Raw genomic sequence first — 111,841 nt, 5'->3', positions numbered from 1 at the left:
CGACCAGCGGGTCGACGACCGTGAGCCCCGCGATGACGAGATCGGGCGAGCCCACGGAGTAGGCGGTCTGCACGAAGTATCCACCGAGCACCGCGGACGCGAGCAGCGCCACGATGGCGACGCCGGTGAGCCAGTCGAGGTTGCCGTTGAGGACCCGGTTGAGGACGACCTTCGCGAGGGTCGCCACGAAGCCGTAGAGCACCCCGGCTCCGACGATGTAGAACATCGCCGTCGCCGTCTTGCGCAGGAGCGAGAAGGCGACCCCGAACCCCGCCGTCACGAGACCGAGCACGCCGAGCACGATGAGCAGCTGGGTCTGCGTGATCTCCTGCTCCACCGCGAACACGGCCGCGATCGTCACGAAGACGCCGACACCGCCGACGCACAGCACGATCGCCCGGATCGCGTGGCGGTCGAGTTGGATTCTCGACACCCGGGCGTTGACCATCGCTGTGATGACGAGCGCGACGACGCCGAGCGGCTGCACCACGATGAGCGGTGCGAAGCCCAGTGCCGTGAGCTGGAAGACGACCGCGAGGGCGAGCATGAGCGAGCCGAGCACCCAGGAGGGTCGTGCGAGCAGGTGCAGGATCTGCCGCGGACTCAGCCCCGCCTTGGTGCCGTCGCCGTGCATCGCCTCGACCTTGCTGACACCTCGGTGCTGAAACTGCGCGCCGAGAGACAGGAAGACAGCGCCGACGAGCGCGATCGGGATGCCGATGGCTTGAAGAGGGGTGAGGCTGATCTGCTCGGTCAACTCACTCAGCTCGGGCGGCACCCGGTCAATCTACCGCTCTCGCACTCGATATTCTGGGCAGCATGGCCGTGCTTCCCATCCGCATCACCGGCGAGCCGGTACTGCACTCCCCCGCCGCCCCCGTGGGCACCATCACCGCCGAAGTGCGCGCCCTCGTCGCCGACATGATCGAGACGATGAAGGCCGCTCCCGGTGTGGGTCTCGCCGCGCCACAGGTGGGCGTGGATGCGCGCATCTTCGTCTACGACTGGGTCGACGAGAACGGCGAGCGTCATCACGGTACGGCGATCGATCCCGAGCTGCTCGTGAGCCCGCCCCCGCTCGGGGAGGCCGACGAGGACGAGGACTCCGAGGGCTGCCTCTCGGTGCCAGGCGAACGGTTCCCCCTCGTGCGCTCCGAGCACGCGCTCCTTCGCGCGACCGACCTCGACGGGCAGCGGTTCGAGCTCGAAGCCCACGGCTGGCTCGCCCGCATCCTGCAGCACGAGTACGACCACCTGCAGGGCATCCTCTACGTCGACCGCCTCGCGCACCCGCATGGGAAGGCCGCCATCAAGGCCATCAAGAAGCAGTCATGGGGCTCGCCGGGGCAGAGCTGGCTGCCTGGCCGCGATCACCTCGAGGACTGAGCGCGCCTCGCGCCCGCGCTGAGCGAGCGGGCACGTCACGCTGCCCAGCCGAGCATCCGCAGCAGCGCCGCCGAGACGGCGGCCGCGACGATGACCAGGATGAACGGCGCACGCACCGCGAGGAGCCCCGCCGCGACCACGAGGGCGGGCAGCCGCGCGTCGAGCACGAGATGCTGGCCCACGCTCACCGTCTGGACGACGATGAGCGCCGAGAGGAGTGCGACCGTCGTGAGGTTCGCCGTGCGCGCGGCCGTCGGCGTCTCGAGCACGCGGGGAGGCACCAGGTAGCCGACGAGCTTGAGCGCGAGCACTGCGATCGAGGCGAGAAGGATGATCTGCCAGAGCGTCATCGGTGGGCCTCCCCCGCATCGGGCGCGGGAGGGCCGTGCTCGTCGAGCGCCGCATCGTGCACAGGCAGCGGCTCAGCACCGGGGCGGCGCCCGAACAGGTCGGGCAGGCCCACCACGAGTGCGACGAGCGCGGCGACGAGCACCGGGAGGCCCGGCGGCAGCACAGGGATCGCCACAGCGGCGACGACCGCCGCGGCCACCGCCACGACGACAGGCTGCAGAGCGCTCAGGCGCGGCCACACGAGGCCCAGGAACGCCGCTGCCGCGGCGGCGTCGAGGCCGAACCGGCTCACGTCTCCGAGCAGGTCGCCGAGGAGCGCCCCGGCGAGCGTCATGAGGTTCCAGCCGACGTAGATGACGAGGCCGGTCATCCAGAAGCCCACCCGCTGACCCTCCGGCGTCGGCTGGGCGGTCGCGACCGCCGTGGACTCGTCGATCGTGAGGTGGCCGGCGGCGATCCGCTTCACCCAGCCCGGGCCCACGATCGGCGAGACCCGCACCGCGTACAGGGTGTTGCGCAGCCCCAGGAGCGTGGCTCCCGCGACCGCTGCCGGACCCGCTGCCGTGCCGCCCGAGGCGAGCACGCCGATGACCGCGAACTGCGAGCCGCCCGAGAACATGACGAGACTCAGCACGCAGGTCTGCCAGACATCGAGGCCCGCCGTCACCGCGAGCGCGCCGAACGACACCCCGTACGCCGAGACCGCGAGGCCGACCGCGAGCGACGCGCGCCGGGCATCCCGGCGCGAGGTGACATCGCTCACGCGCGCGCTCGGCGGGCGGTCGCGGCGGCGCGCACCGCCGTGAGCAGCGTGTCGGGCTCGACGTCCTTGTAGAGCAGGGTGTCGGCGCCCGCGTCGGCGGAAGGGCCGACGAAGTCCTCCAGGTCGAGCGCGGTCATGAGCACGATGCCGGGAGGGCCGCCCTGCTCGCGCACCTGCGCATCTGCGCGGATGCGCTCGGCCGCGGTGAGTCCGCCGACGCGAGGCATGCGCACGTCCATGACGACGACGTCGAGAGGCATGCGACGCGCAAGAGCGAGGGCACGCGCCCCGTCGGGAGCCTCCGCGACCACCTCGATGTCCGGGTGCGCCTCGAGGATCATGCGCCAGCCGAGCCGTTGCTGCGACGAGTCGTCGACGAGGAGCGCCGAGACGGGCTCGACCGTGCTCATGCTGACCCCGGGGACGGAGTGTGCGGGGCCGTCATCGTCGAGCGGAGCGAGGGGAACACGACCGCGAGCGAGAAGCCGACACCGGGGACAGGGGATGCGGTCAGGATGCCCCCGTACAGCTCCGCGCGCAATCGCATCTCACGGATGCCCTGCCCCGTGACCTCGTCGGTCAGCGCTCGCAGGTCGTCGTCCAGACTGTAGGCGCGCGCCTTGGCGTCGTTCGGGTCGACGCCCTCGCGCCGGGCCGCCGCTCGCGCACCGTCGTCCTCCACCTTGATCTGAAGACCGTCGGCCGACCACGTGACGGAGACACGCGCCTGCGTGCCCACGCCGCCGTACGTCAGAGCGTTCGCGAGGGCCTCCTGCAGGATGCGGTAGATGGTGAGCTCGACGCCCTGCATGAGGTCGACCGGCTTGCCATGCTCCTCGAAGACCACGTCGAGACCCGAATCGCGCATGAGAGAGAACAGCTCGCGCGTCGAGCGCAGCTGGGGGTGCGGCTCGACGCTCGCCTCCCCCTCGCGCACGACGCTCATGACCCGGCGCAGATCGGCCTGCGTCGCCCGCGCAGTCTCCGCCATCGCCTCGGCCACGCGAGCGACCGCCGCGGGGTCGCGCTCAGCCGTGTAGCGGATGCCGTCGGCCCGCGAGATGACCGTCGAGATGGCGTGCACCGACAGCTCGTGCAGCTCGCGGATCACGCGCAGCCGGCCCGTCTGCTCGGCGAGCGACAGCTCGAGGTCGATGCGCTCGCGCTCCGCCGCCGTGCGGTCGAACGCCGTGCGGCGAGCGCGGGATCGGGCGCGCACCCAGGCGACGAGCAGCACGACCGTGAAGAGCAGAAGCAGAACCGCCGAGGGTCCGAGGACGAGAACGAGGAACATCGCGTTCGCCGAGATCCACTCATCCATGATGCGCTCCTGACGCTCGGGCCCGCGCGAGGCACTGACGCTGAATCCGCCTCGACGACGCGGCTGGTGCCACGCTATCGCGGCGGACTCCGCTCCCGCACCCCGCCCGCGGTCCGGCACGCGGCCGTGAGAGATCACGAGAGGGAGAGGGTGGCTCCCCGAGTTGGACTCGAACCAACAACCTGCCGGTTAACAGCCGGCTGCTCTGCCAATTGAGCTATCGAGGATCGTGTGGAACAGCGAGGACTACGGTATCAGACCACACCGGTGCCGCTGCACGCTCAGTACCCCGCCTCCGGGTCGACGAGCCCCACGAATCGCCCATCGCCGAGGAAGCCGCGCACGTTCTCGGTGATGCGCTGAGCGAGGAGCGGCGCCGTCATCTCCGGGGTGTCTGCCGAGTGCGAGGTGATGAGGCAGCGCGGCTCGCGCCACAACGGGTGGTCGGCCGGCAGCGGCTCCGGCTCGGTGACGTCGAGACCCGCACCGACGAGCCGACCCTGCGCGAGGGCCTCGCCGAGCGCCACCGTGTCGACGAGCGCGCCGCGCGCGATGTTGACGAGCGCGGCCCCCTCCGGCAGCAGCGCGAGCTCGCGCGCGCCGATCAGGTGACGGCTCGCCGACGTGGCTGCCGCGGCGAGGATGAGCACCTCGGCGCGCGGGAGGACGTCGTGCAGGGCATCCACCGCGACCGTCTCGTTCGCTCCCTCGAGAGGCTGCGCCGTGCGCCGCACGACCGTGACCGTGACGCGGTAGGGCTCGAGCAGGCGCAGGATCTCGCGCGCGATGCCCCCGGCGCCGACGAGGACCACGTGCCGGCCGTAGAGCGAGGTTCCCGTGCGCGCCTCAGCCCACCGGGCGTGCCGCGCCTTGGGCGCGAGCTCGCGCAGCACCGCCTGGGCGAGCGCCACGGCGTGCTCGGCGACGGGCTCGGAGTATGCACCCTTCGCACTCGTGAAGACCGGCCCTCGACCGCCGGGGAGACTCGCGAAGAGATCCGCGAACGCGTCCACTCCCGCCCACGGCAGCTGCACCCATCCGATGGCGGGATGCGCCTCCAGCAGCTCCGCCAGCTCGTCAGCGCGCTTCTCGCTCAACCACACGAGCCCGCGAGTGCGGGCGTCGAGCTCAGCCACCTCGCCGCCCCCCGCCGCCACGGCCTCGACGAAGGCGGCCGGAACGGTGGGCAGCACGGCGATCGGCCCGGGCTCGGGACGCGTGCTCGGGATCGCGCCGCTGCCGGAGAGCGGGTCGCGGTGCTGATGTCTCATGACGACGTTCCTCGTGAGCGATCGCGGGCGAGCTCGGCGAGCCGTCGCACGTAGGGGTGGGTGCCCTCCTCGAGCACGGAGTCGATGGGCCCCATGCCGACGAGCTCGCCTCGGTGCAGGACGGCCAAGCGCGTCGACAGGCGCCGCACCTCGCCGATCTCGCTGCTCACGACGAACGCCGCGAAGCCGCGGTGCCGCTGCACCTCTGCCAGATGCCCGAGGATCGTCGCGCGCACGGTCGCATCGACACCCGCGGTGGCCTCGTCGGCCACCAGCAGCTCGGGGTCGAGCACGAGAGCGCGCGCGATCGCGACGCGCTGCCGCTGCCCGCGGCTGAGCTCGTGCGGGTACTTCGGAATCGTCGCGAGCGTCAGGTGCATGGCGTCGATGGCCTCGGCGACGATGCCGCCGGCGACCTTCCGATCGAGGTCGTCATCGCGCTCGAAGAGCGGCAGGGAGACGTTCTCGCCGACCGTGAGGTGCGGGTCGAGAACCGCGCCGGCATCCTGCGGCACATAGCCGACGCGCAGGGCCAGCTCGGCGTCGTCCTTGCGGCGCAGGCGCCGCACGTCGATGCCGAGCACCTCGAGCGATCCGCCCGCGATCACGGGCCCGCGCTCGATCGTGCGCGAGGTGAGCCCCGCGATCGCGCGCGCGAGCGAGCTCTTGCCGCTGCCCGACTCCCCGATCATCGCCAGCGTCTCCCCCGCCGCGATCTGCAGGCTCACCCCCGTGACGGCCTCGACCCCGTGACGGATGCCGCCCGGGTATCGCAGGCTCAGGTCATCGGCGATGACCGCCGGGCTCTCCACCGCCTCGGGGCGCGGAGCGCCCTCGACGATCGTCGCGGTGGACTCCTCGAGCACGGCGTCTCCCCTCGCACAGGCCGGTGAAGCTCCAGACTAGCGAGAGCGCGTGAGCATCAGTCGCCGCGCACCCGCCGGCGCTCCGTCTCGATGTCGACCATCTGCTGCTGCAGTGCACGATACCGATCGGGATCCTGCGCGGAGTCCATGCGCTGCAGGGCGCCGAGCAGCTCTGTCTTGCGCCGCAGCAGGTCGCGCTCGATGAGCGACACCGTGACGCCGCGGCAGTAGGTGGCGACGTGCCCGTCGCGGATCGGCAGAGGTGCGATCGCGAGCTGGGTCACGAGCGGGCCGAACGCGGTCGGAGCCTCGTCGGAGACCCTGCGCACCCAGTCGGGGGTGCCGTAGTGCTCAAGAGCCACGAGCAGGGCATCCCGCACGGTCGCGAGAGCAGGCTGGCTGAACGTCGTCTGCAGAGCCGTGCGCGCCGTGTCGATCGGCACCTCCCCCGGGTGCTGCAGGAGCGCCATGAGGAGCTCCTGCTCGAGCCGCGTCACCGGGTCGGTCGGCAGCTGGGCGATGCCGATCGTCGGCGCCTCCGACTCGCCGCGTGCCGCGGTCGCGTCGCCCGCCGCGATACCGCCGGGGCCCTCTCCGCCGCTCGAGCGCACGGGTGCCGACTCGCGCGGCGTGCGCGCCGCCTGCTGACGGGCGGCCTGCACGGCGCGACCCACCTCGCGCGGCTCGATGCCGATCCACCCCGCCACGGAGCGCTCATAGCCGATCGAGAGCGCCTGATCGCGGATGTCGGCCACGATCGGGGCGGCCGCACGCAACGCCGAGACTCGGCCCTCGACCGTCTCGAGGTCGAAACGGTCGAGCTGGCGGCGCACCATGAACTCGTACATGGGCTTGCGGGACGACACGAGGTGACGCACCGCGTCATCGCCGCGCTCGAGCCGCAGATCGCACGGGTCGAGACCCTCGGGCGCGACGGCGACGTAGGTCTGCGCCGCGAACCGCTGCTCCTCGATGAACGCCCGGCTCGCGGCCTTCTGCCCCGCCTCGTCGGGATCGAACGTGAAGACGACCTCGCCGAGCTGCGTCGTGTCGGCGTTCGCCGTGTCGCCCATGATGCGGCGGATGACCTTGATGTGGTCGCCACCGAACGCCGTGCCGCACGTCGCGACGGCCGTCGTGACACCCGCGAGGTGGCACGCCATGACGTCGGTGTACCCCTCGACGACGACGACGCGCTTCTCACGCGCGATCTCCCGCTTCGCAAGATCGAGCCCGTACAGAACCTGCGACTTGTGGTAGACGGGCGTCTCGGGAGTGTTGAGGTACTTGGGCCCCTGATCGGTCTCCAGCAGCTTGCGCGCCCCGAAGCCGAGCGTCTGCCCCGTCGTGTCCTTGATCGGCCACACCAGGCGCCCGCGGAACCGGTCGTAGGTGTTGCGCTCTCCCTGCCCCAGCAGTCCGCTCGCGAGCAGCTCCTCCTGCGTGAACCCCCGGCCGCGCAGGTGCGTGCCGAGAGCGTCGAAGCTCGCCGGTGCGAAGCCCACGGAGAAGCGCTCCGCCGCTGCCGGGTCGAACCCGCGGGAGCCCAGGAAGGAGCGCGCCGGCTCGGCCTCGGGGGTGCTGAGCTGCTCGCGGAAGAACTCCTCAGCGGCGGAGTTCGCGGCGAGGATGCGGCTGCGGTTGCCCTGGTCGGCGACCTGACCGCCCTCCTCGTAGTGCAGGGCGTAGCCGAGCCGACCCGCGAGCCGCTCGACCGCCTCGGCGAACGTCACGTGATCCATCTTCTGCAGGAACGTGAAGACGTCGCCGCCCTCGCCGCACCCGAAGCAGTGGTAGAAGCCCACCTGCGGGCGCACGTGGAAGCTCGGGCTGCGCTCGTCGTGGAAGGGGCACAGGCCCTTCATCGAGCCGACACCCGCGCTCTTGAGCGTCACGTAGTCGCCGACGATGTCGGCCAGATTCGTGCGTGACCGAACCTCGTCGATGTCGCTGCGTCGAATCAGGCCTGCCACAGGGGTGATCCTAGTTGTCGCAGCCCAGACGAGTCAGACGAGGCCGCGCCCCTCCACCCAGCGTTCGTGCCAGGTCGTCGCCGACTGGTCGGTGAGAGAGGCGATCTGATCGACGACGACGCGGCGCCGAGCCGTGTCGTCCGCCGCCTCCTCGAAGTCGGCGCGGAAGATGCGGCGCAGCGCCTGGGGTCCCGCGGCCCACACCGCGTCGGCGAGCTCGGTGAGCAGCCGTCGCTGGTGCGCGTACAGCGGCTGCCGCTCGTCGTGCGCCATGACGAGAGTGCCGACGACGCCCTTGAGCACGCCGATCTCGGCCCGCGTCTCCACGGGCACGACGACCGCCGCCGAGTAGCGGGCGAGCGAGGCCTGCGGATGCGCGGCACGGGTGGCGTGCACGGCCTCGTGGGCGAAACGCCCGATGAGGCGGCTCGTGAGGTTCTTGAGCCTCGCGAGGTTCGCGCGCGTGCCCGACCATTCGGTGACCCACGTCTCGATGCCCTGCAGCCTCTCGAAGGCTGCTCGCACCTCGTCCTCGGTGAGCTCATCGCCCATCCAGCGCAGCACGCCGCGCACGAGATCTTCGTGATGGTCGCGGCTCGCGAGAATGCCCGCGTCGACGACGCCGCCCACGATCGCGTCCTCGAAGTCGTGCACCGAGTAGGCGATGTCGTCACTGAGGTCCATGACCTGAGCCTCGATGCTGGGCACGCGGTCGGGCGCTCCCTCGCGCATCCACTCGAAAGCGGGCACGTCGTCGGCGTACACGCCGAACTTGCGGCGGCCGCCCGGGTCGTCGACGCCCAAGGCCAGCGGCCACGGATACTTGCACGCGGCGTCGAGGCTCGCGCGGGTCAGGTTGAGGCCGTAGCTCGCGCCGTCCGCGCCCATGACCTTCGGCTCGAGCTTGCTCAGCAACCGCAGAGTCTGGGCGTTGCCCTCGAAACCGCCGATGTCGGCAGCCCAGGCGTTGAGGGCGCCCTCGCCGTTGTGCCCGAACGGCGGGTGCCCGAGGTCGTGCGAGAGGCAGGCGGTGTCGACGACGTCCGGGTCGAGTCCGAGTGCGACCGCGAGCTCGCGACCAACCTGGGCCACCTCGAGTGAGTGCGTCAGGCGGTTGCGCGCGAAGTCGACCCCCGCCGTCGGGCTCAGCACCTGCGTCTTCGCCGACAGGCGGCGCAGGGCGCTCGAGTGCAGCACGCGAGCGCGATCCCGCGCGAAATGGCCGCGATTCGTCGTGTGCTGCTCGGGGTGACGCCGCGCGGCGTCGTGCTCGGAGTACCGAGAATCGGGGCTGGTCACACCGTCCACGCTACCGAGAGAGTGGGGCACGCGTCAGCCGCCGCTGTGGTGCAACTCGGCGGCGGAGATCGCGGCCCGGTGGGCGTCGGTCAGCTCGCGGTCGGCGAGCCAGTTCTCGGGCAGTGCAGGCCTCTTCGGCGAGCCCGCACGGCCGCGCGGCCCCTCAGCCTCTGCGCCCGGGTAGGGAACGTCACGGTCGAGCTCGCCCAGCAGGTCGTCCATGTGCTGCAGACTCTCGACGGCCGCCAGGCGTGCGCGCAGCTCACCGCCCACGGGGTACCCCTTGAAGTACCAGGCGACGTGCTTGCGGATGTCGCGGCACGCCTTCACCTCGTCGTCGAAGAACTCGACGAGCAGCTCGGCGTGGCGGCGGAACGCGTCGGCGACCTCGCCGAGATTCGGTTGGATGCGGACGTGGCGCTCTGACTCGTTCTCACTGTCCGCGCGAGCGCGGAACGCCGCAGCGAGGTCGCCGAACAACCACGGCCGGCCCAGACACCCGCGCCCGACCACGATGCCGTCGCAGCCCGACTGCTCGACCATGCGCAGGGCATCCTCGGCTGACCAAATGTCGCCGTTGCCCAAGACCGGCACGGAGCTGATCGTCTCCTTGAGCGTCCCGATCGCGTCCCAGTCGGCGTTGCCGCTGTAGAAGTCGGCCGCCGTGCGCGCGTGCAGCGCGACCGCCGCGACGCCAGCGCCCTCAGCGGCCTTGGCCGCCTCCAGGTAGGTGAGGTGGTCGGCATCGATGCCCTTGCGCATCTTCACCGTCACCGGGATCGGGCCAGCCGCCCGCACCGTCGCCTCGACGATCGAGCGGAACAGCTCGAGCTTCCACGGCAGGGCGGCACCCCCGCCCTTGCGGGTGACCTTCGGCACCGGGCATCCGAAATTCATGTCGATGTGGTCGGTGAGCCCCTCGCCCACGAGGAAACGCGTCGCCTCCGCCGCCGTCGCCGGGTCGACGCTGTAGAGCTGGATGCTGCGCGGGGTCTCTGACTCGTGATGCGTGATGAGGCGCATGCTCTCGGGCGTGCGCTCGACGAGCGCCCGACTCGTGATCATCTCGCTCACGTACAGGCCGGCCCCGTACTCGCGGCACAGGCGGCGGAACGCCGTGTTCGTGATGCCGGCCATCGGCGCGAGCACGACCGGCACGCTCAGCGGGATCGGGCCGATACTGAGTGCGGGCGCTGCGGGCGCAGGGAGCGTCACGGCAGGCGCAGAGGGAGTGGACGGAAGAGACATGACCGGTCCATTCTCCCAGGTCACCCCGGCCGCGCGATCCGCGCTCGCCGTGCCCGCGGTCAGGAGGCGCTCTGCGCGTGCGCCTGCTCGATGATGCGCACGGTCTCGAGGGCGCTGCGCGGGTCGACGGGCACCGAGGCGCCGTCGAGGATGCTTGCCGCGACCTGCTCGTAGAACCGCGGGTAGGCGCCCGCCTCCGTCGGAACCGGCACAAGCGGCTGCTCGCCGTTGTCGACGCCGAGCAGGCCCCACTGGGCCGAGGGCGTCTCGCCGTATCCCTCGCTGCCCGGCCAGCGGCCAACCTTGAGTGCCGGCTCCTGCCCGTCGAGGCCGTACACGCTGTACCCGCTCTCGTCGCCCAGCACGCGGAACCGCGGGCCGCTCTGCGCCGCCACCCGGCTCATCGTGAGGTGGCTGCGCACGCCGCTCTCGTGCCGCAGCGAGAGGAACGCGTCGTCCTCGCTGCCGAGCCCCTCGCGCACGGCACGCAGCTCGGCGACCTCGAGCGTCGCCGGACCGAACAGCGTGAGCGCCTGATCGACGAGATGGCTGCCGAGGTCGAAGAGGATGCCGCCGCCCTGCGCTGGCGTGATCTGCCCCTGCCACTGGTCGCGCTTCGGAGCCCCGAAGCGCTCGAACGTCGACACGAAGCGGTGCACCGTGCCGAGGGCGCCGCGCTCCAGCAGGCGTGCGACCGTGAGGTAGTCGCCGTCCCAGCGTCGGTTCTGGAAGACCGTGAGAGGGCGTTGCGCGGCGTCGGCCGCGGCGATGATCGCCTCGGCGTCGGCGACACTCGGCGCGAACGGCTTGTCGATGACGACCGCGGCCCCGCCCTCGAGCGCGGTGATCGCCTGCTCGCGATGCACGTGCGGAGGGGAGGCCAGCACCACGAGGTCGAGGTCGCCGGCCGATGCGAGCGCGAGCAGGGCATCCGTCGACATGATCTGCGCACCCGGGTGAGCCGCGGTAGCCTGCGCGGCCCTCTCCTCGCTGCTCGTCGCGATCGCCGCGATCGTGAACGCGGGATTCGTCGCGAGGAAAGGGGCGTGGAAGACTCGACCCGCGAGTCCGAAGCCGATGATGCCGGTTCTGATCGGTGCGCCGTTGCTCATGGACTCAGCCTAGAGCGCGGAAGGAGCGCCATGACCGATGCAGCAGCCGGCCGCGACAGGGTCGCCGCTGACGCCGCCGCGCGCGGACTCGACATCGAGTTCGTCGAGAGGATGCGCGCCCGCTCGCTCGAGGAGGCCGCCGAGCTGCTCGGCATCGCCCCGTCGTCGATCGTCAAGACGCTCGTCGTCGCGCGCAGCGACGGCAACTTCCTCTTCGCGCTCGTGCCCGGCGACCGGCAGCTCGCGTGGCCCAAGCTGCGGGCCCTCGTCGGGGTCAACAAACTGCGGCTGCCCGACGCCGCGGAGGCGCTCGCGGCCACGGGATTCGAGCGCGGCACCATCACGCCGCTCGGCTCGACGACCGCGTGGCCCGTCTATGCCGACGTGTCGCTGCAAGGTCGGCGGGTGTCGCTCGGCGCGGGGTCGCACGGCGCGTCGCTCTTCGTCGCGGCGGATGAGCTGCTCACCTCGATGTCGGCGACCGTCGCCGACATCACCGAGCCGCTGCCGGCGCGGTAGCGCCGCGACGGGGCGCAGTCGAGCGGGGCCGCTACTCCTGAGGTTCGGGACTGCGGGGCGCGGCGATGCTCGACGGCACGAGGCAGGAGTCGCCCTCGCAGGCGGCGAGCTCGGCGCCCGGAGCCGAGGTGGTCAGGAGGGTGAGGGGCTGCGGCCGGGCATCCGCGCTCATGCCGGCGCCTCGGTGCGCTCGGCCGCCGCCTGCCTCAGCGCGGCGACGAAGTGGGCGGTGTCCTGGGCTCCCGAGATGCCGTATCGGTCGTCGATGACGAAGAACGGCACACCCTGGATGCCGTACGCCACCGCCTGCGCCATGTCCGCCTTGACCTCGGCCAAGTGCGTGTGCGCGGCGAGAGCGGTCGCCGCGGCGTCGCGGTCGAGACCCACCTCGGCGGCGAGCTCAGCGAGGTCGTCGGCTCGGCCGATGTGGCGGCCCTCCGTGAAGTAGGCGCGCAGCAGGCGCTCCTTGAGCTCGAGCTGCTTGCCGTGCGCCTTCGCGAAGTGCAGCAGCTCGTGCGCGAGCACCGTGTTGGTCTGGTGGATGTCGTCGTAGCGGTAGTCGAGGCCGACCGACTCGGCGATGCCCGTGACGCGGTCGATCATCGCGCGCGCCTGCTCGGGGGCGATGCCCTTGCGCTGGCTGAGGTAGTCGACGGGGGTCCCCTCGAAGTCGACGGGCGTGTCGGGGGCGAGCTCGTAGGAGCGGTACACGACCTCGACCTGGGGGGCCTCGGGGTCGGCCGCGAGCTCGGCCAGCGCGGCCTCGAACTTGCGCTTGCCGATGTAGCACCAGGGGCACTGCACGTCCGACCAGATCTGCACACTCAGCGGCTCGCTCATGCTGGGGTCAACGCGACCGCCGCGGGGGTATTCCCTGCGGTCACCTCCACAATTCAGGAGTCGGGGCAGGTGCGGCGGCGTGGGGAGCCACCCACCGGCGTGTCGCGGGGTGCTGGAGGGCCTCGACTCCTGAATTGTGGAGATGCACATGGATGCCGCGCGCCTGCAGCGCGCGCTCCACCGCGGCCTGCACCACGGGCCACTGGCCGAACACCTGCCGGGCGCTCGAACGCAGCGCGTGGTACCCCGCATCGGTCAGTTCGAGGTCGCGCCACCGGTCTTTCTCGAACGTGTCCCGGTGAAACTCCTCGCCATCGACCTCGAGCGCGACGACTCCCTCGACCACGAGGTCGATGCGCTCAAGCCCTCCCCTCCAGTGCACCTGCGAGGTCACCTGCAGTCCCGCGGCGCGCAATCGAGTGCGGGCGAGACTCTCGGGCAATGACTCGCAGCGATCGTCAGCGAGCTCCACGAGCGCGCTGAGCGGCCCCAGCCGTTCGGCCAGCACGGCACGATCAATGCGGTCGATCCGGCCCGAGGTGAGCGCCCAGTCGATCGCCGCTACTGCCTGCTCGAGCGGCTCGACACTGCACACGAGTTCGAGCGCCTCGAGGAGTGGCACGACACCGGTCGACTCACCCCGATCGTGGGATGCCGCGACCCAGTGCACGACGACGCCGTCGGGCCGGGCATCCGCCCAGGGAACCTCACGCCGCCACTGACTGCGCAATCGCGCCGCGTTGGTCGGCACCGCGACGTGGAGCGGATGCGTGCCGAGCACCCAGCCGCCCAGTGCGGCGATCGCGCTCAGGCCGGTGAGCCGCCCACCCACGCGGATCGCCCGGAACCGCGGGTCGTCTTCGGCCCAGCTCGAGTACCAGCCGCGCCGAGGCCGGTTGAGCCCGCCTTGCTTCAGCGCAACGCGCAGATCGTGATCCGTCGCGCCCAGCTCGACCAACCGACGCCGGTCGAGTGCGCCGCCGTGCGCGACGACGAGAGCTCGGGCATCCATGGCGGCAGGATGCCCGCCCCCACAGCCGGTGACCGGCGCTCAGCACGATGTCGGAATGTCACGCCACCCGTGCTCGCTGGGGAGGACTCGTCGCGCACCACGCGCCTCCACAACTCAGGAGTTCGCGTCGCCGCCCGCGCGCGACACGCCGACAATGGCCCCAGGATGCCCTGTCTCACGCCGCGACTCCTGAATTGTGGAGACCGAACTCGCGGGGGCGTGCTCGGCGGCACGCGTCGCTCGGTACGGGAGGCCGCGCGGGCTCGCGCCGCGGGGGCGCGGCTACGCGCCGAGCAACTCTGCCGCGAGGTACCCCTCGAGCTTGGCCAGCGGGATGCGCTCCTGCTGCATGGTGTCGCGCTCGCGCACCGTCACGGCCTGGTCGTCGAGCGTGTCGAAGTCGACCGTGATGGCGAACGGCGTGCCGATCTCGTCCTGACGGCGGTAGCGACGACCGATCGCGCCCGCGTCGTCGAAGTCGACGTTCCAGTGCTGACGCAGGGTGTCGGCGAGCTCGCGCGCGACGGGCGACAGTCTCTCGTTGCGCGACAGCGGCAGCACCGCGGCCTTGACCGGGGCCAGCCTGCGGTCGAGGCGCAGCACGGTGCGCACGTCGACGCCGCCCTTCGTGTTGGGAGCCTCGTCTTCGGCGTAGGCATCGACGAGGAACGCCATGAGCGAGCGCGTCAGACCTGCCGCCGGCTCGATGACGTACGGCGTCCAGCGCTCGTTCTTGCCCTGGTCGAAGTACGACAGGTCGACTCCGGAGGCGGCGGCGTGGGTCGAGAGATCGAAGTCGGTGCGGTTGGCGACGCCTTCGAGCTCGCCGAACTCCGAGCCGGAGAATCCGAAGCGGTACTCGATGTCGACGGTGCGCTTCGAGTAGTGCGAGAGCTTGTCCGCCGGGTGCTCGTACAGCCTCAGGTTCTCGGGGTTGATGCCGAGATCGGTGTACCACGCCATGCGGGTGTCGATCCAGTACTGGTGCCACTCCTCGTCACTGCCGGGCTCGACGAAGAACTCCATCTCCATCTGCTCGAACTCGCGGGTGCGGAAGATGAAGTTGCCCGGGGTGATCTCGTTGCGGAACGACTTGCCGATCTGCCCGATGCCGAACGGCGGCTTGACGCGTGCGGCGTTCAGGACGTTCACGAAGTTCACGAAGATGCCCTGCGCGGTCTCGGGGCGCAGGTAGTGCAGCCCGGACTCCTCCTCGACGGGGCCCAGGTAGGTCTTGAGCAGGCCCGAGAACTCCTTCGGCTCGGTCCACTGCCCGCGCGTGCCGCAGTTGACGCACACGACCTCGGCGAGCCCGCCCTCGGGCGCGCGGCCCTTCTTCTCCTCGAACTCCTCCTCGAGGTGGTCGGCCCGGTAGCGCTTGTGGCAGTTCAGGCACTCGACGAGGGGGTCGCTGAAGACGTCGACGTGGCCGGACGCCTCCCACACCTTGCGCGGCAGGATGACGCTCGAGTCGAGCCCGACGACGTCGTCGCGGCGCGTGACCATCGACCGCCACCACTGGCGCTTGATGTTCTCCTTGAGCTCGACGCCGAGGGGCCCGTAGTCCCACGCGGACCGGGAACCCCCGTAGATCTCGCCCGCCTGGAACACGAAACCGCGCCGCTTGGCGAGCGCGATGACCGCATCGAGTCGACTGCTGGATGCCACGAACACTCCTTGATCCGCCGAGCTGGGTGCACGGCACGATGGCCCAGTCTAGTGACGCTGCGAGCGCGATTCCGCCTAGGGCTTCAGGAGGATGACGCCGCGGTAGCCGCTCCCCCAGGTCACGATCGACTCGAGCTCCTCGGCACGGACGACGAGCTCGTGCGTGACGACCCAGGACTCCCCGATGCTCGTCTCCACCCAGGGGTCGTCGATGAGCACCAGCTCGCCGTGCGCGGAGAGCGCGGTGACCCAGTGCGGCGTCGGGTCGTCGATGAGGCTCGTGAGGTCGATGAGCAGGAGAGCGATCGCGCCGTCGCCCACGGCGCGCGCGAGGTCGATCATGGGCAGGCGCGACCGGTGCCGCTCCACCCCGAGCGCGTCCAGGTCGAGCGCGGCGAGCTCTTGGAGGTCGGCGCGCAGGGCGATCTCGTCGGCATCGTCGAGGTGCTCGAGCAGCACGGGGCCCTCGGTGTCGAGGTAGACCTCGACGGTGCGCGCGCCGTGCCGTGCGGCGAGGCGGGTGACGGCCGTGGCGAGCGCGTAGGGGTCGCACGCCGGCATGTTCGTCGCGGTGCGCCACACGTCGAGCTCGGCGAGCCGGTTGGCGCGGCGGTCGGGCCCGAGCAGGCTCGCTCCCGCCGCATCGAGGGCGAGCAGCGCGGCCGCACCCCCGCACGTGAACTCGGTGGTCTGCCGATAGTAGGGATGCTCGGCGCGAGGCCACTCGACGAGATCACGCACCCAGCCGAGGATGTGCGGCTCGGTGCCGGCGCCCGAGTGGTGGGGCTGCGCGAGATGCCGGAAGCCATGACCAGCCGGGTCGAGCTCGTCGACGGCGAGCGTCTCCCACTTGATGAGCGGCTCACCGAGGGAACGGGCATCCTCGACGATGCGCTCGACGATGCCCTCGACCGCGCGCTCCTGGGCCGCCCCCTCGACCGCGAAGGCGCCCGTGATGACGGCGCTCGCGGTGTGCGGGCGCCGGCGCACGCGGGCCCCCGCGAGGACGCGATCGGTGCGCGACTCGTGCGCCAGATACTCGGTCACGAGTGCCGAGCCGTCGTCGCGAGCCCAGCGATCGCGCACCGCGCCGGGCACGCCGGTCGGTGCCTCGTGGACGCCGGGCTCGAGCGTCGTTGCGGTGATCGTCACATCAGTCGTGGTGCTCATGAGGGTCCTTGTCGTGCGTCGAGGGGCCGGGAGGCGGCGAGCAGCGCTCGCGTGTACTCGTGCTGGGGTGCGCCGAGGACGGCGCCGACGGCGCCGGACTCGACTGCTCGCCCGCGGCGGAGGACGACGACGCTGTCGCACACCTGGCGGACGACCGCGAGGTCGTGGCTGATGAAGAGCACGGCGATGCCGAACTCGTCTCGGATGCTGTGGATGAGACCGAGGATCTGCGCCTGCACAGACACGTCGAGAGCGGAGACCGACTCGTCGCAGATGAGGACGCGCGGTCGCGGGGCGAGAGCACGGGCGAGAGCGACGCGCTGACGCTCGCCGCCCGAGAGGTCGCGCGGCCGCTTGCGCTCGTAGTGCGGCGGCAGACCGACGCTCGCCAGCAGCTCGGGCAGGTGCGAGGCGGGCCTGCGGCCGACCGCGAGCGCCTCGCGCAGGGTGTCGCCGATCGTCATGCGGGGGTTGAGCGCCGAGTACGGGTCTTGGAACACGACCTGGACGGAGCGTGGGTCACGCTCAGCGAGCCGGCGAGCGAGCGGCGCGCCCGCGAGCAGGATCTCGCCGTCGAAGTCGGTGTGGAGGCCGGCGACGCAGCGCGCGACCGTCGTCTTGCCCGAGCCGGACTCGCCGACGATGCCGACGATCTCCGAGGCGTGGACGCGAACGTCGACGTCGTCGACGACGGTCACGGCGCCGTGGCGGGCGCGCAGGCCGCGGACGGCCAGCAGGGGCTCGTCGTCCGCGCCGACCGGCGCCGGGTCAGCACCGGGTCGCCGTGCGTCGATCGTGAGCGGGTGAGAGCTGTGGTGGCACGCGGCGCGGGCTCCCGTGGCGACGAGCTCGAGAGGCGGTGTCTCGGTCGAGCACAGCTCGCTGGCGAGTGCGCAGCGGGGCGCGAAGGCGCATCCGGCCGGCCGCTCCCCCGGCGAGGGGACGGAGCCGGGGATACCCGGCAGCGCTTCGAGGCGCTCATCGAGGGGCGGGTCGGCGGCGAGGAGCCGCGCCGTGTAGGGATGCACGGCGCGGTCGAGCACGGCGTCGGCCGGGCCGACCTCTGCGACCCCTCCCGCGTACAGGACGATGACGTCGTCGGCGACGCCGCGCACGACGGAGAGGTCGTGCGAGATGAGGATGACGCCCAGTCCGCGGCGGCGCTGGAGCTCGGCGATGACGGCGAGCACCTCGGCCTGTGTGGAGGCGTCGAGCGCCGTGGTCGGCTCGTCCGCGATCAGCACGTCGGGGTCGCCCGCGATGGCGGCCGCGATCGCGACGCGCTGCCGCATGCCGCCCGAGAGCTCGTGCGGGTACCGCCGGGCGACGGCCGGGTCGAGCCCGACCTCGCTCAACCGCTCAGCGACGATCGCGTCGACAGCGGCACGCGCGAGCCGTCGACCAGCTCGCTTCGCCGTGGCCCGCACGGTGTCGGCGATCTGACGCCCGCAGCGGTGCACGGGGCTCAGGCTCGTGAACGGGTCCTGCAGGAGGAGCGAGACCGCCGAGCCGCGCAGGGCGCGCCAGGGCACGTCGGCCTCCGCGAGAGAGAACTCCCGGCCCTGCAGGGCGAGCACGCCCTCCGCACGGAGACCCGCGTCGAGGAGGCCCGTGAGAGCGCGTGCCGTGAGCGACTTGCCCGACCCGGACTCCCCGACGATCGCGAGGGTGCGGCCCGCCCTGACCTCGAGGTCGAGCGGCAAGACGATGCGGCCGCGCGGACCGCTCACCGTCAGGCCCGTGACCTTCAGCAGCGCGTCGCCACCAGGGGCGCTGGGGGCACCCGCGGCGCTCGTGGTCTGGACGGCGCTCATGCCCGGCCTCCTCTCGACATCGATCGCGCGGCGACGGCGTCGCCGAGCAGGTTCACGGCGCACGCCACGACGACGATCGCCAGGGCGGGCGCGAGCGCCGCCGCGGGGTTGGCGAGCAGGAGCGAGCGCCCATCGGTGAGCTGTCGGCCCCAGTCGGCCGCGTCGGGCGCCACGCCCACGCCGAGGAAGGAGAGCGAGGAGAGCGCGACGATCGCGATGGCGAGGTTGACGAGCGCGTTGGTCACGATGATGGGCGAGACGTTGGGAAGGATGTGCCGGAACATGATGCGCGCGGTGGGGAGGCGCAGCATGCGCGCCGACTCGATGTAGGGGCGCGCCGACTGCTCGATGACGGCGGCGCGGACGAGTCGGATGTCGGAGGGGGCGAACAGCAGGATGAGCATCGCGACGGTCACCCAGTAGCCGCTGCCGAAGATGCCGGCGATCACGATCGCGACGACGACGACGGGGAGGGCGAGCAGCAGATCGGTCACGCGCCCGACCGCGAAGTCGAGCGGGCCGGAGAGGTAACCGGCGACCGTGCCGACCAGGATGCCGATGACCATCGACCCGAGGGCGATCACGACCGGGCCGGCGACCGCGGAGCCCGTGCCGGCGATGAGCAGCGCGAGCACATCGCGCCCGAGCGCGTCGGTGCCGAGCGGGTGCCCCGGTGTGCCGGGCGGCGTCGCGCCGAGCAGGATGTCCTGCACGAGGGCGTCCGGGGCGAGGAGGCCGCCGAACGCGGCGAGGAGCAGCGCGAGGCCCACGATCGAGCCGGTGACGATGAGGCCCCACCGCCCGACGGAGGTCGCGCCCGGCGCACTCGTCGCCGACAGGGTGGTCGTCGCGGTCATGCGTTCGCCTTCCGAGTGCGGATGCGCGGATCGAGCACCGCGTACAGCAGGTCGATCACGACCGTGATGAGCGCGATGACGACGGCGATGAGCAGCACGAGCGCCTGGACGAGGGCGATGTCCTTGAACAGCACGGCGTCCTGCAGCATGAGCCCGAGGCCGGGGAGCGCGAACGCGGTCTCGACGAGGATCGTGCCCCCGATGACGTACGTGAGCACGAGGCCGGCAGCGGTGGAGATGGGGATGGCGGAGTTGCGGAGCGCGATCGCGAGCACGCGCATCCCGCTCAGCCCGCGCGACCGCGCGAACGTGACGTAGTCGCTCGCGAGCGCCTCGATCATGGCGGCCCGCGTGAGGCGCATGAGGATCGCGCCGAGCCCGGTCGCGAGCGCGATCGCGGGCAGCACGAGGTGGTAGAGCTGGTCGAGCGGGGTCGACCCACCGCCGTAGACGGGGAAGATCGGCAGGTAGTACGCGAACACCGTCAGCAGCACGAGGCTGACGACGAAGGCGGGGGCGCTGAGCCCCACGACCGAGAAGCCGGTGACGAGCTGGTCGACCGGCCGGCGCGCGCGCACGGCGGCGAGCACGCCGAGGGGAATCGCCGTCACGACCGCGATGAGCATCGCGAGCCCGCACAGTGCTGCCGTCAGCCCGACGCGGCTTCCGATCGCGGTCGCCACGGGGGTCTGGTACCGGATGCTCGTGCCGAAGTCTCCGCTGAGCGCGTTGCCGAGCCACGCGCCGTACTGAACCCAGAGCGGATCATCGAGCCGGTACTGCTCGCGGATCGCCGCGATCGTCTCGGGGCTCGCCGGACGCAGCCCCAGGAGGTTGCGGACGAGGTCGCCCGGCACGAGGTGCATCATGCTGAAGATCAGCACAGACAGCACCGCAACGATCGCGATCACTCCGAGAAGCCGGAGGGTGAGCATCCCCCAGAAGGAGGATGCCCACCCGGCGAGGAGTGCGCTCGGTCGCGCACTCCTCATGTCACTCGGCCTTCTCGAGCAGGGCCGGCCACGGGTTGGTGAACACGAACGGCGTGGTCGTCTCGAGGCTCCAGCCGTCGAGGTACGCCGTCGCCGACTGGCCCCACCAGAGCGGCGCGCTCGCGAGGTCGGGCCGCGCGAGCTCGTCGGCCTCGAGGATGAGGTCGGCGCGCACGACCGGGTCGCTCTCCGCCGCCGCATCCGCGAGCAGCTGACGCACTTGCTCGTTCTCGTACTGAGAGGGGTTCTCCGGGCCGTACAGGTAGGTGATGACCTCGCCCGGGTCACCCGTCGTCGAGAAGTACCACATGTAGCCGACGCCGTGCTCGCCGTCGCCGATCGTCGCGAGCCACTCCTCGATGGTCACCTCGCGCACGTCGAGCGTGATGCCGATCTCGGCGAGGTTCGCGGAGAGCGCGAGGGCGGCGCGGCCGAGCTCGGGTCCCGTCGCCGGGTACGTCAGCTCAGCCGTGAAACCGTCGGGGACGGAGGACTCGGCGAGGGCTGCCGCCGCTGCCTCGAGGTCGAAGGCGAACTGGTCTCCCGCGGCAAGAGCCTCTGCGGCGCCCTCGGGGCCGTACGCCGCGAAGAGCGACTCGGGCGTGGAGATCGCGAGGGCGACCTCGCCTCGACCGTCCAGAACGCTCGACACGATCGCCTCGCGGTCGACGGCGTGCGCGAAGGCCTCGCGCACCTTGACGTCGTCGAACGGCGCGACGGTGAGGTCGAAGACGAGGCCGACGTAGGAGAGGTCGTTGAGGTACTGCACCTCGGAGCCGTCGATCGCCTCCCACTGCTCCGCCTGCTGGAAGGGGACGTTGAAGGCGACGTCGATCTGGCCGGACTGCGCCGCGAGGAGGCGCGTGTTCTCATCGGGGATGAAGTCGACGCGCACGGTCTCGATCTCGGGCACGCCGCCCCACCAGCTGTCGACGCGCTCGAAGGCGACGTGCGAGTCGGGCACGAACTCGGTGACCTGGTACGGCGTCGTGCCGAGCAGCAGTCCCTCGCTCGTGCCGATCGTGCCCTCGTTTGCTTCCCAGTAGGCGCGCGAGGTCACGTAGAGGGCCCCCGTCGTGCTCATGAGCGTCGCGAACGTCGCGTCGGGAGCGCTGAGCGTGATCGTGAGCTCCCGCTCCGCGGTCTCCTCCATGGACGCGATGCCCCCCAGGTAGAACGAGAAGCCCGGCGACACCTCGGGGTCCTGGGCCTTCTCGATCGAGAAGATGACGTCGTCGACCGTGACGGGAGTGCCGTCCTGGAACTGGGCGTCCTCCCGCAGCGTGTAGACGTACGTCACGTCGTCCACCTGCTCCCAGCTCTCGGCGAGAGCGGGCTGGATCTGGCCCTCGGCGTCGAGCGTGACGAGCCCCTCCTGCGCGATCGAGGCGATGTAGTAGTTGAGAATGCCGTTCTCTTGACCGACGTACAGATTGGCGAGAGATCCCGGCAGGGCGACGGTGATGCTCGAGTCGTCCGCTGCGGGATCGGCGGGCGAGCTGCAGCCCGCGATCGCGAGAGAGAGGGCGACGACGGACGCGCCCAGAGCCGCGAACCTGCGGCGTTGCGAAGTGGTCATTTCGGTGCTGTCCTCCAGGTGAGAAGAGTGAACGACGATGCAGAGAACTCTCAGCGTGCGATCACTCTAGGGCGTGCAGGGATGGTGGTGAGATCATCGACGATGTCGACGATCGTGTCGGACTCAGAGCGCTGATCGCCCGCAGTACGTCGGTGTCGTCATTCCACAGGTGGAACGCGAGTCGGAGTCGACCATCGCGCCCGCTCGCGGCGAGTCCGGCGGCGCGCACGGCGGCCAGCCGGCTGCCATCGGGGTCGGCAATCGTGACGATCGACTGGTGAACGGGCACCTCGCCCATGCCGTCCAGGAAGCGGGCGCCGAGAGCGGATGCCGCGCTCCAGACCTCGGCGATCTCCAGCTCGGCGAAGAGCGCGAGCGACGGCTCGGCGCCGACCCAGGCTTGCCACGCCGGCGACACATCGAACCGGCGCGCGGTCGGCGCGAGAGCCATGCGCGGCCCGTAGATCGACCGCCAGATATCGTCGCCCGCGTACCACCCCGCCTGCACCGGCCGCACTCGGTCGCGCACCTCGGGGCGCATGGTCATGAAGGCCACTCCGCGCGGACTGCACAGCCACTTGTAGGCGTGGCACAGGGTGATGTCCCAGTCCGACGCTGCCACGGGGTGCACCCCGGCAGCCTGCGTGACGTCGCACACCGTGAGGGCGCCCGCCTCGCGCGCAGCGTCGCGGATACCCTCGACGGGCGCCACCTCGCCGGTCGCCGACTGGATGAGGGAGAACGCGATGAGCGCCGTGGCGCTCGAGATCTCGTGGGGAAGGTCGCGCAATCGAACCGACCGAACGTGCAGGTCATCGCGCACGAGGAACGGGAAGACGATCGACGTGAAGTCTCCGTCGACGACGAGCACCTCCGACCCCGGCGCCAGCGCCGTGGCCACGACCGACGCCATGACGGAGGTCTGCGATCCGATCGCGACGTCGTCGACCTCGGTGCCGACGATGCGCGCGTAGTGCCCGCGCGCGGACTCGACGACTCCGCCGTAGAACGCGGGGTCACGATGAGCGGTGCCCCACGCGACGAGGTCTGCGCGCAGGGCGCGCACGGCCTCGTTCGGGGGCAACCCGAGCGTCGCGGCATCGAGGTAGCCGGAGGCATGAGGGAACTGAGCGCGGGCTGCGGCGAGGCTCAAGGTCATGCCCTCAGCATCCCGCCGCCCGTGGCATGACCACTAGGGCACGTTGTGCATGCGATACATAACCTGCAGTTATGATTGCGCCATGGACGCGGCGGACCTCGACCTCCACACCCTGCGCATCATGCGCGCCATCGCCGACACCGGATCCATCTCCGCCGCGGCCTCGGCGCTCGGGTACAGTCAACCCGCGATCAGCCAGCACCTCGGCCGAGCATCCGATCGCATCGGGCTCCCCCTCGTCGCGCGCGCCGGTCGCGGAGTGCGCCTCACCGACGCCGGCGCCGTCCTCGCCAAGCACGCCGTGACCGTGCACTCCGCCCTGCAGGCCGCCCACGGCGATCTCGCGGACCTCGCCGGAGTGCGCGCCGGCGCCGTGCGCGTCGCGGCCTTCCCGACCGCCTCCGCCACGATCGTGCCGAGACTGCTCGGAGCGATGGCCGAGGCCTACCCCGGGGTTCAGCTCAGCTACGTCGAAGCAGAGCCGCCCGAGGCGCTCGCGCAGCTGCGCGACGGACGCGTCGACCTCGCCATCACCTTCCGATACCCCGATGACTGGAGCGACCCGCACGCTCGCATCGCCGACGAGCTGACCATGTCGACGCTCTTCGACGACGACATCATGCTGGCGATCCCGGTCGAGCACCCCGGCCGCCACGAACGCACCCACCTGAACGAGTTCGCCGATGACGAGTGGATCGCGGGATGCCCGCTGTGCCGCGGGAACCTGCTGCAGGCCTGCCAGAACTCAGGATTCCAGCCGCGCATCGCCCACGAGACCGACAACGCGGCCGCGGTTCTCGGCCTCGTCGACAACCACCTGGGCGTCGCGCTCCTGCCACGACTCGCGCTGTCGAGCGTGACCGTGCCGGATGGCGTTCACATCCAGTCGGTCGACGGCCTCACGTATCGCAGCGTGCACGCCGTGACCCTCCGCTCAGCGGTGCACGTTCCCGCCGTCGCCGCGGCGATGCGGGTCGCCGCCGAGCTCGAGACCGCGCAGTGGCAGCGCGTCGAGCCCGAGCATCACCCCGCGTCGCCCTCCGTGGCGACGGCGGGAGCGTCCACGGCTCCGCCGAAACGACGGTCGCGCGAGGCGTAGTCGGCGATCGCATCCCACAGGTGGCGGCGGCGGAAGTCGGGCCACAGGGTGTCGAGGAAGACCATCTCGGCGTAGGCGCTCTGCCAGGGCAGGAAGTTGCTCGTGCGCTGCTCGCCGCTCGAGCGCACGAAGAGGTCGACGTCGGGCTGGTCGGGCTCGTAGAGGTGGCGGGCGATCGTGCGCTCGGTGATGCGCCCCGGCGTGAGCCGCCCGGCGGCGACCTCCTCGCCGATCGCGCGCACAGCATCCACGATCTCGACGCGGCCGCCGTAGTTGACGCACATCGTCAGCGTGAGGCCCGTGTTCCCGGCCGTGCGGGCCTGCGCCTCTTCGAGCTCGCTGATGACGCTGCGCCAGAGTCGAGGGCGACGCCCCGCCCAGCGGATGCGCACGTTCCAGGCGTCGAGCTGGTCGCGACGGCGGCGCAGCACCTCCCGGTTGAAGCCCATGAGGAAGCGCACCTCGTCGGGGCTGCGGTTCCAGTTCTCGGTGCTGAACGCGTAGACGCTCAGGTGGGTGACGCCGATCTGCGCGGCGCCCGCGACGACGTCGAGCAGGCTCGCCTCGCCGGCCCGGTGACCCTCGACGCGCGTGAGGCCCTGGCGGTTCGCCCAGCGGCCGTTGCCGTCCATGACGATCGCGACGTGCCGCGGCACGGATTCTCTCCGCAATGCAGGAGGGTGCTCGCCCGTCCAGTCGAGAGGGCGCAGCGGCTCGGGGGGTCGGGATGCTCTGCTCACGCATACTCCTGAGTGGTGGAGGTCGCCGGCGCGGGGTGGGGTCGTTCCTCGGCGGCGAGGTGCAGCGCGGGCTCGACGTGCAGGGTGCGGTCGACATGGGGCAGCGAGCGCAGCCCGCGCTCGAGGTGGAACTGCGTGTAGGCGGCGATGAGCCCGCTCGCCTGCGCACGGGTGCGCTCGTCGGCGGCGTCCGCGGTCGGCCAGTCGCCGGTCAGGAGGGCGCCGAGCAGCTCGAGGGTGGCCGGGCTCACGCGCGGGGCGCCGGGAGGCGCCACGCCATCCGCCACCATGCCGCCCAGTTGCACGACGAAGGCGCTGTGCGGGCCCGCAGCGCCGGTGACCGCGCAGTCGGCGAAGCTCGGCGCCCAGCCCGCGATCGACAGCGCGCGCAGCAGGTACGAGTCGAGCGTGAGGCTCGCGTGGTGCTCGCCGCGCGAGAGAGAGCGCAGGGCTCCCACGAGGAGGAGGTACTGCTGGGGGCCGCCGCCGTCGTCGCCCGTGACCTTGTCGGCCGTCTCGACCATCGCGCTCGCGGCCGTGTATCGGGCGTAGTCGGCGCTGATCTCGTCGCCGTACGAGCCGAGGCTCACCGCCTGCTGGATGATGTCGAGGCTGCGGCCGCGGTACAGCTGCAGGTCGGCGACCATGAACGGCTCGAGGCGGCTGCCGAAGCGGCTCGCCGTGCGGCGCACGCCCTTCGCGACCGCGCGGATCTTGCCGTGCTGCCGGCCGAGCATCGTGATGATGCGGTCGGCTTCGCCCAGCTTGTGGGTGCGCAGCACGACGGCTTCATCTCGGTAGGTCGGCACCGCCCCAGTATCGCGCGTGCGCCTGCGCCGTGGGCGCTCCCCCGCCCGCGCCTCAACAATTCAGGAGATCGCGCTGCTCGTCAGCGTTCGCCGCGCAGAGTCGCCGCTGATTCCGCGAGAGTGCGCACGGCGGCGTCGAGCGACTCCTGAGTTGTGGAGGCGCCCCAGGTGAAGCGGATCGCCGTGCGCGCCGTGTCGGGGTCGTAGCCCATCGCGAGCAGCACGGGCGAGGGGTCGTCGCGCCCGGCGGCGCACGCCGAGCCGCTCGAGGCGAGGATGCCGCGGTCGTCGAGAGCCTGCAGCAGCGGCTCGCCGCCGAGCCCCGGCACGACGAACGACGCGTGTGCGGGCAGCCGCTCGACCGCGTGGCCGGTGAGCTGGGCGCCGGGCACCGCCTCGACGACGGCGGCGATGAGCGCGTCGCGTCGCTGCGCTTCCGCACTCCACCGGTCGGGATGCGCCTCGCGCTCCTCCCCCGCGAGCTGCAGCGCGACGGCGAGCCCCACGGCCCCCGCCACGTTCTCGGTGCCGCTGCGACGGTCGCCCTCCTGACCACCGCCGTGGATGATCGGCTCGAGCCGCGCGCGGCTGTGCAGGATGAGCGCGCCGACGCCCTTGGGCCCGCCGAGCTTGTGGGCCGAGATGCTCACGGCGTCAGCGCTCGACAGGCCAGCCTGCGCGAGCGCTCCTGTCGACAGCTCAGGACTCTCTGCCGGGTCGAGCGACATCCACCCCGCGGTCTGCACGGCGTCGACGTGGAAGAGCGCGCCACGCGCATGAGCCTCCTCGCCCAGCGCCCGCACGGGTTGCACCGTGCCGACCTCGTTGTTGGCGTGCTGCACGCTCACGAGGGCGGTGTCGTCTCGGAGGGCGGTGCGCAGGAGCGCGGCATCCGTTCGTCCTGCATTGTCGACGGGCAGGCGCGTGACCTCGACGTCGTGCCAGCGCTCCAGGTAGTCGGCCGCGGCGAGCACCGCCTCGTGCTCGACGGCGCTCACAATCACATGTCGACCTCGGCCGCTCGCGATCGCGCCCAGGGTCAAGCCGATCACGGCGAGGTTGTCGGCCTCGGTGCCGCCACTCGTGAGCACGACCTGGGGTGGGCGCACGCCGGTCGCACGAGCGATCAGTGCGCGAGCTCGGTCGAGACCTTCCGCCGCGCTGCGCCCCAGAGAGTGCGTGCTCGACGGGTTGCCGTAGTCGCCGGTGAGGTACGGCCACATCGCCTCGAGCACCTCGCGGCGCACGGCGCCCGTCGCGGCCTGGTCGAGGTCGATGAGGCTCACGGCGTTCGGGCGGTGTCGGTGTCGATCGCGATGTCGAGGCCCAGGTCCAGGGCGGGGGCACTGTGCGTGAGCGCGCCGACCGAGATGACGTCGACGCCCGTCTCGGCGATCGCGCGCACGGTCTCGAGCGTCACCCCGCCGCTCGCCTCGACGATCGCGCGGCCGGCGATGAGCGCAACACCGTCGCGCAGGTCGGCGAGGCTGAAATTGTCGAGCATGATCGTGTCGGGCTCGGCGGCGAGCACGGCGGGCAGCTGGTCGAGCCGGTCGACCTCCACCTCGAGATGCGACGTGTGCGGGATGCGCGCGCGCACGGTGCGGATCGCCTCCGTCAGATCGAGCCCCTGCGCCGCCAGGACGGCGAGATGGTTGTCCTTCAGCATCACTGCGTCCGAGAGCGAGAACCGATGATTGTGGGCGCCGCCGGCGCGCACGGCGGCCTTTTCGAGTATCCGGAGCCCCGGCGTGGTCTTGCGGGTGTCGGCGACGCGGGCGCCCGTGCCGGTGACGGCATCGACATACCGCCGCGTGAGCGTGGCGATGCCGCTGAGACGCTGGGCGAGGTTGAGCGCGACTCGCTCCCCGAGAAGGATGCCCCGGGCCGAGCCGCGCACCGTCGCGACGAGCGCGCCGGGCTCGAGTGCGGCGCCGTCGTCGAGGTGCCGCACGACCTCGATGCTCGCGTCGGCATGCAGGAAGGCGAGCTCGAGTGCGAGACCGCCCGCGAACACGCCGTCGACGCGGCTCACCACCGTCGCCGTGGCCCGTGCCTCGGCCGGGATGGCCGCCTCGCTCGTCGCATCGCCCCAGGGAGCGTCCTCGGCGAGGGCCGCGTCGATGACCGCGAGCACGGCGGCCCGAGGCGGATCGACGGCCGTGCCGGCGGCCCGCTGGCGAGAGTCGTCGTGTCCGCTCATGCGTGAACCTCCGAGGGCGCGGGTGCCGCGACTCGCGCGGCAGATCTCCACAATTCAGGAGATTCTGTCGTGGGGCGCACGACGACACGCCGCACGCGCTGCGCAGGGTCGAGCTGCGGGTAGTCGGTGCGGGCGTGCGCGCCGCGCGATTCGGTGCGAGCGGCGGCGGCCGCGCAGGTCAGGCGCGCGAGCGGCAGAAGACTGTGCGCTTCGTCGTCGGCGGGCCGGGCATCCGCGAGTTCCTGGGCCAGCACGGCCAAAGATGCACCGTCGCGCTCGAGCCCGAGCGACTGCCAGGCGCGGTCGCGGATGTCCGAGGCCGTCCACGCGCGCCCCCCGTTTCGCAGGGCGTCGGGCGCGATCGCGAGCTCGAGTGGCACGGCGCCGGAGGTGATGCCGTTCGACGCCGACTCCTGAATTGTGGAGACGGTAGCGGCGCCCCGCGACTCCTGAATGGTGGAGGTTGCCAGCGCGAGCGCGGGCGGCTCGTGCGGTGCCGAGACGGCGTCGCCCGCGCGCCAGCCGACGACGACGGCCTCGAGCAGCGAGTTGGACGCGAGGCGGTTGGCCCCGTGCACGCCCGTCGACGAGGTTTCGCCCACAGCGAACAGGCCCGGGAGCGTCGTGCGACCATCCATGTCGGTGAGCACGCCGCCCATGGCGTAGTGCGCCGCAGGGGTCACCGGTACGGGCGTGCGCGTCCAGTCGACCCCCGTCGCGCGCACGAGCGCGTCGATCGTCGGGAATCGCTCGCGCAGCACCGAGGCGCCGAGCATCGTGGCGTCGAGCAGCACCGGCCGGCCATCCTGCAGGCGCATCTGCCGGGCGATCGCGCGCGCCACGATGTCGCGCGGCGCGAGCTCTCCGCGGGGGTCAATGTCGAGCATGAAGCGACGCCCGGAAGCGTCGAGCAGCGTCGCGCCCTCGCCGCGCACTGCCTCCGAGACGAGCCCTCCCCCCGCGAGCACCGTGGGGTGGAACTGCACGAACTCGAGATCCGCGAAGGCCGCACCGGCCTCGTAGGCGAGCACGACGCCGTCGCCCGTCGACACCGGCGGGTTCGTCGTGTGCCGGTAGAGGCGCCCGCTACCACCGGTGGCGAGCACGACAGCGTCGGCCGAGATCGTCTCGCTGACGGCGCCGTGCTCGGTTGGGCGCGCACCGCGCACCCCAGCGGCGTGCGACTCGACAACCGCGCCCGTCACGGCCCCGCCCTCGACGATGAGCCTGGTTGCGCGCGCGAACTCCCGCGCCCGGATGCGCCCGGTGCCCACCGCGTCGGCGAGAGCGGCCTCGATGAGGCGACCGGTCGCGTCTCCGCCGGCGTGCAGGATGCGCGCGACCGAGTGCACCGCCTCCAGGCCGCGCGCCCAATCACGCACGGGCTCGAGCGGCGGCACGGCTCCGTCCGCCGCGTCGAAGGCCACGCCGAGCGAGACGAGGTCGAGGATGCGCCCTGGCCCCTCCTGCGTGAGCACCCGCACGGCCTCGGGGTCGCACAGCCCCGCGCCGGCGTCGAGCGTGTCGCGCGCGTGCAGCGCAGGGCTATCGTCGCCGAACACGGCGGCGGCGATGCCGCCCTGCGCCCACGACGTCGAACCCGCGGTCAGCACGTCTTTCGTGACGATCGTCACATCGTGGTGCCGCGCGGCCCGGATCGCCGTGATGAGACCGGCCATGCCGCTGCCGATGACGAGGATGTGCGCCATGGCGGGGTCAGCTCCGCGGCTTGGCGGCGAGCATCCGCTCGAGCGCGACGCGCGCGTCGTCCTGAATTGTGGACGCGACCGCGATCTCGTTCACGACGCGTCCGGCCACGAGCTCCTCGAGCACCCACGCGAGGTACCCGGGGTGAATGCGGTACATGGTCGAGCACGGGCAGATGACGGGGTCGAGGCAGAAAATCGTGTGCTGCGGGTACTCGGCCGCGAGCCGGTTGACCATGTTGATCTCGGTGCCGATCGCGAACGTCGTGGGCTCGGTCGCGTCGGCGACGGCGCGCCGAATGTAGTCGGTCGAGCCGGCTTCGTCGGCCGCGTCCACGACGGGCATGGGGCATTCGGGATGCACGATCACGCGCACCCCCGGGTGCGACTCGCGCGCCGCCGCCACCTGGTCGACCGTGAAGCGCTTGTGCACGCTGCAGAAGCCGTGCCACAGGATCACGCGGGCGTCGAGCAGCTCATCGCGCGTCGAACCGCCGAACGGCTTGCGCGGGTTCCACATCGGCATCTGCTCCAGCGGCACGCCCATGGCCTTCGCCGTGTTGCGCCCGAGGTGCTGGTCGGGAAAGAACAGCACGCGCTGCCCGCGCTCGAACGCCCACTCGAGCACGGTGGCCGCGTTCGACGACGTGCAGACGATGCCGCCGTGCTTGCCGCAGAACGCCTTGAGCGCGGCCGACGAGTTCATGTAGGTCACGGGGATGACGGGCACGCGACCGTCGGCGTCGGGCTCGTCGCCGTACACCGAGAGCAGCTCCTCCCACGCCGCCTCGACCGAGTCCTCGTCGGCCATGTCGGCCATCGAGCAGCCGGCGGCGAGATTCGGCAGGATCACCGTCTGGTCGGGCCGGGCGAGGATGTCGGCCGTCTCGGCCATGAAGTGCACACCGCAGAACACGATGTACTCGGCGTCGGGCTTCGTGAGGGCGGCGTTGGCGAGCTGGAAGGAGTCGCCGAGGAAGTCGGCGTGCTGCACGACCTCATCGCGCTGGTAGAAGTGCCCGAGGATGACGAGGCGGTCGCCGAGAGCATCCTTCGCCTCGTGGATGCGCCGGTGCAGGTCCCCCGGCGACGCGTCCTGGTAGGCGGCCGGCAGCGCCCCCTGCCGCGGCGACCCCGTCGGGATCACATCGAGCATCGACGAGCCGGGGCCGTAGCCTGGGGTCGCGTCGAACTCCCACGGCCCCTTCGCGAGTTCGGGAGTGCACGTCTCGCCCGGCGCCTGGCCGTTCGTGATCGCGCGGATGGTCGTGTCGAGAGTGGTGGTCACTGCGGGCTCCTGAGGGTGAGCGGCCCGACATCGACGAGCTCGATGTCGGAGTTGTAGCGGTACAGCCTCGGGGGCCGGTGGCGGCCTCCCGTGACGACCTGGTCGGTGGGGACGATCGCGCCCGACGACTCCATCTGGCGTCGGAAGTTCGCGGGGTCGAGCGGCCTCTGCAGCACGGCCTCGTGCACGCTGCGCAGCTCGGCGAGCGTGAACATGGGGCCGAGGAAGGCGTGCGCGATGCGCGAGTACTCCATCTTCGTGCGCAGGCGCCACAGGGCGTAGTCGACGATGAGGTTGTGGTCGAAGGCGAGCTCGGGCAGGTCGTCGGCGGCGAACCACCGCACGTTCTCCCCCAGGCTGACCTTCTCGGCCTCGTCGGGCCGCACGAGCGCCCAGTACACGATCGAGACCATGCGCCGGTCGGGCGAACGGTCGACGTCACCGAAGGCGTACAGCTGCTCGAGGTAGGTGGGCTCGAGCTGCGTGGTCTCGGCGAGAGTGCGCCGCGCCGCGGCTTCGAGGCTCTCGTCGACGACGACGGATCCGCCGGGCAGCGCCCACCGACCCAGGTGCGGTTCGCGGATGCGCCGCACGAGCGGCAGCCACACTCCGGGCGCGGGGCTCTCGTCGCCGCCCTGATCGTCGGGGCGGAGCGCGAAGATGACGGTCGACACCGCGAGGGCGATGTCGGATGCGGTGGCGGACATCCTGATTCCCCTCTCGTTCGCGGCCCGTGATCCTACTTAGAGTCACTGTGACTAGAACAGAGTCTACCAGTTCAGGTCAGAGACACACGAACACGCGTGAGCCCTTCCCGGCACGTGGTCAGCATGCTCGCGGGCGGTGCGCAGTCAGCGCAGAGCGACAGAATGGTCACGTGGACGACCTCTTCGTGATCCCGCTGTGGGCCGACCTGCTCGCCGTCGGCATCGGGGCACTGCAGGGGGCGCTGTTCGCGGCGCAGTTCCGCGACCGCAGGCTCGACTGGCTCGGGGTCGCCATCATCGGCCTCGTCGTCGGCTTCGGTGGCGGTCTGCTGCGCGACCTGCTGCTCAACGTTCCGCTCGCGACCCTGCAGACCAACTGGTACGTCGTCGTCGCGACCGGCGCGGCGCTCCTCGGCATGCTGCTCGAGCGCGTGCTCGCACGGGTCAACCCGCTCATCACCGTGCTCGACGCGCTCACGATCGGCCTCTTCGGCGCCATCGGCACGACCAAGGCGCTCGCTCTCGGGCTGCCCGAGGTCGCCGCCATCTTCGTCGGAGTTCTCGCGGCGGTCGGCGGCTCGATTCTGCGCGACCTGCTACTGAACCTGCCCATCGCGCTCATGCACGTCGGCTCGCTCTACGCGGTCGCTGCCGCGGCCGGTTCGGGCACCATCGCCGTTCTCCTGGCGTTCGACGTCGACGTCTTCGTGGCGGGCGCGGCCGGCGTCGCGATCACCTTCGGGGTGCGCATGGCGTCGGTGCTGTTCGGCTGGAGCCTGCCCGAGCAGCGCGCGATCACGCGCCTGCCCAGGCTGCCCTCCATCCCCCGGCGCGGAAGGCGCGACGACGACCCTGCGCCGGACGACGGCAGCCGCACGGTCACGACATCCACCGGCGTGATCCACCTGCACCCGACGACCTCGTCGATCCCGGTCGTCGGCTCCGCGGCCCGCGTGCGGCGTCGCTCCCCCATCCCCGGGGCGAGCCGGCCGCACGGGTAGCCGCTCGACTGCGACAGAATTCGAGTGTGACCCTGCTCATCACCGGCGGCACCGGAACCCTCGGCCGCCCCACCGTCGAAGCTCTGCGCGCAGCCGGCGTCGAGCCGCGCATCCTGAGCCGCCGTCTCGGCGACGCGCACGTCGTCGCCGACCTGCAGTCGGGAGTCGGCCTGCGGGAGGCACTCGACGGCGTCGACACGGTGCTTCACCTCGCCACGAACCGACGGTCGGATGCTCGTGCGACCCAGCACCTCGTCGACGCTGCTCGTTCCGCGGGGGTGCAGCACCTCGTGTACCTGTCGATCGTAGGCGTCGACACCGTGCCGCTCGGCTACTACCGCGCGAAGCTCGCGTGCGAGGAACTCGTCGCCGGCTCCGGCGTGCCGTTCACGATTCTGCGGGCGACGCAGTTCCACGACTTCGTGGCGGGGTTCTTCCGCGCCCAGCGACTCCTGCCGCGCGTGAACGCGCTCGACACGCCGTTCCAGCCCATCAGCACCGCGGCGGTCGCCGACCGGCTCGTATCGCTCGCGGCCGCGGAGCCAGTGAACGAGCGTGTCGACGACCTCGGCGGCCCCGAAGCGCTGCCGATGGCCGAGCTCGCCCAGCAGTGGCTCGTCGCGCACGGCGCGTCGGCAGAGGCGGCCCCACGCCGGGTCGTCGAATGGCGCGCGCCCGGCACGCTCGTCGCCGCCTACCGCGCCGGGCTGCACACCACCGGGGTGCCCGGGCCGGGCATCCGCTTCGCCGACTGGGCCGCGACCACCCGCCGACGGACGTTCCCGCACCCCGTTCGTCTCCACAATTCAGGAGACGGCGCCGCACGCTCGCGCGTGGCCGCGCTCTCACGGCGTGTCGACGGCCGCGTTGTGTCAACGACTCCTGAATTGTGGAGATCGGGGCGGCGGGATGCGGCGGCAGCCCGTCACCGGGCCGCCGCCGAGCGGCGCCCGCACTAGGCGCCGACGAGCTCGCCCTCGCGGTCGGAGGCGTCGAGCCTGATGGCACGGTTGACCGCCGAGACGACGGCCTTGAGCGACGCCGTCGAGATGTCGGCGTCGATGCCCACACCCCACAGCGTGCGGCCGTCGACCTCGAGCTCGACGTAGCTCGCGGCCAGAGCATCCCCGCCGGCGCTCAGCGCGTGCTCGACGTAGTCGAACAGGCGGATGCTGATGCCCTGGTGCTCCATCATGCTGAGGAACGCCGCGACGGGACCGTTGCCGGTCGCCTCGGTCGCGGCGATCTCCTCTCCGTCGCGCAGGGTCGCGTTGAGGGTGACGGTACCCGTCATGTCGGACGCCGTGCGGGTCGACAGCAGCTCGAAGCGGCCCCACTTGGCATCGGCGTCGGGTGCCGGCAGGTACTCGTCCTGGAAGATCTCCCAGATCTGGTCGCTTGTGACCTCGCCGCCGTCAGCGTCCGTCTTGGCCTGCACGACGTGGCTGAACTCGATCTGCAGCTTGCGGGGCAGGTCGAGCTTGCGGTCGGTCTTGAGCAGGTAGGCGACCCCGCCCTTGCCGGACTGCGAGTTGACGCGGATCACCGCCTCGTACGATCGACCCAGATCCTTGGGGTCGACGGGCAGGTAGGGCACGCCCCAGGGAATGTCGTCGCTCGTCACTCCCGCGGCGGCGGCCCGGGCATCCATCGCCTCGAAGCCCTTCTTGATGGCGTCCTGGTGCGACCCGCTGAAGGCCGTGTAGACGAGGTCGCCCGCCCAGGGCGAGCGCTCGTGCACCTTGAGCTGGTTGCAGTACTCGGCCGTGCGCTTGATCTCGTCGAGGTCGCTGAAGTCGAGCTGCGGGTCGATGCCCTGCGTGAAGAGGTTGATGCCGAGCGCGACGAGGTCGACGTTGCCGGTGCGCTCGCCGTTGCCGAACAGGCAGCCCTCGATGCGGTCGGCCCCCGCGAGGTAGCCGAGCTCGGCGGCGGCCACGGCGGTGCCCCGGTCGTTGTGCGGGTGCAGGCTCAGGATCACGTTCTCGCGGTGGGCGAGGTGGCGGTTCATCCACTCGATCGAGTCGGCGTAGACGTTCGGCGTCGCCATCTCGACCGTCGCGGGCAGATTGATGATGACCTTGCGCTCAGGGGTCGGCTCGAGCACGTCGAGCACGGCGTTGCACACCTCGACGGCGTACTCGAGCTCGGTGCCCGTGTAGCTCTCGGGGCTGTACTCGTAGAACACCTCGGTGCCCGGCACCGTCGACTCGAACGAGCGGCACAGGCGCGCGCCCTCGAGCGCGATCTGCTTGATGCCCTCGCGGTCGCTGCGGAACACGACCTCGCGCTGCAGCACCGACGTCGAGTTGTAGAAGTGCACGATCGCGCGCTTCGCGCCCTTGATCGACTCGTAGGTGCGCTGGATGAGGTGCTCACGGCACTGCGTGAGCACCTGGATGGTCACGTCATCCGGGATGAGGTCGTCCTCGATGAGCGTGCGCACGAAGTCGAAGTCGGTCTGGCTCGCGCTCGGGAACCCGACCTCGATCTCCTTGAACCCCATGCGCACGAGCAGGTCGAACATGACCCGCTTGCGCTCGGGGCTCATCGGGTCGATGAGGGCCTGGTTGCCGTCGCGCAAGTCGACGGCGCACCAGCGCGGTGCGTGCGTGATGCGCTTGGTCGGCCACGTGCGGTCGGGCAGCTCGACCCGGATCTGCTCGTGGAACGGCGTGTACTTGCTCGTCGGCATGCCGGAGGGCTGCTGGCGGTTCTCCATGATGTGCTCCTGCTGGTCTCGTCTGTACCGCTCTGCGCGGGTCGGGGTTTCAGCCGACGACAAACTCCGCGACGAGGGAGGCTGGTGGACTAAGCCTCGTCGCGGCAGCGAAGAAGGAGCTGGCCGAACACGCTCTCAGGGTACACCCGCGCCCCGCGAGGCCGCCAACGCGGCGTCGCGCCGCCCCTTCGTGCCAGATCTGGCGCATATGGGCGCTCACCGACACGAGGTCACCCCGTTTGGGGCAAATCTGGACCTCTGACGCGGCACGTGGTGGCTACGGGATGCTCGACCTCAGCCTTTCGGATGAAACTGCTCCCCCGCAGGAGTGAGCGGCGCGCGTTTCGGGCGACCGCGGGCCGCGCGGGCCCTAGCGTGGCGGACATGATCGACTCAGTGCTCGACCGCCTCTCTCGCCACGCCATTCGACTGCGACTCATCTCAGAGATCTCGGTGGGAGTGCTGTTCTCGTTCACGGCCGCGTACTACGCGACGAGCGTCACCAGCAACTACCTCGTCGGCGTACTCCTCCTTCCACTCGGCGCCGGAATCGCCCTGCATCGCATCCGCCCGTTGTGGGGCCTCCTCATCTCAGCGGCCCCCATCGTGGTCGTCTCCCTCGCCGGGTGGTCAGGAGGCACTCCCAACGGAGCCCTATGGTTCCCGATCTACATCGCCGTCTTCGGTGCCGTCGCCTACGGTTCCGATCAGGTCCGCTGGCTGGGGCGCTCTTTCGCCCTCGCGCTGACCGTCGCGTTCATCGCAGGCGGTATCGGGTACGTCGGCTATGGTCTCGGCCCGCTGAGTCTCCTCGTCCTGCTCATGCCAGCGCTCGCCTGGTTCGGGGGCGAGCTGCTGCGCAGCGCACGAGCGCGCCGGACCCTGACGACCGAGGTGGAGCAGACCGCCACCCAGCGCGACGCCGCCCTCACCCGCGCCGACCTCGAAGCCGAGCGAACACGCGTGGCGCGCGATGTGCACGATGTCGTGGCGCACTCCCTCACAGTCGTGATCGCGCAGGCCGACGGCGCCCGATATGCGACGGCGCAGCGTGACGAGCAGGCCGCCGATGCCTTCGAGACGATCGCGCAGACGGCACGGGATGCCCTCGCCGACGTGCGCGTGCTGCTCACGGGCCTGCGCCACACGCAGGAAGACGGCCCGCAACCGGGAGTCGACGACCTCGGCGCCCTGCTCGACTCGATGCGCGAGGCAGGCTTGACCCTCGCCGAGCGAGAGTTCGGCGACCGCGGCCACCTGACCGAGGCGCGGGCGCTCGCGCTCTACCGCATCCTGCAGGAGGCGCTCACGAACGCGCTGCGGCACGGCGACCGCGACGAGCCGACCGCCGTCGAGCTCGAGTGGGGCGCCGACGCCGTCGACCTCGTCGTGACCAACACCGCACCGGCCAGCGCAGCGACCGAACGCAGCGAGCCTGCCGAGCCGCCGCACCGCGGCCACGGCATCGACGGGATGCGCGAGCGCGCGACCCTCGCCGGCGGCGTGCTGAGCGTGCACGAGGGCGAGACGTTTCGCGTGCGGCTGCGCCTGCCCCTTGAGCCGAGCCCTGAGCCTGCGGAGCCGGGAGAGGTCACTCGGTCGGCCGACGTCAGCGAGTCGGCGGAGGTGAGCGCGTGACGACCCCGCCTCCTCCCGCGCCCATCGTCGTGCAGCTCACCTTCGTCTCGATCCCCCGCACTACCGACCTTGCGACGGCCCTGCCGTGGAGCCTGCGCTCGTGAGCACCCCCATCCGCGTCTTGCTCGTCGACGACCAGCCGCTGTTCCGGCGCGGGGTGCGCATGCTCATCGACTCGCAGCCCGACTTGACCGTGGTGGGCGAGGCCGGTGACGGCGCGGAGGCAGTGGTCGTCGCCACCGAGCAGCGCCCCGACGTCGTGCTTATCGACATCCGGATGCCCCGGGCCGACGGCATCGCCGGCACGGCGGGCATTCTGCGCAGTGCCGAGGAGTCGGGCCGCACCCCGCCGCGCGTCATCGTGCTCACGACCTTCGACCTCGACGATGCGGCGCTGCGGGCGATCCGCGCGGGCGCGAGCGGGTTCCTGCTCAAGGATGCCGAGCCCGAGTTCCTGCTCGCCGCCATCCGCGCCGTGCACGGCGGTCACGCGGTCGTCGCCCCCGGGGCGATCGGCGATTTGCTCGCCCACGTGGATGCTCGACCGCGGCCCGACGCCACCGCAGTCGCCGCGGCCCACGAGCGCGAGCTCGGCGCCCTCAGCAAGCGGGAGCGCGAGATCTTCGCGGCCGTCGCACAGGGGCTGAGCAATGCCGAGATCGCCGCGCGCGAGTTCGTCTCCGAGGCGACCGTGAAGTCGCACGTGGGGCGCATCCTCGCCAAGCTCGGGCTGCGCGACCGCGTGCAGGTCGTGCTCTACGCGCACGACCACGGCCTGCTGCCACGCCGCTGAGCCCGAGCGCAGCATCCCGCATTCTGGGCCAGATCTGGCGCGAATGGGCGCTTGACCAACGAGGTTCGCCCCTTTCGAGGCGAATCTGCCGCGCTCGGGAGCGGGGCGGGGCCGCGCGACCCTAGAAGCCGAGCTTGCCGAGCTGCTTGGGGTCGCGCTGCCACTCCTTGGCGACCTTGACGTGCAGCTTGAGGTACACGCGGCGGCCGAGCAGCGCCTCGATCGAGTGGCGGGCGCGCGTGCCGACCTCAGTGAGGCGCGCACCGCGGTGCCCGATGATGATGCCCTTCTGGCTGTCGCGCTCGACCCAGACGTTGGCGAAGATGTCGAGCACGGCCGAGCCCGAGCGCTCGGTCATCTCGTCGACGGTCACGGCGAGCGAGTGGGGCAGCTCGTCGCTCACGCCCTCGAGCGCGGCCGCGCGGATGAGCTCGGCGACCCGATCGATCGCGGTCTCCTCGGTCACGGCATCCGCCTCGTACAGGGGCGGCGAGACGGGCATGAGGGCGATGAGCTCGTCGGCGAGCAGGTCGACCTGGTCGCCCGTAACGGCCGAGAGCGGGATCACCGCGTCCCACTCGCGCAGCTGCGACACGGCGAGCAGCTGCTCGGCGACCCGCGCGCGCGACGCGTCGTCGGTCTTCGTCACGATCGCGATCTTGCGCGTGCGCGCGAAGCTGTCGAGCTGCTCGTTGATGAACCGGTCGCCTGGCCCGATCGGTTCCCCCGCCGGCACGCAGAACCCGATGACGTCGACGTCGCCGAGAGTGTCCTGCACGACGGCGTTGAGCCGCTCGCCGAGGAGCGTGCGCGGGCGGTGCATGCCGGGCGTGTCGACGACGATCAACTGGCCGGATGCCCGGTGCACGATCCCCCGGATCGCCCGCCGCGTGGTCTGCGGCTTCGAGCTCGTGATGGCGACCTTCTCGCCGACGAGCGCGTTCGTGAGGGTCGACTTGCCGACGTTGGGGCGGCCGACGAAGGTCACGAAGCCGGCGCGGTGCTCGCCGGCGCCCTCCTGCCCTGGAGCGGTCACGAGGGGCTGCCGTGCTGCTCGAGCCGAGCATCCTGGTTCGGGGTCGACCCGGTGTCGGCCGAGTTCGCGAAGGCGAGCTTCGCGTCGATGAGGGCCTGGTCGGCCGAGACGAGCACCGTGACCACGCGCTTGCGTCGACCCTCGGTGCGCTCGGCCGTGAGGTGCAGGCCGTCGACCTCGGTCGTCGACCCCACGACGGGAAGGCGGCCGACATGCTTCGCGAGGAGGCCGCCGACCGTGTCGACCTCGTCGTCGTCGAGCTCGATGCCGAACAGGTCGCCGAGTTCGTCGACGGGCATGCGCGCGCTCACGCGGAACTCGTTGTCGCTCAACTGCTCAGACATGGCGACGTCGCGGTCGTACTCGTCGCTGATCTCGCCGACGAGCTCCTCGATGAGATCCTCCATCGTGACGAGGCCGGCGATGCCGCCGTACTCGTCGACGACGAGCGCCATGTGGTTGGAGGCGAGCTGCATCTCGCGCAGGGCGTCGTCGGCCTTCTTGGATTCGGGGATGAACAGGGCCGGCTTGGCGAGCTCCTCGACGCTCGTCGTCGCGCACGCTGCGGGCTGCTCGTAGGCGAGCCGCGCGGCGTCGCGCAGGTAGATGATGCCGAGCACGTCATCGCTGCTCTCCCCGATGACGGGGATGCGCGACACGCCTTTCGCGAGGAAGAGCGCCATGGCGTCGGTCACGGTCGACCCCTGCTCGATCGTCACCATGTCGGTGCGCGGCAGCATCGTCTCGCGCACGATCGTCTCGTTGAAGTCGAAGATGGAGCGGATGAGGTCGCGGTCGTCGGCGTCGAGCACGTCGAGGTCGGTGGCCTCGTCGACCATGCTCAGCAGCTGCTCCTCGCTCGAGAAGGTGGCACTCTTCGGGCGGCCAGGCGTCACACGGTTGCCGACCGCGACGAGGGCGTCCGCGATGGGCCCCGTGATGAGCCGGACGCCTCGGATGAGCCAATCGGTGTAGCGGAGCATCCCGCGAGGGTTCGCGCGGCCGACGCTGCGCGGGCTCGAGCCGACGAGGATGAACGAGACGATGATCATGATCGCGGCACTCAGCGCGAGGGCTGTCCACCACTCCTCGAAGAGGGAGGCGAGCGCGAGGGTCACGAGCACCGCGGCGAATGTCTCGGCGACGATGCGGAGGAAGTTGAGCGCGTTGACGTGCGCGCCGATATCGCCCGCCACGGCGTAGAGCCGCTTCGGGCGCGGACGCGCCGGCGCAAGGTCGAGCAGGTCGTTGCGGCTCACGACGCTCAGGGCTGCGTCGATCGCGGCGAGCAGACCGCCGAAGGCGACGAGCCCGAAGGCGACGATGAAGAAGACGACCGCGAGGGTCACGGCCGGCGCTTCCGCTCGTCGAGGGCGAAGCTCACGAGGATGTCGCGCTGCAGCCCGAACATCTCGCGCTCCTCCTCGGGTTCCGCGTGGTCGAATCCGAGCAGGTGCAGCAGCCCGTGCGTGGTCAGCAGCAGAAGCTCGTCGAGCGTCGAGTGGCCCGCGGCCTCGGCCTGCCCGACCGCGACCTGCGGGCACAGCACGATGTCGCCGAGCAGGCCGGGCGGCGTGGGCTCCTCATCGCTGCCGGGGCGCAGCTCGTCCATGGGGAAGCTCAGCACGTCGGTCGGGCCAGGCTCGTCCATCCACTCGATGTGCAGGCGCTCCATGGCGCCCTCGTCGACGAGCTGAATCGCGAGCTCGGCGTCGCGGTGCACTCTCAACGCGTCGAAGGCGTGCAGCACGAGGCGCTGCAGGGCAGACTCGTCGACGTCGAAGCCCGACTCGTTGTTGATCTCGATCGACACGTCAGCGCCCTCCGGTCTCGGGTCGCGGCCGGCGGGGGAACCGGTCGCGGGGCTGCGCGCCGCCGCCTCGGGCGCCGCCGAGCCCGGCGCGACGCTCTGCGCGGTTGCCGCCGGGAGCATCCGCGCCACCGTCGGCACCACGGCCGTGCTCGCGCTCGTACTGCTGCGCCTGCTTCTGCGCGTCGTACTTCGTGTAGGCGTCGACGATGCGGCCGACGAGCGAGTGGCGCACGACATCGTCGGAGGTCAGGCGGGCGAAGTGGATGTCGTCGATCTCACCGAGCACGCGCGTCACGAGCTGCAGCCCGCTGGCACCGACAGGCAGGTCGACCTGCGTGATGTCGCCGGTCACGACCATCTTCGAGCCGAAGCCGAGCCGCGTGAGGAACATCTTCATCTGCTCGGGGCTCGTGTTCTGCGCCTCATCGAGGACGATGAACGAGTTGTTGAGCGTGCGCCCGCGCATGTACGCGAGAGGTGCCACCTCGACGACGCCCGTCGTGAGCAGCTTGGGCACGAGCTCCGGGTCCATCATCTCGTTGAGCGCGTCGTAGAGCGGCCGCAGGTATGGGTCGATCTTGTCGGTGAGCGTGCCGGGCAGGAACCCGAGCCTCTCACCAGCCTCGACGGCCGGGCGGGTCAGGATGATGCGCTCGACCTCCTTGCGCTGCAGCGCCTGCACGGCCTTCGCCATGGCGAGGTACGTCTTGCCGGTACCGGCGGGGCCGATGCCGAAGACGATCGTGTTGAGATCGATCGCGTCGACGTAGACCTTCTGGCCGAGAGTCTTGGGGCGGATGCTCTTGCCGCGGCTCGTGAGGATCGCCTGGCTCAGCACCTCTGCGGGGCTGCCAGCGCCGGCATCGAGGATGCGCTTCGACGAGGTCACCTCGGCCGGCCCGAGCTCCTGGCCCTGCCGCACCATCGTGATGAGCTCGTCGACGAGACGATAGGCGGCGTCGACCTGGTCGGCGTCGCCGTCGAGCGTCACCTGGTTGCCGCGCACGTGCACGTCGACGAGCGGGTACTGGGCTTCTAGCGTCGTGAGCAGGCGGTCCTGCGGGCCGAGCAGCCGCACCATCGCGACACCGTCGACCTCGAGAGATCGCCGCGCGGTCGCGGGGGCAGGAGTCGCAGGGGCGCTGGGCGCGTCAGCGGCGGAGGAGTTGCTCGCCGCGAGATCGTCAGTCGGCAAGGGTTCCTTCGGCTAGGCCGCCCGCCAGGACGTGGGCGTGAACGTGGAAGACGGTCTGGCCCGCGTTCGGGCCGGTGTTGAACACGAGGCGAAACTCTCCGTCGGCGTGCTCCTGCGCGAGTTCCTGTGCGACGGCGACGACCTCGGCGAGCAGGCCGGGGTCTCCCGCGGCGAGCTCGGCGACGGTGCGGTACTGCGCGGTCTTGGGCACGACGAGGAGATGCACGGGCGCCTTCGGAGCGATGTCGCGGAAGGCGATGACCGTGTCGGTCTCGTGCACGATGTCGGCGGGAATCTCGCGCGCGATGATGCGCTCGAATATCGTCGGCTCGCTCGTCGTCATGGTGTCCAGTCTAGAGCGCGGAGCCGACAGGTGCCGGAGAGGCGGCCGAGGGGCAGAAGCCGCGCCGCCGCCGTCACCAGCGGCCGAGCGCGGCGTTGAGCAGCGCGATCGCCGCAGGCCCCGCGGTCGACGTGCGCAGCACGGTGTCCCCGAGCCGCACACGGTGGGCCCCCGCCGCCTCCAGCTCGGCGAGCTCGGCGTCGGCGATGCCTCCCTCCGGCCCGACGACGAGCACGAGGTCGCGCTCCCCCAGGTCGGCCGCGGTCAGGGCGGTGAGCGGGCGCTCGCCCGCGGTGTCGAGCACGAACATGACGGCACCGGATGCTCGCGCCGCAAGCTCCCGAGTCGAGGCGAGCTGCTCGACCTCGGGCAGCCACGGCCGCAACGACTGCTTGCTCGCCTCGCGCACGATCGACTGCCAGCGCGCGACGCCCTTCGCGACCTTGGGCCCCTCCCACCGCGACACGCTGCGCGCGGCCTGCCAGGGGATGACACCGCCGACGCCCAGCTCTGTCGCGGCCTGCACGGCGAGCTCGTCCCGGTCGCCTTTGGCGAGCGCCTGCGCGAGCAGGATGCGCGGCGCAGGCCGCTCGTGGCGCTCGACGCGCTCGACCCGCAGTGCGACGGCGGCCGGGTCCGCCTCGGTCACCGTGCCGTGCAGCACGAGTCCCGCGCCGTCGCCGAGCCGCAGGCTCTCGCCGGAGCGCACGCGTGCGACTGTGACGGCGTGCCGGGCATCCGCGCCCTGCAGCGCGACGACTGCCCCGGCCTCCTCGCCCGCCGCACTCAGCTGCGCTGCGAGGCTCTCGTCGAGGTAGAAGTGCGCCATGCGCTCGGCTACAGGTTGAGGAACCGGTCGCGCAGCTTGGAGAAGAGCCCCTGCTGGAACGTCGCGAACTGCGGCGGCACGGGCCGACGGCTCGCGGCGAACTGCTTGATGAGCTCGGTCTCCTTGCTGTTGAGACGGGCCGGGGTGACGACCTGCACGCCGATCTTGAGATCACCGCGGCCGGAGCCGCGCAGTCGCGTGATGCCCCGATCCTTGATCGTGATGATCTCGGCGCTCTGCGTGCCGGCCTTGAGCTCGACGCTCACATCGCCGTCGAGACCCGGGAGCGTCACCGTCGTGCCGAGGATCGCGTCGGCCATCTGCACCTCGACGGTCGCGAGCAGGTCGTCGCCGTTGCGGCTGAACGTCTCGTGCGTCTTGACCTTCATCTCGAGGTACAGGTCGCCGTTGGGGCCACCGGCCGGGCCGACCTCGCCCTGGCCGGGCAGCTGGATGCGCAGGCCCGTATCGACTCCCGCGGGAATGTCGACGGCGACCGTGCGGCGCGCGCGCACGCGGCCCTGGCCGGCGCACGTGGGGCACGGGCTCGGAATCACGGTGCCGTAGCCGCGGCAGGTGCCGCACGGCGACGAGGTGAGCACGTTGCCGAGGAGGCTGCGCACGGTGCGCTGAATCTGGCCGGAGCCGCGGCAGATGTCGCACGTGGCAGGCTCGGTGCCGGGCGAGCAGCAGGAGCCGTTGCAGGTCTCGCAGAGCACGGCCGTGTCGACCTCAATCTCGCGGTGGGTGCCGAAGATGATCTCGTCGAGCTCGACCTCGACGCGCAGGAGGGCGTCCTGGCCGCGCTCGCGGCGCGACCGGGGGCCGCGCTGCGACTGGCCGCCGCCGAAGAACGTCTCGAAGATGTCGCCGAAGCCTCCGAATCCGGATGCTCCGCCCATGCCGCCGCTGCCGCCCATGTCGTACTGCTGGCGCTGCTGCGGGTCGCTCAGCACGTCGTAGGCGTGCGTGACCTGCTTGAACCGCTCAGCCGCCTCCCCGCTCGGGTTGACGTCGGGGTGCAGCTCTCGCGCCAAGCGTCGGTACGCCTTCTTCACCTCATCGGCGCTCGCACCGCGATCGATTCCGAGCACTTCGTAGTGGTCTGCCACTTATTCCTCACCGAGCAGTCGCGACACGTAGCGCGCCACGGCGCGGACCGCTGCCATGTTGTTCGAGTAGTCCATACGGGTGGGGCCGAGCACCCCGAGTTTCGCGCTCGAGTCGCGGCCCATGCTGTACGCGCTCGTGACGACGGCGGCCTCGTGCAGCGCCGCATCGTTCTCGCGGCCGATGCGGGCCGACACCCCCTGGCTGTCGAGCTGCATCTCGCTGAACAGCTTCAGGAGCGTCACCTGCTCCTCGATCGCCTCGAGGACGGGGTAGACGCTGCCGGCGAAGTCCTGCTCGGTGCGCACGAGGTTCGCGGCGCCCGCCATGACGAGCCGGTCGGAGCGGTGCTCGTCGACGTGCCCGAGCAGGGCATCCGCGACGACGCGCACGGCTTCCCGCCGGTCGGGGGCGAACTGGCCGTCGAGCGTGCCGGCGACGGTGCCGACCTCGGCGAGTGCGCGGCCGGAGAGCGCGGCGTTGAGCTTCGCCCTCAGCTCCCCCACGAAGACCTCGTCGGCCTCGACCGGCAGCTCGATCATGCGCTGGTCGACACGACCGCCGTCGGTGATGAACACCGTCATGAGGCGCGTAGGGCTCATGGGCACGAGCTCGATGTGCCGCACCCGGGCGTTGCCCAGCGTCGGGTACTGCACGAGCGCGACCTGGTTGGTGAGTGAGGAGAGGAGGCGCACGGTGCGCGCGAAGACGTCGTCGAGGTCGACCGACTGATCGAGGAAGGCGGCGATCGCCTGGCGCTGACCCGCGCTCAGCGGCCGCAGGTCGGCGAGCTGGTCGACGAAGACCCGATAGCCCTTGTCGGTCGGCACCCGACCCGACGAGGTGTGGGGCGCCGAGATGAGCTCCTCCTCTTCGAGGATGGCCATGTCGTTGCGGATCGTCGCGGCGGAGACGCCGAACTGGTGACGGTCGACGATGGCCTTCGACCCGACGGGTTCGCGCGAGGCGACGTAGTCCTGCACGATGGCCCGCAAGACGTGCAGAGCGCGTTCGGAAACCATGTCCGCCCCTCTCGTCGTCGTGCTCGCTGTCGTGGCCGTCGTCGTGGCCGTGCCGCTGGCACTCGATTCCACTGACTGCCAATTCTACCCCGCCACACCCTGAGCGCATCGTTGCCTCAGGCGAAGGTGCGCACTACGGTGTTGATGTGCTCGCACCGCGCGGAGCAGTTATGTACACCGCAACGATGCGAGTCACACGTCAGGCTCCACCCCGGGTCCCTCTTGTTCGGACGATTGAAAGGCAGCACCCACATGACTGAGTCCACTCCGCCCCCCGCAGCTCCTCAGCCCGCCCAGCCCCTCAGCGAGACCGAGGACCGCCAGTGGGCCTCCTTCGCCCACCTCGGCGGAATCCTGGGCTTCCTGCCCGCTCTCATCATCTGGCTCGTCTTCAAGGACCGTGGTTCGTTCACGAACCAGGAGGCCAAGGAGGCTCTGAACTTCCAGATCACGGTGGCGATCGCGCAGGTCGTCATCTTCATCCTGAACGCCATCCTCGGCGCCGTGACGCTCGGCCTCTGGGCGCTCATCGGCTGGATCTTCCCGCTCGCCGTGTGGGTGTTCGCCGTGATCTTCTCGATCATGGGCTTCACGAAGGCCAAGGACGGCACCGCGTACCGCTACGCCGTGTCGATCCGCCTCATCAAGTAGGTCATCGCTTTCGGCCCACGGGGCCCGCGCGCTACCGCGCCGGGCCCCGTTCGGTGTTTAATGGCCCCATGAGCCAGCAGCCGCCCGTCAACCCGTACGCCACAGCACCCGCTCCCCTGCGGCCCGAGGAAGAGAAGCTGTGGGCGACCCTCATCCACGTCGGTGGCATCTTCTTCGGCTTCGTGCCCGCCCTCATCGGCTACCTCGTGCTCAAGGAACGCGGGCCGTTCATCCGCGGGCACTCCACGACGGCGCTCAACTTCCAGCTCACCATGCTCATCGGCTACGTCGTCGGCTACGTCACGGTGTTCGTCTTCATCGGGTTCCTCGTGCTGCTCGCCGTGGGCATCCTCGTGCTCGTGTTCGGCATCATCGCCGCGATCGCGGCCAACCGGGGCGAGGAGTACTACTACCCCGTCGCGATCAAGTTCCTCACCTAGCTCACCCGCTCGCTCAGTCCGGCAGCAGTCGTCGCACGACAGCGTCGGCCAGTAGCCGCCCGCGCAGGGTCAGCACGACGCGACCCGCGAATGCGGCGGCCGGCTCGATGAGTTCGTCGGCGAGCAGGCCCGCGACTGCGTGCCGCCCCGAAGGCGTCAGCAGCTCGCGGTCCAGCCCCTCGCGCAGTCGCGTCTCGAGCAGAACGCGCTCGACGCGCCGCGTCTCGGCGTCGAGCGTCTCGCGACCGGCGGCGGGGCTCACTCCTGCCCCGACCCGCTGCGCGTAGGCGTGAGGGTGCTTGACGTTCCACCAGCGCACCCCGCCGACGTGGCTGTGCGCCCCGGGGCCCACACCCCACCAGTCCTGCCCCGTCCAGTACGCGCGGTTGTGCCGCGAGCGCTGCTCGGGTGACGCCGCCCAGTTGCTGACCTCGTACCAGTGGTATCCGGCCGCCGTGAGCCGAGCATCCGCCGCCTCGTAGGCCGCCGCGTGCAGGTCGTCGTCCACGGGAGCCACCTCGCCTCGAGCGATCTGGCGGGCGAGCTTCGTGCCTTCCTCGACGATGAGGGCGTATGCGCTGACATGATCGGGCCGCTCGGCGAGCGCGGCCGCGAGGCTCGCCTCCCAGTCGGCGGGCGACTCGCCCGGCGTGCCGTAGATGAGGTCGAGGCTCACCGCGAGCCCGGCTGCGCGCGCCTCGGCGACGCGGCGCGCCACGTTCTCGGGGTCGTGGGTGCGCTCGAGCGTGCGCAGCACGTGCGGCACCGCCGACTGCATGCCGAACGAGACGCGCGTCACGCCGGCCTCCGCGAGCGCGGCGAGGCCCGCGGCGTCGATCGAGTCGGGGTTCGACTCGGTCGTCACCTCCGCGCCAGGCGCGAGACCGAAGCGGTCGCGCACAGCGCCGATCATGCGGGCAAGATCGGCGGGCGGCAGGATCGTGGGCGTCCCCCCGCCGAGGAAGACCGTGCTCGCGGGCCGCGGCGGCAGGCCGGCGGCATCGAGCACGCGCGCGGCGAGGTCCAGCTCGGCGATCGCCTGGTCGGCGAAGTCGCTGCGCTTCACCCCGCGCACCTCGTCGGCCGTATACGTGTTGAAGTCGCAGTAGCCGCACCGCACGCGGCAGTAGGGAACGTGCAGGTACACGCCGAGGTCGCGCTGCTCGGCGCCCTCCGCGACGGTCGGCGGCAGCATCCCGTCCTCGGGGGCCGGGTCGGCGATCGGCAGGGCACTGGGCACGGGTCCATCCTCCCAGCCCCGCGCTCGCTCGACCTGCGCGGCGCCGCCTGCCGTGCGGCATCTCCACAATTCAGGAGGCGACACTGCAGAACGAGGGCCGGGATGCTCTGCCGGGCGTGTCGCGCGGTGCGAGCATCCCGATCTCCTGAATTGTGGAGGCGCCGCGCCCGTCGGTCGGGGCGTCGACGCCGAACTACGCGAGTGGAGTGCATGCCATGACGACGACACCTGACGACGGCGCGCTGCCCGAGAGCACCGACGTGCTCATCGTCGGCGGCGGGCAAGCCGGCCTCGGTATGGGCTACCGGCTGCGCGAGGCGGGCGTGCCCTTCGTGATCGTCGACGATCGTGAGCGCGTCGGCGATGTCTGGCGGGCGCGCTGGCGCAGCCTCGTGCTCTTCACCCCGCGGCGGTTCTCGGCGCTGCCGGGGCTGCCCATGCCCGACTCGGCGGGCTACTACCCCACCAAGGACGAGATCGCCGACTACCTCGAGGCGTACGCAGAGAAGAACGCGCTGCCCGTCGTGGCGCAGACTCGCGTGACGGCGATCGCCCGCGACGGCGACGGCGACGGCGGCGGTTTCGTCGCCGACACGACGCGCGGCACCGTGCACGCGCGCGCTGTCGTCATCGCGACGGGTCCGTTCCAGTACCCGCGCGTGCCCCGAGTCGCCGCGGGCCTGCACCCCGAGGTCGTGCAGGTGCACTCGACCGCGTACGAGGGCCCGGAGGATCTACCACCTGGGCGCATCGCGGTCGTGGGCGGCGGCAACTCGGCCGCGCAGCTCGCCGACGAGCTGTCGGCGACGCACGAGGTCACGATGATCGCGCCGGAGAAGCCGTGGTTCATTCCCGAACGGATCCTCGGGGTGACCGTCTACTGGCCCCTGAAGCTCTTCGGCGTCCTCAGCTCGCCCGCCGACAGCCGCATCAGCGAGTACATCCACTCGCGCGGGGACGGCATCCTCGGCACGCAGGCGAAGCGCGCCATCCGCGCAGGGCGCCTGCGGCTGCTCACGAGCCGCGTGGTCGGCGCCGCCGGTCGAGAGCTCGAGCTGCAGGACGGCACGCGGGTCGAGGTGGATGGCGTGCTGTGGGGCACCGGATTCCGCGCCCACTACCCCTTCGTGCAGGTCGACGGAGCCCTGACCGACCACGGCGCACCCCGCCACGACCGCGGCGTCTCCCCCGTCGACGGCCTGTACTGGATCGGCCTGCCCTGGCAGCGCCGACTCGACTCCTCGATCATCCACGGCATCGCCGCCGACTCGCGCGAGCTCGCCGAGGCCGTGCAGAGCAACGTGCGCCGCTCTGGCAGGCTGGAGGGGTGACCACCACCATCCTCTGGGACGTCGACGGAACCCTCCTGCTGAACGCATACTCCGGCGGCGGTGAGCTCTACCACTCGGCGGTCGAGCGCGCCGTGGAGCGCGAGCTCGGCCCGGCCCTGCCGCGCACGCACGGCAAGCCCGACGGGCTCATCCTCAGCGAGATCCTCACCCACTTCGGCTACGGCGACGACTGGCACGAGCGCGCCCGCACCGTGCTCGACGAGCTCTCGGTGGAGCGCGCCGAGCGCGGCGACCGCCGCGAGACCGCACCAGGGGTCGAGGATGCTCTGCGCGCGTGCGCCGCCCGAGGGTGGCGCAACGCCCTCCTCACGGGCAACTCGCTCACGCGCTCGCGCGTCAAGCTCGAGGGCGCCGGGCTCACGGCCGAGGCGCTCGGCGATGCGGCGTTCGACTGGGAGCGCTCGTACTTCGGCGCGACGGCCCGCGACCGCAGCGAGATCACCGCGGCAGCCCGCGCGGCCCTGCCCGACGACACTCTCGTCATCATCGGCGACACCCCGCGCGATGACGAGGCGGCTCGGGCCGCGGGCATCCCGTTCATCGCCGTCGCGACGGGGGCGTTCACGGTCGACGAGCTACGGCAGACCGAGGCGATTCTCGTCGTGCCCGATCTCGTGGCCGGGCTCGACGAGGTGCTCGCCGCCATCGCCGCGCTGCCCACGCCCCGCAACGCCGCCTGACAGCCGCGCCTGACACGCCGCCCGACCGCCGCCGCGACTACACGACGGGCGTGTAGATCTGCACGAACCAGATCTGCTGCATGCGGTAGAGCATGACCGCCACCGTGATCGCGGCGACCCCGAGGATGACGGTCGCCCACCGCGAGCGGTCGATGAGCGCCCAGATGACGGCGAGCACGGGCAGCAGGAGCGCCGTGACGAGGTAGATCCAGTACTCGACCGGGTCGCCCGTGGGCGTGTTGCCCGCGAACGGCGCGACGATGGAGATGACGACCTGCGCGAGCAGCAGCAGAGCGACGAGGGCCGAGCTGAGCACGGAGACATCATTCGGCCTCGTGCCGATGCCGCCGAGCACGAGGCACACGAGCCCGACGAGCAGCGCGACGACGATCTGCGCGATGGTGAACCACTCGATCATTCGGCTGCCTCCTGAGGGAATCCCACCAGCGTACGGCCGACGCCCGCCCGCACGGCGACGAGGGCGATGAGCCGCCCCCGCGCGTCGACCGCTGCCATGGGCTCGGCGTCGGGCGCGTCGGGCAGGGCGAGCGTCTTGCCGTGGCCGAGATCGCGCGCCTGGTCGACGCTCACGGTCAGGACCGGGAAGAGCTGTGCGGCCACCTCGGCGGGCGACACGAGAACCTCCGGTGTGATGTCGTCGACCGCGACGGCGCGTGACGTGGCGAACGGGCCCACGCGCGTGCGGCGGAGCGCCGTGAGGTGCCCGCCGACACCCAGATCGGCGCCGAGGTCGCGCGCGAGCGCGCGAATGTAGGTGCCCGACGAGCAGTCGATGCGAGCATCCACCTCGATGCCGTCGGCCTGCCGACGCACGGCCAGCACCTCGAAGGCGCTCACCGTCACGCGTCGCGCTGCGAGCTCGACCTCCTCGCCGGCGCGCACGCGATCGTAGGCGCGCCGACCGTCGACCTTGATGGCGCTCACCGCGCTCGGCACCTGCTCGATCTCGCCGGTCAGGCTCCGGATGCCCCGCTCGAGCCTCTCCTGCGTGACCGCCTCGAGCGCCGCCGGGTCGGCAGCGCCGACTGGCTCACCCTCGGCGTCGTCGGTCGTCGTCGCCACCCCGAGCCGCATGGTCGTCTCGTACGTCTTGTCGAGGCCCACGAGGTAGGTGAGCAGGCGCGTGGCCGGGCCGACGCCGAGCGTCAGCAGGCCCGTCGCCATCGGGTCGAGGGTGCCGGCGTGCCCGACCTTGCGCGTGTCGAGGGCACGGCGCGCGCGGGCGACGACGTCGTGGCTCGTGAGGCCCTGCGGCTTGTCGACGAAGAGCATCCCGGCAGTCACGGCATCCACGCTACCGCTCGGCGCGCAGTGCGTAGGATGCCGAGCATGCGCATCGCCGTTCTCGGAGCCGGGGCCGTCGGCGGCACCCTCGCGGCGCTCCTCCACCGCGCGGGGCACGACGTGGTCGTGACAGCGCGCGGCGAGCACGGCGCCTCTCTCGCGCGCGACGGGCTGCGGCTCACCGGCGGCTGGGGCGACCACCGGGCCCGTATTCGGGTCGTGGAGGCTCTCGCGGCCCCGCTCGACCTCCTGGTCGTCACGACGAAGGTGCACGACACGACGGCGGCTCTCGCGGCCGCGGCGCGCGTGGACGGCACGCCCGCGCTCGTCGTGCAGAACGGCCTCGGGGGCGAGGCCGCGGTGCGGGATGCTCTGCCGCACTCCCCCGTCGCGATCGGCCTGGCGCTCTTCGCCGCGAGCCTCCTCGAGCCAGGGCGCGTCGACGTGACGGGCCCGAACCCGCTCGTGCTGGGTGGTGACCCTGCCGCGGTCGCCGTCGCGCTGCCCGCGCTGCGCTCGGCTCTCCCCGCAGAGGTCAGCGTGGTCGACGACATCGTGGGCGCGCAGTGGACGAAGCTGCTCGTCAATCAGGTCAACGCCCTGCCGGCAGTCACCGGGCTGAGTGTGCAGGAGGTCGTCGCGCACGACGCGCTGCGCGCGGTGCTCACGCGCGGCATGCGGGAGACGGCCGCCGTCGCGCGGGCGCAGGGTCTGCACCTGGCGCGCATCGGTGCCGTCGGGCCGGACGAGGTCGCACTGCTGCTGCTCGAGGACCACGCCGCGGGCGAAGCGGTGCCGCGGGCTCTCGCCGCCGGGATGGGAGACGTGCCGAATCCGGCATCGACGCTGCAGAGCATCCGTCGGGGGCGCGCCACCGAGATCGACGCACTCAACGGGGTCGTCGTCGCCTCAGGAGCAGAGGCCGGCGTGGCGACGCCCGTGAACGCCCTCATGGTCGAGCTCGTGCACGAGGTCGAGCGCACTGGCGAGTTCCTCGACCCCGCCGCCGTGCTCGCTCGGCTCGCCGCGTCGACCGCCACGCAGGGCTAGGGGCGATCAGCCGACGGCCGCCGCCACGACGCCGAGGCCGAGCAGCCCGAAGCCGACGCCCCACAGCGTGATCGACAGGATCTGCCACAGGATGACGCGCTGGCGCGACGCCCCGAAGCCGACAATGAGGCCCGACGTGATCTGGCTCGGCAGCAGGGTCTGGCCGAGCAGGCTCACGCCGGGCACGCCCCAGGCGTCGAAGCGCCGCTTGAAGCGCGCTCGTCGCGGCGAGAGCGGCTGCTCGTCGGCTCCGGCCGCGCCCCGCACCCGGCCGGCGAGCAGCACGACGAGCACCATCGAGATCACGTTGCCGACGATCGCCGCGGGAATCGCCACGAGGGGCGACGCACCGGCGAGGAAGCCGATCGGCGCCGCGAAGTACGACTCGATGAACGGCACGGCCGCCGCGGGCATGATCACGAGCCACTGCCAGATCGGGGCGACGGTGGCGGTGTTGTCCTGCAGGTCGGCGAGCATGCGCATCCTTCTCGGTGGGTCGATTCGAGTATCGCTCCCACGCTATCGACGGGGGCGCCGACCGACGTCCCCCGCCCGACGGAGCGGCTTCTCCGCCTCCCGGCGGAGCGGGCGCCTGCCTTGAGCAGCTCGCGCCTCCACAACTCAGGAGATCGTGCGGCAGAAGCTTTCCGACACGCCGTACCTGACCCCGAACGGCCCCTCAGCCGGCGCCGACTCCTGAATTGTGGAGACGAACCGGGTGAGGGGCGGGTGGCGCAGGCGGGTGGCGCGGCTAGCTAGCGCATCGCCTTCGTGTGCCAGACCGTCTTGATCTCGACGAAGGCGCCGATACGGTCGAGCGACGGCGCCGGGATGCCCGGCTCGGGCTGCAGCACGCGCGTGAGCGTCTCCGCCGCGGCGATCTGCAGGTCGACCCACTCGAGGTCGCCCGCACCGGCCAGGTCGAGCGCGTTGACGTCGGCGTGCGCCGCGAGCCACGGCGCGATCTCGGCAGGCGACCCGGTGAGGATGTTGACGACTCCCCCGGGAACGTCGGAGGTCGCGAGCACCTCCCCGAGCGAGATCGCCGAGAGCGGCGCGCGCTCGTGGGCGACGACGACGACCGTGTTGCCCGTGAGGATCGCGGGAGCGACGACCGCGGCGAGGCCGAGGAGCGAGGCTCCCGTAGCCTGCTGCGGCGCGATGATCGCGACGACACCGGTCGGTTCGGGCACCGAGATGTTGAAGTACGGGCCGGCGACGGGGTTGGCGTTGCCCGCGACCTGCGCGTACTTGTCGGCCCAGCCCGCGTACCAGACCCAGACATCGATCGCCGCGTCGACCTGCGCGCCCGCGGCGGCCGCCGAGACGCCCTCCGACTGCACGATCTCGTCGACGAACTGGGCGTGACGCCCCTCGAGCAGCTCGGCGATCCGGTAGAGCACCTGTCCGCGGTTGTACCCGGTCGCTCCGGCCCAGCCGCCCACCGCGCTGCGCGCGGCGACGACCGCATCGCGGGCGTCCTTGCGCGAGGCCTGCGCGGCGTTGGCGAGGAACGCGCCCTTCGGCGTCGTCACCTCGTAGGTGCGGCCGCTCTCACTGCGCGGAAACTTGCCGCCCACGTAGAGCTTGTACGTCTTGGGCACGGTGAGCCGACTCACTTCGCCACCGCCTTCTTGGTCGTCTTGCGGTCTTTCGTGACGGGCCGGGATGCTGAGCTCGAGCCCGATGCCTCCCACCCCGTCGAGACCAGGTACGCGGCGAGGCCGTGCCGGCCTCCCTCGCGGCCGTAGCCCGACTCCTTGTAGCCGCCGAAGGGCGAGCTCGGGTCGAAGCGGTTGAAGGTGTTGGCCCAGATGACGCCAGCGCGCAGCTGGTCGGCGAGGGCGAGCATGCGGCTGCCCTTCTCCGTCCAGATGCCGGCCGAGAGGCCGTATGGGGTGTTGTTGGCCTTCGCGATCGCCTCCGCCGGCGTGCGGAAGGTGATGACCGAGAGCACGGGGCCGAAGATCTCTTCGCGCGCGATGCGGTGCGCGGGCGAGACCTGGGTGAAGATCGTCGGCGCGAACCAGAAGCCCGTGTCGGGGATCACGCAGTCGGCGGTCCAGCGCTCGGCGCCCTCCTCCTCGCCGACGTCGCTGAGCGTGCGGATGCGCTCGAGCTGCGCGGCCGAGTTGATCGCGCCGATGTCGGTGTTCTTGTCGAGCGGGTCGCCCATGCGCAGCGTCGACAGGCGCTGCTTGAGCCGGTCGATGACCTCGTCGTGCACGTTCTCCTGCACGAGCAGGCGCGAACCGGCGCAGCACACGTGGCCCTGGTTGAAGAAGATGCCGTTGACGATGCCCTCGATCGCCTGGTCCATGGGCGCGTCGTCGAAGACGATGTTGGCGGCCTTGCCGCCGAGCTCGAGCGTGAGCTTCTTGTCGGTTCCGGCGACCGAGCGCGCGATCATCCGCCCGACGCCCGTCGACCCCGTGAAGGCGACCTTGTTGACGTCGTCGTGCGTGACGAGAGCCTGACCGGTGGAGCCGGGGCCCGTGACGATGTTGACGACACCGGCGGGCAGCTCGGCCTGCTGGAGGATCTCGGCGAACAGCATGGCCGTGAGCGACGTCGTCTCGGCCGGCTTGATGACGACGGTGTTGCCCGCGGCGAGGGCTGGCGCGATCTTCCACGCGAGCATGAGCAGCGGGAAGTTCCACGGGATCACCTGCGCGGCGACGCCGAGAGCGCGCGGGTTCGGCCCGAGTCCGGCGTACTCGAGCTTGTCGGCCCAGCCCGCGTAGTAGAAGAACCAGGCGGCGACGAGCGGCACGTCGACGTCGCGCGTCTCGCGGATCGGCTTGCCGTTGTCGAGCGCCTCGGCGACGGCGAGCTCGCGGCTGCGCTCCTGGACGAGACGCGCGATGCGGAAGAGGTACTTGCCGCGGTCGCTGCCGCTCATGCGCGACCAGACCTTCTCGTAGGAGCGGCGGGCAGCCGCGACAGCGCGATCCACGTCCTTCTCGTCGGCCTGCGCGATACGCGCGATGACCTTCTCGGTCGCTGGCGAGATCGTGTCGAAGACCTCGCCGTGGCCGTCGACGAACTCGCCGTCGATGAAGAGCCCGTACTCGGCCTTGAGGTTGAGGATCGCCGCCGACTCGGGGGCGGGTGCGTATTCGAGGAAACCCATGATCTAGTTCACCGTCACGTAGTCGGGGCCACTGTAGTGACCGGTTCGGAGCTTCTGACGCTGCAGGAGCACGTCGTTGAGCAGGCTCGAGGCGCCGAAGCGCCACAGCTGCGGGGTGAGCCAGTCCTCGCCGACGGTCTCGGCGACGGTCACGAGGTAGCGCACGGCGTCCTTGGACGCGCGGATGCCGCCGGCGGGCTTCATACCGATCTTCTCGCCCGTGAGGCGGTGCCAGTCGCGGATGACCTCGAGCATGAGGAGTGTCACCGGCAGGGTCGCAGCGGGGCTCACCTTGCCGGTCGACGTCTTGATGAAGTCGGCGCCGGCGAGGATCGCGAGCCACGAGGCGCGCTTGACGTTGTCGTAGGTCTGCAGCTCGCCCGTCTCGAGGATCACCTTGAGGTGGGCGTAGGTGCCGTCGGTGCGCCGGCAGGCCTCCTTGACGGCGACGATCTGGTCGAAGACGACTCCGAAGCTCCCGGAGAGGAAGGCCCCGCGGTCGATGACCATGTCGATCTCGTCGGCACCCGCCGCGACTGCCTCACGCGTGTCGGCGAGCTTGATGGCGAGGCTCGCGCGCCCCGAGGGGAATGCCGTCGCGACCGCCGCGACCTGGATGCCCGACTCGCCTCCTGCCGCGTGCAGGCTTCCGAGCGCCTCGATCGCGTAGGGCACCATGTCGCCGTAGACGCACACGGCGGCGACGCGCGGCGTCTCGGGGTCGGTCGCGTCGGGCGTCACGGCCTTCGCGACGAGCGAGCGGATCGTGCCAGGAGTGTCGGCGCCCTCGAGCGTGGTGAGGTCGCACGTTCGGATGATCGTGTCGAGTGCCCACGCCTTCGAGCTCGTCTTGATGGAGCGCGTCGAGAGGCTCGCGGCGCGCTGCTCGAGGCCGACGGCGTCGACACCGCTGAGGCCGTCGAGATGCAGCCGCAGGGCCTTCTCGGTGAGGTCGCCGCCGAGCAGCTGCACCGCGCGATCGGCGGGAGCGAGGGCGACCGGGTGGTCGAGCGTCATGAGGGGTCCTCTCCAGAGGTGGTCGAGTCGGGGGCCGCATCCAGGAGGGAGCGGGCGGTGTGCTCGTCGGTCACGAGCACGGAGCAGAGCCCGTGCTGCACGATGGCGTGGGCGATGGGATGCTTGGCCTCACCGCCGATGACGAGGATGCTCATGGCCGCGTCGCGCAACTCGTCGAGCCCGAGGCCGAGGGTACGAGCATCCAGTTCGGGGTCGGCGATCGTGCCCTCCGCCGTGATGTACCGGCCGATGACGTCGCCGACGGCGCCCTTCTCGACGAGGCTGCGCATGTCGTCGGGGGTGAGGTACCCGCTGTCGACGTGCACCGAGCTCGTGTCGGCGACTCCCGCGCTGTACAGGTACGCGGCAGCGCCGCGGGCCCGCTGCACGACGCCGCTCACGGTGCGGTCGCCCTCGATCGCGCGCTTCGTCTCGAGTCGTTCGAGGATGGCCGGGGTCGGCAGCAGGGTCGCCTCCCCGCCGGCCTTCTGGGCAATCATGACGGCGGTGCTCGCCGCCGTGCCGGGGCGCTTGGAGAGGCTGACGCCGCCGTTGATCTGCACGACGTTGACGCCCGTCGACCAGCCTTCGGGCAGGCACTCGGCGACCTGGTGCAGCGTGCGGCCCCAGCTCACGCCGAGGAGACGAGGGATGGGGCGGACGCTCACGAGGAAGTCGGCGGCCGCCTCGGCCACGCGGGCCTGCAGCTCGCGGTCATCGGGCGGCCCGGGCACGACGATCGCGTCGCGCAGGCCGAATCGTGCGGTGAGCTCGCGCTCGAGCGAGAGCCGCCGGGCGCGCGGGTGGACGATCTCGATGCGGATGATGCCGCGATCGCGCGCCTGCTGGAGGAGACGGCCGACCTTCCAGCGCGTGACACGCAGGATCGCGCCGATCTCGTCCTGCGTCTTGTTCTCCTCGTAGTACAGCTCGGCGGCGCGCACGGCGAGCAGCTCGTTGGCGGCGACGGTGTCGGTGGCGGCCATGGAGCCTCCCCCCCTGTGTCGCGGTGCCGGCGTGCACGAGGCACGAAGAACCCCTTCAGCGTAGGACGGGCAGCGGGGATGGACAACAATTGTTGCGGTCTGTGCTCAGATGAGCAGACCCTGGCACGCGCCGTGATCTCGATACGCTGAGAAGTCCCTTCCCCCTCCTCGTGAAAGCAGCACCATGACCGACCTCGCCCTCGCCATCGATCTCGGCGGCACGAAAGTCGAGTCCGCGCTCGTCGCGGCCGACGGCACTATCGTCGACGGGTCGCGTCATCGCCGACCGACCGGCTCCGCGTCCACTGCCGAGCAGCTCGCCACCGCCGTGACCGAGTCCGTCACGGCGACGCTCGCGGCTCGCTCGTCGAGCGACACGCTCGTCGGCGCGGGCATCGGCTCGGCGGGGCCGATCGCGGGTACGAGCGGTGACGTCTCGCCGCTCAACCTCCCGGCCTGGCGTGACTATCCCCTCGGCGGACTCGTCGAGCAGCTCGTGCCGGGCATCCCGGTGACGCTGCGCATGGACGGCATCTGCATCACCCTCGCCGAGGTCTGGAAAGGTGCAGCGCAGGGCGAGACGAACGTCATGGGTATGATCGTTTCGACCGGCGTGGGCGGCGGGCTCATGCTCGGAGGGCGCGTCATCGCGGGGCCCACGGGCAACGCCGGCCATATCGGGCACGTCGCCGTGAGCGGGTTCGACGACGTGTGCGCGTGCGGCGCGCGCGGCTGCCTCGAGGGCATCGCCTCGGGCCCGCGCTCGGTGCGATGGGCGACCGAGCAGGGCTGGGTCGGGTCGACGGGCGAGGAGCTCGCGGCCTCGGCGCGCACGGGTGACCCGATCGCGCTCGCCGCGGTCGAGCGGTCGGCCACGGCCGTGGGCCGGGCCATCGCCTCCGCCAGCGCGCTCGTCGACCTCGACATCGTCGCGATCGGCGGGGGCTTCAGTCACGTGAGCGAGCAGTACATTCCGCTCGTCGGGCGCACCGTTGCCGAGCACAGCGACTTCGGTTTCGTCACGAAGACGCGCGTCGTGGCCTCATCGCTCAGCGGCGAAGGGCCGCTCGTCGGTGCCGCAGCCCTCGTGCACCTCAGCGAGCTCGTGCCCTGACCTCGTCCTCCACGATGCCGCGCGCCGCGAGCATCGGCATCGCGACGACGGTGAGCGCGGCGAGCACGACGAGGATCGTGAGGCTCGGTGCCCACGAACCGGTGATCTCGTGCAGCGCGCCGAGCGCGAGCGGGGCGACCGCGGCGACTGCGTAGCCGATGGTCTGCACGAACCCGCTGACACTCGCGGCCGACTGCGACGAGCGCGTGCGGAGCGACATGAGAGTCAGGCACATCGGGAAGGTGATCTGGCCGAGGCCGATGAGCACGACCCACAGCAGCACGAGAGGCTGCGGGGCGAGCAGGAGGCCGCCGTAGCCGACGAGGAAGAGCCCCATCGAGGCCGCGAGGATCACCGTGGGCGTGCGCAGCCGGGCCGTCAGCACGGGCGCGAGGAACGCGAGCGGCAGTCCCGTGATCGCGAACACTGCGAGGAGCGAGCCCGCCTCCGTCGCCGTGACCCCCGCGACGTCCTGCAAGATCACCGGCAGCAGCGCGAAGGTCACGTAGGCAGAGATGCTCGAGATGGTGAAGGGGATCGTGATGCCCCACACGGTGCGCGAGCGGGCGAGAGTCGCGAAGCGGTGCGGGTCGGGCTCGAGGATCGCGGCATCGGGGTCGGCGGCACGATCACGCGCTCGGCGCCGCGCGCCGCGCACCGCGAGAAGCACCCACGGCACGAGCGCCGCGGTGACGAGAATCGCCCACGAGCCGAGCGAGAAGCGCCAGTCGGTCTCCTCGGCGAGCGGGACAGCGAGGGTCGGCGGCACCGCCGAGCCGACGGCCATGATCATGGCGTAGGCAGCCGTCATGGGCCCGAGTGCGTGGGGGGCGAAGCGCTTGACGGCGCTCGGCATGAGCACGTTGCCGAAGCCCGCCCCGAGCAGCACGATGAAGCTGCCGAGCACGAGCACGAGGTAGCCGCTGGCGAGCGCGCGGGCGACGTGCCCGAGGATCATGATGACGACCGCGAGGAGCAGCGTCGTCTCGAGCCCGACGCGGCGCGCGACGAGGGGCGCGATGAGGCCGGAGAGCGCGAAGCCGATGGGCGGCATCATGCCGAGCACCCCGAGCGCGGCGGCGGAGAGCGGGATGTCGACGGAGATCTGGTCGGCGAGAGGCGACAGCGCCCCGACCGGCAGTCGCAGCGTCGCCGCGATGAGGAGGATGCCCGCGATGCCGAGGAAGGATGCCCCGCGACGGGAGATTGCGGGGTCGGAGGGCACCGCACAATCCTAGATGCCGGTCACCTCGATGTCGGTCACGGGGCCCCGTACAGTGGTGCCGTGACCGACTGGAGCCGCTTCCTGCCCCTGAGCAACCGACCGCGCGGCGACGACGGAGAGGTCACGCGCAACTGGGCGCGACCCGCGAGCGGGCTCCTGCTGTCGCTCGCGAACCTCCTCGAGACGCGCCCCGAGTCGCTCACCCGCGAGACGCTGCGACCCGGCGTGAGCGTCGACGACGCCGTGCGCGAGCTGCTCACGCTGCGACGGTGGAGCGGGTGGCAGCGGTTCGCGTCGCGCCTCGGCGCTCACGAGGTTCCCAGCCCCGAGGTCGCCGCTCTCGACGCCGACCGTCTCGCCCCCGCGCTGCGCGAGGAAGCTATGACCCTCTCGGGCGCGACGGCGCGATGCTCGGTGCGCGAGTTCGGCGAGATTCTCGTCGCCGCCCTCGACCTCGGCACCGCGCTCGAGGTGGATCTCGGCGTCGACCCCTTCGCGAGCGGCGCGGTCGCCCTCGACCTCGCCGTGCGCGCGCCCACGCCTCGCCGCAGCGTCCTCTCGGCGCGCACCCTCGTCGCGGTCGACAGCGAGTGGCAGGTGGGCACGGGGCCGGCTCTGCCGGCCACGGCATCCTCGATCGTGCTCTTCCTCGCCGGTCGCGGAGGTATTCCGCCGCGCGTCGACGAGCCTTAGGCTCATGAGCATCGAGCCCGCCGGGCTCCCGAGAAGGCAGGAACACGCCATGGCTCAGAACAACGGATTCGACCTCGGTGACATCGGCGAGGTCGTCGGAGACCTCGTGAGCGGCAAGGGCTTCGACCCGGATGCCCTGCAGGGCCTCTGGGAGCAGATTCAGCCGACCCTCGCGGGCCTCGACACCGACCAGATTCTCGACACGATCGGCACCTGGGCGAAAGACCTCGACGTGCCGCTCGTGAAGGACGTTCCCGACGAGGTCATCGACAACATCAAGAACGGCGCGAAGGTTCCGCTGAAGTCGCTCATCGCCGACAAGTAGGCGGCGTCACGCAGGCGCGCGGCGCCGGGCGCTACGCGGGTTCGGTGGCGAGGCCGAGCACCTCGCGAATGCGCAGCTCGTCGAGCCCCATCTGCACGGCGAGGGCGTCACCCGACTCGAACTTGCGCATGGGCCGGATGTACTCGACGAACTCGAGCTCGACGATCGAGCCGTACAGGTCGAGCGTCGCGTCGATCGCGTGCGCCTCCACCGTCTTCTCGAGCACGTCGCCGAAGGTCGGGTTGTTGCCGACCGAGACGGCGGCCCCGTAGCGCTCTCCGTCGACGCGCAGCCAGCACGCGTACACGCCGTCGGCCGGAATATAGCCCTCGGCTCCGGGGGCGAGGTTCGCGGTCGGGTAGCCGAGGTCGCGGCCGCGCTGATGGCCGGGCACGACGAGGGACCGGATGCGCGGGGCGCGCCCCAGAGCCTCCGTCGCCTCCGCGACATGGCCGGCCTCGAGCGCGGCGCGGATGCCCGTGGACGACACGCGGCGGCCGTCCTCCTCGCACACGTCGTCGACGAGGCTCACCGTGAAGCCGTCGCGCTCCCCCGCCTGCCGCAGAGTGTCGACCGTGCCCGCGCCGCGCGCGCCGTAGCGGAAGTCGGCGCCGACGAGCACCTCGGTGGCGCCGAGCCCGTCGACGAGGACGCGCTGCACGAACTGCTCGGGACTGAGGGCCGCGAACTCGGGGGTGAAGTCGAGGACGACGACGAGATCCATACCGGCGGCGAGCAGCGCCTCGGTCTTCTGGTCGACGCTCAGCAGAGGCGTCGGCGCCGACTCGGGCCGAAGAACGGCGAGCGGGTGCCGATCGAAGGTGACGACGACCGTGCGGCGGCCGGCAGAGGCATCCCGCAGGCTGTCGAGAATGGCGCGGTGCCCGCGGTGCACGCCGTCGAACTTGCCGATCGTGACGATCGACGGCACGGGCGGCTGGGGCAGCGCGTCGAGCCCGCGCGCGACGAGTCCCTGGGCGGGGCGGCTCACGAGGCCACCTCGGCGCGCCGCACGGCGGCGATGCGCCGCAGCCAGAGCAGGCCCAGCACGGGCAGGAGGAGCGGGATGAACGCGTAGCCCCGGCCGAAGACCGACCACACGGTGTCGTCGGGGAAGACCTCGGGGGCGAGGAGGCTCACGACGCCGACGATGAGCACACCGGCGAGCTCCACGGTGATCGCGACGACGGCGACGAGGAACCAGCGGCGGCCCCGGGCGATGAGGGCGACCGTGGCGAGCACGTAGACGACCGCGGCGAGCCCGGAGAGGCTGTACGCGAGGGGCGCCTCGCCGAACTTGGTGGCGATCTGGTAGCTCGAGCGGCCGAGCGCGGCGAGGGCGAGGATGGCGTAGACGGCGACGAGCACGCGACCGGCGCCGCTGCTCGTGGGCCGCGGCTCAGCCTGCACGGCACGGGTTTCACTGCTCATCTCGTTCAGAGTATGTCAGCGATCCTGAGTGGCGAGCGGCACCGTGAGGGCACGCAGGAACCGTCGGGCGATGAGGGTGCGGGCCAGCAGGAGCCCGGGCAGCAGGGGCCAGCCCCACCAGGCGGCCGGGCGGGCGAAGCTGCGCACCGTGAGCCACACCGAGCCGTTCTCCTCGCGTTCGAGCGTGAACGACTCCTCACCCGAGAAGGCGTGGCCCGGCAGCGTGCCGACGGCGTACATGACGCGGGCCTCCTGCTGCTCGAGCAGCACGACGCGACCCGGCAGCGGCAGCCACAGCCGTTCCCCCACGGCGAGGCCGACGATGATGATGTCGCCGGGGCGCAGGTGCCTCGTGCCGTCCGCCGTGTAGACCTCTTCGACGGCTCCCACCTCGGCAGGCTCGACAGGCTCGCCGCTGTCGTCGAACTCCACGGGCTGGTAGACCCGCTCGGCCTCCCCCGCGTCGACCGCACGCATGCGCACGCTCATGCCGGCGCCGCGATACACCCCGCCGGTGAGCAGAGCGTCGACCGCCCACTCCCAGCGCTCGTCGCCGTGGCCGACTCGGCCGCGCATCTCGAGCGGGCGGTAGCCGGTCGGCGGGTAGCGCAGGAGGTCGGGGGCCTGGCTCGCGCCGACGGCCGCGTAGGTGACCGCCTGCTCGGCCCGGGCCGCATCCCGCGAGCTCATGGCTACTTCTTGTCCTTCTTGCTCTCCACGTCGCCGGATAGCGCCGCGATGAAGGCCTCCTGGGGAACCTCGACGCGACCCACCATCTTCATGCGCTTCTTGCCCTCCTTCTGCTTCTCGAGCAGCTTGCGCTTGCGGGTGATGTCACCGCCGTAGCACTTGGCGAGCACGTCCTTGCGCATCGCGCTGATCGACTCGCGCGCGATGATGCGGGCGCCGATCGCGGCCTGGATGGGCACCTCGAACTGCTGGCGAGGGATGAGCTTCTTGAGACGCTCGGTCATGAGCACGCCGTAGGCGTACGCCTTCTCGCGGTGCACGATCGCGCTGAACGCGTCGACCGCCTCGCCCTGCAGGAGGATGTCGACCTTCACGAGGTCGGCCTCCTGATCGCCGCTCGGCTCGTAGTCGAGGCTCGCGTAGCCAGCGGTCTTGCTCTTCAAGTGGTCGAAGAAGTCGAACACGATCTCGCCGAGCGGCATCGTGTACTTGATCTCGACGCGGTCCTCGCCGAGGAACTCCATGCCGATGAGCGAGCCGCGGCGGCTCTGGCACAGCTCCATGATCGTGCCCACGTAGTCCTTCGGCGCGAGGATGCCCGCCGCGACCATCGGCTCGGTCACGCTCGCGATCTTCGCCCCCGTCGGGAACTCGCTCGGGTTCGTGACCGTGTACTCCTTGCCGTCCTCCGTGACGACCTCGTAGGTCACGCTCGGCGCCGTCGAGATGAGGTCGATGCCGAACTCGCGCTCGAGGCGCTCGGTAATGATCTCCACGTGCAGGAGGCCGAGGAACCCGCAGCGGAACCCGAAGCCGAGCGCCACCGACGTCTCCGGCTCGTAGTTGAGGCTCGCGTCGGAGAGCTTGAGCTTGTCGAGCGCCTCCCGCAAGACGGGGTAGTCGCTGCCGTCGATCGGGTACAGGCCCGAGAACACCATCGGCTTGGGGTCGGTGTAGCCCGGCAGCGCCTGCGTCGCCGGCTTCTGCGCGTTCGTGATCGTGTCGCCGACCTTCGACAGCCGCACGTCCTTCACGCCCGTGATGAGGTAGCCGACCTCGCCCACGCCGAGGCCCTTGCTCGGCACCGGCTCGGGAGAGCTCACGCCGATCTCCAGCAGCTCGTGCGTCGCGCGCGTCGACATCATCTGGATGCGCTCCCGAGGGCTCAGATGCCCGTCGACCATGCGCACATAGGTGATGACGCCGCGGTACGCGTCGTACACCGAGTCGAAGATCATCGCGCGCGCGGGAGCCTCGGCGTCGCCCGTCGGCGGCGGGATGAGCTCGACGACGCGGTCGAGCAGCTCGTCGACGCCCTGGCCGGTCTTGCCGCTCACGCGCAGCACGTCGTCTGGTGAGCCGCCGATGAGGCTCGCGAGCTCGCGCGCATACTTGTCGGGGTCGGCCGCGGGCAGATCGATCTTGTTGAGCACGGGGATGATCGTGAGGTCGTTCTCGAGCGCGAGGTAGAGGTTCGCGAGCGTCTGCGCCTCGATGCCCTGCGCGGCATCCACGAGCAGGATCGCGCCCTCGCAGGCCGCCAGACTGCGGCTCACCTCGTACGTGAAGTCGACGTGACCGGGAGTGTCGATCATGTTCAGCGCGTAGGTGATGGGCTTCTCGCCCTCGGCGGGCGACAGGGCCCAGGGCATCCGCACCGCCTGCGATTTGATCGTGATGCCGCGCTCGCGCTCGATGTCCATGCGGTCCAGGTACTGCTCGCGCGCCTGGCGGTCGCTCACGATGCCCGTGATGCCGAGCATGCGGTCGGCGAGCGTCGACTTGCCGTGGTCGATGTGCGCGATGATGCAGAAATTGCGAATCAGCGTCGGATCGGTCGCGGCAGGGGCGAGGGACGTGGAGGCTCGAGGAGACATTGTCTGCCATTCTCCCATGCAGGACGGCCCCTCACAGACCGTGCGATTGTCGCCCGGCGTCGTGCCCTGGTAATGTTGCCTGTTGGCTTGCGTGTCAGAAAGCCCTCTCTCTTTCGACACGGAACGCGGCTGGGACAGTTCGTCACGGAGCACACGGCGCGCACCACGCGCTCGAGCTCTGCGCAACCCCCACCCCGGCCGCTCACTCACACCGATCCTCTTACGCAGAAAGTCGAAACATGGCGAACATCAAGTCGCAGATCAAGCGCATCAAGACCAACCTCAAGGCTCAGGAGCGCAACCGCGCCATCAAGAGCGAGCTCAAGACGGCGATCCGTCGCACGCACACCGCGATCGCCTCCGGCGACAAGGCCGCCGCTTCCGAGGCACTCGTCGTCGCGACGAAGAAGCTCGACAAGGCCGCGAGCAAGGGCGTCATCCACGAGAACCAGGCCGCGAACCGCAAGTCGGCGATCGCCAAGCAGGTCGCCGCGCTCTAGCGCTCTCGCTGCCTCACGCGCGTTCCGCGCCGCACCACAGCACTCGAGGCCCCGCCGCACCCACCAGGGTCGGCGGGGCCTCGTGCTGTCTGCGACCGGCTCGAGCGGAGCATCCCGTACCGCCGCCCGGCGCTCGCCCGCCCGGCGCTCTATCTCCACAATTCAGGAGTCAGTGTGCTGCATCAGGGCGTGAGAGCGCTCCACCGGCGTGTCGGCGGGCCCGCGTGGACTCGATCTCCTGAATTGTGGAGAACCGGCGCTCGCTCACGGGCATGTCGACGCTCGTTTCTATCCGGGAACGCCATCTCCACAATTCAGGAGCGCGCCCTCGTCCAGCGCCCTGGAAGCGGGCGCTTCGGCGTGTCGAGGAGCCGTGCGGCATCGCAACTCCTGAATTGCGGAGACGGCGCGGCGTGGGCTGACGCCCGGCGCGGGGCGGGTGGGCGGTGGGCGCCGGGCGCCAGGCGGCGGGGCGGGATGCTCGGCTCGGGGCGAGCGCGCGCGCTAGTGGCCCTCGCCGCGGGTCGCGACGACGCGCACGAGGGTCTCGAGGGCGAAGACGGGGTCGCGGCCCGCGCCCTTGACCTGCGCGTCGCACTCGGCGGCGGCGAGGATCGCGCGGCCGAGCCCCGCCTCCTCCCAGCCCTGCAGGTCTCGGCGGGCGCGGTCGACCTGCCAGGGTGCGAGCCCCAACTGCGAGGCGACCTGACCCCCCGACCCGCGTGCGCCGCCGACCTTCGCCATCGTGCGCAGCTTCATGGCGAACGCGGCGACCATCGGCACGGGGTCCGCTCCCGTGTCGAGCGCGTGCCGCAGCAGCCCCAACGCCTCGCCGTGGCGCCCAGCGATCGCGGCGTCGGCGACGGCGAAGGCGTTGGTCTCCACACGGCCGCCGTAGTACTTCGTGACGGTCTGCTCGGTGATCTCGCCCTCGGTGTCGGCCATGAGCTGCTGGCACGCACCCGCGAGCTCGCTCAGGTCGTCGCCGAACGCCGAGACGAGCGCGCGCAGGGCGAGCGGCGCGATCGGGCGGCCCGCGTGGCGGAACTCGGCGGCCGCGAAGTCGGCGCGGTCGTTGTCGCGCTTGAGCTCCGCGCACATGACCTCGATGCCGCCGCCAGCCCCGCCGCGGATGGCGTCGAGCAGCTTCTTGCCGCGCACTCCCCCGCCGTGGCGCAGCAGCACGACGGTGTCGTCGGCCGGCTGCTCGAGGAACGACAGCGCATCCTCCAAGAACGCGTCGGTGCACTTCTCGACGTTGGCCACGCGGATCAGCCGCGGTTCCCCGAACAGGGAGGGGCTCGCGAGGGTGAGCAGCTCGCCGGGCGCGTAGGTGTCGGCGCCCAGGTCGTGCACCTCGAGGCTCGGATCCTGCCCGCGCAGGGCATCCCGCAGCATCGTCGACGTGCGGTCGGCGAGGAACGATTCGGGGCCGGTCACGAGGACGACGGGGGCCGACCTGATCTCGTGCCAACTGACCTGCGGGATGCTCGCCTTCGCCCGCGCGGAGCCCGACGACCTCTTCGTGGCGGCCATCACGCTCCTTCGGCGCTCGAGTTCGGGCAGATTGGGTCAGTACAGGCGGGTGCCGACGTGCGGCCCCCTCAGCCTAGCCAGCGTCGCCGACCTCGGCTTCCGGAGAGCCCGGGGCGATCACGCCGCGCTCGGTCCACAGAAGCCAGGATCCGGGACGCTCCCCCGGCGCGAGGAGCACGAGACCGTGGAGGTCGGAGCGCGCCGTGAGCGCCCCCGCTGCGGCGACGGCGTCGAGCGCCTCGGGCGTCGGGTGGCCGTAGCCGTTGTCGGCGCCGACCCCGATGAGGGCGACGGCCGGGCTCGCGCGGGCGTACAGCTCGGGCTCCTGGTCGGCCGCGCCGTGGTGCGCGACCGTGATCGCATCGACGGGATGCACGGCATCCAGCAGCGCTCGCTGGCCAGCCGCACCCACGTCGCCGAGGGTCAGCAGGCTCGGGCAGTCCGCGCACTCCGGCCCGGGTCGCCACTCGAGCACGATGCTCGCGTCGTTGCCGGGCTGCACGCCCCGGTGGTCGGGCGGCGCGAGCACGCGCCAGCGGTAGCCGCCGAGCGTGCCGACCTCACCGGCCGCGACCTCGTGCACCGTCGCACCAGCAGCGAGGAGCCCCTCGACCACGGCCTCGTCCGCGGGCCGCCCGACCGGCCCCACGAGCACGCGGTCCGCGCGACCGTGCACGACCTCGACCGCGCCGACGTGGTCGTCGTCGAAGTGCGTGAGCACGAGGAGGTCGAGAGTCTGGATGCCGAGAGTGTCGAGGCAGCGCTGCAGGAGAGCGGCATCCCGGCCCGTGTCGATGAGCGCGACCTGCCCGCCCTCCCGCACGAGGAGGGCGTCGCCCTGCCCCACGTCGCACATCGCAATGCGCCACTCGGCGGGGCGCTGCAGGAGCGCGAGCGCCTGGGCGCCCGCGGTCGCCCCCGCGACGACCACGAGCAGCGCGGCGCCCGAGAGCACAAGATGTCGACGCAGCCGCACCGAGCCGAGCCGCGCGGGCACGCCGAGGGCAAGCAGCCCCACCGCCGTCAGCACCGCGAGAAGCAGGGCACCCAGACCGCCCTCCGGCCACGGCAGCACGGCCCCGGGCGGCGAGGAGGCGACCGTCGCGATGCCCGCGATCCACGCGGAGGGCAGCCAGGCGACCGCCGCGACGACCGTCGCGAGCGGCGGCACGAGGGGCGCGAGCAGGCACGCGATCATCCCGAGAATCGTCGCGACCGGAGCCGCGGGGGCCGCGAGCACGTTGGCGAGCACGCCCGTGAGCGGCACCTCGGGGGCCAGCAGGATGAGCACCGGCTGGCACACGAGCTGCGCAGCGAGCGGCACGGCGACCCACAGTGCGAGCCCGGCGGGCATCACTGCGCGCAGTCGCTCGGCGAGCGGCCCGGCCAGGACGAGGAGCGCCGCCGTCGCGAGCACCGAGAGCACGAAGCCGTACGAGCGCGCGATCCACGGGTCGAGCACGAGGATGCCGAAGACCGCGACCGCGAGCACCGGCAGACCCTGCGCGGGCCGCCCGCTCGCGAGGGCGAGCAGCACGACGGCGGCCATGACGGCGGCGCGCACGACGCTCGGCTCGGGCGTCACGAGCAGCACGAAGCCGCCGAGCGCCGCGAGCGCGACGCCGATGCGCACGGGCCGCGGCCACCGCAGCAGCGCGCCGACCCCGAGCACGAGGCCGACCACGATCGCGCAGTTCGCCCCCGACACCGCCGTGAGGTGGCTGAGGGCGCTGCGCTTCATCGCGGCGTCGAGCTCGTCCGACACCGCCGAGGTGTCCCCGATCGCGAGACCCGGCAGCAGCGCGGCTCCGTCGCCCGCGAAGGACTTCATGAGGTCGAGGAAGCGCTCGCGCAGCGCATCCGTCGCACCGAGGAGCGGCGGCGCACCCCGCACCGGCTGCAGCTCGCCGAGCACGCGCGCGAGCGCCACCCGGTCGTCGCCCGGCTCCACCGGGATGAGCCGCACCGCCCCCTCGAGCCGCAGGCCGAGCGGCCAGCGCCCCTGCGCCTCGACCCCGAGCAGGCGCACCGGCACGCTCACCGCGTAGGTGGCGCCATCACGATCGGTCACGCGATCCAGGCGGCCATCGACGGATGCTCCGCGCCAGCCCGCCCCACCCCCGACCTCACCGGCCACGGCACCGGCGATCGTCTGCTCCAGCACAACGACGACCTCGAGCCGCTCCCCCGAGACGAGGGCATCGCGCACGGGCGCCGGCTCGCGCGACCCCGCGGCGACGCCCACCGCGGCACCGAGCGCGGCGATGACGAGCAGCGCGGGCACGACGAGGGATGCGGCGCGGAGCCCGGCGGGCGCGCCGGCACGACTGCGCCCACGCCGCACGAGCACGACCACCCCAAGCGCACCGAGCACCCCGGCCGTGGCGACCCCGAACCCCACCGTTCCCGCCCAGGGCAGCCCGATGACCACCATCACGACGACCCACCCGAGCAGCACCGGCACGGCGAGGCGCGCGTCGGTCACACGGTCACCTGGTCGCGGAATCCGTCGAGGGTCTTCTCCCCGATGCCCGAGACGGCGAGCAGCTCATCGACGGCGCGAAAGCCTCCGTTGGCCTCTCGCCACGCGATGATGCGGCTCGCGAGCGCGGGACCGATGCCGGGCAGGGTCTCGAGCGCGGCCGCGTCGGCGGTGTTGATGTTCACGAGCCCCGGCCCTGTGCCCGCGCCGGCACCGCTCGCCGCGCCAGCGCCCGGCGGCGGCACCTCGCCGACCCGCGGCACGTACAGCTGCTCCCCGTCGGCGACGACGCGCGCGAGGTTCACCCCGCCCAGGTCGGCGTCGTCGCTGGGCCCGCGCGCGGCCGCGATCGCGTCGACGACGCGGGAGCCTGCGGGCAGCTCGACGATGCCGGGCTCGACGACTGCGCCGTGCACGTGCAGCACGAGCCGCGCGGCCTGGGTCGACGGATCGAGGATGCCCGGCTCGCCGGGCGGCGCGAGCGCAGCATCCCGGCCGATCTCGTCAGCCGACCCGCCGTCAGCGGAACCCGCGTCGCCGACCGCGACGACCTCGCCGCCGGGCGTCACGATCGCGGCGACGACCGCGGACCCGACCCCGAGCAGCGCGAGCACGAGGACGCCCGTGACGGCCGCCCGCACACGCACGCCGCGTCGCGGCGGCCCGCCGGGCTGCGCAGGGGCGAGGTCGCTCACGCACGGAGGCTAGGCGCACCCCCGACACTCACGAGCGCCCCGCGGCAAACCGGGGAGAGCCCTACTTCTTGGTCGCGATGTTGACGACGCGCGGGGCGCGCGCGATGACCTGCGCGATCTCGCGGTCGCCGATGGCCCGCTGCACGGCCGCGGACGCCCGCGCGAGCGCCTCGAGCTCGTCGTTGCCGATCTTGGGGCTCACCTCGAGCCGGTCGCGCACCTTGCCGTCCACCTGCACGACCGCCGTCACCTGGTCTTCGACGAGCAGCAGCGGGTCGGCCTTGCGCCAGCCCGCGAAGGCCACGAGGGTCTCCTTGGTGCCGTCGAAGTGGCCGAGGCGCTGCCACATGTCCTCCGCCGTGTGGGGCGCGTAGAGCGAGAGACCGACCGCGACGACCTCGACGGCCTCGCGCACGGCGGGGTCGCCCGCGCCGGGGCCCGAGTCGATCGCCTTGCGGATGGCGTTGACGAGCTCCATCGTGCGCGCGACGCCCACGTTGAACTTGAACGCCTCGATGAGCCCCGGCACCTCCGAGAGGTACTTGTGGGTCACGCGGCGCAGTGCTTGGTCGCCCGTCTCCGGGTCGGCGCCGACGGGCGCGGTGACCTCGCCCGACAGCCGCCAGGCGCGGGCGAGGAACTTCTGCGAGCCCGTGACCGACACGTCGGCCCAGTCGATGTCGTCCTCCGGCGGGCCGGCGAACGCCATGGTGAGGCGCACGGCGTCGACGCCGAACTGGTCGAGCTCCTCGGTGAAGTACACGAGGTTGCCCTTCGACTTCGACATCTTCGCGCCGTCGAGAATGACCATGCCCTGGTTGAGGAGCGCGCTGAACGGCTCGGTGAAGCTCACATAGCCGAGGTCGAAGAGCACCTTCGTGATGAAGCGCGCGTACAGCAGGTGCAGGATCGCGTGCTCGACGCCGCCGACGTACTGGTCGACGGGTGCCCACTTCTCGGCCTGCGCCGGGTCGAAGGCCTTCGTCGAGTCGTGCGGGTCGAGGAAGCGCAGGAAGTACCAGGAGGAGTCGACGAAGGTGTCCATCGTGTCGGTGTCGCGGCGCGCGGGCCGGCCGTCGGGAGTGGTCGTCGCGACCCACTCCTCGAGGCCGCCGAGGGGCGAGGTGCCCTTCGGCTTGAGGTCCATGCCCTTCTCCCACGGCAGTTCGAGGGGCAGAGCATCCTGCGCCAGGGGCACCTCCTCGCCGTCCTCCGTGTACATGATCGGAATGGGTGTGCCCCAGTACCGCTGGCGGCTGATGAGCCAATCGCGCAGGCGATAGGTCTTGGATGCTCGGCCCGTGCCGCGCTCCTCGAGAAGCTCGATCGCCCGCTTGATGGCGTTCGACTTGCTGAGGCCGTCGAGGGGGCCCGAGTTGATGAGGCGCCCGTCGCCCGTGAGGGCCTCTCCCGTCACGGCGGGGTCGATCGTCGGCGGCTCCTCGTTGAGCATCTCCTCGGTGATGACGGGAATCGTGCCCGTCATGGGCGCGGTCGTGTCGACGACCATGCGAATGGGCAGGTCGTACGTGCGGGCGAAGTCGAGGTCGCGCTGGTCGTGCGCGGGCACGGCCATGATGGCGCCGTGGCCGTAGTCGGCGAGCACGTAGTCGGCGGCCCACACGGGGATGCGCTCCCCGCTCACAGGGTTGATCGCCCAGCGGTCGAGGAAGACGCCGGTCTTGTCGCGCGTTGCGTCCTGCCGGTCGATCTCGCTCTTCTTCTGCGCCTGCTCGAGGTAGTCCTGGAACGCCATGCGCACGTCGGGCGTCGACCCGGCCGCGAGCTCGGCGGCGAGGTCGCTGTCGGGGGCGACGACCATGAAGGTCGCACCGAAGAGCGTGTCGGGGCGCGTCGTGAACACCGTCACGGGCGAGTGGTGGCCCTCGATGACGAAGTCGACGTCGGCGCCGACGGAGCGGCCGATCCAGTTGCGCTGCATCGACAGCACCTTGGCGGGCCACGAGCCCTCGAGCTGGTTGAGGTCGTCGAGCAGGCGGTCGGCGTAGTCGGTGATCTTGAAGTACCACTGGGTGAGCTTCTTCTTCACGACGACGGCGCCGGAGCGGTCGGAGGTGCCGTCGGGCAGCACCTGCTCGTTGGCGAGCACGGTCTGGTCGACCGGGTCCCAGTTGACCCAGCTGTCCTTGCGGTAGGCGAGTCCCTTCTTGTACATCTCGAGGAACAGCCACTGGTTCCAGCGGTAGTACTCGGGGTCGGAGGTGTGCAGCACGCGGTCCCAGTCGAAGCTCGCGGCGTAGCGCTTCATCGACGCCTTCTGCTGCTCGATGTTCTCGTACGTCCACTCGCGCGGGTCGGCGCCGCGCTTGATGGCGGCGTTCTCGGCGGGCAGGCCGAACGAGTCCCAGCCGATCGGGTGCAGCACCGTGAAGCCGCGCTGGCGCCAGTAGCGGGCCACGATGTCGCCGAGCGCGTAGACCTCGGCGTGCCCCATGTGCAGGTCGCCCGAGGGGTAGGGGAACATGTCGAGGATGTACTTGCGCGGCTTGGACTCGGGCGCGTCGGCGGTCGAGAAGGGCGCTAGCTCCTCCCACACGGGCGCCCAGTGCGCCTCGATACGGCGGAAGTCGTAGTCGTTCTCGTCGTTCTCGTCGTGGTGGCTCACGCTGCTCACAGTTCTCTCACTCGCGGTAGTGCAGGGGGGTGGGGGCTCGCACAACGGCAGGCGGGAATGACCGCTGCGGGCGCGAACTCTCAGGGTACCGGCTGAGCCTGCGCGCCGAGCGCTCGCAGCAGGGCCGCTGCCTTGAGGTGCATCTCGGCCGTCTCGGCCTCCGGTTCGCTCAGCGCGGTCACGCCGCCGCCCGCTCCGATCGTCGCTGTCTGCCCCTCGAGCAGGATGCTGCGGATCACCATCGCGAGGTCTGCCGAGCCGTCCGCCCCGAGGTAGCCGAAGGCGCCGGAGTACACGCCGCGCGGCCCCGCCTCCCACTCGGCGAGCAGCTCGATCGCGCGCCGCTTGGGCGCGCCCGTCATCGATCCGGCGGGCAGGCACGCCGCGACCGCGTCGAGCGCGTCGAGGCTCTCCCGCAGCCGCCCCTGCACGGTGGAGACGAGCTGGTGCACGTGCGCGTAGCTCTCCACCTCGAGCAGCCCCGTGACGGCGACCGTGCCGACGTCGCTCACGCGGGAGAGGTCGTTGCGCATGAGGTCGACGATCATGAGGTTCTCGGCCTGCTCCTTGTCGCTCGCCTTCAGCTCCGCGGCGAGCGCCGCATCCCGCACGGGGTCGGCGTGGCGCGGCCGCGTGCCCTTGATGGGGCGCGTGCTCACCGTGCCGTCGCTCACGCGCAGGAACGTCTCGGGGCTCGCGCTCAGCAGTGCCGTGCCGCCGATGCGCAGCAGCGCGCCGTGGTGGGCGGGGCTGCCGCGCCGCAGCCGGCGGTACACCTCCACGGGGTCGTGGTCCGCGTCGTGGGCGCCCGTCACGCTCGCCTGCGTCGTGAGGCACAGCTGGTACGCCTCCCCTTCGCGGATCGCCTCCTGGCAGCGGGCCACGAGCGCCGCGTAGTGGGCGTCGTCATCGCGCCACACGGCGGTGGCCGGCTGCGGGTCGGCGACGGGGGGCGGGGATGCTGCGCTCGCGCCGCGCACGAGGTCGAGCATCCGGTGCCGCCAGTCGGCGATCTCGCCGCTCCACTGCCCCGTACCTGCATCGTCGAGCGCCACGAGACTGACGGTGCCCGCCTCGTGGTCGATGAGCACGCCGCGGTCGACGCGCAGCCAGGCCGCACGGTGGTGACCCGGCACGGGCGGAACGGGCATGCCCATGGTCTCGCCCCGCAGCTCGTAGCCGAACCAGCCGATGAGCCCGAGCGGCACCGCGTCGTCGCCGAGGCTGTCGCCGCCACTGCCGCCGCCACTGTCGGGCTGCCGACCGAGGGCGGGCATCGCGGCGAGCGCCGTCCGCAGCGCGGGCAGCACGGGCTCCCCCTCCAGCAGGGGCACGCGCTCGCCGACGGCGAGGAGGCTGCGGCCGGAGCGCGCCCCCACACCGCTGTCGAGCCACACGAGTCCGTCGGCGTCGGGGTGTGCCGCGTCGAGGCGCAGCAGCAGGGCCTCGGCGTCGAGGGCGGGCAGGTCATCCACGCCATCGACGGCGCCGACGCGCCCGAGGGGCTCGACGAGCAGACCGTGACGCATACGCTGAATCCTATGAGTGAGGCACTGCACGTCTGGCGCGGGTCCTCCGCGACCGACGGCCCGTGGCAGCCGGTCGACTGGTGCGACCCGCACGCGGGCGCCGTGCTCGCGGCCGACTCGTGGCGCGTCGTCGACGGCGCAACGCGCGGCCTGCACCATCACCACGACCGCTTCCTCGGCAGTGTCGCCGCACTGCTCGGTGAGGCGACCGAGCCGCAGGCGTTCTGGAGCGCCGCGCTCGCCCTCATCCCGAGCGAAGGCGACTGGTTTCCCCGCGTGGAGCTGCGGGCTCGCGGCGAGGGCGCGCAGCTCTCCCTGCGCGTGCGCCCCACCCCGCCGACCAGCACGGAGGCCGTCGTCGCCACGGCACCGCACGACCCTCGCATCCAGCCGCGCATCAAGGGCCCCGACCTGGAGTCTCTGCAGCGCCTGCGCACGCTCGTGCAGCCGCACGGCGCGCAGGAGGCGATCATCCTCACTCCCACGGCGGAGGTCGTCGAGGGCGCGTACAGCTCGCTCGTGTGGTGGCGGGATGGGGTGCTGCATCGCGTGGATGACGCTCTGCCGCGCATCCCGAGCGTCACCGAGCGGATCGTGACCGACGCGGCGACGGCGGAGGGCGTCGAGGTGCGCGCGGTGCAGGCGCACCCGCGCGACCTCGATGGGGCCGAGCTGTGGGTGCTGAGCGCCCTGCACGGCCTGCGGGTCGCGACCGAGTGGGTGCAGGGGCCGCGGCTCGTCGTCGAGCCGGGGCGCGCCGAGCGAGGGCGCGCGTGGCTCGACGCTGCGCGTCGACCGCTGCTCCCCTGAGCGCCGCGCGTCGACCGCTACTCCCCTGAGCGCCGCGCGTCGCCCGCTGTTCACCTGAGCGGAGTACACCAGGGCCTGTGGATGCCCTCACCGAGTGGGTCGTCGCCGCGGCCGCATCGCCCTGGGCGCTGCCCGTCACGGCTCTCCTCACCGTCGCCGACGCGTTTCTCGTGGTCGTGCCGAGCGAGACGGTCGTCGTGGCTCTCGGTTCCCTCGCCGTGTCGGAGGGCACCCCGAACCCGTTCCTGCTCGTGCTCGTCGCCGCCCTCGCGGCCGTGGTGGGCGACAGTCTCACGTTCCTGCTCGGCAGCCGCCTCGGGGCGCCGCTGCTCGCCCGCGTGCGGCACGCCCGTGTGCGGGCCGTGTTCGCGTGGGCGGGCGAGAACCTGCAGCGGCGCGCGGCGCTCGTCATCCTCATCGCCCGCTACATTCCGTTCGGTCGCGTCGCCGTCAACCTCGTGGCGGGCGCCACAGGCTTCCCGTACCGCCGCTACCTGCCCCTGAGCCTGCTCGCCTGCTCGGCCTGGGCGGTCTACAACGTGGGGGTGGGTGCGGCCTTCGGCGCGTGGCTCGGCGACTACCCCGTGGTCGCCGTCGTCGTGTCGATCGTGGTCGCCATCGCGGTCGGTCTCGTGATCGACGCGGTGCGCATGCGACGAGAGGCTGCGCGGGGCCCCCGAGTAGGGGACACCACGACGGGGGACACCACGACGGGGGGATGACGAATCATCGCTCCTGAGCCCCTCGCCCCGTACACTGACGGGGGCCGGTGTTCCACAACCGGCGAACAAGGGGGAACGATAATCGTGGCAGAAGACGACTACGGTCGCGTTCCGGCGGGCTGGTATCCCGACCCGCTCGGACTGCCGCAGCTGCGCTGGTGGGACAACACCGCGTGGACCGAGCACGTCTCCGACGCCCGCCAGCCGATGGTGCCGACCGAGGCTCCGACCGCTCCCGCGGCCCCGACGATGTTCGCCGACGACGACCTCCCCCGGCGTCGAGACCTCCGTACCGCGTCGACCCCTGAGGATGCTCCGCTCGACGACCCCGCACGGGAGGGCTCCGAGCCCGAGCAGCCGGCCGTGCAGCAACCCACGGCGAACGTCCTGCGCCAGCTCGCTCCGCCGACGACGGGCGCCGTGCCGCAGCTCATCGAGCCCGGCGACCAGGCCGAGCAGTCCGCGGCGCAGCAGTCGGCCGCGCCCCGCAGCGCCTCCTCGGCTCCCGCGGGCGGGCGACCCGCGAACTCAGCGGCGGAGGCCTTCGCCGCAGCCGCCTTCGCCGACCTGCAGGCCGAATCCGAGCTCAAGCCGCCGCAGGACCCGGCGCCCTCGCCGTGGGTTCCGCTGCAGCGCGACAGCGGCAGCGCGCCCGGTTCCGCTCCGGGATCGACGCCCGGCCCCGTCTCGGCGAGCGGCAGCGCACCGTGGGATCTCGGCGCAGGTTCCGCGCCGCAGCAGGGCAGCGCGCCGCACTACGGCTCCGCCCCCCAGCAGGGTTCGGCGCCGCAGTACGGCTCGGCACCCCAGTACGGGAGCGCGCCCCAATACGGCTCCGCTCCGCAGTACGGCAGCGCACCCCAGTACGGCTCAGCACCCCAGTACGGCTCCGCGCCGCAGTACGGCTCCGCACCCGGCTTCGCCTCGGCCCCCGGCGCCCCGCAGTACGCCCCCTACTCGCAGGAGTCGCCCCGCGCAGCGTCGGAGACCCGCCGCTCCGGAACCCACCAGGCGCTCGGAGCCCCCAGCGGCAACGTGCAGACCGTCGAGTCGTGGGCGATCGCGCTCCTGCCGATGCTGCAGCTGCTGCTGAGCCTGCTCGTCGTCGCCGCCTTCACGACGGGCCCGAGCCTCATCTTCATGGCCGTGATCTGGGTCGTGCCGTATCCGATCGTCGCCGCGCTCGCCTACTTCGACGCCCGCACCCTGCGCCGCCGCGGCATCGACGCCCCCGCCAGCTGGCTGTGGGCTCTCGGCACCGCGCCCGTGTACCTCGCTGCGCGTGCCGTGCGACTGAGCCGCGTCTCGGGTGCCGGGTTCGGCCCCGTGGCCGTGTGGCTGCTCGTCTCGGGTCTGGTCGGAGCATCCATTCTCGCCGTTCCCGGCCTCATCATCGCCGCGATGCCCGGAGTCTTCGCCGACCAGGCGGCCTCGACGATCGAGGCGAACGCCCGCTCGATCGGCACCATGCTCGACGTCGACTGCCCGGCCTCCCCGCCGCTCTTCATCGGCCAGCAGCTGCGGTGCCCCGCCGTCAACTCCTCCGGCGAGAACCTCGTCGTCACCGTGAGCCTGCAGCGCGCCAACGGCTGGATCACCTGGCAGGTCGACGATTGGGGCATCTTCAGCTTCGTTCGATAGGGCTGTCGTTCGATAAGCGAACGGCCCCCCTGCAACCGCCACACAGGCCCGGCATACTCGACAACCGAAGACAGATCACCGCAGCACCGCACCCAGCACCACCGAACCACCTACCCAGCACCACCGAACCACCTACCCAGCAGCACCGAACAACTGAAGATCGCACACCGAACGTCGCGTGGAACCCGAATAGCTTCGCGACACCCCCGCAGCACCGAACGCTGCGGGTGAAGCATCGCAACCCGGCCGGGGGGCCGGGAGCACACAGGGGGACCACATCATGACGACGACCGCGATTCAGGTGCCAGCAGGTTGGTATCCGGACCCGATCGCCACAGCCCACGGCGGCGAAGCGACTCACCGACGCTGGTGGGATGGCGCGCAGTGGACGGAGCACGTCGAGGCGCTCGCGCCCATGCCGGCGCCCGCCCCGCGCGAGCCTCTCGCGCAGCGCAACGACCAGGTCGCCGCTCCGAGCGTCTACACCCCGGCCGGATCGGCACCCGTGACGCTCACGCCCCGCGACTCCGCGCGCGCGGCGCACCGCATGTCGCTGCACTCGCCGAGCACCGACTCGGCATACTCCAGCTACTCGGCGAGCGTGCCCTCGGCCGCGTACCCGAGCCCCGCGCCGCTGAGCCGCCGGTCGGCGAGGACGCCCGTGAGCGCCGTGGACCTCGAGACGGCACGTCCGCGCCGCCGTCGCGAGAGCGACAGCGCCGTCGTCTCCGAGCCCCTCGAGCCGCGCCAGCGCGTCTACACCGCCTCCGTCTGGCTCATGGCGACGATGCCCATCACCCAGGCCCTCCTGATCTTCGCCGTCTTCACGAGCCTGCCGCCCGAGAGCTCGGCCTGGACTCGCGGGCTCACCGTCATCTTCCCGTTCATCCTCTACGCGGCGCTCGCGGGGCAGGACACGCGTCTCATGGCCCTCGCCGGCCACCTGCGCACGGCGCCCTGGGTGACCGCACTGGTCGTGCCGCCGGTGTACCTGGCCGTGCGCAGTGTGCGCATCGGTCGCACGACCGGCGCCATCGCGTGGCCGCTGTACGTGTGGCTGGTCGCCCAGGCTGCCGTCATCGGCACGTGGTGGGCTCTGGACCCCGCCGGCGTGCTCGCGACCATCGAGCCTCTGCTCTGACCCTTCCCCCACCTCCCTCGACGTAGGGTCGAAGGGTGAGCGACCGTGACCGGCCCCGAGGCGCGAGCCTCGAGGTTCTGCGCGCCGAGGCTCACGACGAGCTGCAGACGGTCATCCTCGCTCGCTGCCGTGACGGAGAGGACCCGTGGGACTTCATGACGGAGCTCCCCACCGTCGATGAGCTGGTGGTGTGGATGCTCCGGGCCGAGTCGATCCGCGCCGACCACGACCGGTTGCCCTCCCCGGCCCGCAACTATCGCGTACTGCGGCAGATCGCGCTCGACCACCCGGCCCTCACGACGACGGTGTGGCGCATGCTCGGCGACCTGGAGCGCGACGCTGGCTGACCTGCTCGGCGGCGAAGCGACCCCCGTTCTGTACCCCATCGAGTCCCCCTTACTGGGGACTGCGTGCTCGTAGGCTCCCGCACCCCCGCGCCGTAGACTTGCCGTCGACGAGCGTTGCGTTCACCCCACGGCCACTCCGCCGAGCGACGCGTCGTGTGACCCGCACCTCTGCGCTCCCGCTCCCGCCTTCCCCGAGGACCCGCCATGACCGAAGGTTCGACCCTCCCCGTCGCCGGGTGGTACGACGACCCTGAGATCGCGCTGCGGCTGCGCTGGTGGGACGGCGCCCGGTGGACCCAGCACACTCGACCCAAGCCGATCGCGCACGGCGAGCCCGCCTCCCCCGGCGCCGCGGTCGCGCACGGCCACGCCTCGGTGGCCGACGCCGCGGTGGCCGACGCCGCGGTGGCCGACGTCGCGGTGACCGGCGTCGCGGTGACCGGCGTCGACACGACGACCGACGCGAACGGGGCGGCCGTCGCGGCCCCGGTCGGCGAGGAACCCTACTCGTACTCGGTGCCGTACTCCGCCACGCCGACCTCGGCTCCGTCGAGCGCCTCCACGGGTGACGCCGGGCCGCGCACGCAGCTCGGCACCTTCGGCATGCGATCGGTGACCCGCAGCGACCTGTGGAACACGGCCGCCCAGTCGATGGAGTACACCCCGGAGCGCACCACGACCCTCGCGGCCTGGATGCTCGCTGCCACTCCCCTCGTGGCCTTCCTCGCCCAGCTCGCCGTGACGGTGCTCACCGGCATCGAGTCGACGCCCTGGTTCTGGGTGCTCGCCGCGAGCCTTCTGCCCATCATGTGGATCATCGTCTGGGTGCGGCGCGACCGCGAGAAGCTGCATGAGTGGGGACACCTCGAGCGCGCCTCCGGATGGTGGGCGCTTCTCGGCAACGTCGGCTATCTCGCGGCACGAGGCATCGTCGTGCAGCGTCAAGCGGGCCGCGGCTGGTGGCCGCTCATCGTCACCCTGCTGCTCACCGCGGGGCTCGTGAGCCTCGGCATCTTCACCCCCGCCCTGTTCCTCGTCTTCATGACGCCCATCCAGTAGCGCGGGGCACCCCGGCTACAGGCGCTTCAGGCCCTCCACGCGCACGACCGCTTCGCCGCGCTCCGCGCTCTGCGCGAGGTCGACGGTCGCGTGGATGCCCCAGTCGTGATCGCCGGCCGGGTCGTCGATGACCTGGCGCACGCTCCAGAAGCCGGGGCCAGCATCCGGATCATTCTCGGAGATCTGCACGAGGGATGCTGCGCGCGCGCCGCCCGCCGTGCCCATGCTCTCGTGCTCGGCGTAGTAGGCGTCGAGCGCCTCGGGCCAGCCCGCCTCCGGGTCGAGCTCGACGAGGTCGTCGTCGCGCTGCAGCGCCGCGAGCTGCACGCGGCGGAACAGCTCGTTGCGCACGAGCACGGTGAATGCCCGCCGATTGGTCGTGACGTCCGGCGGGGGCGGCGGCAGGATCGGCTCGCCTTCCACAACGTCGGAGTGAGGCGCCGTGAGCTGCGCCCACTCGTCCTGCAGGCTCGAGTCGACCTGCCGCACGAGCTCACGCAGCCACTCGATGATGTCGAGCACGTCCGGCGTCTTGGCGTCGTCGGGGATCGTCTGGCGGAACGCGCGGTCGGCGTCGCTCAGGTAGCGCAGCAGGAGGCCCTCGCTGCGGGCCAGCTGGTAGTGGCTCACGTACTCGGTGAAGCTCATGGCCTTCTCGAACATGTCGCGCACGACCGCCTTGGGGCGCAGCTCGACGTCGCGGATCCACGGCTGGGTGGCCGCGTAGGTCTCGAACATGGCCTCGAGCAGGTCGGCGAGCGGGCGCGGATGCGTGATGTCGTCGAGCGCCTCCATGCGCTCGTCGTACTCCATGCCCTGCGCCTTCATGCGGCCGATCGCCTCGCCGCGCGCCTTGTGCTCCTGCTGCCGCAGCACGGGCCGCGGGTCGTCGAGGGTGGCCTCGATGACGCTCACGACGTCGAGCGCGTAGTGCGGGGCGGCCTCGGGCGCCGCGCCGGGGACTGTGTGCTCATCGTCGGCGCCCGGCGCGGGCGGCGCGACCGTCGTGGCGTCGTCCTCCGGGTCGAGCGACTCGATGACGGCGAGTGCGAAGGGGCTGAGCGGCTGATTGAGCGCGAAGTTGGGCTGCAGATCGACCGTCAGGGTGATGCGCCCGCCGGGCTCGATGACGACGACGCCCGCGCGCACGAGGGTCTTCGCGATGCCGAGCGCACGGCGCACGAGCTCACGCCGCCGGTGCGGCGGCTCGTGATTCTGCGTCAGCAGCGCTCGGGCGTTACCGAAGACGTCTCCGCCGCGCGCGATGAGGTTGATGAGCATGGCCGCCGAGACCTGCATGCGGCTCTCGAGTGGCTCGGGTGCTCCGCCGATGAGCCGCTCGAAGCTCGTCTCGCTCCACGTGACGAAGCCGGCCGGTGCCGACTTGCGCACGATCTTCTTCTTCTTTTTCGGGTCGCTGCCTGCCTTCGTCGTCGCGGCGTGGTTCTCGACCTCGTGGTCGGGGGCCTGCACGACGACGAGCCCGGCCGTGTCGTACCCGGCGCGGCCGGCGCGACCCGCGATCTGGTGGAACTCGCGGGCCGTGAGCTGCCGCATCTTCTCGCCGTCGAACTTGCTGAGCGCCGTGAGCAGCACTGTGCGAATGGGCACGTTGATGCCCACGCCCAGGGTGTCGGTACCGCAGATGACGCGCAGCAGCCCGCGCTGGGCGAGCACCTCGACGAGTCGGCGGTACTTGGGCAGCATGCCGGCGTGGTGCACGCCGATGCCCGAGCGCACGAGGCGGCTGAGCGTCGTGCCGAATCCGGTCGTGAAGCGAAAGTCGCCGATCGCGGCGGCGATCTCGTCGCGCTGCTCCCGCGTGATGATGCGGATGCTCGACAGCGCTTGAGCGCGCTCCATCGCGGCCGCCTGGCTGAAGTGCACGACGTAGATCGGCGCCTGCCCGTCGTCGAGCAGCGTCTGCACCGTCTCGTGCACGGGGGTCTTCACGTAGTCGAACGTGAGCGGAATGGGCCGCTCGGCGTGCGTCACCTCGCTCACCGGGTGGCCCGTGCGACGCTCGAGGTCCTCGGCGATGGGTGTGACGTCACCGAGGGTCGCGCTCATGAGCAGGAACCGCGCGTGGGTCAGCTCGAGCAACGGCACCTGCCACGCCCAGCCCCGCTCGGGGTCGGCGTAGTAGTGGAACTCGTCCATGACGACGAGCCCCGCCTCGACCTCAGACCCGTGGCGCAGGGCCTGATTCGCGAGAATCTCGGCTGTGCAGCAGACGATGGGCGCATCCCCATTAACGCTGCTGTCACCCGTGACCATGCCGACGTTCTCGGCGCCGAAGATGTCGACGAGGGCGAAGAACTTCTCGCTCACGAGGGCCTTGATGGGGGCGGTGTAGTAGCTGCGCTGGCCCTGCGCGAGGGCGATCGCGTGGGCGGCGACGGCGACGAGGCTCTTGCCGCTACCCGTCGGGGTGGCGAGGATCACGTGCGCGCCGGCGACGAGCTCGAAGATCGCCTCCTCCTGCGCGGGGTAGAGCGTGAGGCCTTCGTCGGTGGCCCAGTTCTCGATCGCGTCGAAGGCGGCGCCGGCCTCGTAAGGGGCGGGCATCGACAAGAGCAGCGAGGAGGTCATCGCCTCCAGTCTCCCCCACCCGCCCGGGTCACAGTCTCCACACCTCAGGACTCGCCGACGCGGGCGCGTCTCCACAATTCAGGACTCGCCGACGCGGGCGCGTCTCCACAATTCAGGAGTCAGCACTCGAATACGGCGGTTCGGGATGCTCGCACGGCGTGTCGACCGGGTGCGAGCATCCCGATCTCCTGAATTGTGGAGACGGAGTTGTAGTGGGGCGAGCGCGAGAGCGCGTTGTCGCCGCTAGGCGAGGGTGGCGCGGAATTCGCGGGCGGCCGTCATCAACTGCACCACACGTGCAGGGTCGACCGTGTTCTCAAAGCGACCATCTCGCTTGAAGTAGGTGCCGACCACCGCACCATCAGCAATCGACAGTTGCTCGCCGACGTTCTCGGCCCGAACACCCGTGTTCACGAATACCGGAACGGTGCCTGCGGCGTTCTTCACGATCGAAAGGGCTTGTGTGTCAGTCGGCGCTCCCGCGGTCGCACCCGAGACGCACAGCGCATCGGGCAGAGTAGCGAACACGGTGGTCTTGGCGATCGAGGCGAGGTCGCGGTCGGCCAGGTACTGTGCCGACTCAGGAACGATGTTGAACAGCAACTTGACGTGCGAGGCACCGATCCGAGCGCGGTGACGCGCCACCTCGCCGACGTTGGTGTTCCACAGCCCGAAGTCGCTCGCGTAGACCCCAGTAAAGATCTCGCGTACCCACTGGGCGCCGGTCGCCATTGCCAGGTCGATCGATGCTCGAGCATCCCAGAGCACGTTGACGCCGAACGGCGCAGTGATTTCCGAGCGCAGCTCCCCGATGACGCGCGCCATGGTGATGGCAGTGATTGGCTCGGTCTGCGTCAGGTACGGAAGGCTGAACTCGTTGGAGAACATGACGCCGTCGACACCGCCTGCCTGCAGGTCGTGTAGTTCCTGACGAGCACGCGCGATCACTGCGTCGAGGCCCGCTGACGAATCGTACCCGGGGTCGCCCGGCAGCGCAGACAAGTGCAGCATCGCGATCACAGGCTTCTTCACCGCGAAGATGTCGTCCAACCAGGTGGTCATGATGCTCCTTTTCTGCTGCCCGACAATCAGAGTCGGCGTGATCGAGTGCGCAAGGCGGATGAGATGTCATCCCGCGACATGTCAAATGTTCCCACATTTCTCGCACTACTGGGAACCTTTTACAGAACTGTAACCAAAAGGGTGTTACAAGATCACAGTTTGCGTCTACTGTGGTCACATGTCAGTTCAAGGGCGACGAGCGCTGATCGAACAGCGCGTACTCGACGAGGGCGAGATCGACTTCACCAGTCTCGCCACTGAGCTCGGCGTGTCGGAAATGACGATTCGTCGTGACATCGAGGCGCTGGAGCTCAAAGGCGTGTTGCGACGCGTCATGGGCGGTGCGATCTCGGTCGGGTCTGCTGCCGCGGAACCCTCCTTTGAAGCGAGAGCCGCCCTGGCTGCGACCGAGAAGGCACACATCGCCTCCGCCGTGGTCGACCTCCTCCATGAAGGAGAAACGGTGATCATCGACAGTGGCTCGTCGGCGCTCGCCGTAGCTCGAGAGATCCGATCGCGGCACCTGCCCCTCACGGTCATCACCCCCAGCCTGTTGGTCGCGACGGAATTGAGTTCGGAAGTCGATTCCGAGGTCTACGTAACCGGCGGCCAGTTGCGCCCGGGCGAGCTCAGCCTCATCGGAGCGGGAGCTCAAGAGAGCTTCGATCGATTCAACGCGAGCACATTCGTGATGGGCGTGGCCGGCGTAGACGAGGGCGCTGGCGTCACCGACTACCACTACGACGAGGCGCACGTGAAGCGCGCCGCGGCACGATCGGCCCAGCGCATCATTGTGGTCGCCGACTCGAGCAAGCTCGGGCGGGTGCAGCTGATCTCAATCGCCGACCTCGCCGACCTCGACACCCTCGTGACAGATGGGCCTCCTGAGCACCCCGCGTTGCGCAGCGCCCAATCAGCAGGAGTCACCGTGATCTGTGTCCAACCGCCCGCCTCGTCGATGAAGGGGCAGCTCACATGAAGGCCAGCATCACGCTCGGGATCGACATCGGCACGACCGGCACGAAGGTGGTCGCTTTCGACGCGGCCGACGGCCGCCTCACAGCCGTGAGTCGAAGCGTCACCGCGAACGCCGACGGCCCTGGAATCGCAGAGGCTGATCCTCGGGAGTGGATCGAGAACACGATTTCAGCGATCGCTGACTTGCTCGCCCACCATCAGCTCGATGCCCGCCGCGTTGCGGCGATCTCGACCACCGGCATGGTGCCGGCCGTGCTCCTGCTAGGTGATGATGGCATGCCGCTTCGGCGCGCCATCCTGCAGAGCGACGCTCGAGCTGTCGACGAGATTGCGCAGGTGGCCGACTACCTCGAACCATTCTCCCCCGTGGAGACGACCGGCAGTGCCGTGAGCCAGCAGTCCGTCGCCCCCACGCTCCTCTGGCTTCAGAAGCATGAACCGGAGATCTGGTCCCGCACACGAGTCGTCGTCGGTGGATACGACTGGATTCTCATGCACCTCGGCGGTCGACCGCACGTCGAGCAGAACTGGGCACTCGAATCTGGTCTATTCACGATCGCGGGAGAGCGATTTGCGCAGGCCTTCTCGGCAGCGCAGATCGAGCAGGACAGGGTTCCCGATATCGCCGCACCCGGAACCGTCGTGGGCTCGCTGTCACGTGAGATGGCGGAGCGCACCGGCCTTCCCGCCGGAATTCCTCTCGTCGTCGGTGGTGCCGATCATGTGCTCTCGGCCTACTCAGCCGGCGTGCGGACTTCCGGCGACTGGCTCATCAAGCTCGGTGGAGCAGGCGACATCCTGGTTGCGAGCGAGAAGGCTCTGGTCGACGAACGCCTCTACCTTGATGCGCATCCTGTTCCTGGACTCTGGCTTCCCAACGGCTGTATGGCGACATCGGGAAGTCTCATCCGGTGGTTCCAAGCATTGACCGGCGGAGCCGAGCTCCTCCGACTAGATGATGAAGCTGATATGGAGCCAGCTGGCGCGCTCTTCTGCCTCCCCTATTTCCTCGGCGAGAAGAGCCCCCTCCACGACCCCGACCTCCGCGGGGCTTTCGTCGGACTCCATCTCGGCACCTCGCGCGGAGCCATGTATCGCGCGGTACTGGAATCGATCGCCTTCGGATTCCGACACCATGCTGACGTTTTCGGTGACCTGGGCTTGCCCCTCTCCCGGGCTATGGTCACGAACGGGGGGTCGAGATCCACGCTCTGGAAACAGATCCACGCGGACGTTCTCGGCACCGACCTCAACCCGATTGTCGATCATCCTGGGGCCTCCTTCGGTGCTGCCGTCATCGCTGCGATCGGCGTCGGCCTGATTGACGAGTGGACCGATGTCGACCGGTACGTCTCCCTCGGTCCGATAGTTCATCCCGACCCGGCTCGCGTGTCACAGTACGACGCCGCGTACCGCGAATGGCGCGAACTCAGTGTCGCCCTCACCCCGTTCTCCCACTCCCTCTCTCGAAAGGCACACTCATGACCTCCGTCGTCGTCATCACCGGAAGCGGATCCGGTATCGGCCGATCAATCGCCGTTTCGCTTGCCGACCGTGGCTGGAGCGTTGTCGCCACCGACCTGGACGAGGCCGCCGCCGCCGAGACCGCCAAGTTGCTGTCGACGGCAGGGGGGCAACAGCACATGAGCCGACAGCTCGATGTCACCGACGCCGCGGCTGTGACGGCGGTCGCGGACGAGATCGCCGACACCCTGGGGCTCGACGCTTGGGTCAGCAACGCTGGTGTCTCTTTCATGCAGCCATTCGTCGACATCTCTCTGGAGAAGCTCGACCTCACACTGGCCGTCAACCTCAAAGGTGTCTTCCTCTGCGGTCAAGCGGCCGCCCGCGCCATGATCCGCACCGGTCGAGAGGGCCGCATCGTCAACACCGCGTCGATGGCGGGCAAGCAGGGACGCGTCCCATTCTTGGCAGACTATGTGGCCTCCAAGTTCGGTGTCGTGGGCCTGACTCAGGCGATGGCGTTCGAACTGGCGGAGCACAAGATCACCGTGAACGCCGTCTGCCCTGGCTTCGTCGCCACCGCCATGCAAGAGCGCGAACTGGCCTGGGAAGCCGAGCTCAGCAACTCCACCCCCGAGGCCGTTCGTGACTCGTGGGTTGCCGCGACTCCGCTTGGCCGCCTACAGCAGCCGGAAGACGTGGCGCGCGGCGTCGCCTTCCTGCTCTCTGATGACGCCTCCTTCATCACCGGCGAATCGCTGTCGATCAACGGCGGCGCCTACATGGACTGACCCGCTGACCGTCAGCGGCAGACCCCGCACCACACCAACATAGAAAGGAAGTGACGCAATGAGTATTCGACGCAACGCGCTACTGGCCGCTATCGGCCTCACGTCAGCACTCGCCCTGACCATCTCAGGATGCGCAGGAACCGGTGGCACGGAAGCCCCCGCCTCCTCCGGGCAGGGCGACATCCCCTCCGACACCGAGGGCACCGTCCGTATCTTGATGGAGAGCGTTCCCGACACCGACATCGTCGTAGATCTGGTCGACTCGTTCAACGAGGAGTACCCGGGCATCGCGGTGGAGATCGAGACGCTCGGTTTCGACCAGATGCGCGACAAGCTCATCGCTTCGTTCCAGTCGAGCGAGCCGACCTACGACTTGATCGTCGTGGACAACCCCTGGATGGACGACTTCGTCGACGCGGGGTTCCTGCAGCCTCTCGATGACAGGATCACCACGACCACCGACTACGCAGCAGAAGACTTCTTCCAGCCGCTCGTCGACATCACTGAGGTCGACGGCGTGCGCTACGGCGTTCCGTTCTACAACTACGCTCTCGGCTACCTGTACCGCACCGACCTCTACGAAGAGGCCGGGCTCTCCGTGCCGTCGACGCTCGACGAGCTCGTCGCCAACTCGCAGGCTCTCACCACGAGCGAGCGGACAGGCATCGCGATGCAACCGCAGCGCGGCTACAAGATTTTCGAAGAATGGGCGAACTGGCTCTTTGCGGCCGGCGGCTCGATCTACGACGAATCGGGGGCACCCACCCTGAACACCCCGGAGGCCCAGGCTGCGCTCGAGGCGTACATCGAGGCCTTCACGACCGCCGCGCCGGCAAACAGCTCCAACTGGGCATTCGATGAGGCGTTCCGGTCGGTGTCGGGCGATCAGTCGGCAGCGATGATCAGCTACAACTGGAACCTGCCAGGGCTCAACGACCCCGAGGGCGCTTCCGGCGACCTCGCGGGGTCATTTGCCCTGGCACCTATGCCCGGCGGCAAGCAGGTCTTGGGTTCCTGGAGCTGGGCGATTCCGGCAAACTCCGCGGCCTCCGATGCGGCCTGGGCCTTCGCAGCCTGGATCACTTCCACCGAGGTCGACGTCGAGCGCGTCGTGGCCGGTGGCGCTGCCATTCGTGAAAGCACGCTGACTGACCCGACGGTGCTCGAGTCGGGATTCGGGGAGGACTACTACGCGGCGATCATCGAGATTCTGTCGGATGCCGCGCCTCTGTCGCAGGGTCTCGGTGGCGAGGAGATGATCCAGGCCGTGGGAACCGAACTGAGTGAAGCGGTCGCCGGAACGAAGACGGTCGAGCAGGCACTGGCTGACGCTCAGGCTGCCGTCGAGCGTATTCAGCGCTAGCGACTCGCACCACACCAACTGAGGAAAGGAACCCGACAGTGACGCGAATGACGAGATTCCGGTGGGGAATGCTCGCACCCGTCTTGGCCATTACAGGCGTCGCTGTCGGGTTTCCCCTCGGGTACGCGTTCTATCTGAGCCTGACGGACTACCGACTTACGAGCCGCGGGGCTCCCGATGTGGTCGGCCTCGAGAACTACTTCTTCGTGCTCACGGACCCCCGCATGTGGAACGCCTTCTCGAACACCGCCACCTACGTGATCATCGCGGTGGCGTTGCAGACCCTGCTGGGTCTCGCCATTGCTCTCGCCCTGCAGAAGCAGCAATGGGCACGCGACCTCACCCGGGCGATGCTGCTTGCACCGATGTTCATCACCCCGATCGCCGTCGGCCTGACCTTCCGATTTCTTCTGAACGATCAGCTCGGCGCTCTCCCGGCGATGCTGCGATCTCTCGGAATCGACTACGACTTCTTCGGCCCCGGCAACGCGCTCTTCACCCTCGCCTTGATGGACGTTTGGCAGTGGACACCGTTCATGGTGTTGCTGCTCCTGGCCGGACTGGAATCGGTACCGCGCCAGCCTCTCGAGGCCGCGAAGGTCGACGGTGCGAGTGCCTGGTATGCCTTCCGCCGCGTGGTGTTGCCGTTGCTCACCCCGGTACTGACCGTTGCCGTGCTGTTGCGTTCTCTTGATGCCCTCAAAGTGTTCGAATATGTCTACGCTACGACTCGCGGCGGGCCCGGCACCGAGACCGAGACGATCCAGTACTTCACCTATCAGACAGGTATCCAGTTCTTCCGACTCGGCGAAGCATCCGCCGTTGCTTTCGTCCTGCTCGCGATCGTGCTGACCCTGATCGTGCTCTTGTTCCGCCGACTGCAAAGGAGCGCCGCACGATGACCCGACGCGTCAGCCCGTGGGGCATCGCCCGCACTCTGCTGCTGTGGGCGGCCGCCGTAACGGTCGCCTTCCCGATCATCTGGGTGGCCCTGGCTAGCTTCAAGTCGCCAGCGCAGCTCAACGACCCCGGGTTGTTCTTGTTCTCTCCCAATCTCGACAACTGGGCACGCGTCTTCGAAGCGGGGATCCTTGATGCGGCGGGACGCAGCGCGTTCGTCGCCGCAGTGACGGTGTCGATCAGTGTCGTCGCCGGTTCCATGGGCGCCTACGCGATTTCTGCGTACAAGGCCGGTGGCTCGGCCACACGATTCGGCATTCTCGCCGCTCAAGTGCTCCCGCCCGCGGTCTTGGTCTTCCCGTTCTTGACGATGGCCTACGCCCTGAGAATCGACAACACCTACGTCCCGATCATCTTCGCTCACTTGAGCTTCGTCTTGCCGGTCATCACGTGGTTCCTCATCGGATTCTTCGATGCGGTTCCGCGGTCGTTAGAGGAGCAGGCCCGCGTCGACGGCTTCTCGAGATTCGCCGCGTTCCGCCTCGTGGTGATCCCCCAGGTATTGCCAGGAATCGGTGCGGCCGCCATCTTCGGCTTCACACTGTCGTGGAACGACATGTTCTACGGCCTGATCCTGGCCCCCACCCGCGAAACGATCCTCCCGGTGGCCATCGCGGCGTTCAATACCTTCCGCGGAGTGGAGCTCGGCGCCATGAGCGCTGCCATCATCATCGCCGTGGTGCCCGTGGTGATCGCGAGTTTCTTCATTCAACGTCGACTGGTGCAAGGCATCAGCGGCGGCGCAGTCAAGTTCTAGTTCTCACGAGAGGTTCGTCGTCATGGCAGAGGTCCGATTCAACAAAGTGCGCAAGCAGTACGGGTCCACGGTGATCGTCGACGATGTCGACATCGACTTTCCCGACGGCTCGCTCACCGTTCTGGTGGGTCCCTCCGGCTGCGGAAAGTCAACCTCCCTTCGCATGCTCGCCGGCCTGGAGGAGATCAGCGGTGGTGAGATCACGATCGACGGACGCGTCGTGAATGGCTTGGAGCCGAAAGATCGTGACGTCGCCATGGTGTTCCAGAATTACGCCCTGTACCCGCACCTCTCGGTACTGGAGAACATCGCGTTTCCCTTGCGTGCTACGCGATCACCTCGGTCGGATGCTCTCGCACGCGCGCAGGAAGTTGCCGACTCGCTCGGCCTCGGTGCCTTGACGTCTCGCAAGCCGAAAGACCTCTCGGGTGGGCAACAACAGCGCGTCGCGATTGGTCGTGCGATCATCCGCCAGCCTTCCGTCTTCCTCTTTGATGAGCCGCTGAGCAACCTCGACGCGAAGCTTCGCGTCGAGACGCGATTCGAGCTGATGCAGATTCAGCGTCGACTGGGAATCACTGCGGTGTACGTCACGCACGACCAGGAAGAAGCGATGACGATGTCCGACCGCATGGTCGTCATGCGTGACGGCAGGGTCGCTCAGAGCGGCCGCCCCGACGAGATCTATGCTCGCCCCAACAGTGTGTTCGTGGCGACATTCGTCGGTAGCCCCAAGATGAATGTCATCACCGGCACCATCAGTGACGGCGACTTTCGCTCATCGGGAGGCAGCCGCATCCGCGCAGCAGGTGTGACGACACGAGATTCTGTGATCCTCGGTGTGCGGCCTGATGATCTCGTGCTGTCGCCCACGGACTCAGCCTCGGCTCGTGTGGCGTTGATCGAGTTGCTCGGTCCTCGGGCGATCGTTCACGTCGACTCCGGTGATGATCGCCTTACGAGCGTCGTCGACGCAGCCGGTCTCTCACAACTCTCTGTCGGCACGCCAGTCGACCTCGCCGTCCGCGCCACAGCTGCGCACCTATTCGACCCGATCACTGAAGCGCGGCTCAGCGACCAATAGTCGCCCTGGCGCGAGCAATACCTCGGTCAGGGGAGCAGCAGAAGCCCCTGGGCGGTGTTCTGGGCTACTGGTCCACCTCTGAACCGTCCCCACGCGTGTGAAGCCGGACACCGGGCCGGCCTCCACAATTCAGGAGTCGGCACTCTCTAACAGCGGTTCGGGATGCTCGCACGGCGTGTCAACGGGGTGCGAGCATCCCGAACTCCTGAATTGTGGAGATGCCCGCGCGCTCGAGGCGCGAGGGCCCTGCTGCGGCGCGCTACTGCGGCGCCGGGATGAGGAAGAACGGGAAGACGCCCGGGTTGTGGGCGTGCACGATCGCGAGGAACACGACGAGGTCGAACAGCAGGTGCACGATGATGACGTAGGTGAGCGACTTGGTGCGGTGGAAGATCCAGCCCTGCAGGAGCGCGAACGGGATCGTCATGAGCGGCCCCCACTCCTGGTAGCCGAGCTCCCACAGGAACGACACGAACACGATCGCCTGCAGGATGTTGGCGAAGAGCACGGGGAAGTGCCGCAGCAGCAGCACGTAGCACGTGCAGATGAAGAAGAGTTCGTCCCAGATGCCGACCGCGTTGACGCCGACGAAGAGCCGCGCCACTTCGGAGAACTCGGAGACGGCCGGCCAGTTGAGGTACGCGCCCGAGGAGATGAAGTAGAACGGCAGGATGAGCCAGCCGAGGAACGGCACGGCGAACAGGTACGACTTCTCCCAGGGCTGCCACTTCTGCCCGCTGCGCCACGGGAAGCGAATCACCCGGCGCCGGAACACGAACCGGTCGAGCACAAAGGGCACGGCTACGGCGAGGCTCAGCACGAACCCGAGCAAGAAGAAGTTGGGCCATGAGATGTCGGCCTTGACGCTCACGGTGCTCACGACGATGAGGCCCGCCGCGATGATGCCGAGGTCGCGCGTCAGCTCGCGGTCGACCGCATACGCCACGATGAGGCCGATGACGAGCCAGGGGTAGCCGACCAGGCGGTTCTCGAAGCCGAAGAGCGGTATCGCGCTCGTGACCACGATGAACGCCGGTGCGAGCTTCCAGCTCCACAGCGGTTTCGGGGCGACGATCTCGGGGCTGGTCTCGGCGACGGGCATACGAGCATCCTCTCAGGTGCCGCCCTGCCGTGCGGCGTCGGTCACCTCGCCTTTCTGCCCCATGTCAACCCCATTGTGCGGATGCTCGCACCTCGCTTCACTGGCCCTATGACTCCAGACAGCGCACGGGAAGACCACGGCGACCGCCGTGACGACGACCCCACCACCGACCCCTCCGGCTTCGGGGACGAGATGACCGCCGACGAGTACGAGCAAGTCGACCTCAGCGGCACCGACGACCGCGGTGTTGAGGGAACCGACCCCGATCTGACGGTGCCGGGCGCGAGCGACACCGAGGAGTCCGGCGGTCAAGGAGCGGACGACCGCTACGTGGGGGGCGAACTCGGCGGCGGTGCGATCGGCGCCGAGATCGACGAAGACGAGACGGAAGGAGATGAAGCATGAGCGACACCAGCCACGGAACCAATGCTGATGACGGACAGTTCAACCCGCTGATCCCCGAGGGCCCGCCGCCCGGCGAGGATCGCGAGGCCACGAGCTCGCGCGATGCCGAGAACTCGCGCGACGACACGACGAGCATCGACCCGCGCAGCGACCCGCCCCAGACCGACGAGGACGGCGAGCCCATCGACGACGGCATGGGCGCGAACGACGAACCGGATGCCGCGGGAGAAGACGAGCCCGTTCCGGGTATCGACGAGTAGTGCCGACGAGAAGACGACAGAGTAGGAGCACGACCATGGCGAAGCACACGAACGGTGACCACGCTGACGAACCCACGCAGGGCGACAACCCCGGCGCGCAGGGTGACATCGGCGCCGGGCAGGCCGAGGCCGACGAGACGGACCCCGAACTGGACGAGGACGACGAGTTCGCTCCCGACCTGGAGGACTTCGTCGATCGCGACCCGGGCGAGGACGCCACGTCAGTGAACGGCGGCAACGCCGACCGCTGACCGCGGCGCGAGCGCCGTCTGCTGACGGTCCCCCCACACGGACACCGGGCCGGTCGAGACCCCCGGGTGTCAGGGCAGGCGGCGCTCAATCTCGTCGATGACGTCGGGCAGCGCGAGCACGCGAAAGTGCCCGACCCGGTCGAGGACGACGTTCTCGGCTCCGTCGAGGTGCGCGATCGCGCGCGGCACGTACTGGTCGACGGCGCTCACGAGCGACGTAATGCGGTCGTTGACCTCGGTGCGAGCATCCAGCGTTCGGATGATGGCCGCCTCGGGGCGGAACTCCCGCCACGGCCCGAGCCCCCAGCGCGCGACGGGCGTGCCGCGAAACGGCGTGTTGACGGTGATCAGGCGCGTGAGGCGCCGCTTCGGCGGTGTGGCCGCAGCGTCGGCATCGGCGAGCAGCATCGCCTTGCCGATGAGCCCGCCCTTCGAGTGGGTGACGAGCACCACCTCGCGCAGATCGCGGTCGACGACGTAGTCGGCGAGCAGGCGCGCGGCGCGGTCGATGGGCCGGTGGTTGAGGCCGAGCTCGGCGACACGGTGCACGGGGTACCCGCGCGCCGCGAGCCGCTCGCCGATGGCGCGCAGGTAGTGCCACGACTCGAACACGCCGGGGATGAGCAGCACGGGCGGCCGCGCCGGGCCGCTGCCGTCCTCGTCAAGCGGGTCGTTCGGCGGGGGCGGGAGCATCCCGTACCGCACGGGGCCCAGTCGCGATCGCGCGATGTAGGCCAGGTCGGCGGCGAGCCCGGCGGCGCTGCGCACGACGCCGGGGCGGCGCGCGGGGCCCGGGTTGGCGCTCGGGCCGTCGGTGCGGTCGTGGGGGTCGTTCATGGCGGGTCGACCCTAGCGAGGTGGGCTGGGGGCGCGTACGCTGGCCGCACAGTCTGAGCATTACCCAGCGAGAGGATCGGCGTGACGGAGACGAATCTGCCCGAGGGCTGGTATCGCGATCCGTCGCTGCCGGCGACGCGACGCTGGTGGGACGGCACGGCGTGGACCGATCACGTGCGCCCCGATGAGGATGCTGGGCTCGGGTTGGGCTCACCGCGACGCTCGGCGGCCTCCGCCGCATCGGTCGCCTCCCCCGCGGTGACCGAGGCGACGACCTTCGCGGTGCCGTCGGAGCTCGAGGGCACGAAGCCGGTGTCGTCGGTGGGTTCAGCGGCAGTGGGTTCTGCGGCGGTCGGTTCTGGGGCGGTCGGCTCTGCTGCCGTCTCTTCTTCCGTGGTCGCCGACCCGTTCGGTGCCGGCAGTTGGAAGACAGAGACCCCTCCGTGGGCCGAGTCGGGCGCCGCCGTGCCGACGGCCGCGGGGTCGTTCGCGGCACCCACGTCGGTCGCCGAATTGGAGTCGGTCGACTACGCCCCCATGGAGCGCTCGTGGGGGTCGTCTGCCGCGTCGGCGCCGGTGCGGCGCACGCCGCTCGCGACGGGCACGGCGGGTGCTTGGCTGCTCGCGCTCTCCCCCATCCTGAACCTGCTGCTCGTCATCGGCGTGGGAGCGCTCGTGCTCAGCGACCCGCCGTCGCCGGTCGCGGCGATCTCGGCGTGGGTCGCGAGCGGGCTCACGCTCGCGTGGCTCGTGCTCGCCGTCGTCGCCGACTTCCGGCGCCTCGGCGCCCTCGGCTACGCCTCGCGTCCCTCCGTGTTCTGGATCATCCTCGGCCCCCTGCCCTACCTCATCTCCCGCGCCGCGCACGTGCACCGCGCAACGGGTCGCGGCTCGGCGCCGCTGTGGGTGTACCTCGTCGTGTCGCTGCTCGTGGGCGCTGCGGCGGTCGGGCTCGTGCTGTGGGCGACTGCCGGCTCGCTCGCGTGGCCGGACGTTCTCGGCGAGCTCGGGCTGTAGGAGCGGCCGCCGTCAGTCCCAGACAACGGTGACGCCGGCCGCCTCATCGAAGACGCGGTCCACGGTGGCAAGCGGCAGCCCCTCAGCGGCGGCTTGCGCGGCGAGCATTCTGTCGAACGGGTCTGCGTGCGCGTCGAGCAGGAGCAGGAGCAGGGTTGCCAGGCTGCGAGCTCGTCGTGCGGCAGCGGCTCGAAGAACGCGGGTGTTGTGTCAACGCCGGGCAGGAACCCGAGCTCCCGCTCGGCCACCGGCTCGACGGCGACGAGTCGCGCCACGGGCCGTCCGCCGCGGGCGATGACAATGTCGCCGCCGAGTTCGACGCGCGCAAGCAGTTCTGACAGGCGCGTCTTCACCTCGTGCACGGTCACCTGCTCGCTCATGCACAGGAATCGTACTGGACTGTCAACGGCTTCGGCCTGCGCCCACACCGCCCCTAGGCTGTCGGCATGCTGATCGATGAGCAGTTTCGCGAATGGGCATCTCTGGCCGCAAACGTGCTCGAGGGGCTCGGCATCGTCGCCGTCCTCGTCGGGGTACTGGTCTCGGCGGTCCTCGCGGTGCGCAACCTGGTGCGGCGGTCTGGGGACGTCTTCGAGTCGCTGCGCCGGCATCTGGGCCGGTCGATCCTGCTGGGCCTCGAGTTCCTCGTCGCGGGCGACATCGTGCGCACGGTCGCGGTCGAGCCGACCCTCGAGAACGTGGGAGTGCTCGCCATCATCGTGCTCGTGCGCACCGGCTTGAGCTTCGTGCTCGAGCTGGAGATCACGGGCCGCTGGCCGTGGCAGGCGAAGCCCGGTCATGATGCGGTTCGGGATGCTCAGCGCGAGCCGAGCCGCCCTACAGACTGAGCACGCGCCGCAGCCCCGAGTCGATCCCCCGCATGAGGGGCGTCGGCAGCCGGCCGATCGGCTCGCCGATGTGGTCTCGGTCGAGCGTCAGCACCTCAGTGGCGATCACGACGGAGTCTTTCGGCAACCCGCTCGCGCTCGTAGGGACGAAAACGTTCCCGGGGATGCCCGCACGCGCTGTGCTGCTCGAGATCGCCGCGACGACGACCGTGCCGAGTCGGGAGCGCGTGTAGTCGTCGCTCTGGACGATGACGACGGGGCGGTGCTTTGCCGGGCCCCGATCGACGATGGGCCCGAGATCGACCCAGCACACGTCGCCGCGTGCGATCACCAGTCGTCATCCTCAGTGAGGAGCTCCAGCCGACGCAGCGACTGTTGCGAGAGGTCGGCGCGCTCGTGCTCCTCCGCAGCCTGCGCGTGGGAGTCGCCGCGCACGGTCTGCAGTGCCGCGTCGATCTCGCTCGTGAGAGCCTCACGCTCGACGCTGTCGAGGTAGTGCTTCGCCGCGGTCGCGTAGAACTGCGAGCGGCTCATGCCGAGATCGGGCCGCGCACGTTCCACCTTCTCGAACAGCGGGTCGGGAACCGAGATCGCGGTCTTCATGCCGAAAGTATAACCGGGTATAACTTTCACGGATCAGGCTTCGACGAGGGTCGACTCGGGCGGCGCGTGCTCGCGTACGCCGCGCGTGTGACTGATGAGGACGGACCGCAGGTGCACGCCCGCCCGGTCGCAGGCGTCGGCGACGACGCGCATCCAGTCGCGGTCGAGGCGACCGGGGTCGGGCGACCCGCGCCGCTCGAGCGCGAGAATAAGCTCGGTGTGCGCGGTGTGGCGGGCGATCTCATCGATCGCCGTGAACAGCATGTCGGCCGCGTCGGCGGGCGGGCGCCGCGGCAGGTCGTTGCACGGCATGCTGAGCCCGTCGCCGCCGAACGCGCTGGGCGGGAAGAACAACCACAGCTGCCAGCGGATGGCGGGGCCGAGCACGGAGGCGATGCGCGCTTCGAGTCGCTCAAGGTCGTCGGCGGCCACGGGGCGGTAGGTGCGGAAGGCGCCGGTCATGCCGTGAAGGATGCCGCGCGAGTCGACTCCGCATGTCGATCGTGCCAACATCCGTGCGGTGGCAACCCGCCCTACCTGCTGGGGAGGAGCAACCCGAGGAGGCGGCTCTAGGCGGGCAGCATTCTGCCAAGCATCTGCCAGCCCAGCGCACGACCAGTAGAGGTCAGCTCGCCACTCCACTCCCAGCGCTTGCGGCCTTCTGCGAACGCGCCGAGGTCGTGCAGCGCCGGGAGCACCTCGTAGAGCATGTACCGCACCGAGTCTGTCGACACGGTGCCTTCCAGCTGATCGCCGGGGACTCCCCTACCCGGATCGCGCCAGCCGAGAGCGGTGAGGTCGAGCGCGAGTTGCGCCGCGTGCTGCCGCTCGTCGAGCGTTCGGCCCGTGACCAGGTGCAGGGCTAGCAGCAGCATGAGGTCGCGGCTGACGTCGCTCGTCTGCCGGGAAACGAGGTTCTCGGCGACGTGCCGCCACAGCCCGCCCGGGTCGCCGACAAGGCGCCGCGCGACCGCCGTCAACGCGATGCGGCCCTTCGCAACGCGCAGCAGCCCGAGCCAGCGCATCCGGGCACGCAGGTCGGAGATGTCGGGAGTGAGATCTTCCCGGTTCATCTTCCCGACATCGCGGTGCTCCCAGCCGAGCTCGCGCATGGCCTCGCGCACGAGGGCGGGCGGCAACCAGCCTGCAGCGGTGAGGGCTGTGCCCTCGGGGCCGATACGGCGGAGCATCCAGCGGACGGGCGCGATGCTCGCCTCGATTGCGGCGTCGGTGGCAATCGGTGGATGTTCGGCCGCCGCCGCAGCGCGCTCGAGCCACTTCTGTCCCACTTCGGAGTTCACGCGCGTCAGCAGTGGCCGCAGCGCGGGCAGCTCGGTCGTGACGTCGAGCAGTCGGCGCACCGACGCGGTCGCCGTTGCCGGGTCGAACTGCGCCGGGTCGACGGGCATGCGAGAACGTTGCGGGATGGCGACGGCCTCGTTCCAGGCGTGGATACCTCCGACGTCGTCGAGCGGGCCGCGCCTTGCGCCGTCGACCGCGGGCATGGGCCGGGCATCGTTGCTGCGTTTGATGTCGTCGCTCTCGTCGTCGAGCCGTTCGATCGCGACGTGCCAGCTGTCGCCGAAGTCGTACTCGTAGTGGAGCGTGCCGTCGGCGAGGGCGAGCGCGTCGCCGATCGTCTCGTCGGTGTCGGGCAGTCCGTCCATCTCGTCGAGCAGGTTGGCGGGCAGCCACGCGAGGTCGACGCCGTCGTGGGCGCGAGAGCAGGGGTCGAGGGTGCGCCACTGGTGCAGGTGCACGTTCTGCCAGTCGAAGAGCCGCTGCAGCACGAGGTGCATGACGTCGAGGGGTGTGCTCGGATCGATGTCGAGCGTGCGCCAGATTAAGGGCGCGGAGTCTGCGAGGCGGAGTCGTACGCGCATGGCTCCACGGTAGCGAGAGACGCAGCGAGCCTGGATCTCACGTGACTGCGTTGTGCAATGCCTCTCGAATCACGTCAGAGCGCGTCTTTCCATCACGCGCGGCACGCGCATCGATGTCGGCGAGTTCCTCCTCGGTGAGGCGCAGTGCGACTACTTGCGAGGCAACCGCCCCGCGACCGGGTCGACCGCGGCCACGTTTCTTGAGAGCGTCCACACCGTAGCCGGACTCAGCCTCGGCGGCCCATGCAACGATCTGCTCGTCGGCGACCGGTTCGCCAACGACCGTCTCGCCTCTCTCCATGCGCATTATCGTATGACGAAATTACCCGCGCCGCGACGGCGATAGTTGACTGTCTGAAGCCATGGCACAGGCTGTGTGCATGCGTCCTACGGTGCGCTGGCGTGGAACTCGATGGAGAGCCCGAGAGCCCTAGCTACCTTGACGATCGTCGCAAAGCTGGGATTGCCCTCGGCGGAGAGCGCCTTGTACAGACCTTCGCGGCTTATCCCTGTTCGACGTGACAACTCGCTGAGGTTGCCGGAACGCGCGATGGCGCCAAGAGCCGTAGCGATCACAGCCGGGTCGTCTCCGGCTTCTTCGATCGCGGCTTCCAGGTACGCCGCCGCCGTTTCCACGTCCGGTAGGTAGTCGGCCGCATCAAAGCGACTCACCGTCTCAGCTTTCATGGTGCCGCCCTCTCCACTCGCTCGCCAACTCGTACGCCCGCTCGATGTCACGCGACTGCGTCGACTTGTCACCGCCGCACAACAGAAGCACGAGAGCCTTTCCGCGTCGCAGGTAGTAGACCCGGTACCCGGGCCCGCAGTCGATGCGCAGTTCCCATAGTCCTGAACCTATCGATCGAGCGTCGCCTGCGTTCCCCTGTGCGAGTCGATCGATGCGCACCAGGATGCGTGCGACGGCGCGCATGTCCTTGACATTCGACAACCACCGGTCGAAGATGGCCGTCTTTCTCACCTCTATCTGTTGCCAACCATAGTTCACAGAAGTGGCCGAATCAATCGCGGGTGGATGAAGTGGAGATCATTCGAGGAAGAGTGCCTTACTAAGTCACTTCGTGCGCATGCTCGAGGGGCGACCGTGGACTCGCTACGTCGACAGCTTCACGGGGAGGAGAGGTTGGTGGCACTCCCGGTGCCGGTCAATCGGGCCGTTCCTCGGTGAGGCGGATGAAGGCGCTGAGCTCGGCGACTCCCCCTGGTGTGGCGGGCAGCGAGTCGAGCAGCCCGGGTGAGTACACGAGGTAGGCCGCCCACTGGGCCCGCGAGATAGCGACGTTGAGGCGGTTGCGGTTGAGGAGGAACTCCATGCCGCGGGGTGCGTCACGTGAGTTCGAGGCGGCGAGCGAGACGATCGCGATGACGGCTTCCTGCCCCTGGAACTTGTCGACGGTGCCGACACGCGTGTCGTGCAGCCCGGCGGCGTCGAGACGTTCGCGGATGCACTGCTGCTGCGCGTTGTAGGGGGTGACGACGATGATGTCGTCGTCCCGAATGGTGCGCGTGGGGGCGCACACCTGCTCGCCGTCGTACCACTCGGTGCCGAGGTGCTGCTGCACGAGGCGCACAACCTGGTCGGCCTCCTCGACCGATTCGGTCGCGTTGCCGTGGTGCTCGACGGGCACGGGATGCAGTCCGGGTGCGACGCCGTCGAGCTCGCGCACGGCGGCACTCGCGTGCGCGCGCAGCTGCCCCTCGTAGCTGAGCCGCGAGACGAGCTCGGCGAGGGCGGGGTGCAGGCGGCGCGTTTCGGCGAGGAAGCACCCGAAATCGTCGGGCAGCACGTCGTGCCCGTCGCTGAGGTATCCGAGTGCGCTGCCATCGATGGGCTCGGGGTGGCTGCCCTGGCTCACCTGGGGCAGCTGCTGCGGGTCGCCGAGCAGTAGCAGGTTCGTCGCGCTCACGCTCGCCGCGATGGTGGCGGCGAGGGCGAACTGGCCGGCCTCATCGATGACGAGGAGGTCGAGGCTGCGGCGGCCGACGCGCTGGGGGTGGGCGAAGTCCCACGCGGTGCCGCCGATCACGTACCCCTCGGGACGGTCGGTGGTGAAGATGTCGAGCTGGTCGGCGGCGCCGAGCACGGTCCAGCGCGCCGTGGCGTAGTCGGCGGTGTCTGCGCCGCGCTTGGGTGCCTTGCCGACGAGCCGACCGTCGAGACCTGCCTGCACGACACCGTCGAGCACGTGCTCGACGGTCGTGTGGCTCTGGGCGACAACGCCGACCTTCCAGCCGTGGTCGCGCACGAGCGTGGCGATGACGTGCGAGCCGAGGTAGGTCTTGCCGGTGCCGGGCGGGCCCTGCACGGCGAGGTAGGAGCGGTCGAGGTCGAGCAGGCTCGCGACGACGGCTGCGACACGGTCGGGCTCCCCGTGCGCACCCGGCGTGACGGGCGCGAGGGGCGCACCGCTGCGGGTGCGCGGCGGTCGGCGGCGCAGGAGGTCGCCGACGGGTTCGGCGGGCCACACGCCCTGCGGCGCCGACAGGGCATCGACCAGCGCAGCGCCCCACTCTTCGATGGCTGGTTTCTGCTGCCCGGCAGGCGGGGGCGGCCCGGGCGTGAGGGCGACGGGCAGGTCGCTGTACTCGTCGACGCCGTCAGCGAGGGTTTCGGTCACGACGATGTGGTCGTCGGCGACGGCCGCGATGGAGACGCTGCGGGTGGAGCGCGCGAGCCGGTCGCGGTTGTTCGACTGCATGGGCGCGGGCTGGTCGTACACGGCGAACGGGCCGCTCATGCCGCCGACGGTGGGGCGGGAGCCGGGGGCCCAGGTTCCGTACAACGTGAGCGTGCGGCGCAGCGACCGCTGCTTGCCGGTCTTGCTCCACGGGCTGGACTCGTGCGGAGCATCCCGATCGATGGTGAAGACGTCGCGCACGTCAGCCCACTCGTCGAGGGGCGCGACGAGGCGGTCGTAGTGCTCCCACCAGTAGGTCTTGTGCTCGCGGCGGTGGTAGTCGATGGCGGCGGCCGCGTAGGCGAGGGCGCGCTGCTCGGGGGTGCGGTCGGGCTCGGTCGAGGGGGTGCCGTCGTCGTTGGCGGCGAGCTCGAGCAGGGCGGTGCGCAGGGGCGAGTCGTCGATGTCTGGGCCGTCGGCCGCGTCCATATCGTCGTCGATCAGGGCGGGCGCCGGTGCGGGATGCTCGGCCGCGAGCCCCCGCAACCACGACGCGAGCCGCAGCGTGCTGACGCAGTCGACGCGGTTGTAGTCGCCGATGTCGTCGAGTATCTGCTGCGCGGCATCTACGTCGCCCGCGGCCCGCAGCTCGCGCGATCGCACGTATTCGGCGACGGAGTCGTCGCCCCGCGCGACCGCGGCTCCGGCCCTAGCTTCGGGCCAGTAGATGGGCTCGAGGTACTTGATGGAGTAGCTGGGGCTGCCCACACGCAGAGCTTTGCGCACGACCGGGTAGAGGTCGACGAGCACCCCTGAGCGCAGCCACTCATCGACGATGTCCTCCCCCACCCCGTGCCGGGCGCTGATCGACCGCAGGTGGGTGCGTTCGTAGGCGGCGTAGTGGTAGACGTGCAGGTCGGGGTGGATGGCGCGGCGTGCTTGCACGTCGGCGAGGAAGGCGAGCAGGGCATCCCGTTCGTCGGCGAAGCTGTGCGCCCAGTAGGCGGTGAAGGCGCTGTCGGCGTCGACCATGCCGAAGAGGTAGTCAAGGCCCCAGCGAGCGGGGTCGTGCTCGGTGTAGAGCGGGTCGCCTTCGAAGTCGAAGTAGAGGTCGCCGGGGCTGGGCGCGGGCAGGGCGTGCAGCACGGCGGGGTCGCGCACGCGCACGGGCGGGGCGGTGCCGGGGTCGGCTCCGGCGGCTTGGCGCTGCAGTTCGGCCTGCAGGCGCAGGGTGTCGAGCGTGCTCGCGGCGATGCCGTCCACGGGGCCGCGGCTCTCGGCGAGCTGGGCGAGGGTCTCGATGCCTGCGGCGCCGAGTCTGGTCCACTGGGCTCCGGTGAGCCCGGCGACCTGGCTGACGTCGTCGTGGGCGGCGATCTCGTGCTCGCACCAGGCGCAGCTGCGGCAGTAGGTGACGCTGGGGTCGCGCCACGCGATGGGAGCGTCGGCGGCGTCGCGGTCGCGCAGCAGCTGGTGCAGGCGGGCGCGTCGGGCGCGCAGAACGGGCGCGATGTCGTCGAGGCGGTGGATGCTCCGCTCACGGTTGCCGAGAATCAGCTCCACCTCGCGGTCGACGGGGATGCCGAGCCGCTCGAGCTGCTCGGCGTACGCGGCGAGCTGCAGCAGCGCGGTCACTTTCGCGCGGCGCGCGAGCTTGCTGTCTTGTACGCGGTAGGCGCCGTCGGGCATCCGCACGAGGAAGTCGGCGTACCCGACGAACGCGATCGGCAGGCCGCCCTGCTCCCCTGTGTTGGTTGACACGGGGCTGTGCCCGCGATCGACGAAGGTGGCCTGCACGATGACGGGCACGCCGCGCTGCAGCGCGTCGAGGGTCTGCTGGGCGTAGGGCTCGATGGCGTCGAGCCCGGCGCTGTCGGCACGGTCGATCTCGAGCACGTCGTCGGGGTGCGCGGAGCAGGCGCGGTAGTCGGCGATGATGGCGGATTCGTGAGCGTCGCCCATGGTGGAAGTGCGCTCGAGCATCGCGTCTTTCGGCTGCTCGACGGCGGGCACCCGCCCGAGCCGCGCGTCGAGGTCGCGCGCGACCGCGAACTCGCACTCGGCGGCGCGACTCAGGTCGCTCGCCGACGTGATGAGCAGTCGCTCGCCGTGCTCGTTCGTGGTCAGGTACACGCAGTTGCTCCTCGCGCCGGGTGTCCCCTCAGGCTAAGGGCGTGGGGTGACACCGGATCGACCCGAGGCGATTGTGTGGAATGGGAACGTGGGCCCCAGCGTCTTCGACACCTTGACGATAGTCGCGGAACTCGGATTCCCATCGGGAGGGAATGCCTTGTGGAGCCCCTCGCGGCTCATCCCTGTGTGCCCAGCACGCGCGCCCTGGTTGCCCGAGCGCGCGATGGCCCCGAGCGCAGCCGAAATAGTGGCAGGGTCATCGACGCTCCTGGCAATCGCCGCTTCGAGATAGGCCGCCACCGTGTCGATGTCGGTCAGGTAGTCGGAGGTGACGAACCCGATGAAGGTCTCAGTCATAGTCGCCGCCCCCGCTTCGGCGATCGAACGTGGGGCAATTGTCTGCGTGCCCGATTGTCAACTGCCGTTCAGGCTCGGGGCACGACCAAGGGGTTGATCACTCCTTTGCGGCCTTACTCACCTCAAGGAGCTTCGCCGCCATGGTCGGGTTCCCTCGCGTCAGCGTTCTGCTCTTCACGTGTTGTGTGCTTGAGGTGGTAGCGACTTCAGGTAATGCGGAAGTCCGACCTCTGCCGAAACGTGGCCCGGCTGTTGCGTTCCGTCGGCTCCAGTGTCGTTTCAGAGCCTCGCGGACGCTAGGGACCTCGCGATACCTTTCATCGCGTTGCATAGGGAAACTCCGGACAAGATGAAGTGAGTCGGACTTGCTTTGCGGATGGGTCAAGCGTTCACCTGTTCAACCAACGTACGGCTCCCACTAGTGTGAATCGCATTCCGAGCCGTATCGTGTGACCGACAGACTTGGCGCGGAGCCAAACGTCGCGAAGGAGACGACATGCCCAACGATGGCGACCGCTCGGTCTCCGTGACTTCTCACCATTTCTTCGTAGAGCCGCCACCCCAAATCGATGTGCGACGCTCCTACGGAGCTATCTCGGTCGATGAGTTTACGAAACAGCACGCAATTGTCGACGTCGCGTGAATACTGACCCGGTGGCGACGGGTGAATGTTGACCCCTCCGACACTCTTGGAGGGTGATTTCAGTGGAAGATTGGGCGGAGATCCGCCGACTGCATAAGGCCGAGGGCATGCCGATCAAGGCGATCGTGCGGTATCTCGGGGTCGCTCGGAACACGGTGCGTGCGGCGTTGGCGTCCGAGGGGCCGCCGTCGTATCAGCGGCCCTCGAGGGGGTCGCTGGTTGATGCCGTGGAGCCGGAGGTGCGGAAGCTGCTGATGGTGGACGCGAAGATGCCGGCGACGGTGATCGCGGAGCGGATCGGGTGGGAACACTCGATCACGATCCTCAAGGACCGGCTGCGGCAGATCCGTCCAGAGTATGTCGGTGTCGATCCGGCCGACCGGCTCGTGCACGAGCCCGGCGTCGCGGCGCAGATGGACCTGTGGTTCCCTGAGCCGCGGATCCCGGTCGGGTTCGGGCAGGCGGCAATGTTGCCGGTTCTGGTGATGACGCTCACGTTTTCTCGGTTCCTCACCGCGGTGATGTTGCCCTCGCGTCAGGCCGGGGATCTGCTAGCGGGAATGTGGCAGCTGATCTCGCAGGTCGGCGCGGTGTCCAAGACGCTGGTCTGGGACCGGGAGGCCGCGATCGGTGGGAAGGGGAAGGTCACCGCGGCGGCAGCCGCGTTCGCGGGGACCCTCGCGACCCGGATCGTGTTGGCTCCGCCGCGGGATCCGGAGTTCAAGGGCATGACCGAGCGCAACAACGGCTTCTTGGAGACCTCCTTCCTGCCCGGCCGGTCGTTCCTCTCACCGGCGGACTTCAACCTGCAGTTGGGCGATTGGCTGCCGCGCGCGAACGCTCGAACGGTCCGCTCCCTCGGCGGGCGTCCCGTGGACGTGCTCGGACGTGACCTGGCCGCGATGACGATGCTGCCGCCGCACCCGCCCACGACAGGACTGCAGATGCGGGTGAGACTCGGCCGGGACTACTACGTCCGCGTCGATGGCAACGACTACTCCGTCGATCCTCGGATGATCGGTCGGCTCGTGGACGTGACCGCGACGCTGACGCGGGTGATCGTGGTCTGCGACGGGGTCGCGGCCGCCGACCATGAACGGTCCTGGGCAACGGGTGGAGTGATCACCGATCCCGGTCATGTGATCACTGCCAGAGGGTTGCGATCGCAGTACTCGGCCGCGAAGCGTGAGCGGGAGGGTGCGGGGCGGGCGGCACCCCAACATCGGGTGATGTTCCGCGATACCGCCGACTACGACGAGCTGTTCGGTGTCCGCATCGACCCGACCACCGGCGAGGTGTTGTGATGGGCGCCGACACTGATACCGCCGCGACGCTGGGCTACCTCGCCCGGGCGCTGAAGGCCCCCACGATCGGGCGGGTCTGGGAACAACTCGCCACCACGGCTCGCGACGAGGGCTGGACCCACGAGGAGTATCTCGCCGCGGTGCTGGCCCGCCAGGTCGCCGACCGGGAAGCGAACGGCACGAGCCTGCGCATCAGCGGCGCCCACTTCCCCGCGGTGAAGACGCTGGAGGACTTCAACGTCGATCATCAGCCCTCGCTGCGCCGTGACGTGCTCGCTCATCTGGCGACCACGACCTGGATCGCGAAAGCGGAGAACGTGGTCTTGCTCGGCCCGCCCGGCGTCGGCAAGACCCATCTCGGGATCGGGCTGGGCATCAAAGCCGCCCACGCCGGCTACCCGGTACTGTTCGACACGGCAACCGGCTGGGTCTCCCGCCTGCAGGCCGCGCATCGCGATGGACGACTCGAGCACGAACTCAAACGCCTCCGCCGCTACCGGCTGCTGATCATCGACGAGGTCGGCTACCTGCCCTTCGATGCGGACGCGGCGAACTTGTTCTTCCAACTAATCGCATCCCGCTACGAGCAAGGCTCGATCCTTGTCACCAGCAACATGCCCTTCGGCCGCTGGGGCGAGATCTTCAGCGACGACATCGTCGCCAGCGCCATGATCGACCGGCTCGTCCACCACGCAGAGGTCCTCACCCTCGGCGGCGACTCCTACCGGACCAGAGCTCGACGCGAGCTCCTCAAGACCCCGCCCAACCCGGGCGGAGACCAGTAACAACCGACACAGAGGGGTCAACTTTCACACGACGAAAAGGGGTCAAAATTCAGCCGACGTTGACAGCTGGCCCGCCAGGTCGCCGACCGGGAAGCGAACGGCACGAGCCTGCGCATCAGCGGCGCCCACTTCCCCGCGGTGAAGACGCTGGAGGACTTCAACGTCGATCATCAGCCCTCGCTGCGCCGTGACGTGCTCGCTCATCTGGCGACCACGACCTGGATCGCGAAAGCGGAGAACGTGGTCTTGCTCGGCCCGCCCGGCGTCGGCAAGACCCATCTCGGGATCGGGCTGGGCATCAAAGCCGCCCACGCCGGCTACCCGGTACTGTTCGACACGGCAACCGGCTGGGTCTCCCGCCTGCAGGCCGCGCATCGCGATGGACGACTCGAGCACGAACTCAAACGCCTCCGCCGCTACCGGCTGCTGATCATCGACGAGGTCGGCTACCTGCCCTTCGATGCGGACGCGGCGAACTTGTTCTTCCAACTAATCGCATCCCGCTACGAGCAAGGCTCGATCCTTGTCACCAGCAACATGCCCTTCGGCCGCTGGGGCGAGATCTTCAGCGACGACATCGTCGCCAGCGCCATGATCGACCGGCTCGTCCACCACGCAGAGGTCCTCACCCTCGGCGGCGACTCCTACCGGACCAGAGCTCGACGCGAGCTCCTCAAGACCCCGCCCAACCCGGGCGGAGACCAGTAACAACCGACACAGAGGGGTCAACTTTCACACGACGAAAAGGGGTCAAAATTCAGCCGACGTTGACAGCAATCGGCTATCTCGGTCTTCCATTCGAATGGGACGACGATGACCAAGGCTGGATTGTCGCGGTTCGTGCCGAACATCTCAAACTGATGGCACAGTTCCTTGACGACCTCGAAGCTATGGACTATGGCGAGGATATTGAGACTGGCGAGGGTGATGATCTCGGAGGACAGCCCAAAGGAACCCTCAAGGTCTTCGCCGTGCGCGCCTATCGGGGCGACTGACGTCGACAGCGTCCCCTCGAAATCGTTACCTGCGATGGAAACCGATCACTCGCGGCCGGTTTGCAAGACGCCGGGCTCCATTGAAGCCGCGACAGCCGGCGCGAGACGCGTTCGAGGAGTATGCGCTCGCGTGTGTCATGAACGAGCCGATCCAGCGCTGGATGCGACGTCACGCATGTGCTCCGCCAAGCACCGTCGCTCCGGCGCATGGTTGAGACCGGAACGCGGTCGCCGTTGACGACGCCGAGCCTCAAACTGCCACCGAACTTGCTCTCGCCAAGAGTCGACCAGGTACTCCGACAGGGGATGCGTCGGCGTCCGGAACCTCACTTCCAGGATCGGTCTCTGGACGATCGAGGCGCGACCCTCTGAGTACCATGCTGACGCCAAGCCCAAGGCTCGCTCCCAACCCTATTTGTCATCACCGTCGCCAAGTTCAGCAAACTTCGCGGCCATGGTGGGGTTTCCCCGCGTGAGCTTCTTGATGGTGACGTCCTGCGCCTTGTCGTTGGCCAGCCGCAGGTTTCGCTCCGAGCCATGCAACGCTTCCTTGACCTTCTGCAGCCTGACGATGGCCTTGTCGATCTCGTCGATCGCTTCGCCGTATCGGCGGGCGGCGAGCTCGTAGTTCTTGCCGAACGCCGACTTGAACGAGTCAAGGTCGCTCTCGAAGTTGGTGATGTCAACGTTCTGCGCCCTCACATGGGCAAGCTCTTGCTTGTACTGCAGCGACCCGAGCGCCGCGTTGCGTAGCACCGTGATGATCGGAATGAAGAACTGCGGACGCACCACGTACATCTTCGGGTACCGGTGCGAGACGTCGACAATCCCGCTGTTGAAGAGCTCGCTCTCGGGCTCGAGCAGCGACACGAGCACCGCGAACTCGCAGCCCTTCTCGGTGCGGTCTTTGTCGAGCTCACGAAGGAAGTCTTCGTTCTTTTTCTTGGAGGCCGTGCCGTCGCTCTCGTTCTTCATTTCGAACATGATTGACACGATCTCGGTGCCGGCGTCATCGCTGTCCCGAAAGATGTAGTCGCCCTTGCTGCCCGACCGCGCGTCGTTATCTTTCTCAAAGTAGGCCTTCGGAAAAGCCGTGGCGCGAAGGCGGTTGAACTCGGTCTCGCAGTGCTGCTCGCGCGTCTCGCCGACCATCTTGGTCGACAGCCGCGCCTTCATGTCTTTGAGCCGTTCGATCGCGTCGTCGCGATCTTTGATCTGCTGCTGGTACTTGTCTTCGAGGGCTTGCTCCGAGATCTTCTTCTCCATCGCCGCCATGGCGAGCCCGTTCTTCAGCTCGTCGCGCTCGCGCTCCACCGCGCTGAGTGCTTCCTTGACGGCGAGTTGCTTCGCCTGCTCTCCGCTCTGGATGCTCGCCTTCAGCAATTCGATCTCTGACGCCTTCTTCGCCACTTCGGATTCGAGCTTCGCGGCCTCATCGGCGAGCTTGGCGGCGAGCCTCGCCTCCGCCAGCTCGACGGCCGACGCCTTTTCTGCTTTCGCCTGCTCGAGCTCGCTGGCCAAGCGTGCCTTCTCGGTCTCGAGGGCGCTGAGTGACTCGGCGACAGCGAGCTTGCTCGCCGCCTCCCCCGCATCGAGCTCAGCCTTCAGCGCCTGAATCTCCGCGTCTTTCGCAGCGGCAGCCTTCTGCAGCTCACCGGCGGCTCTCGTCTCAGCCAGCTCGATCGCGCGTTGCTTGTCCTGCTCGGCGAGCTCGAGCCGCTCATGCAACTGCTTCTCGAAGGCGGTGTCGCGCACCTGCTTCAGGAGTGGAGTCCCGCATAGTGGTGTAACCCACGGTGGTCGCGCACGTCGTTGCTGACGTGAACGCGGTCACCGTGTGATCCTTCGAGAAGTCTCTTACCCCAACTCGAAAGGCATCAACACGATGACCGCTCCCCACATTGTCGACCCTGCAACGGTGCTCGGTGAAGCCCTTGCCGACGCTTCCCCGGATTTGATGCGACACCTGCTGCAAACGATGATCAACGCCCTCCTGTCCGCCGACGCCGACGCCGTGGTCGGCGCCGAATGGGGACAGCCGTCCCCTGACCGCCTCACCCACCGCAACGGCTACCGCCACCGCGATCTCGACACCAGGGCTGGCACGATCGATGTCGCGATCCCGAAACTGCGATCGGGCACGTATTTCCCGGAGTGGCTTCTGGAGCGTCGCAAGCGCTCCGAGGCGGCCTTGATCACCGTGATCGCCGACTGCTACCTCGCAGGCGTCAGCACGCGGCGGATGGACAAGCTGGTGAAGACCCTCGGCATTCACGCCCTGTCGAAGTCGCAGGTGTCCCGGATGGCTGCCGAGCTCGACGAGCACGTGAACCAGTTCCGGCACCGCTCTTTGGCTGAGGCGGGCCCGTTCACGTTCGTCGCCGCCGACGCTCTGACGATGAAGGTTCGTGAGGGTGGCCGGGTGGTGAACACGGTCGTGCTGATCGCCACTGGCGTCAACGGTGACGGCCGCCGCGAAGTGCTCGGCCTGCAAACCGCGACAGCTGAGACCGGGTCGGCGTGGAATGCGTTCTTCGCAGACCTCGTCGCCCGCGGCCTCACCGGCGTGCAGCTGGTCACCAGTGACGCGCATGCCGGTTTGAAGGACGCGATTGCCGCGAACCTGCCCGGCGCGACCTGGCAGCGTTGCCGCACCCACTACGCGGCGAACCTGATGAGCGTGAGCCCGAAGAGCATGTGGCCGGCGGTGAAGGCGATGCTGCACTCCGTTTATGACCAACCCACCGCTGTCGACGTGCACGCCCAGTTCGACCGCACCCTGGATTACGTGACCGAGAAGCTGCCCGCGGTCGCCGAGCACCTCGATACCGCCAGGGCCGACATCCTGGCCTTCACCGAGTTCCCCAAAGACGTGTGGTCCCAAATCTGGTCAAACAATCCCAACGAGCGCCTCAACCGCGAGATCCGCCGCCGCACCGACTCCGTCGGCATCTTCCCCAACCGCGACGCGATCATCCGCCTGGTCGGCGGCGTCCTGGCCGAGCAGACCGACGAGTGGGCCGAGGGGCGCCGCTACCTCGGGCTGGAGGTTGGGTCTGCTGCACGGATAGGTGACAGGTTGTAGTCACGCCGCCAGTGCGGCTGGCGTGCTCATGATGGCCTCGAACTCGACCGGGGTCAAACGGCCGAGAGCGGCTTGCCGGCGTCGCCGGTTGTAGGTGCGTTCGATCCAGGTGACGATCGCGATGCGCAGCTCGTCGCGGGTGGCCCAGGAGCGGCGGTTGAGGACGTTCTTCTGCAACAGCGAGAAGAACGATTCCATCGCGGCGTTGTCTCCCGCAGCGCCGACTCTGCCCATCGATCCCACCATGCGGTGGCGGCTGATCGCTCGGAGGAATTTCCGGCTTCGAAATTGGCTGCCTCGGTCGCTGTGGATCACGCAGCCGGCGACGTCGCCGCGCATCTGAACGGCGTTCTCCAGCGCTCTGACTGCCAAGCTCGACTTCATCCGTGAGTCGATCGAGTAGCCGACGATCTTGTTGGCGAACACGTCCTTGACCGCGCAGAGGTAGAGCTTGCCCTCACCGGTGCGATGTTCGGTGATGTCGGTCAGCCAGAGCCGGTTCGGGCCATCGGCGGTGAACTCATGCCGGATGCGCCCGGTCTCGTCCACGACCGCGCAAAGGTCGTCGTGGACTGGCGGGCCTGCCTTCTTGCCGTTCCTGCTGCGCTTCTTTCCGAACGCGCTCCACCAGCCGTTGTCGCGGCAGATCCGCCACGCCGTCCGATCAGCCATCGACTCTCCGGCGTCGCGAGCTTCATCGGCCAGCAGCCGATGCCCGAATTCCGCGTCATCCTGGTGAGCATCGAACAGCGCGTTGGCGCGATACGCCTCCACCCGATCAGCGTTCGTGATCGGCTGCTTCAGCCATCGGTAGTAGGGCTGGCGGGAGAGCTTGAGAACCCGGCACGTCACCGTCACGGGTATCCCGTCAGCGGCGAGCTCTGTCACGAGCGGGTAGAACCTTTTCCCGGCAGATGGGCCTGCCCCAAATACGCCGCCGCGCGGCGCAGCAGCTCGACCTCCTGCTCGAGCAGCCGATTACGCTGACGCAGCTCCCGCAACTCGGCATCACGATCGCCCGGAGACAGCGCCCCCGACTCGGCAGCCTGCCGGGTAGCGCGGGAGCGGGCGAGCCACTTCGTGAGCGTCATCGGGTGAACCCCGAAATCGTTCGCGATCTGCTCGACCGTCACTCCCAGTTCGCGATTCTCCGCGACGCGCACAACGTCATCGCGGAACTCTTTCGGATAGGGCTTAGGCACGATGGCATCCTTCCAGGCCCACCCCCTCGGGCAAGCCATGTCAGATGTCACCTATCCGTGCAGCAGACCCATTCGGCGCCGACCACGGCGTCGGCGTCGGCGGACAGGAGGGCGTTGATCATCGTTTGCAGCAGGTGTCGCATCAAATCCGGGGAAGCGTCGGCAAGGGCTTCACCGAGCACCGTTGCAGGGTCGACAATGTGGGGAGCGGTCATCGTGTTGATGCCTTTCGAGTTGGGGTAAGAGACTTCTCGAAGGATCACACGGTGACCGCGTTCACGTCAGCAACGACGTGCGCGACCACCGTGGGTTACACCACTATGCGGGACTCCACTACACATCCGCATCTCGAACGGGATCCTTCCGCCACCGGTAGTAGGGCTGGCGGGCGAGCTTCAAGACCCGGCACGACACCGTCACGGGAATCCCCGCCTCGGCGAGCTCAGCAACGAGCGGGTAGATCATTTTGGGGAGCCACCGAGTTTCAGATTCGCCTGCGACAAATACGCTGCCGCCTTCCTAAGGACCTCGTTCTCCTGCTCGAGCAACCGATTCCGGCGACGCAACTCCCGCACCTCGCCGGCCTCGTCCGAGGTTTGACCGGGGCGGTTGCCTTCCTCGATATCGGCTTGGCGCAGCCAGTTCTGCAACGTCGCTTCGCTGATACCGAAGTCAGTGGCGATCTGTTTGAGCGTGACGCCGCTCTCGCGGCGCCTGGCGACCGCGACGACGTCCTCGCGGAACTCTTTGGGATAGGGACTGGGCATGATGACATCCTTCCCGTCAGCGCCTTGCGGCACTAACGATCAGTTGTCACCAGTTCGTTCCTCACGCCCTCTTGGGCATGATGAACATTGTCCTTCCAGACTCGAAAGGAAACGGCA

The 111,841-nt window shown here is 70.1% G+C and carries 111 protein-coding genes, 1 tRNA gene and 4 pseudogenes (1 of these 116 only partly in view); 40 read left to right on the top strand and 76 right to left on the bottom strand.

The features are described from left to right. On the bottom strand, window positions 1-778 hold the 5' portion of the coding sequence (locus tag IE160_RS05515) for a DMT family transporter (RefSeq protein WP_191151878.1). 140 nt of this gene lie to the left of the window's left edge; only the first 778 of its 918 coding nucleotides appear in the window; the start codon lies at window positions 776-778; its stop codon lies off the left edge, out of view. A gap of 41 nt (window positions 779-819) precedes the next feature. Here IE160_RS05515 and def point away from each other — a divergent pair, with 41 nt between their 5' ends. Further along, complete coding sequence (def, locus tag IE160_RS05510) at window positions 820-1,386, top strand: peptide deformylase (protein ID WP_191151877.1); 567 nt, start codon at window positions 820-822, stop codon at window positions 1,384-1,386. Between the two features lie 35 nt (window positions 1,387-1,421). Here def and IE160_RS05505 read toward each other — a convergent pair whose 3' ends face one another. The 11 genes from IE160_RS05505 to IE160_RS05455 all read right to left on the bottom strand — a co-directional run bounded on the left by IE160_RS05505 (window position 1,422) and on the right by IE160_RS05455 (window position 11,590). Further along, window positions 1,422-1,736 carry an AzlD domain-containing protein gene (locus tag IE160_RS05505; RefSeq protein ID WP_191151876.1) on the bottom strand — a complete coding sequence of 105 codons (315 nt, stop codon included), beginning with the start codon at window positions 1,734-1,736 and terminating at the stop codon, window positions 1,422-1,424. Next, the gene (locus IE160_RS05500; protein WP_179873678.1) at window positions 1,733-2,500 is read right to left on the bottom strand and encodes an AzlC family ABC transporter permease; all 768 of its coding nucleotides are present in this window, start codon (window positions 2,498-2,500) and stop codon (window positions 1,733-1,735) included. Before IE160_RS05500 ends, IE160_RS05505 begins: the two co-directional genes overlap by 4 nt. After that, window positions 2,497-2,910 carry a response regulator gene (locus tag IE160_RS05495; RefSeq protein WP_191151875.1) on the bottom strand — a complete coding sequence of 138 codons (414 nt, stop codon included), beginning with the start codon at window positions 2,908-2,910 and terminating at the stop codon, window positions 2,497-2,499. Before IE160_RS05495 ends, IE160_RS05500 begins: the two co-directional genes overlap by 4 nt. Further along, complete coding sequence (locus IE160_RS05490; RefSeq protein WP_191151874.1) at window positions 2,907-3,821, bottom strand: sensor histidine kinase; 915 nt, start codon at window positions 3,819-3,821, stop codon at window positions 2,907-2,909. The genes IE160_RS05495 and IE160_RS05490 overlap by 4 nt, the downstream gene beginning before the upstream one ends. A 151-nt stretch (window positions 3,822-3,972) precedes the next feature. Further along, window positions 3,973-4,048 (bottom strand) — tRNA-Asn (locus tag IE160_RS05485). 54 nt (window positions 4,049-4,102) lie between these two features. Next, window positions 4,103-5,092 carry an NAD(P)-dependent oxidoreductase gene (locus tag IE160_RS05480; protein ID WP_191151873.1) on the bottom strand — a complete coding sequence of 330 codons (990 nt, stop codon included), beginning with the start codon at window positions 5,090-5,092 and terminating at the stop codon, window positions 4,103-4,105. Further along, window positions 5,089-5,958, bottom strand: coding sequence for an ATP-binding cassette domain-containing protein (locus tag IE160_RS05475; protein ID WP_224744593.1), 870 nt, complete (start codon window positions 5,956-5,958; stop codon window positions 5,089-5,091). The genes IE160_RS05480 and IE160_RS05475 overlap by 4 nt, the downstream gene beginning before the upstream one ends. Before the next feature lie 56 nt (window positions 5,959-6,014). After that, window positions 6,015-7,931, bottom strand: coding sequence for a DNA primase (gene dnaG / locus IE160_RS05470; RefSeq protein ID WP_191151872.1), 1,917 nt, complete (start codon window positions 7,929-7,931; stop codon window positions 6,015-6,017). A 33-nt stretch (window positions 7,932-7,964) separates the two neighbouring features. Then, window positions 7,965-9,239, bottom strand: coding sequence for a deoxyguanosinetriphosphate triphosphohydrolase (locus tag IE160_RS05465; protein WP_431356477.1), 1,275 nt, complete (start codon window positions 9,237-9,239; stop codon window positions 7,965-7,967). A 24-nt stretch (window positions 9,240-9,263) separates the two neighbouring features. After that, window positions 9,264-10,478 carry a tRNA dihydrouridine synthase DusB gene (gene dusB / locus IE160_RS05460; protein ID WP_179873672.1) on the bottom strand — a complete coding sequence of 405 codons (1,215 nt, stop codon included), beginning with the start codon at window positions 10,476-10,478 and terminating at the stop codon, window positions 9,264-9,266. A 59-nt stretch (window positions 10,479-10,537) separates the two neighbouring features. Further along, window positions 10,538-11,590: a Gfo/Idh/MocA family protein gene (locus tag IE160_RS05455; protein ID WP_179873671.1), complete on the bottom strand. Its 1,053-nt coding sequence runs from the start codon at window positions 11,588-11,590 to the stop codon at window positions 10,538-10,540. Window positions 11,591-11,620: 30 nt separating this feature from the next. Between IE160_RS05455 and IE160_RS05450 the strand changes: the two genes are divergently transcribed. Beyond that, complete coding sequence (locus IE160_RS05450; RefSeq protein ID WP_191151871.1) at window positions 11,621-12,109, top strand: aminoacyl-tRNA deacylase; 489 nt, start codon at window positions 11,621-11,623, stop codon at window positions 12,107-12,109. A 31-nt stretch (window positions 12,110-12,140) separates the two neighbouring features. Here IE160_RS05450 and IE160_RS05445 read toward each other — a convergent pair whose 3' ends face one another. The 10 genes from IE160_RS05445 to IE160_RS05400 all read right to left on the bottom strand — a co-directional run bounded on the left by IE160_RS05445 (window position 12,141) and on the right by IE160_RS05400 (window position 23,200). Then, window positions 12,141-12,281, bottom strand: coding sequence for a hypothetical protein (locus IE160_RS05445; protein ID WP_191151870.1), 141 nt, complete (start codon window positions 12,279-12,281; stop codon window positions 12,141-12,143). Beyond that, complete coding sequence (locus tag IE160_RS05440; RefSeq protein ID WP_191151869.1) at window positions 12,278-12,949, bottom strand: DsbA family oxidoreductase; 672 nt, start codon at window positions 12,947-12,949, stop codon at window positions 12,278-12,280. The genes IE160_RS05445 and IE160_RS05440 overlap by 4 nt, the downstream gene beginning before the upstream one ends. 40 nt (window positions 12,950-12,989) lie before the next feature. Further along, complete coding sequence (locus IE160_RS05435; protein ID WP_191151868.1) at window positions 12,990-13,961, bottom strand: endonuclease domain-containing protein; 972 nt, start codon at window positions 13,959-13,961, stop codon at window positions 12,990-12,992. Between the two features lie 282 nt (window positions 13,962-14,243). Further along, entirely contained in the window at window positions 14,244-15,629 is a 1,386-nt protein-coding gene (locus tag IE160_RS05430; RefSeq protein ID WP_191151867.1) for a glycine--tRNA ligase, read from the bottom strand. Window positions 15,630-15,704: 75 nt separating this feature from the next. Next, window positions 15,705-16,799, bottom strand: coding sequence for a peptidase C39 family protein (locus tag IE160_RS05425; protein WP_191151866.1), 1,095 nt, complete (start codon window positions 16,797-16,799; stop codon window positions 15,705-15,707). Further along, window positions 16,796-18,613: a dipeptide ABC transporter ATP-binding protein gene (locus IE160_RS05420; protein WP_191151865.1), complete on the bottom strand. Its 1,818-nt coding sequence runs from the start codon at window positions 18,611-18,613 to the stop codon at window positions 16,796-16,798. Before IE160_RS05420 ends, IE160_RS05425 begins: the two co-directional genes overlap by 4 nt. Continuing rightward, window positions 18,610-19,470: an ABC transporter permease gene (locus IE160_RS05415; RefSeq protein WP_191151864.1), complete on the bottom strand. Its 861-nt coding sequence runs from the start codon at window positions 19,468-19,470 to the stop codon at window positions 18,610-18,612. The genes IE160_RS05420 and IE160_RS05415 overlap by 4 nt, the downstream gene beginning before the upstream one ends. Next, on the bottom strand, window positions 19,467-20,462 hold the full coding sequence (locus IE160_RS05410) for an ABC transporter permease (RefSeq protein WP_224744592.1): 996 nt from the start codon (window positions 20,460-20,462) through the stop codon (window positions 19,467-19,469). Before IE160_RS05410 ends, IE160_RS05415 begins: the two co-directional genes overlap by 4 nt. A 1-nt stretch (window position 20,463) precedes the next feature. Further along, window positions 20,464-22,041, bottom strand: coding sequence for an ABC transporter substrate-binding protein (locus IE160_RS05405; RefSeq protein WP_191151863.1), 1,578 nt, complete (start codon window positions 22,039-22,041; stop codon window positions 20,464-20,466). 61 nt (window positions 22,042-22,102) lie between these two features. After that, window positions 22,103-23,200 (bottom strand): aminotransferase class V-fold PLP-dependent enzyme, encoded by a 1,098-nt coding sequence (locus IE160_RS05400; protein WP_191151862.1) that lies wholly within the window; start codon window positions 23,198-23,200, stop codon window positions 22,103-22,105. A gap of 82 nt (window positions 23,201-23,282) precedes the next feature. On the opposite strand from IE160_RS05400, the gene IE160_RS05395 reads away from it, so the two are divergent. After that, window positions 23,283-24,299, top strand: coding sequence for a LysR family transcriptional regulator (locus IE160_RS05395; protein ID WP_224744591.1), 1,017 nt, complete (start codon window positions 23,283-23,285; stop codon window positions 24,297-24,299). Here the strand turns inward: IE160_RS05395 and IE160_RS05390 are convergent. The 7 genes from IE160_RS05390 to IE160_RS05360 all read right to left on the bottom strand — a co-directional run bounded on the left by IE160_RS05390 (window position 24,224) and on the right by IE160_RS05360 (window position 31,752). Then, window positions 24,224-25,039, bottom strand: coding sequence for an isoprenyl transferase (locus IE160_RS05390; RefSeq protein WP_191151860.1), 816 nt, complete (start codon window positions 25,037-25,039; stop codon window positions 24,224-24,226). The genes IE160_RS05395 and IE160_RS05390 overlap by 76 nt on opposite strands. Further along, window positions 25,036-25,848 carry a DNA repair protein RecO gene (gene recO / locus IE160_RS05385; protein ID WP_191151859.1) on the bottom strand — a complete coding sequence of 271 codons (813 nt, stop codon included), beginning with the start codon at window positions 25,846-25,848 and terminating at the stop codon, window positions 25,036-25,038. Before recO ends, IE160_RS05390 begins: the two co-directional genes overlap by 4 nt. 80 nt (window positions 25,849-25,928) lie before the next feature. Next, window positions 25,929-27,134, bottom strand: coding sequence for a cysteine desulfurase family protein (locus tag IE160_RS05380; RefSeq protein ID WP_191151858.1), 1,206 nt, complete (start codon window positions 27,132-27,134; stop codon window positions 25,929-25,931). Beyond that, the gene (nadC, locus tag IE160_RS05375) at window positions 27,131-28,051 is read right to left on the bottom strand and encodes a carboxylating nicotinate-nucleotide diphosphorylase (RefSeq protein ID WP_179873662.1); all 921 of its coding nucleotides are present in this window, start codon (window positions 28,049-28,051) and stop codon (window positions 27,131-27,133) included. Before nadC ends, IE160_RS05380 begins: the two co-directional genes overlap by 4 nt. Further along, window positions 28,048-29,760, bottom strand: a complete 1,713-nt coding sequence (gene nadB, locus IE160_RS05370; protein ID WP_191151857.1) for an L-aspartate oxidase — start codon at window positions 29,758-29,760, stop codon at window positions 28,048-28,050. The genes nadC and nadB overlap by 4 nt, the downstream gene beginning before the upstream one ends. Before the next feature lie 7 nt (window positions 29,761-29,767). Beyond that, entirely contained in the window at window positions 29,768-31,045 is a 1,278-nt protein-coding gene (nadA, locus tag IE160_RS05365; RefSeq protein ID WP_191151856.1) for a quinolinate synthase NadA, read from the bottom strand. After that, window positions 31,042-31,752, bottom strand: a complete 711-nt coding sequence (locus tag IE160_RS05360) for an NUDIX hydrolase (RefSeq protein ID WP_191151855.1) — start codon at window positions 31,750-31,752, stop codon at window positions 31,042-31,044. The genes nadA and IE160_RS05360 overlap by 4 nt, the downstream gene beginning before the upstream one ends. A gap of 170 nt (window positions 31,753-31,922) precedes the next feature. On the opposite strand from IE160_RS05360, the pseudogene IE160_RS05355 reads away from it, so the two are divergent. Both IE160_RS05355 and IE160_RS05350 read left to right on the top strand, forming a co-directional pair. Continuing rightward, window positions 31,923-32,558: pseudogene (locus IE160_RS05355) on the top strand (trimeric intracellular cation channel family protein); the annotation flags it as partial. Between the two features lie 221 nt (window positions 32,559-32,779). Further along, on the top strand, window positions 32,780-33,712 hold the full coding sequence (locus IE160_RS05350; protein WP_191151853.1) for an SDR family oxidoreductase: 933 nt from the start codon (window positions 32,780-32,782) through the stop codon (window positions 33,710-33,712). On the opposite strand, the gene leuA is transcribed toward IE160_RS05350, so the two are convergent. Further along, window positions 33,709-35,475, bottom strand: a complete 1,767-nt coding sequence (leuA, locus tag IE160_RS05345; protein WP_191151852.1) for a 2-isopropylmalate synthase — start codon at window positions 35,473-35,475, stop codon at window positions 33,709-33,711. The two genes, IE160_RS05350 and leuA, sit on opposite strands and share 4 nt — an antisense overlap. A 384-nt stretch (window positions 35,476-35,859) precedes the next feature. Here leuA and IE160_RS05340 point away from each other — a divergent pair, with 384 nt between their 5' ends. Then, window positions 35,860-37,113: a sensor histidine kinase gene (locus IE160_RS05340; protein ID WP_191151851.1), complete on the top strand. Its 1,254-nt coding sequence runs from the start codon at window positions 35,860-35,862 to the stop codon at window positions 37,111-37,113. 100 nt (window positions 37,114-37,213) lie between these two features. Beyond that, window positions 37,214-37,906 carry a response regulator gene (locus tag IE160_RS05335; RefSeq protein WP_179873654.1) on the top strand — a complete coding sequence of 231 codons (693 nt, stop codon included), beginning with the start codon at window positions 37,214-37,216 and terminating at the stop codon, window positions 37,904-37,906. Between the two features lie 121 nt (window positions 37,907-38,027). On the opposite strand, the gene era is transcribed toward IE160_RS05335, so the two are convergent. The 8 genes from era to hrcA all read right to left on the bottom strand — a co-directional run bounded on the left by era (window position 38,028) and on the right by hrcA (window position 45,254). Further along, the gene (gene era / locus IE160_RS05330; protein WP_191151850.1) at window positions 38,028-38,942 is read right to left on the bottom strand and encodes a GTPase Era; all 915 of its coding nucleotides are present in this window, start codon (window positions 38,940-38,942) and stop codon (window positions 38,028-38,030) included. Beyond that, entirely contained in the window at window positions 38,939-40,291 is a 1,353-nt protein-coding gene (locus IE160_RS05325; protein WP_179873652.1) for a hemolysin family protein, read from the bottom strand. The genes era and IE160_RS05325 overlap by 4 nt, the downstream gene beginning before the upstream one ends. Then, window positions 40,288-40,755 (bottom strand): rRNA maturation RNase YbeY, encoded by a 468-nt coding sequence (gene ybeY / locus IE160_RS05320; protein WP_179873651.1) that lies wholly within the window; start codon window positions 40,753-40,755, stop codon window positions 40,288-40,290. The genes IE160_RS05325 and ybeY overlap by 4 nt, the downstream gene beginning before the upstream one ends. A 1-nt stretch (window position 40,756) precedes the next feature. After that, complete coding sequence (locus IE160_RS05315; RefSeq protein ID WP_191151987.1) at window positions 40,757-41,836, bottom strand: PhoH family protein; 1,080 nt, start codon at window positions 41,834-41,836, stop codon at window positions 40,757-40,759. A gap of 103 nt (window positions 41,837-41,939) precedes the next feature. Further along, window positions 41,940-42,293, bottom strand: coding sequence for a histidine triad nucleotide-binding protein (locus tag IE160_RS05310; protein ID WP_179873650.1), 354 nt, complete (start codon window positions 42,291-42,293; stop codon window positions 41,940-41,942). Between the two features lie 73 nt (window positions 42,294-42,366). Beyond that, window positions 42,367-43,122: a 16S rRNA (uracil(1498)-N(3))-methyltransferase gene (locus IE160_RS05305; protein WP_191151849.1), complete on the bottom strand. Its 756-nt coding sequence runs from the start codon at window positions 43,120-43,122 to the stop codon at window positions 42,367-42,369. An 8-nt stretch (window positions 43,123-43,130) separates the two neighbouring features. Further along, the gene (dnaJ, locus tag IE160_RS05300) at window positions 43,131-44,234 is read right to left on the bottom strand and encodes a molecular chaperone DnaJ (RefSeq protein WP_152583042.1); all 1,104 of its coding nucleotides are present in this window, start codon (window positions 44,232-44,234) and stop codon (window positions 43,131-43,133) included. Then, window positions 44,235-45,254: a heat-inducible transcriptional repressor HrcA gene (gene hrcA, locus IE160_RS05295; protein ID WP_191151848.1), complete on the bottom strand. Its 1,020-nt coding sequence runs from the start codon at window positions 45,252-45,254 to the stop codon at window positions 44,235-44,237. It abuts the gene before it with no gap. Between the two features lie 252 nt (window positions 45,255-45,506). Between hrcA and IE160_RS05290 the strand changes: the two genes are divergently transcribed. Then, window positions 45,507-45,905 (top strand): DUF4870 domain-containing protein, encoded by a 399-nt coding sequence (locus IE160_RS05290; protein WP_152583044.1) that lies wholly within the window; start codon window positions 45,507-45,509, stop codon window positions 45,903-45,905. Window positions 45,906-45,973: 68 nt separating this feature from the next. Next, window positions 45,974-46,345 carry a DUF4870 domain-containing protein gene (locus IE160_RS05285; protein WP_191151847.1) on the top strand — a complete coding sequence of 124 codons (372 nt, stop codon included), beginning with the start codon at window positions 45,974-45,976 and terminating at the stop codon, window positions 46,343-46,345. Between the two features lie 13 nt (window positions 46,346-46,358). On the opposite strand, the gene hemW is transcribed toward IE160_RS05285, so the two are convergent. Further along, on the bottom strand, window positions 46,359-47,585 hold the full coding sequence (hemW, locus tag IE160_RS05280; protein ID WP_191151846.1) for a radical SAM family heme chaperone HemW: 1,227 nt from the start codon (window positions 47,583-47,585) through the stop codon (window positions 46,359-46,361). Window positions 47,586-47,800: 215 nt separating this feature from the next. Here hemW and IE160_RS05275 point away from each other — a divergent pair, with 215 nt between their 5' ends. After that, complete coding sequence (locus tag IE160_RS05275) at window positions 47,801-48,916, top strand: flavin-containing monooxygenase (RefSeq protein WP_191151845.1); 1,116 nt, start codon at window positions 47,801-47,803, stop codon at window positions 48,914-48,916. Beyond that, a complete protein-coding gene (locus IE160_RS05270; RefSeq protein ID WP_191151844.1) occupies window positions 48,913-49,617 on the top strand; it encodes an HAD family hydrolase in 705 nt (234 codons plus the stop codon). Before IE160_RS05275 ends, IE160_RS05270 begins: the two co-directional genes overlap by 4 nt. 37 nt (window positions 49,618-49,654) lie before the next feature. Here IE160_RS05270 and IE160_RS05265 read toward each other — a convergent pair whose 3' ends face one another. Both IE160_RS05265 and truB read right to left on the bottom strand, forming a co-directional pair. After that, on the bottom strand, window positions 49,655-50,035 hold the full coding sequence (locus IE160_RS05265; protein ID WP_191151843.1) for a hypothetical protein: 381 nt from the start codon (window positions 50,033-50,035) through the stop codon (window positions 49,655-49,657). Beyond that, window positions 50,032-50,910 (bottom strand): tRNA pseudouridine(55) synthase TruB, encoded by an 879-nt coding sequence (truB, locus tag IE160_RS05260; RefSeq protein ID WP_191151986.1) that lies wholly within the window; start codon window positions 50,908-50,910, stop codon window positions 50,032-50,034. The genes IE160_RS05265 and truB overlap by 4 nt, the downstream gene beginning before the upstream one ends. 57 nt (window positions 50,911-50,967) lie before the next feature. Here truB and IE160_RS05255 point away from each other — a divergent pair, with 57 nt between their 5' ends. Further along, window positions 50,968-51,972 carry a ketopantoate reductase family protein gene (locus IE160_RS05255; protein WP_191151842.1) on the top strand — a complete coding sequence of 335 codons (1,005 nt, stop codon included), beginning with the start codon at window positions 50,968-50,970 and terminating at the stop codon, window positions 51,970-51,972. A gap of 6 nt (window positions 51,973-51,978) precedes the next feature. Here IE160_RS05255 and IE160_RS05250 read toward each other — a convergent pair whose 3' ends face one another. The 5 genes from IE160_RS05250 to IE160_RS05230 form a co-directional block, all read right to left on the bottom strand. Beyond that, window positions 51,979-52,449 carry a hypothetical protein gene (locus IE160_RS05250; RefSeq protein WP_191151841.1) on the bottom strand — a complete coding sequence of 157 codons (471 nt, stop codon included), beginning with the start codon at window positions 52,447-52,449 and terminating at the stop codon, window positions 51,979-51,981. A gap of 278 nt (window positions 52,450-52,727) precedes the next feature. Continuing rightward, window positions 52,728-53,591: an aldehyde dehydrogenase family protein gene (locus IE160_RS05245; RefSeq protein WP_179873640.1), complete on the bottom strand. Its 864-nt coding sequence runs from the start codon at window positions 53,589-53,591 to the stop codon at window positions 52,728-52,730. Then, window positions 53,588-55,105, bottom strand: a complete 1,518-nt coding sequence (locus IE160_RS05240) for an aldehyde dehydrogenase family protein (RefSeq protein ID WP_179873639.1) — start codon at window positions 55,103-55,105, stop codon at window positions 53,588-53,590. The genes IE160_RS05245 and IE160_RS05240 overlap by 4 nt, the downstream gene beginning before the upstream one ends. Before the next feature lie 3 nt (window positions 55,106-55,108). Further along, entirely contained in the window at window positions 55,109-56,122 is a 1,014-nt protein-coding gene (gene deoC / locus IE160_RS05235; RefSeq protein ID WP_179873638.1) for a deoxyribose-phosphate aldolase, read from the bottom strand. After that, window positions 56,119-57,108 carry a sugar-binding transcriptional regulator gene (locus tag IE160_RS05230; protein ID WP_191151840.1) on the bottom strand — a complete coding sequence of 330 codons (990 nt, stop codon included), beginning with the start codon at window positions 57,106-57,108 and terminating at the stop codon, window positions 56,119-56,121. Before IE160_RS05230 ends, deoC begins: the two co-directional genes overlap by 4 nt. Window positions 57,109-57,292: 184 nt before the next feature. Here IE160_RS05230 and IE160_RS05225 point away from each other — a divergent pair, with 184 nt between their 5' ends. After that, window positions 57,293-58,222, top strand: coding sequence for an ROK family protein (locus IE160_RS05225; RefSeq protein WP_191151839.1), 930 nt, complete (start codon window positions 57,293-57,295; stop codon window positions 58,220-58,222). Here IE160_RS05225 and IE160_RS05220 read toward each other — a convergent pair. After that, on the bottom strand, window positions 58,203-59,447 hold the full coding sequence (locus IE160_RS05220) for an MFS transporter (RefSeq protein WP_191151838.1): 1,245 nt from the start codon (window positions 59,445-59,447) through the stop codon (window positions 58,203-58,205). The two genes, IE160_RS05225 and IE160_RS05220, sit on opposite strands and share 20 nt — an antisense overlap. 60 nt (window positions 59,448-59,507) lie before the next feature. On the opposite strand from IE160_RS05220, the gene IE160_RS05215 reads away from it, so the two are divergent. Together IE160_RS05215 and IE160_RS05210 are read left to right on the top strand one after the other, a co-directional pair. Further along, on the top strand, window positions 59,508-60,140 hold the full coding sequence (locus IE160_RS05215; protein WP_179873635.1) for a hypothetical protein: 633 nt from the start codon (window positions 59,508-59,510) through the stop codon (window positions 60,138-60,140). 49 nt (window positions 60,141-60,189) lie between these two features. Continuing rightward, complete coding sequence (locus IE160_RS05210) at window positions 60,190-60,465, top strand: hypothetical protein (RefSeq protein ID WP_179873634.1); 276 nt, start codon at window positions 60,190-60,192, stop codon at window positions 60,463-60,465. Window positions 60,466-60,496: 31 nt separating this feature from the next. On the opposite strand, the gene IE160_RS05205 is transcribed toward IE160_RS05210, so the two are convergent. Genes IE160_RS05205 through lepA form a run of 4 tightly spaced genes read right to left on the bottom strand, consistent with a single transcriptional unit; the run spans window position 60,497 to window position 64,463 of the window. Further along, the gene (locus tag IE160_RS05205) at window positions 60,497-61,456 is read right to left on the bottom strand and encodes a bifunctional riboflavin kinase/FAD synthetase (RefSeq protein ID WP_224744590.1); all 960 of its coding nucleotides are present in this window, start codon (window positions 61,454-61,456) and stop codon (window positions 60,497-60,499) included. Next, window positions 61,453-61,896, bottom strand: coding sequence for a hypothetical protein (locus IE160_RS05200; RefSeq protein WP_179873633.1), 444 nt, complete (start codon window positions 61,894-61,896; stop codon window positions 61,453-61,455). Before IE160_RS05200 ends, IE160_RS05205 begins: the two co-directional genes overlap by 4 nt. A gap of 15 nt (window positions 61,897-61,911) precedes the next feature. Beyond that, entirely contained in the window at window positions 61,912-62,586 is a 675-nt protein-coding gene (locus tag IE160_RS05195) for a DUF1990 domain-containing protein (protein ID WP_191151837.1), read from the bottom strand. A 2-nt stretch (window positions 62,587-62,588) separates the two neighbouring features. After that, window positions 62,589-64,463, bottom strand: a complete 1,875-nt coding sequence (lepA, locus tag IE160_RS05190; protein WP_191151836.1) for a translation elongation factor 4 — start codon at window positions 64,461-64,463, stop codon at window positions 62,589-62,591. A 239-nt stretch (window positions 64,464-64,702) separates the two neighbouring features. Here lepA and rpsT point away from each other — a divergent pair, with 239 nt between their 5' ends. Then, window positions 64,703-64,963 carry a 30S ribosomal protein S20 gene (rpsT, locus tag IE160_RS05185; RefSeq protein ID WP_179873630.1) on the top strand — a complete coding sequence of 87 codons (261 nt, stop codon included), beginning with the start codon at window positions 64,703-64,705 and terminating at the stop codon, window positions 64,961-64,963. A 504-nt stretch (window positions 64,964-65,467) separates the two neighbouring features. Here the strand turns inward: rpsT and holA are convergent. From holA to IE160_RS05160, 5 genes are all read right to left on the bottom strand, one after another. Continuing rightward, entirely contained in the window at window positions 65,468-66,499 is a 1,032-nt protein-coding gene (holA, locus tag IE160_RS05180; RefSeq protein ID WP_191151835.1) for a DNA polymerase III subunit delta, read from the bottom strand. 73 nt (window positions 66,500-66,572) lie between these two features. Further along, entirely contained in the window at window positions 66,573-68,984 is a 2,412-nt protein-coding gene (locus IE160_RS05175) for a ComEC/Rec2 family competence protein (RefSeq protein ID WP_191151834.1), read from the bottom strand. After that, window positions 68,981-69,676, bottom strand: coding sequence for a ComEA family DNA-binding protein (locus IE160_RS05170; protein WP_224744589.1), 696 nt, complete (start codon window positions 69,674-69,676; stop codon window positions 68,981-68,983). Before IE160_RS05170 ends, IE160_RS05175 begins: the two co-directional genes overlap by 4 nt. A gap of 61 nt (window positions 69,677-69,737) precedes the next feature. Beyond that, a complete protein-coding gene (gene leuS / locus IE160_RS05165; protein WP_191151833.1) occupies window positions 69,738-72,302 on the bottom strand; it encodes a leucine--tRNA ligase in 2,565 nt (854 codons plus the stop codon). An 89-nt stretch (window positions 72,303-72,391) separates the two neighbouring features. Continuing rightward, the gene (locus IE160_RS05160; RefSeq protein ID WP_191151832.1) at window positions 72,392-73,840 is read right to left on the bottom strand and encodes an anthranilate synthase component I family protein; all 1,449 of its coding nucleotides are present in this window, start codon (window positions 73,838-73,840) and stop codon (window positions 72,392-72,394) included. 12 nt (window positions 73,841-73,852) lie between these two features. On the opposite strand from IE160_RS05160, the gene IE160_RS05155 reads away from it, so the two are divergent. The 6 genes from IE160_RS05155 (at window position 73,853) to IE160_RS05125 (ending at window position 79,560) form a co-directional block, all read left to right on the top strand. Next, window positions 73,853-74,650, top strand: a complete 798-nt coding sequence (locus IE160_RS05155) for an aminotransferase class IV (protein WP_191151831.1) — start codon at window positions 73,853-73,855, stop codon at window positions 74,648-74,650. Window positions 74,651-74,727: 77 nt separating this feature from the next. After that, window positions 74,728-75,372 carry a DedA family protein gene (locus IE160_RS05150; RefSeq protein WP_152583081.1) on the top strand — a complete coding sequence of 215 codons (645 nt, stop codon included), beginning with the start codon at window positions 74,728-74,730 and terminating at the stop codon, window positions 75,370-75,372. An 84-nt stretch (window positions 75,373-75,456) separates the two neighbouring features. Beyond that, complete coding sequence (locus tag IE160_RS12530; protein WP_224744588.1) at window positions 75,457-77,013, top strand: DUF2510 domain-containing protein; 1,557 nt, start codon at window positions 75,457-75,459, stop codon at window positions 77,011-77,013. Window positions 77,014-77,293: 280 nt separating this feature from the next. Next, on the top strand, window positions 77,294-78,154 hold the full coding sequence (locus IE160_RS05135) for a DUF2510 domain-containing protein (RefSeq protein WP_191151830.1): 861 nt from the start codon (window positions 77,294-77,296) through the stop codon (window positions 78,152-78,154). 35 nt (window positions 78,155-78,189) lie between these two features. After that, on the top strand, window positions 78,190-78,501 hold the full coding sequence (locus tag IE160_RS05130; RefSeq protein WP_152583083.1) for a tryptophan synthase subunit alpha: 312 nt from the start codon (window positions 78,190-78,192) through the stop codon (window positions 78,499-78,501). 204 nt (window positions 78,502-78,705) lie between these two features. Beyond that, the gene (locus IE160_RS05125) at window positions 78,706-79,560 is read left to right on the top strand and encodes a DUF2510 domain-containing protein (protein WP_191151829.1); all 855 of its coding nucleotides are present in this window, start codon (window positions 78,706-78,708) and stop codon (window positions 79,558-79,560) included. 15 nt (window positions 79,561-79,575) lie between these two features. On the opposite strand, the gene IE160_RS05120 is transcribed toward IE160_RS05125, so the two are convergent. Continuing rightward, window positions 79,576-82,152: a DEAD/DEAH box helicase gene (locus IE160_RS05120; RefSeq protein WP_191151828.1), complete on the bottom strand. Its 2,577-nt coding sequence runs from the start codon at window positions 82,150-82,152 to the stop codon at window positions 79,576-79,578. Between the two features lie 243 nt (window positions 82,153-82,395). After that, a complete protein-coding gene (locus IE160_RS05115; protein WP_284438298.1) occupies window positions 82,396-83,202 on the bottom strand; it encodes a BtpA/SgcQ family protein in 807 nt (268 codons plus the stop codon). Between the two features lie 190 nt (window positions 83,203-83,392). Here IE160_RS05115 and IE160_RS05110 point away from each other — a divergent pair, with 190 nt between their 5' ends. The 7 genes from IE160_RS05110 (at window position 83,393) to IE160_RS05080 (ending at window position 90,611) form a co-directional block, all read left to right on the top strand. Continuing rightward, window positions 83,393-84,193 (top strand): DeoR/GlpR family DNA-binding transcription regulator, encoded by an 801-nt coding sequence (locus tag IE160_RS05110; protein ID WP_152583087.1) that lies wholly within the window; start codon window positions 83,393-83,395, stop codon window positions 84,191-84,193. Further along, window positions 84,190-85,677: an FGGY-family carbohydrate kinase gene (locus IE160_RS05105; protein ID WP_191151826.1), complete on the top strand. Its 1,488-nt coding sequence runs from the start codon at window positions 84,190-84,192 to the stop codon at window positions 85,675-85,677. Before IE160_RS05110 ends, IE160_RS05105 begins: the two co-directional genes overlap by 4 nt. Then, a complete protein-coding gene (locus IE160_RS05100) occupies window positions 85,674-86,447 on the top strand; it encodes an SDR family NAD(P)-dependent oxidoreductase (protein WP_191151825.1) in 774 nt (257 codons plus the stop codon). Before IE160_RS05105 ends, IE160_RS05100 begins: the two co-directional genes overlap by 4 nt. Window positions 86,448-86,505: 58 nt before the next feature. Next, window positions 86,506-87,810 (top strand): ABC transporter substrate-binding protein, encoded by a 1,305-nt coding sequence (locus IE160_RS05095; protein ID WP_152583090.1) that lies wholly within the window; start codon window positions 86,506-86,508, stop codon window positions 87,808-87,810. A 68-nt stretch (window positions 87,811-87,878) separates the two neighbouring features. Further along, window positions 87,879-88,712 carry a carbohydrate ABC transporter permease gene (locus tag IE160_RS05090; protein WP_152583091.1) on the top strand — a complete coding sequence of 278 codons (834 nt, stop codon included), beginning with the start codon at window positions 87,879-87,881 and terminating at the stop codon, window positions 88,710-88,712. Then, window positions 88,709-89,527 (top strand): carbohydrate ABC transporter permease, encoded by an 819-nt coding sequence (locus IE160_RS05085; protein WP_152583092.1) that lies wholly within the window; start codon window positions 88,709-88,711, stop codon window positions 89,525-89,527. The genes IE160_RS05090 and IE160_RS05085 overlap by 4 nt, the downstream gene beginning before the upstream one ends. 22 nt (window positions 89,528-89,549) lie before the next feature. Next, window positions 89,550-90,611, top strand: coding sequence for an ABC transporter ATP-binding protein (locus IE160_RS05080; RefSeq protein WP_152583093.1), 1,062 nt, complete (start codon window positions 89,550-89,552; stop codon window positions 90,609-90,611). Window positions 90,612-90,870: 259 nt separating this feature from the next. Here IE160_RS05080 and IE160_RS05075 read toward each other — a convergent pair whose 3' ends face one another. Further along, window positions 90,871-91,713 carry a CPBP family intramembrane glutamic endopeptidase gene (locus tag IE160_RS05075; protein ID WP_191151824.1) on the bottom strand — a complete coding sequence of 281 codons (843 nt, stop codon included), beginning with the start codon at window positions 91,711-91,713 and terminating at the stop codon, window positions 90,871-90,873. 108 nt (window positions 91,714-91,821) lie between these two features. On the opposite strand from IE160_RS05075, the gene IE160_RS05070 reads away from it, so the two are divergent. Genes IE160_RS05070 through IE160_RS05060 form a run of 3 tightly spaced genes read left to right on the top strand, consistent with a single transcriptional unit; the run spans window position 91,822 to window position 92,629 of the window. Beyond that, the gene (locus tag IE160_RS05070) at window positions 91,822-92,118 is read left to right on the top strand and encodes a hypothetical protein (protein ID WP_191151823.1); all 297 of its coding nucleotides are present in this window, start codon (window positions 91,822-91,824) and stop codon (window positions 92,116-92,118) included. Then, window positions 92,115-92,378 carry a hypothetical protein gene (locus IE160_RS05065; protein ID WP_152583096.1) on the top strand — a complete coding sequence of 88 codons (264 nt, stop codon included), beginning with the start codon at window positions 92,115-92,117 and terminating at the stop codon, window positions 92,376-92,378. Before IE160_RS05070 ends, IE160_RS05065 begins: the two co-directional genes overlap by 4 nt. A gap of 35 nt (window positions 92,379-92,413) precedes the next feature. Then, the gene (locus IE160_RS05060; protein ID WP_152583097.1) at window positions 92,414-92,629 is read left to right on the top strand and encodes a hypothetical protein; all 216 of its coding nucleotides are present in this window, start codon (window positions 92,414-92,416) and stop codon (window positions 92,627-92,629) included. Between the two features lie 69 nt (window positions 92,630-92,698). Here IE160_RS05060 and IE160_RS05055 read toward each other — a convergent pair whose 3' ends face one another. After that, window positions 92,699-93,466, bottom strand: a complete 768-nt coding sequence (locus IE160_RS05055; protein ID WP_152583098.1) for an esterase/lipase family protein — start codon at window positions 93,464-93,466, stop codon at window positions 92,699-92,701. Window positions 93,467-93,547: 81 nt separating this feature from the next. Here IE160_RS05055 and IE160_RS05050 point away from each other — a divergent pair, with 81 nt between their 5' ends. Continuing rightward, window positions 93,548-94,483 carry a DUF2510 domain-containing protein gene (locus tag IE160_RS05050; protein ID WP_152583099.1) on the top strand — a complete coding sequence of 312 codons (936 nt, stop codon included), beginning with the start codon at window positions 93,548-93,550 and terminating at the stop codon, window positions 94,481-94,483. Window positions 94,484-94,495: 12 nt separating this feature from the next. Here IE160_RS05050 and IE160_RS12715 read toward each other — a convergent pair whose 3' ends face one another. Then, window positions 94,496-94,624: a PIN domain-containing protein gene (locus IE160_RS12715; protein ID WP_349815723.1), complete on the bottom strand. Its 129-nt coding sequence runs from the start codon at window positions 94,622-94,624 to the stop codon at window positions 94,496-94,498. Window positions 94,625-94,638: 14 nt separating this feature from the next. Here IE160_RS12715 and IE160_RS12645 point away from each other — a divergent pair, with 14 nt between their 5' ends. After that, on the top strand, window positions 94,639-94,821 hold the full coding sequence (locus IE160_RS12645) for a hypothetical protein (protein WP_235923747.1): 183 nt from the start codon (window positions 94,639-94,641) through the stop codon (window positions 94,819-94,821). Here the strand turns inward: IE160_RS12645 and IE160_RS12640 are convergent. Then, window positions 94,789-94,863 (bottom strand): annotated as a pseudogene (locus tag IE160_RS12640) (hypothetical protein); the annotation flags it as partial. The gene IE160_RS12645 and the pseudogene IE160_RS12640 overlap by 33 nt on opposite strands. Window positions 94,864-94,929: 66 nt before the next feature. On the opposite strand from IE160_RS12640, the gene IE160_RS05040 reads away from it, so the two are divergent. Next, the gene (locus IE160_RS05040) at window positions 94,930-95,331 is read left to right on the top strand and encodes a DUF1622 domain-containing protein (protein WP_191151822.1); all 402 of its coding nucleotides are present in this window, start codon (window positions 94,930-94,932) and stop codon (window positions 95,329-95,331) included. On the opposite strand, the gene IE160_RS05035 is transcribed toward IE160_RS05040, so the two are convergent. From IE160_RS05035 to IE160_RS04995, 9 genes are all read right to left on the bottom strand, one after another. Continuing rightward, window positions 95,321-95,662, bottom strand: a complete 342-nt coding sequence (locus tag IE160_RS05035) for a type II toxin-antitoxin system PemK/MazF family toxin (protein ID WP_224744587.1) — start codon at window positions 95,660-95,662, stop codon at window positions 95,321-95,323. The genes IE160_RS05040 and IE160_RS05035 overlap by 11 nt on opposite strands. Continuing rightward, a complete protein-coding gene (locus tag IE160_RS05030) occupies window positions 95,659-95,934 on the bottom strand; it encodes a hypothetical protein (protein WP_179873611.1) in 276 nt (91 codons plus the stop codon). The genes IE160_RS05035 and IE160_RS05030 overlap by 4 nt, the downstream gene beginning before the upstream one ends. A gap of 33 nt (window positions 95,935-95,967) precedes the next feature. Continuing rightward, a complete protein-coding gene (locus IE160_RS05025) occupies window positions 95,968-96,396 on the bottom strand; it encodes a hypothetical protein (protein WP_179873610.1) in 429 nt (142 codons plus the stop codon). Window positions 96,397-96,503: 107 nt separating this feature from the next. Further along, a complete protein-coding gene (locus tag IE160_RS05020; RefSeq protein ID WP_191151821.1) occupies window positions 96,504-97,817 on the bottom strand; it encodes a plasmid pRiA4b ORF-3 family protein in 1,314 nt (437 codons plus the stop codon). A gap of 37 nt (window positions 97,818-97,854) precedes the next feature. After that, a complete protein-coding gene (locus tag IE160_RS05015; RefSeq protein ID WP_152583105.1) occupies window positions 97,855-98,118 on the bottom strand; it encodes a ribbon-helix-helix protein, CopG family in 264 nt (87 codons plus the stop codon). Window positions 98,119-98,204: 86 nt separating this feature from the next. Further along, window positions 98,205-98,504: an addiction module antidote protein gene (locus tag IE160_RS05010; protein ID WP_152583106.1), complete on the bottom strand. Its 300-nt coding sequence runs from the start codon at window positions 98,502-98,504 to the stop codon at window positions 98,205-98,207. Continuing rightward, window positions 98,494-98,748: a type II toxin-antitoxin system RelE/ParE family toxin gene (locus tag IE160_RS05005; RefSeq protein ID WP_235923742.1), complete on the bottom strand. Its 255-nt coding sequence runs from the start codon at window positions 98,746-98,748 to the stop codon at window positions 98,494-98,496. Before IE160_RS05005 ends, IE160_RS05010 begins: the two co-directional genes overlap by 11 nt. Before the next feature lie 232 nt (window positions 98,749-98,980). After that, entirely contained in the window at window positions 98,981-102,586 is a 3,606-nt protein-coding gene (locus IE160_RS05000) for a TM0106 family RecB-like putative nuclease (RefSeq protein ID WP_224744586.1), read from the bottom strand. A gap of 33 nt (window positions 102,587-102,619) precedes the next feature. Further along, window positions 102,620-102,943 carry an addiction module antidote protein gene (locus IE160_RS04995; RefSeq protein WP_191151820.1) on the bottom strand — a complete coding sequence of 108 codons (324 nt, stop codon included), beginning with the start codon at window positions 102,941-102,943 and terminating at the stop codon, window positions 102,620-102,622. 696 nt (window positions 102,944-103,639) lie between these two features. Between IE160_RS04995 and istA the strand changes: the two genes are divergently transcribed. The 4 genes and pseudogenes from istA to IE160_RS04975 all read left to right on the top strand — a co-directional run bounded on the left by istA (window position 103,640) and on the right by IE160_RS04975 (window position 106,670). Continuing rightward, window positions 103,640-104,890 (top strand): IS21 family transposase, encoded by a 1,251-nt coding sequence (gene istA, locus IE160_RS04990; RefSeq protein ID WP_191151819.1) that lies wholly within the window; start codon window positions 103,640-103,642, stop codon window positions 104,888-104,890. Next, on the top strand, window positions 104,890-105,675 hold the full coding sequence (gene istB, locus IE160_RS04985) for an IS21-like element helper ATPase IstB (RefSeq protein WP_191151818.1): 786 nt from the start codon (window positions 104,890-104,892) through the stop codon (window positions 105,673-105,675). Before istA ends, istB (IE160_RS04985) begins: the two co-directional genes overlap by 1 nt. Window positions 105,676-105,741: 66 nt before the next feature. Continuing rightward, window positions 105,742-106,383 (top strand): annotated as a pseudogene (istB, locus tag IE160_RS04980) (IS21-like element helper ATPase IstB); the annotation flags it as partial. 59 nt (window positions 106,384-106,442) lie between these two features. Next, window positions 106,443-106,670, top strand: coding sequence for a hypothetical protein (locus IE160_RS04975; protein ID WP_191151817.1), 228 nt, complete (start codon window positions 106,443-106,445; stop codon window positions 106,668-106,670). 411 nt (window positions 106,671-107,081) lie between these two features. On the opposite strand, the gene IE160_RS04970 is transcribed toward IE160_RS04975, so the two are convergent. After that, window positions 107,082-108,425 (bottom strand): DUF2130 domain-containing protein, encoded by a 1,344-nt coding sequence (locus IE160_RS04970; RefSeq protein WP_224744585.1) that lies wholly within the window; start codon window positions 108,423-108,425, stop codon window positions 107,082-107,084. 130 nt (window positions 108,426-108,555) lie between these two features. Between IE160_RS04970 and IE160_RS04965 the strand changes: the two genes are divergently transcribed. Next, on the top strand, window positions 108,556-109,755 hold the full coding sequence (locus IE160_RS04965; RefSeq protein ID WP_191151816.1) for an IS256 family transposase: 1,200 nt from the start codon (window positions 108,556-108,558) through the stop codon (window positions 109,753-109,755). On the opposite strand, the gene IE160_RS04960 is transcribed toward IE160_RS04965, so the two are convergent. The 4 genes and pseudogenes from IE160_RS04960 to IE160_RS12520 all read right to left on the bottom strand — a co-directional run bounded on the left by IE160_RS04960 (window position 109,756) and on the right by IE160_RS12520 (window position 111,724). After that, window positions 109,756-110,957 (bottom strand): IS3 family transposase gene (locus IE160_RS04960; protein ID WP_191151815.1). Its coding sequence is split into 2 segments (ribosomal slippage): window positions 109,756-110,661 and window positions 110,664-110,957, totalling 1,200 coding nucleotides; the frame shifts between segments, so codons are not numbered across the junction. 68 nt (window positions 110,958-111,025) lie between these two features. Then, window positions 111,026-111,172: pseudogene (locus tag IE160_RS04955) on the bottom strand (IS256 family transposase); the annotation flags it as partial. Window positions 111,173-111,290: 118 nt separating this feature from the next. Further along, on the bottom strand, window positions 111,291-111,422 hold the full coding sequence (locus tag IE160_RS12635) for a hypothetical protein (protein WP_255508247.1): 132 nt from the start codon (window positions 111,420-111,422) through the stop codon (window positions 111,291-111,293). Further along, window positions 111,419-111,724, bottom strand: a complete 306-nt coding sequence (locus IE160_RS12520; RefSeq protein WP_224744584.1) for a transposase — start codon at window positions 111,722-111,724, stop codon at window positions 111,419-111,421. The genes IE160_RS12635 and IE160_RS12520 overlap by 4 nt, the downstream gene beginning before the upstream one ends. Window positions 111,725-111,841: the final 117 nt, after the last annotated feature.

This window comes from Chryseoglobus sp. 28M-23, from assembly GCF_014789785.1.
GTDB lineage: Bacteria > Actinomycetota > Actinomycetes > Actinomycetales > Microbacteriaceae > Microcella > Microcella indica.
Note: the sequence above shows the minus strand (reverse complement) of the source record. Positions and strands in the feature narration are given on the sequence as shown.

Excerpts from the sequence above, each read along its gene's own strand:
- IE160_RS05455 (WP_179873671.1), bottom strand. The coding sequence starts at position 11,590 with ATGAGCAACGGCGCACCGATCAGAACCGGCATCATCGGCTTCGGACTC.
- IE160_RS05505 (WP_191151876.1), bottom strand. The coding sequence starts at position 1,736 with ATGACGCTCTGGCAGATCATCCTTCTCGCCTCGATCGCAGTGCTCGCG.
- IE160_RS05290 (WP_152583044.1), top strand. The coding sequence starts at position 45,507 with ATGACTGAGTCCACTCCGCCCCCCGCAGCTCCTCAGCCCGCCCAGCCC.
- IE160_RS12635 (WP_255508247.1), bottom strand. The coding sequence starts at position 111,422 with ATGATCTACCCGCTCGTTGCTGAGCTCGCCGAGGCGGGGATTCCCGTG.
- IE160_RS05405 (WP_191151863.1), bottom strand. The coding sequence starts at position 22,041 with ATGACCACTTCGCAACGCCGCAGGTTCGCGGCTCTGGGCGCGTCCGTC.
- truB (WP_191151986.1), bottom strand. The coding sequence starts at position 50,910 with ATGCTCTTCGTCGACAAGCCGCAGGGCCTCACGAGCCACGACGTCGTC.
- dusB (WP_179873672.1), bottom strand. The coding sequence starts at position 10,478 with ATGTCTCTTCCGTCCACTCCCTCTGCGCCTGCCGTGACGCTCCCTGCG.
- IE160_RS05305 (WP_191151849.1), bottom strand. The coding sequence starts at position 43,122 with ATGGCGCACTTCTACCTCGACGAGAGCCTCGCAGCGCAGCTGAGTGCG.
- IE160_RS05395 (WP_224744591.1), top strand. The coding sequence starts at position 23,283 with ATGGACGCGGCGGACCTCGACCTCCACACCCTGCGCATCATGCGCGCC.
- IE160_RS05030 (WP_179873611.1), bottom strand. The coding sequence starts at position 95,934 with ATGAAGACCGCGATCTCGGTTCCCGACCCGCTGTTCGAGAAGGTGGAA.
- istB (WP_191151818.1), top strand. The coding sequence starts at position 104,890 with ATGGGCGCCGACACTGATACCGCCGCGACGCTGGGCTACCTCGCCCGG.
- leuA (WP_191151852.1), bottom strand. The coding sequence starts at position 35,475 with ATGGAGAACCGCCAGCAGCCCTCCGGCATGCCGACGAGCAAGTACACG.
- IE160_RS05360 (WP_191151855.1), bottom strand. The coding sequence starts at position 31,752 with ATGTCCGCCACCGCATCCGACATCGCCCTCGCGGTGTCGACCGTCATC.
- IE160_RS05090 (WP_152583091.1), top strand. The coding sequence starts at position 87,879 with ATGCTCGCACCCGTCTTGGCCATTACAGGCGTCGCTGTCGGGTTTCCC.
- IE160_RS05445 (WP_191151870.1), bottom strand. The coding sequence starts at position 12,281 with ATGAGCGCGGATGCCCGGCCGCAGCCCCTCACCCTCCTGACCACCTCG.
- IE160_RS05415 (WP_191151864.1), bottom strand. The coding sequence starts at position 19,470 with ATGACCGCGACGACCACCCTGTCGGCGACGAGTGCGCCGGGCGCGACC.
- IE160_RS05230 (WP_191151840.1), bottom strand. The coding sequence starts at position 57,108 with ATGGCCGCCACCGACACCGTCGCCGCCAACGAGCTGCTCGCCGTGCGC.
- IE160_RS05085 (WP_152583092.1), top strand. The coding sequence starts at position 88,709 with ATGACCCGACGCGTCAGCCCGTGGGGCATCGCCCGCACTCTGCTGCTG.
- IE160_RS05435 (WP_191151868.1), bottom strand. The coding sequence starts at position 13,961 with ATGGATGCCCGAGCTCTCGTCGTCGCGCACGGCGGCGCACTCGACCGG.
- nadB (WP_191151857.1), bottom strand. The coding sequence starts at position 29,760 with ATGGCGCACATCCTCGTCATCGGCAGCGGCATGGCCGGTCTCATCACG.
- IE160_RS05110 (WP_152583087.1), top strand. The coding sequence starts at position 83,393 with ATGTCAGTTCAAGGGCGACGAGCGCTGATCGAACAGCGCGTACTCGAC.
- IE160_RS05450 (WP_191151871.1), top strand. The coding sequence starts at position 11,621 with ATGACCGATGCAGCAGCCGGCCGCGACAGGGTCGCCGCTGACGCCGCC.
- IE160_RS05075 (WP_191151824.1), bottom strand. The coding sequence starts at position 91,713 with ATGCCCGTCGCCGAGACCAGCCCCGAGATCGTCGCCCCGAAACCGCTG.
- holA (WP_191151835.1), bottom strand. The coding sequence starts at position 66,499 with ATGGCCGCCACGAAGAGGTCGTCGGGCTCCGCGCGGGCGAAGGCGAGC.
- IE160_RS05340 (WP_191151851.1), top strand. The coding sequence starts at position 35,860 with ATGATCGACTCAGTGCTCGACCGCCTCTCTCGCCACGCCATTCGACTG.
- IE160_RS05195 (WP_191151837.1), bottom strand. The coding sequence starts at position 62,586 with ATGAGCTCGCGGGATGCGGCCCGGGCCGAGCAGGCGGTCACCTACGCG.
- IE160_RS05315 (WP_191151987.1), bottom strand. The coding sequence starts at position 41,836 with ATGGTGCGGCTGCTCGGCCCGCAGGACCGCCTGCTCACGACGCTAGAA.
- IE160_RS05080 (WP_152583093.1), top strand. The coding sequence starts at position 89,550 with ATGGCAGAGGTCCGATTCAACAAAGTGCGCAAGCAGTACGGGTCCACG.
- IE160_RS05120 (WP_191151828.1), bottom strand. The coding sequence starts at position 82,152 with ATGACCTCCTCGCTGCTCTTGTCGATGCCCGCCCCTTACGAGGCCGGC.
- IE160_RS05025 (WP_179873610.1), bottom strand. The coding sequence starts at position 96,396 with ATGACCGGCGCCTTCCGCACCTACCGCCCCGTGGCCGCCGACGACCTT.
- IE160_RS05055 (WP_152583098.1), bottom strand. The coding sequence starts at position 93,466 with ATGAACGACCCCCACGACCGCACCGACGGCCCGAGCGCCAACCCGGGC.
- IE160_RS05160 (WP_191151832.1), bottom strand. The coding sequence starts at position 73,840 with ATGCGTCACGGTCTGCTCGTCGAGCCCCTCGGGCGCGTCGGCGCCGTC.
- IE160_RS05495 (WP_191151875.1), bottom strand. The coding sequence starts at position 2,910 with ATGAGCACGGTCGAGCCCGTCTCGGCGCTCCTCGTCGACGACTCGTCG.
- IE160_RS05010 (WP_152583106.1), bottom strand. The coding sequence starts at position 98,504 with ATGAAAGCTGAGACGGTGAGTCGCTTTGATGCGGCCGACTACCTACCG.
- IE160_RS05265 (WP_191151843.1), bottom strand. The coding sequence starts at position 50,035 with ATGATCGAGTGGTTCACCATCGCGCAGATCGTCGTCGCGCTGCTCGTC.
- IE160_RS05210 (WP_179873634.1), top strand. The coding sequence starts at position 60,190 with ATGGCTCAGAACAACGGATTCGACCTCGGTGACATCGGCGAGGTCGTC.
- IE160_RS05095 (WP_152583090.1), top strand. The coding sequence starts at position 86,506 with ATGAGTATTCGACGCAACGCGCTACTGGCCGCTATCGGCCTCACGTCA.
- IE160_RS05310 (WP_179873650.1), bottom strand. The coding sequence starts at position 42,293 with ATGACGACGAGCGAGCCGACGATATTCGAGCGCATCATCGCGCGCGAG.
- rpsT (WP_179873630.1), top strand. The coding sequence starts at position 64,703 with ATGGCGAACATCAAGTCGCAGATCAAGCGCATCAAGACCAACCTCAAG.
- hrcA (WP_191151848.1), bottom strand. The coding sequence starts at position 45,254 with ATGGTTTCCGAACGCGCTCTGCACGTCTTGCGGGCCATCGTGCAGGAC.
- IE160_RS05255 (WP_191151842.1), top strand. The coding sequence starts at position 50,968 with ATGCGCATCGCCGTTCTCGGAGCCGGGGCCGTCGGCGGCACCCTCGCG.
- IE160_RS05420 (WP_191151865.1), bottom strand. The coding sequence starts at position 18,613 with ATGAGCGCCGTCCAGACCACGAGCGCCGCGGGTGCCCCCAGCGCCCCT.
- IE160_RS05040 (WP_191151822.1), top strand. The coding sequence starts at position 94,930 with ATGCTGATCGATGAGCAGTTTCGCGAATGGGCATCTCTGGCCGCAAAC.
- IE160_RS05440 (WP_191151869.1), bottom strand. The coding sequence starts at position 12,949 with ATGAGCGAGCCGCTGAGTGTGCAGATCTGGTCGGACGTGCAGTGCCCC.
- lepA (WP_191151836.1), bottom strand. The coding sequence starts at position 64,463 with ATGTCTCCTCGAGCCTCCACGTCCCTCGCCCCTGCCGCGACCGATCCG.
- IE160_RS05155 (WP_191151831.1), top strand. The coding sequence starts at position 73,853 with ATGAGTGAGGCACTGCACGTCTGGCGCGGGTCCTCCGCGACCGACGGC.
- IE160_RS05275 (WP_191151845.1), top strand. The coding sequence starts at position 47,801 with ATGACGACGACACCTGACGACGGCGCGCTGCCCGAGAGCACCGACGTG.
- IE160_RS05425 (WP_191151866.1), bottom strand. The coding sequence starts at position 16,799 with ATGAGCACCACGACTGATGTGACGATCACCGCAACGACGCTCGAGCCC.
- IE160_RS05240 (WP_179873639.1), bottom strand. The coding sequence starts at position 55,105 with ATGGGTTTCCTCGAATACGCACCCGCCCCCGAGTCGGCGGCGATCCTC.
- IE160_RS05065 (WP_152583096.1), top strand. The coding sequence starts at position 92,115 with ATGAGCGACACCAGCCACGGAACCAATGCTGATGACGGACAGTTCAAC.
- IE160_RS04965 (WP_191151816.1), top strand. The coding sequence starts at position 108,556 with ATGACCGCTCCCCACATTGTCGACCCTGCAACGGTGCTCGGTGAAGCC.
- IE160_RS05200 (WP_179873633.1), bottom strand. The coding sequence starts at position 61,896 with ATGAGCAGTGAAACCCGTGCCGTGCAGGCTGAGCCGCGGCCCACGAGC.
- IE160_RS05400 (WP_191151862.1), bottom strand. The coding sequence starts at position 23,200 with ATGACCTTGAGCCTCGCCGCAGCCCGCGCTCAGTTCCCTCATGCCTCC.
- IE160_RS05005 (WP_235923742.1), bottom strand. The coding sequence starts at position 98,748 with ATGCGCGCCGTCGCACGCATCCTGGTGCGCATCGATCGACTCGCACAG.
- IE160_RS05285 (WP_191151847.1), top strand. The coding sequence starts at position 45,974 with ATGAGCCAGCAGCCGCCCGTCAACCCGTACGCCACAGCACCCGCTCCC.
- IE160_RS05070 (WP_191151823.1), top strand. The coding sequence starts at position 91,822 with ATGACTCCAGACAGCGCACGGGAAGACCACGGCGACCGCCGTGACGAC.
- IE160_RS05100 (WP_191151825.1), top strand. The coding sequence starts at position 85,674 with ATGACCTCCGTCGTCGTCATCACCGGAAGCGGATCCGGTATCGGCCGA.
- def (WP_191151877.1), top strand. The coding sequence starts at position 820 with ATGGCCGTGCTTCCCATCCGCATCACCGGCGAGCCGGTACTGCACTCC.
- IE160_RS12520 (WP_224744584.1), bottom strand. The coding sequence starts at position 111,724 with ATGCCCAGTCCCTATCCCAAAGAGTTCCGCGAGGACGTCGTCGCGGTC.
- IE160_RS05250 (WP_191151841.1), bottom strand. The coding sequence starts at position 52,449 with ATGCTCGCCGACCTGCAGGACAACACCGCCACCGTCGCCCCGATCTGG.
- IE160_RS05105 (WP_191151826.1), top strand. The coding sequence starts at position 84,190 with ATGAAGGCCAGCATCACGCTCGGGATCGACATCGGCACGACCGGCACG.
- IE160_RS05060 (WP_152583097.1), top strand. The coding sequence starts at position 92,414 with ATGGCGAAGCACACGAACGGTGACCACGCTGACGAACCCACGCAGGGC.
- IE160_RS05410 (WP_224744592.1), bottom strand. The coding sequence starts at position 20,462 with ATGAGGAGTGCGCGACCGAGCGCACTCCTCGCCGGGTGGGCATCCTCC.
- deoC (WP_179873638.1), bottom strand. The coding sequence starts at position 56,122 with ATGACGCTCGACCACCCGGTCGCCCTCGCTCCCGCCGATCGCGCGGTG.
- IE160_RS05135 (WP_191151830.1), top strand. The coding sequence starts at position 77,294 with ATGACGACGACCGCGATTCAGGTGCCAGCAGGTTGGTATCCGGACCCG.
- nadC (WP_179873662.1), bottom strand. The coding sequence starts at position 28,051 with ATGAGCGGACACGACGACTCTCGCCAGCGGGCCGCCGGCACGGCCGTC.
- IE160_RS05020 (WP_191151821.1), bottom strand. The coding sequence starts at position 97,817 with ATGCGCGTACGACTCCGCCTCGCAGACTCCGCGCCCTTAATCTGGCGC.
- IE160_RS05225 (WP_191151839.1), top strand. The coding sequence starts at position 57,293 with ATGACCGACCTCGCCCTCGCCATCGATCTCGGCGGCACGAAAGTCGAG.
- IE160_RS05480 (WP_191151873.1), bottom strand. The coding sequence starts at position 5,092 with ATGAGACATCAGCACCGCGACCCGCTCTCCGGCAGCGGCGCGATCCCG.
- IE160_RS05125 (WP_191151829.1), top strand. The coding sequence starts at position 78,706 with ATGACCGAAGGTTCGACCCTCCCCGTCGCCGGGTGGTACGACGACCCT.
- IE160_RS04995 (WP_191151820.1), bottom strand. The coding sequence starts at position 102,943 with ATGACTGAGACCTTCATCGGGTTCGTCACCTCCGACTACCTGACCGAC.
- IE160_RS05015 (WP_152583105.1), bottom strand. The coding sequence starts at position 98,118 with ATGGAGAGAGGCGAGACGGTCGTTGGCGAACCGGTCGCCGACGAGCAG.
- IE160_RS05490 (WP_191151874.1), bottom strand. The coding sequence starts at position 3,821 with ATGGATGAGTGGATCTCGGCGAACGCGATGTTCCTCGTTCTCGTCCTC.